The 109,125-nt window shown below is 62.5% G+C and carries 110 protein-coding genes, 1 other RNA gene and 7 pseudogenes (2 of these 118 cut by a window edge); 53 read left to right on the forward strand and 65 right to left on the reverse strand.

What is annotated here, in order from left to right; translation table 11 throughout:
- Both AAEQ75_RS17775 and AAEQ75_RS17780 read right to left on the reverse strand, forming a co-directional pair.
- On the reverse strand, positions 1-555 hold the beginning of the coding sequence (locus AAEQ75_RS17775; protein WP_343349960.1) for a benzoate/H(+) symporter BenE family transporter. 636 nt of this gene lie to the left of the window's left edge; only the first 555 of its 1,191 coding nucleotides appear in the window; it begins with the start codon at positions 553-555; its stop codon lies off the left edge, out of view.
- On the reverse strand, positions 555-1,166 hold the full coding sequence (locus tag AAEQ75_RS17780; protein WP_343349961.1) for a LysE family translocator: 612 nt from the start codon (positions 1,164-1,166) through the stop codon (positions 555-557). Before AAEQ75_RS17780 ends, AAEQ75_RS17775 begins: the two co-directional genes overlap by 1 nt.
- Positions 1,167-1,306: 140 nt before the next feature.
- Between AAEQ75_RS17780 and AAEQ75_RS17785 the strand changes: the two genes are divergently transcribed.
- On the forward strand, positions 1,307-1,954 hold the full coding sequence (locus tag AAEQ75_RS17785) for a hypothetical protein (protein ID WP_343349963.1): 648 nt from the start codon (positions 1,307-1,309) through the stop codon (positions 1,952-1,954).
- Positions 1,955-2,008: 54 nt separating this feature from the next.
- On the opposite strand, the gene AAEQ75_RS17790 is transcribed toward AAEQ75_RS17785, so the two are convergent.
- From AAEQ75_RS17790 to AAEQ75_RS17805, 4 genes are all read right to left on the reverse strand, one after another.
- Entirely contained in the window at positions 2,009-4,459 is a 2,451-nt protein-coding gene (locus AAEQ75_RS17790; RefSeq protein WP_343349964.1) for a TonB-dependent siderophore receptor, read from the reverse strand.
- 80 nt (positions 4,460-4,539) lie between these two features.
- The gene (locus AAEQ75_RS17795) at positions 4,540-5,499 is read right to left on the reverse strand and encodes a FecR family protein (protein ID WP_343349965.1); all 960 of its coding nucleotides are present in this window, start codon (positions 5,497-5,499) and stop codon (positions 4,540-4,542) included.
- Entirely contained in the window at positions 5,496-6,020 is a 525-nt protein-coding gene (locus tag AAEQ75_RS17800) for an RNA polymerase sigma factor (RefSeq protein ID WP_430523425.1), read from the reverse strand. Before AAEQ75_RS17800 ends, AAEQ75_RS17795 begins: the two co-directional genes overlap by 4 nt.
- A 202-nt stretch (positions 6,021-6,222) precedes the next feature.
- Positions 6,223-6,744, reverse strand: a complete 522-nt coding sequence (locus AAEQ75_RS17805) for a MarR family winged helix-turn-helix transcriptional regulator (RefSeq protein ID WP_343349968.1) — start codon at positions 6,742-6,744, stop codon at positions 6,223-6,225.
- Between the two features lie 83 nt (positions 6,745-6,827).
- Here AAEQ75_RS17805 and AAEQ75_RS17810 point away from each other — a divergent pair, with 83 nt between their 5' ends.
- From AAEQ75_RS17810 to AAEQ75_RS17850, 9 genes and pseudogenes are all read left to right on the forward strand, one after another.
- A complete protein-coding gene (locus tag AAEQ75_RS17810; protein ID WP_343349969.1) occupies positions 6,828-7,985 on the forward strand; it encodes a PLP-dependent aminotransferase family protein in 1,158 nt (385 codons plus the stop codon).
- A gap of 107 nt (positions 7,986-8,092) precedes the next feature.
- Positions 8,093-8,695: a glutathione S-transferase family protein gene (locus tag AAEQ75_RS17815; RefSeq protein ID WP_343349970.1), complete on the forward strand. Its 603-nt coding sequence runs from the start codon at positions 8,093-8,095 to the stop codon at positions 8,693-8,695.
- A 69-nt stretch (positions 8,696-8,764) separates the two neighbouring features.
- Positions 8,765-10,193: pseudogene (gene arcD / locus AAEQ75_RS17820) on the forward strand (arginine-ornithine antiporter).
- Between the two features lie 68 nt (positions 10,194-10,261).
- Positions 10,262-10,666, forward strand: a complete 405-nt coding sequence (locus AAEQ75_RS17825; RefSeq protein ID WP_343349971.1) for a hypothetical protein — start codon at positions 10,262-10,264, stop codon at positions 10,664-10,666.
- A gap of 74 nt (positions 10,667-10,740) precedes the next feature.
- On the forward strand, positions 10,741-11,040 hold the full coding sequence (locus tag AAEQ75_RS17830; RefSeq protein WP_106735267.1) for a hypothetical protein: 300 nt from the start codon (positions 10,741-10,743) through the stop codon (positions 11,038-11,040).
- Positions 11,027-12,427, forward strand: coding sequence for a TolC family protein (locus AAEQ75_RS17835; protein ID WP_343349972.1), 1,401 nt, complete (start codon positions 11,027-11,029; stop codon positions 12,425-12,427). Before AAEQ75_RS17830 ends, AAEQ75_RS17835 begins: the two co-directional genes overlap by 14 nt.
- Before the next feature lie 16 nt (positions 12,428-12,443).
- On the forward strand, positions 12,444-13,856 hold the full coding sequence (locus AAEQ75_RS17840; RefSeq protein ID WP_343349973.1) for a multicopper oxidase family protein: 1,413 nt from the start codon (positions 12,444-12,446) through the stop codon (positions 13,854-13,856).
- A gap of 51 nt (positions 13,857-13,907) precedes the next feature.
- A complete protein-coding gene (locus tag AAEQ75_RS17845) occupies positions 13,908-14,402 on the forward strand; it encodes a cupredoxin domain-containing protein (protein ID WP_106735270.1) in 495 nt (164 codons plus the stop codon).
- A 19-nt stretch (positions 14,403-14,421) separates the two neighbouring features.
- Entirely contained in the window at positions 14,422-14,715 is a 294-nt protein-coding gene (locus AAEQ75_RS17850; RefSeq protein ID WP_106735271.1) for a copper-binding protein, read from the forward strand.
- Between the two features lie 43 nt (positions 14,716-14,758).
- Here the strand turns inward: AAEQ75_RS17850 and AAEQ75_RS17855 are convergent, their stop codons facing one another.
- Positions 14,759-15,037 carry an HU family DNA-binding protein gene (locus AAEQ75_RS17855; RefSeq protein ID WP_017677253.1) on the reverse strand — a complete coding sequence of 93 codons (279 nt, stop codon included), beginning with the start codon at positions 15,035-15,037 and terminating at the stop codon, positions 14,759-14,761.
- Between the two features lie 137 nt (positions 15,038-15,174).
- Positions 15,175-16,767 (reverse strand): hypothetical protein, encoded by a 1,593-nt coding sequence (locus AAEQ75_RS17860; RefSeq protein ID WP_343349974.1) that lies wholly within the window; start codon positions 16,765-16,767, stop codon positions 15,175-15,177.
- 277 nt (positions 16,768-17,044) lie between these two features.
- Between AAEQ75_RS17860 and AAEQ75_RS22035 the strand changes: the two are divergent.
- The 3 genes and pseudogenes from AAEQ75_RS22035 to ffs form a co-directional block, all read left to right on the forward strand.
- Positions 17,045-17,692: pseudogene (locus tag AAEQ75_RS22035) on the forward strand (MCP four helix bundle domain-containing protein); the annotation flags it as partial.
- A gap of 309 nt (positions 17,693-18,001) precedes the next feature.
- Positions 18,002-18,598, forward strand: a pseudogene (locus AAEQ75_RS22040) (methyl-accepting chemotaxis protein); the annotation flags it as partial.
- A gap of 104 nt (positions 18,599-18,702) precedes the next feature.
- Positions 18,703-18,799, forward strand: an RNA gene (gene ffs, locus AAEQ75_RS17870) — signal recognition particle sRNA small type.
- Positions 18,800-18,919: 120 nt separating this feature from the next.
- Here the strand turns inward: ffs and AAEQ75_RS17875 are convergent.
- Together AAEQ75_RS17875 and AAEQ75_RS17880 are read right to left on the reverse strand one after the other, a co-directional pair.
- On the reverse strand, positions 18,920-19,207 hold the full coding sequence (locus AAEQ75_RS17875) for a DUF3509 domain-containing protein (protein ID WP_343349976.1): 288 nt from the start codon (positions 19,205-19,207) through the stop codon (positions 18,920-18,922).
- A 53-nt stretch (positions 19,208-19,260) separates the two neighbouring features.
- Positions 19,261-19,482, reverse strand: a complete 222-nt coding sequence (locus tag AAEQ75_RS17880; protein ID WP_099525504.1) for a hypothetical protein — start codon at positions 19,480-19,482, stop codon at positions 19,261-19,263.
- Positions 19,483-19,947: 465 nt separating this feature from the next.
- On the opposite strand from AAEQ75_RS17880, the gene dnaX reads away from it, so the two are divergent.
- From dnaX to AAEQ75_RS17905, 5 genes are all read left to right on the forward strand, one after another.
- Positions 19,948-21,990: a DNA polymerase III subunit gamma/tau gene (gene dnaX / locus AAEQ75_RS17885; protein WP_343349977.1), complete on the forward strand. Its 2,043-nt coding sequence runs from the start codon at positions 19,948-19,950 to the stop codon at positions 21,988-21,990.
- Positions 21,991-22,013: 23 nt separating this feature from the next.
- Positions 22,014-22,340 (forward strand): YbaB/EbfC family nucleoid-associated protein, encoded by a 327-nt coding sequence (locus tag AAEQ75_RS17890; protein ID WP_074940389.1) that lies wholly within the window; start codon positions 22,014-22,016, stop codon positions 22,338-22,340.
- Positions 22,341-22,552: 212 nt separating this feature from the next.
- Positions 22,553-23,152, forward strand: a complete 600-nt coding sequence (gene recR, locus AAEQ75_RS17895) for a recombination mediator RecR (protein WP_343349979.1) — start codon at positions 22,553-22,555, stop codon at positions 23,150-23,152.
- Between the two features lie 30 nt (positions 23,153-23,182).
- Positions 23,183-23,761, forward strand: coding sequence for a DUF4157 domain-containing protein (locus tag AAEQ75_RS17900; RefSeq protein WP_343349980.1), 579 nt, complete (start codon positions 23,183-23,185; stop codon positions 23,759-23,761).
- A gap of 66 nt (positions 23,762-23,827) precedes the next feature.
- Entirely contained in the window at positions 23,828-24,976 is a 1,149-nt protein-coding gene (locus AAEQ75_RS17905) for an acyl-CoA dehydrogenase family protein (protein WP_125836539.1), read from the forward strand.
- Between the two features lie 77 nt (positions 24,977-25,053).
- On the opposite strand, the gene AAEQ75_RS17910 is transcribed toward AAEQ75_RS17905, so the two are convergent.
- Positions 25,054-26,001: an AraC family transcriptional regulator gene (locus AAEQ75_RS17910; RefSeq protein ID WP_343349982.1), complete on the reverse strand. Its 948-nt coding sequence runs from the start codon at positions 25,999-26,001 to the stop codon at positions 25,054-25,056.
- A 496-nt stretch (positions 26,002-26,497) separates the two neighbouring features.
- Between AAEQ75_RS17910 and AAEQ75_RS17915 the strand changes: the two genes are divergently transcribed.
- The 5 genes from AAEQ75_RS17915 to AAEQ75_RS17935 all read left to right on the forward strand — a co-directional run bounded on the left by AAEQ75_RS17915 (position 26,498) and on the right by AAEQ75_RS17935 (position 31,503).
- The gene (locus AAEQ75_RS17915; RefSeq protein ID WP_343349984.1) at positions 26,498-26,797 is read left to right on the forward strand and encodes a putative quinol monooxygenase; all 300 of its coding nucleotides are present in this window, start codon (positions 26,498-26,500) and stop codon (positions 26,795-26,797) included.
- Between the two features lie 78 nt (positions 26,798-26,875).
- Positions 26,876-28,165 carry an NAD(P)/FAD-dependent oxidoreductase gene (locus AAEQ75_RS17920; RefSeq protein WP_343349986.1) on the forward strand — a complete coding sequence of 430 codons (1,290 nt, stop codon included), beginning with the start codon at positions 26,876-26,878 and terminating at the stop codon, positions 28,163-28,165.
- A 16-nt stretch (positions 28,166-28,181) separates the two neighbouring features.
- On the forward strand, positions 28,182-28,739 hold the full coding sequence (locus AAEQ75_RS17925) for a helix-turn-helix domain-containing protein (protein ID WP_074914745.1): 558 nt from the start codon (positions 28,182-28,184) through the stop codon (positions 28,737-28,739).
- A 26-nt stretch (positions 28,740-28,765) separates the two neighbouring features.
- Positions 28,766-30,112: a glutamine synthetase family protein gene (locus AAEQ75_RS17930; protein ID WP_343349987.1), complete on the forward strand. Its 1,347-nt coding sequence runs from the start codon at positions 28,766-28,768 to the stop codon at positions 30,110-30,112.
- A gap of 23 nt (positions 30,113-30,135) precedes the next feature.
- Complete coding sequence (locus AAEQ75_RS17935) at positions 30,136-31,503, forward strand: aspartate aminotransferase family protein (protein WP_343349988.1); 1,368 nt, start codon at positions 30,136-30,138, stop codon at positions 31,501-31,503.
- Between the two features lie 152 nt (positions 31,504-31,655).
- On the opposite strand, the gene AAEQ75_RS17940 is transcribed toward AAEQ75_RS17935, so the two are convergent.
- The 4 genes from AAEQ75_RS17940 to AAEQ75_RS17955 form a co-directional block, all read right to left on the reverse strand.
- Positions 31,656-32,081 (reverse strand): organic hydroperoxide resistance protein, encoded by a 426-nt coding sequence (locus AAEQ75_RS17940; protein ID WP_036994554.1) that lies wholly within the window; start codon positions 32,079-32,081, stop codon positions 31,656-31,658.
- A gap of 315 nt (positions 32,082-32,396) precedes the next feature.
- Positions 32,397-32,849, reverse strand: coding sequence for a MarR family winged helix-turn-helix transcriptional regulator (locus AAEQ75_RS17945; RefSeq protein ID WP_256835176.1), 453 nt, complete (start codon positions 32,847-32,849; stop codon positions 32,397-32,399).
- Positions 32,850-32,944: 95 nt separating this feature from the next.
- Positions 32,945-33,262 carry an I78 family peptidase inhibitor gene (locus AAEQ75_RS17950; RefSeq protein ID WP_143506335.1) on the reverse strand — a complete coding sequence of 106 codons (318 nt, stop codon included), beginning with the start codon at positions 33,260-33,262 and terminating at the stop codon, positions 32,945-32,947.
- Between the two features lie 18 nt (positions 33,263-33,280).
- Positions 33,281-33,931, reverse strand: coding sequence for a YceH family protein (locus AAEQ75_RS17955; RefSeq protein WP_343349990.1), 651 nt, complete (start codon positions 33,929-33,931; stop codon positions 33,281-33,283).
- A 123-nt stretch (positions 33,932-34,054) separates the two neighbouring features.
- Here AAEQ75_RS17955 and AAEQ75_RS17960 point away from each other — a divergent pair, with 123 nt between their 5' ends.
- From AAEQ75_RS17960 to AAEQ75_RS17970, 3 genes are all read left to right on the forward strand, one after another.
- Positions 34,055-34,786: an SDR family oxidoreductase gene (locus AAEQ75_RS17960; RefSeq protein WP_343349992.1), complete on the forward strand. Its 732-nt coding sequence runs from the start codon at positions 34,055-34,057 to the stop codon at positions 34,784-34,786.
- Between the two features lie 43 nt (positions 34,787-34,829).
- Positions 34,830-35,423 (forward strand): 2-hydroxychromene-2-carboxylate isomerase, encoded by a 594-nt coding sequence (locus AAEQ75_RS17965; RefSeq protein WP_343349993.1) that lies wholly within the window; start codon positions 34,830-34,832, stop codon positions 35,421-35,423.
- 68 nt (positions 35,424-35,491) lie between these two features.
- Complete coding sequence (locus AAEQ75_RS17970; protein WP_099523655.1) at positions 35,492-35,707, forward strand: DUF3820 family protein; 216 nt, start codon at positions 35,492-35,494, stop codon at positions 35,705-35,707.
- An 82-nt stretch (positions 35,708-35,789) separates the two neighbouring features.
- Here the strand turns inward: AAEQ75_RS17970 and AAEQ75_RS17975 are convergent, their stop codons facing one another.
- The 8 genes and pseudogenes from AAEQ75_RS17975 to fnr form a co-directional block, all read right to left on the reverse strand.
- Positions 35,790-36,038: a hypothetical protein gene (locus tag AAEQ75_RS17975; RefSeq protein ID WP_343349995.1), complete on the reverse strand. Its 249-nt coding sequence runs from the start codon at positions 36,036-36,038 to the stop codon at positions 35,790-35,792.
- Positions 36,039-36,236: 198 nt separating this feature from the next.
- Positions 36,237-37,124 (reverse strand): SDR family NAD(P)-dependent oxidoreductase, encoded by an 888-nt coding sequence (locus AAEQ75_RS17980; RefSeq protein WP_343349996.1) that lies wholly within the window; start codon positions 37,122-37,124, stop codon positions 36,237-36,239.
- Complete coding sequence (locus tag AAEQ75_RS17985) at positions 37,121-37,303, reverse strand: hypothetical protein (RefSeq protein WP_343349998.1); 183 nt, start codon at positions 37,301-37,303, stop codon at positions 37,121-37,123. Before AAEQ75_RS17985 ends, AAEQ75_RS17980 begins: the two co-directional genes overlap by 4 nt.
- A gap of 5 nt (positions 37,304-37,308) precedes the next feature.
- Positions 37,309-37,733: pseudogene (locus AAEQ75_RS17990) on the reverse strand (flavin-containing monooxygenase); the annotation flags it as partial.
- A gap of 50 nt (positions 37,734-37,783) precedes the next feature.
- Positions 37,784-38,620, reverse strand: a pseudogene (locus AAEQ75_RS17995) (metal-dependent hydrolase).
- A 233-nt stretch (positions 38,621-38,853) separates the two neighbouring features.
- Positions 38,854-39,669, reverse strand: a complete 816-nt coding sequence (locus tag AAEQ75_RS18000) for an ion transporter (protein ID WP_179576397.1) — start codon at positions 39,667-39,669, stop codon at positions 38,854-38,856.
- 84 nt (positions 39,670-39,753) lie between these two features.
- The gene (locus AAEQ75_RS18005) at positions 39,754-40,302 is read right to left on the reverse strand and encodes an adenine phosphoribosyltransferase (protein ID WP_003460975.1); all 549 of its coding nucleotides are present in this window, start codon (positions 40,300-40,302) and stop codon (positions 39,754-39,756) included.
- Between the two features lie 40 nt (positions 40,303-40,342).
- Positions 40,343-41,077 carry a fumarate/nitrate reduction transcriptional regulator Fnr gene (gene fnr, locus AAEQ75_RS18010; RefSeq protein ID WP_084341147.1) on the reverse strand — a complete coding sequence of 245 codons (735 nt, stop codon included), beginning with the start codon at positions 41,075-41,077 and terminating at the stop codon, positions 40,343-40,345.
- A gap of 150 nt (positions 41,078-41,227) precedes the next feature.
- Between fnr and AAEQ75_RS18015 the strand changes: the two genes are divergently transcribed.
- Complete coding sequence (locus AAEQ75_RS18015; RefSeq protein ID WP_143506345.1) at positions 41,228-41,671, forward strand: hypothetical protein; 444 nt, start codon at positions 41,228-41,230, stop codon at positions 41,669-41,671.
- Positions 41,672-41,705: 34 nt separating this feature from the next.
- Here AAEQ75_RS18015 and hemN read toward each other — a convergent pair whose 3' ends face one another.
- From hemN to ccoN (AAEQ75_RS18085), 14 genes are all read right to left on the reverse strand, one after another.
- On the reverse strand, positions 41,706-43,088 hold the full coding sequence (gene hemN, locus AAEQ75_RS18020) for an oxygen-independent coproporphyrinogen III oxidase (protein ID WP_179576399.1): 1,383 nt from the start codon (positions 43,086-43,088) through the stop codon (positions 41,706-41,708).
- Between the two features lie 132 nt (positions 43,089-43,220).
- Positions 43,221-43,904: a sulfite exporter TauE/SafE family protein gene (locus tag AAEQ75_RS18025; RefSeq protein ID WP_343350000.1), complete on the reverse strand. Its 684-nt coding sequence runs from the start codon at positions 43,902-43,904 to the stop codon at positions 43,221-43,223.
- Positions 43,897-44,103 (reverse strand): cbb3-type cytochrome oxidase assembly protein CcoS, encoded by a 207-nt coding sequence (ccoS, locus tag AAEQ75_RS18030; protein WP_099523671.1) that lies wholly within the window; start codon positions 44,101-44,103, stop codon positions 43,897-43,899. The genes AAEQ75_RS18025 and ccoS overlap by 8 nt, the downstream gene beginning before the upstream one ends.
- A gap of 62 nt (positions 44,104-44,165) precedes the next feature.
- Positions 44,166-46,574 carry a heavy metal translocating P-type ATPase gene (locus AAEQ75_RS18035; protein ID WP_343350001.1) on the reverse strand — a complete coding sequence of 803 codons (2,409 nt, stop codon included), beginning with the start codon at positions 46,572-46,574 and terminating at the stop codon, positions 44,166-44,168.
- Positions 46,575-46,582: 8 nt separating this feature from the next.
- Positions 46,583-47,101: a FixH family protein gene (locus AAEQ75_RS18040; protein ID WP_343350002.1), complete on the reverse strand. Its 519-nt coding sequence runs from the start codon at positions 47,099-47,101 to the stop codon at positions 46,583-46,585.
- Positions 47,102-47,114: 13 nt separating this feature from the next.
- A complete protein-coding gene (gene ccoG, locus AAEQ75_RS18045) occupies positions 47,115-48,527 on the reverse strand; it encodes a cytochrome c oxidase accessory protein CcoG (protein WP_343350003.1) in 1,413 nt (470 codons plus the stop codon).
- 161 nt (positions 48,528-48,688) lie between these two features.
- Positions 48,689-49,684 carry a cytochrome-c oxidase, cbb3-type subunit III gene (ccoP, locus tag AAEQ75_RS18050; protein ID WP_343350005.1) on the reverse strand — a complete coding sequence of 332 codons (996 nt, stop codon included), beginning with the start codon at positions 49,682-49,684 and terminating at the stop codon, positions 48,689-48,691.
- Positions 49,681-49,869, reverse strand: coding sequence for a CcoQ/FixQ family Cbb3-type cytochrome c oxidase assembly chaperone (locus tag AAEQ75_RS18055; RefSeq protein ID WP_017677205.1), 189 nt, complete (start codon positions 49,867-49,869; stop codon positions 49,681-49,683). Before AAEQ75_RS18055 ends, ccoP (AAEQ75_RS18050) begins: the two co-directional genes overlap by 4 nt.
- Positions 49,870-49,875: 6 nt before the next feature.
- Complete coding sequence (ccoO, locus tag AAEQ75_RS18060; protein ID WP_343350008.1) at positions 49,876-50,484, reverse strand: cytochrome-c oxidase, cbb3-type subunit II; 609 nt, start codon at positions 50,482-50,484, stop codon at positions 49,876-49,878.
- Positions 50,484-51,926: a cytochrome-c oxidase, cbb3-type subunit I gene (gene ccoN, locus AAEQ75_RS18065; protein WP_143506354.1), complete on the reverse strand. Its 1,443-nt coding sequence runs from the start codon at positions 51,924-51,926 to the stop codon at positions 50,484-50,486. The genes ccoO (AAEQ75_RS18060) and ccoN (AAEQ75_RS18065) overlap by 1 nt, the downstream gene beginning before the upstream one ends.
- Before the next feature lie 346 nt (positions 51,927-52,272).
- Positions 52,273-53,199, reverse strand: coding sequence for a cytochrome-c oxidase, cbb3-type subunit III (ccoP, locus tag AAEQ75_RS18070; protein WP_343350010.1), 927 nt, complete (start codon positions 53,197-53,199; stop codon positions 52,273-52,275).
- The gene (locus AAEQ75_RS18075) at positions 53,196-53,375 is read right to left on the reverse strand and encodes a CcoQ/FixQ family Cbb3-type cytochrome c oxidase assembly chaperone (RefSeq protein ID WP_017677201.1); all 180 of its coding nucleotides are present in this window, start codon (positions 53,373-53,375) and stop codon (positions 53,196-53,198) included. Before AAEQ75_RS18075 ends, ccoP (AAEQ75_RS18070) begins: the two co-directional genes overlap by 4 nt.
- A 5-nt stretch (positions 53,376-53,380) precedes the next feature.
- Entirely contained in the window at positions 53,381-53,989 is a 609-nt protein-coding gene (gene ccoO / locus AAEQ75_RS18080; protein WP_099523687.1) for a cytochrome-c oxidase, cbb3-type subunit II, read from the reverse strand.
- On the reverse strand, positions 53,989-55,428 hold the full coding sequence (gene ccoN, locus AAEQ75_RS18085; RefSeq protein ID WP_099523689.1) for a cytochrome-c oxidase, cbb3-type subunit I: 1,440 nt from the start codon (positions 55,426-55,428) through the stop codon (positions 53,989-53,991). Before ccoN (AAEQ75_RS18085) ends, ccoO (AAEQ75_RS18080) begins: the two co-directional genes overlap by 1 nt.
- Positions 55,429-55,529: 101 nt before the next feature.
- On the opposite strand from ccoN (AAEQ75_RS18085), the gene AAEQ75_RS18090 reads away from it, so the two are divergent.
- The 4 genes from AAEQ75_RS18090 (at position 55,530) to AAEQ75_RS18105 (ending at position 59,712) form a co-directional block, all read left to right on the forward strand.
- Entirely contained in the window at positions 55,530-56,210 is a 681-nt protein-coding gene (locus tag AAEQ75_RS18090) for an alpha/beta family hydrolase (protein WP_343350011.1), read from the forward strand.
- Positions 56,211-56,555: 345 nt separating this feature from the next.
- Complete coding sequence (locus AAEQ75_RS18095; RefSeq protein ID WP_143506356.1) at positions 56,556-57,965, forward strand: circularly permuted type 2 ATP-grasp protein; 1,410 nt, start codon at positions 56,556-56,558, stop codon at positions 57,963-57,965.
- 2 nt (positions 57,966-57,967) lie between these two features.
- Entirely contained in the window at positions 57,968-58,918 is a 951-nt protein-coding gene (locus AAEQ75_RS18100) for an alpha-E domain-containing protein (RefSeq protein ID WP_264145248.1), read from the forward strand.
- Entirely contained in the window at positions 58,915-59,712 is a 798-nt protein-coding gene (locus tag AAEQ75_RS18105) for a transglutaminase family protein (RefSeq protein WP_264145247.1), read from the forward strand. Before AAEQ75_RS18100 ends, AAEQ75_RS18105 begins: the two co-directional genes overlap by 4 nt.
- A gap of 133 nt (positions 59,713-59,845) precedes the next feature.
- Here the strand turns inward: AAEQ75_RS18105 and AAEQ75_RS18110 are convergent, their stop codons facing one another.
- Both AAEQ75_RS18110 and AAEQ75_RS18115 read right to left on the reverse strand, forming a co-directional pair.
- Positions 59,846-60,652: a c-type cytochrome gene (locus tag AAEQ75_RS18110; RefSeq protein WP_343350013.1), complete on the reverse strand. Its 807-nt coding sequence runs from the start codon at positions 60,650-60,652 to the stop codon at positions 59,846-59,848.
- Complete coding sequence (locus AAEQ75_RS18115) at positions 60,649-61,008, reverse strand: rhodanese-like domain-containing protein (RefSeq protein ID WP_084340762.1); 360 nt, start codon at positions 61,006-61,008, stop codon at positions 60,649-60,651. Before AAEQ75_RS18115 ends, AAEQ75_RS18110 begins: the two co-directional genes overlap by 4 nt.
- A 94-nt stretch (positions 61,009-61,102) precedes the next feature.
- Here AAEQ75_RS18115 and AAEQ75_RS18120 point away from each other — a divergent pair, with 94 nt between their 5' ends.
- The 3 genes from AAEQ75_RS18120 to AAEQ75_RS18130 all read left to right on the forward strand — a co-directional run bounded on the left by AAEQ75_RS18120 (position 61,103) and on the right by AAEQ75_RS18130 (position 66,020).
- Positions 61,103-61,990 (forward strand): AEC family transporter, encoded by an 888-nt coding sequence (locus AAEQ75_RS18120; RefSeq protein ID WP_179576409.1) that lies wholly within the window; start codon positions 61,103-61,105, stop codon positions 61,988-61,990.
- 589 nt (positions 61,991-62,579) lie between these two features.
- Positions 62,580-63,785 (forward strand): acetyl-CoA C-acetyltransferase, encoded by a 1,206-nt coding sequence (locus tag AAEQ75_RS18125; protein ID WP_343350015.1) that lies wholly within the window; start codon positions 62,580-62,582, stop codon positions 63,783-63,785.
- 90 nt (positions 63,786-63,875) lie between these two features.
- Positions 63,876-66,020, forward strand: a complete 2,145-nt coding sequence (locus tag AAEQ75_RS18130) for a 3-hydroxyacyl-CoA dehydrogenase NAD-binding domain-containing protein (protein WP_343350016.1) — start codon at positions 63,876-63,878, stop codon at positions 66,018-66,020.
- Positions 66,021-66,138: 118 nt separating this feature from the next.
- Here AAEQ75_RS18130 and AAEQ75_RS18135 read toward each other — a convergent pair whose 3' ends face one another.
- The 3 genes from AAEQ75_RS18135 to AAEQ75_RS18145 are packed head-to-tail and all read right to left on the reverse strand — an operon-like array spanning position 66,139 to position 66,800.
- Positions 66,139-66,405, reverse strand: a complete 267-nt coding sequence (locus AAEQ75_RS18135; RefSeq protein WP_343350017.1) for a PepSY domain-containing protein — start codon at positions 66,403-66,405, stop codon at positions 66,139-66,141.
- A gap of 53 nt (positions 66,406-66,458) precedes the next feature.
- Positions 66,459-66,659, reverse strand: a complete 201-nt coding sequence (gene ptrC / locus AAEQ75_RS18140; RefSeq protein ID WP_003461392.1) for a type III secretion system co-regulatory protein PtrC — start codon at positions 66,657-66,659, stop codon at positions 66,459-66,461.
- Positions 66,660-66,686: 27 nt separating this feature from the next.
- Positions 66,687-66,800 (reverse strand): PA2485 family small membrane protein, encoded by a 114-nt coding sequence (locus AAEQ75_RS18145; protein WP_277425813.1) that lies wholly within the window; start codon positions 66,798-66,800, stop codon positions 66,687-66,689.
- A 296-nt stretch (positions 66,801-67,096) separates the two neighbouring features.
- Here AAEQ75_RS18145 and AAEQ75_RS18150 point away from each other — a divergent pair, with 296 nt between their 5' ends.
- Entirely contained in the window at positions 67,097-67,822 is a 726-nt protein-coding gene (locus AAEQ75_RS18150; RefSeq protein ID WP_343350018.1) for an amidotransferase, read from the forward strand.
- 43 nt (positions 67,823-67,865) lie between these two features.
- Here AAEQ75_RS18150 and AAEQ75_RS18155 read toward each other — a convergent pair whose 3' ends face one another.
- The 7 genes from AAEQ75_RS18155 to acnB all read right to left on the reverse strand — a co-directional run bounded on the left by AAEQ75_RS18155 (position 67,866) and on the right by acnB (position 75,404).
- Positions 67,866-68,108: a hypothetical protein gene (locus AAEQ75_RS18155; RefSeq protein ID WP_343350019.1), complete on the reverse strand. Its 243-nt coding sequence runs from the start codon at positions 68,106-68,108 to the stop codon at positions 67,866-67,868.
- Between the two features lie 16 nt (positions 68,109-68,124).
- Entirely contained in the window at positions 68,125-68,313 is a 189-nt protein-coding gene (locus tag AAEQ75_RS18160) for a hypothetical protein (protein ID WP_343350020.1), read from the reverse strand.
- Positions 68,314-68,459: 146 nt separating this feature from the next.
- A complete protein-coding gene (locus AAEQ75_RS18165; protein WP_343350021.1) occupies positions 68,460-69,182 on the reverse strand; it encodes a 1-acylglycerol-3-phosphate O-acyltransferase in 723 nt (240 codons plus the stop codon).
- A 162-nt stretch (positions 69,183-69,344) separates the two neighbouring features.
- The gene (alaC, locus tag AAEQ75_RS18170) at positions 69,345-70,574 is read right to left on the reverse strand and encodes an alanine transaminase (RefSeq protein WP_343350022.1); all 1,230 of its coding nucleotides are present in this window, start codon (positions 70,572-70,574) and stop codon (positions 69,345-69,347) included.
- A 129-nt stretch (positions 70,575-70,703) separates the two neighbouring features.
- Entirely contained in the window at positions 70,704-71,282 is a 579-nt protein-coding gene (locus AAEQ75_RS18175; protein WP_147810931.1) for an ANTAR domain-containing response regulator, read from the reverse strand.
- Between the two features lie 18 nt (positions 71,283-71,300).
- Positions 71,301-72,512: a CmpA/NrtA family ABC transporter substrate-binding protein gene (locus AAEQ75_RS18180; protein ID WP_343350023.1), complete on the reverse strand. Its 1,212-nt coding sequence runs from the start codon at positions 72,510-72,512 to the stop codon at positions 71,301-71,303.
- 291 nt (positions 72,513-72,803) lie between these two features.
- Positions 72,804-75,404, reverse strand: a complete 2,601-nt coding sequence (gene acnB / locus AAEQ75_RS18185) for a bifunctional aconitate hydratase 2/2-methylisocitrate dehydratase (RefSeq protein ID WP_343352427.1) — start codon at positions 75,402-75,404, stop codon at positions 72,804-72,806.
- A gap of 404 nt (positions 75,405-75,808) precedes the next feature.
- Here acnB and AAEQ75_RS18190 point away from each other — a divergent pair, with 404 nt between their 5' ends.
- Positions 75,809-76,285: a DUF1289 domain-containing protein gene (locus AAEQ75_RS18190; RefSeq protein ID WP_106732121.1), complete on the forward strand. Its 477-nt coding sequence runs from the start codon at positions 75,809-75,811 to the stop codon at positions 76,283-76,285.
- A gap of 64 nt (positions 76,286-76,349) precedes the next feature.
- Here the strand turns inward: AAEQ75_RS18190 and AAEQ75_RS18195 are convergent, their stop codons facing one another.
- Positions 76,350-77,213 carry a universal stress protein gene (locus AAEQ75_RS18195; RefSeq protein ID WP_106732122.1) on the reverse strand — a complete coding sequence of 288 codons (864 nt, stop codon included), beginning with the start codon at positions 77,211-77,213 and terminating at the stop codon, positions 76,350-76,352.
- 157 nt (positions 77,214-77,370) lie between these two features.
- On the opposite strand from AAEQ75_RS18195, the gene AAEQ75_RS18200 reads away from it, so the two are divergent.
- Entirely contained in the window at positions 77,371-78,024 is a 654-nt protein-coding gene (locus AAEQ75_RS18200; RefSeq protein ID WP_106732123.1) for a tRNA-(ms[2]io[6]A)-hydroxylase, read from the forward strand.
- Positions 78,025-78,151: 127 nt separating this feature from the next.
- On the opposite strand, the gene lpxH is transcribed toward AAEQ75_RS18200, so the two are convergent.
- The gene (gene lpxH, locus AAEQ75_RS18205) at positions 78,152-78,895 is read right to left on the reverse strand and encodes a UDP-2,3-diacylglucosamine diphosphatase (RefSeq protein WP_256835133.1); all 744 of its coding nucleotides are present in this window, start codon (positions 78,893-78,895) and stop codon (positions 78,152-78,154) included.
- 4 nt (positions 78,896-78,899) lie between these two features.
- Complete coding sequence (locus AAEQ75_RS18210; RefSeq protein WP_106732125.1) at positions 78,900-79,397, reverse strand: peptidylprolyl isomerase; 498 nt, start codon at positions 79,395-79,397, stop codon at positions 78,900-78,902.
- Between the two features lie 160 nt (positions 79,398-79,557).
- Between AAEQ75_RS18210 and AAEQ75_RS18215 the strand changes: the two genes are divergently transcribed.
- From AAEQ75_RS18215 to AAEQ75_RS18235, 5 genes and pseudogenes are all read left to right on the forward strand, one after another.
- Entirely contained in the window at positions 79,558-81,222 is a 1,665-nt protein-coding gene (locus tag AAEQ75_RS18215) for a glutamine--tRNA ligase/YqeY domain fusion protein (protein ID WP_143506373.1), read from the forward strand.
- Positions 81,222-82,607 (forward strand): cysteine--tRNA ligase, encoded by a 1,386-nt coding sequence (gene cysS, locus AAEQ75_RS18220; RefSeq protein ID WP_343350024.1) that lies wholly within the window; start codon positions 81,222-81,224, stop codon positions 82,605-82,607. Before AAEQ75_RS18215 ends, cysS begins: the two co-directional genes overlap by 1 nt.
- A gap of 413 nt (positions 82,608-83,020) precedes the next feature.
- A pseudogene (brnQ, locus tag AAEQ75_RS18225) lies at positions 83,021-84,287 on the forward strand (branched-chain amino acid transport system II carrier protein).
- A gap of 105 nt (positions 84,288-84,392) precedes the next feature.
- Positions 84,393-85,127, forward strand: a complete 735-nt coding sequence (locus tag AAEQ75_RS18230; protein WP_099523748.1) for a DUF599 domain-containing protein — start codon at positions 84,393-84,395, stop codon at positions 85,125-85,127.
- Complete coding sequence (locus tag AAEQ75_RS18235; RefSeq protein WP_106732130.1) at positions 85,124-85,519, forward strand: MAPEG family protein; 396 nt, start codon at positions 85,124-85,126, stop codon at positions 85,517-85,519. The genes AAEQ75_RS18230 and AAEQ75_RS18235 overlap by 4 nt, the downstream gene beginning before the upstream one ends.
- Before the next feature lie 41 nt (positions 85,520-85,560).
- Here AAEQ75_RS18235 and AAEQ75_RS18240 read toward each other — a convergent pair whose 3' ends face one another.
- The gene (locus AAEQ75_RS18240; protein WP_343350025.1) at positions 85,561-85,857 is read right to left on the reverse strand and encodes a hypothetical protein; all 297 of its coding nucleotides are present in this window, start codon (positions 85,855-85,857) and stop codon (positions 85,561-85,563) included.
- 174 nt (positions 85,858-86,031) lie between these two features.
- Here AAEQ75_RS18240 and AAEQ75_RS18245 point away from each other — a divergent pair, with 174 nt between their 5' ends.
- The 7 genes from AAEQ75_RS18245 (at position 86,032) to AAEQ75_RS18275 (ending at position 95,968) form a co-directional block, all read left to right on the forward strand.
- Positions 86,032-86,511 carry a PaaI family thioesterase gene (locus tag AAEQ75_RS18245; protein WP_106732132.1) on the forward strand — a complete coding sequence of 160 codons (480 nt, stop codon included), beginning with the start codon at positions 86,032-86,034 and terminating at the stop codon, positions 86,509-86,511.
- On the forward strand, positions 86,508-86,954 hold the full coding sequence (locus AAEQ75_RS18250; protein ID WP_099523753.1) for a PaaI family thioesterase: 447 nt from the start codon (positions 86,508-86,510) through the stop codon (positions 86,952-86,954). The genes AAEQ75_RS18245 and AAEQ75_RS18250 overlap by 4 nt, the downstream gene beginning before the upstream one ends.
- A gap of 69 nt (positions 86,955-87,023) precedes the next feature.
- The gene (locus tag AAEQ75_RS18255) at positions 87,024-88,271 is read left to right on the forward strand and encodes an MFS transporter (RefSeq protein ID WP_343350026.1); all 1,248 of its coding nucleotides are present in this window, start codon (positions 87,024-87,026) and stop codon (positions 88,269-88,271) included.
- Positions 88,272-88,355: 84 nt separating this feature from the next.
- Entirely contained in the window at positions 88,356-90,254 is a 1,899-nt protein-coding gene (gene htpG / locus AAEQ75_RS18260; protein WP_343350027.1) for a molecular chaperone HtpG, read from the forward strand.
- A 187-nt stretch (positions 90,255-90,441) separates the two neighbouring features.
- Complete coding sequence (locus AAEQ75_RS18265) at positions 90,442-94,083, forward strand: PAS domain S-box protein (RefSeq protein WP_279922241.1); 3,642 nt, start codon at positions 90,442-90,444, stop codon at positions 94,081-94,083.
- Positions 94,080-95,072 carry a two-component system response regulator gene (locus tag AAEQ75_RS18270; RefSeq protein WP_279922242.1) on the forward strand — a complete coding sequence of 331 codons (993 nt, stop codon included), beginning with the start codon at positions 94,080-94,082 and terminating at the stop codon, positions 95,070-95,072. The genes AAEQ75_RS18265 and AAEQ75_RS18270 overlap by 4 nt, the downstream gene beginning before the upstream one ends.
- 107 nt (positions 95,073-95,179) lie before the next feature.
- Complete coding sequence (locus tag AAEQ75_RS18275; protein WP_017677161.1) at positions 95,180-95,968, forward strand: dienelactone hydrolase family protein; 789 nt, start codon at positions 95,180-95,182, stop codon at positions 95,966-95,968.
- Positions 95,969-96,029: 61 nt separating this feature from the next.
- Here the strand turns inward: AAEQ75_RS18275 and AAEQ75_RS18280 are convergent, their stop codons facing one another.
- The 7 genes and pseudogenes from AAEQ75_RS18280 to AAEQ75_RS22050 form a co-directional block, all read right to left on the reverse strand.
- Positions 96,030-96,809: a DUF4394 domain-containing protein gene (locus AAEQ75_RS18280; RefSeq protein ID WP_343350028.1), complete on the reverse strand. Its 780-nt coding sequence runs from the start codon at positions 96,807-96,809 to the stop codon at positions 96,030-96,032.
- A gap of 184 nt (positions 96,810-96,993) precedes the next feature.
- Entirely contained in the window at positions 96,994-97,707 is a 714-nt protein-coding gene (locus AAEQ75_RS18285; protein ID WP_343350029.1) for an anti-sigma factor, read from the reverse strand.
- A complete protein-coding gene (locus tag AAEQ75_RS18290; RefSeq protein WP_343350030.1) occupies positions 97,704-98,252 on the reverse strand; it encodes a sigma-70 family RNA polymerase sigma factor in 549 nt (182 codons plus the stop codon). Before AAEQ75_RS18290 ends, AAEQ75_RS18285 begins: the two co-directional genes overlap by 4 nt.
- Before the next feature lie 365 nt (positions 98,253-98,617).
- The gene (locus AAEQ75_RS18295) at positions 98,618-99,478 is read right to left on the reverse strand and encodes a pirin family protein (protein WP_125836428.1); all 861 of its coding nucleotides are present in this window, start codon (positions 99,476-99,478) and stop codon (positions 98,618-98,620) included.
- Positions 99,475-99,837 (reverse strand): OsmC family protein, encoded by a 363-nt coding sequence (locus AAEQ75_RS18300; protein ID WP_125836427.1) that lies wholly within the window; start codon positions 99,835-99,837, stop codon positions 99,475-99,477. The genes AAEQ75_RS18295 and AAEQ75_RS18300 overlap by 4 nt, the downstream gene beginning before the upstream one ends.
- A 179-nt stretch (positions 99,838-100,016) precedes the next feature.
- Positions 100,017-100,157 (reverse strand): PDC sensor domain-containing protein, encoded by a 141-nt coding sequence (locus AAEQ75_RS22045; protein WP_372237982.1) that lies wholly within the window; start codon positions 100,155-100,157, stop codon positions 100,017-100,019.
- Between the two features lie 423 nt (positions 100,158-100,580).
- Positions 100,581-100,922 (reverse strand): annotated as a pseudogene (locus AAEQ75_RS22050) (methyl-accepting chemotaxis protein); the annotation flags it as partial.
- 740 nt (positions 100,923-101,662) lie between these two features.
- Here AAEQ75_RS22050 and AAEQ75_RS18310 point away from each other — a divergent pair.
- Positions 101,663-102,673: an amidohydrolase family protein gene (locus AAEQ75_RS18310; protein ID WP_125836454.1), complete on the forward strand. Its 1,011-nt coding sequence runs from the start codon at positions 101,663-101,665 to the stop codon at positions 102,671-102,673.
- A gap of 66 nt (positions 102,674-102,739) precedes the next feature.
- Positions 102,740-103,204: a DUF3859 domain-containing protein gene (locus tag AAEQ75_RS18315; protein ID WP_125836425.1), complete on the forward strand. Its 465-nt coding sequence runs from the start codon at positions 102,740-102,742 to the stop codon at positions 103,202-103,204.
- On the opposite strand, the gene AAEQ75_RS18320 is transcribed toward AAEQ75_RS18315, so the two are convergent.
- The 5 genes from AAEQ75_RS18320 to AAEQ75_RS18340 form a co-directional block, all read right to left on the reverse strand.
- Positions 103,205-103,591, reverse strand: a complete 387-nt coding sequence (locus AAEQ75_RS18320) for a diacylglycerol kinase (protein WP_125836424.1) — start codon at positions 103,589-103,591, stop codon at positions 103,205-103,207.
- Positions 103,588-104,292: a lipopolysaccharide kinase InaA family protein gene (locus AAEQ75_RS18325; RefSeq protein WP_099523783.1), complete on the reverse strand. Its 705-nt coding sequence runs from the start codon at positions 104,290-104,292 to the stop codon at positions 103,588-103,590. The genes AAEQ75_RS18320 and AAEQ75_RS18325 overlap by 4 nt, the downstream gene beginning before the upstream one ends.
- Position 104,293: 1 nt before the next feature.
- Positions 104,294-104,983 carry a class I SAM-dependent methyltransferase gene (locus AAEQ75_RS18330; RefSeq protein ID WP_125836423.1) on the reverse strand — a complete coding sequence of 230 codons (690 nt, stop codon included), beginning with the start codon at positions 104,981-104,983 and terminating at the stop codon, positions 104,294-104,296.
- Positions 104,984-105,064: 81 nt separating this feature from the next.
- Positions 105,065-106,333 (reverse strand): sensor histidine kinase, encoded by a 1,269-nt coding sequence (locus AAEQ75_RS18335; protein ID WP_125836422.1) that lies wholly within the window; start codon positions 106,331-106,333, stop codon positions 105,065-105,067.
- Positions 106,323-107,006 carry a response regulator transcription factor gene (locus AAEQ75_RS18340; RefSeq protein ID WP_099523789.1) on the reverse strand — a complete coding sequence of 228 codons (684 nt, stop codon included), beginning with the start codon at positions 107,004-107,006 and terminating at the stop codon, positions 106,323-106,325. Before AAEQ75_RS18340 ends, AAEQ75_RS18335 begins: the two co-directional genes overlap by 11 nt.
- Positions 107,007-107,109: 103 nt before the next feature.
- On the opposite strand from AAEQ75_RS18340, the gene AAEQ75_RS18345 reads away from it, so the two are divergent.
- Complete coding sequence (locus tag AAEQ75_RS18345; protein WP_125836421.1) at positions 107,110-109,068, forward strand: LTA synthase family protein; 1,959 nt, start codon at positions 107,110-107,112, stop codon at positions 109,066-109,068.
- Positions 109,069-109,077: 9 nt separating this feature from the next.
- Positions 109,078-109,125, forward strand: partial view of a phosphatase PAP2 family protein gene (locus AAEQ75_RS18350; protein ID WP_343350031.1) — the 5' portion only. Its footprint extends 678 nt past the window's final position; the window shows 48 of its 726 coding nt (coding positions 1-48); the start codon lies at positions 109,078-109,080; the stop codon falls past the right edge of the window.

Genomic DNA, 109,125 nt, shown 5'->3' on the forward strand with positions numbered 1-109,125 from the left:
GACGATCAGCGCGGAGAGCACCGAGTAACGCGGCCACAGGCGCTTGCCAAGCAGATAGGCGAGCAGCATGGCCACCACCAGGATGGGCTGCTGCTCGGCGGCCACGCAGATTTCCAGGCCGATCTTGAACAGCACGCCGGCCAGCAGGGCGGCGGCGATGGAGCCGGGGATGCGGCGCATCAGGCGGTCGAAGGTACCGGTCAGGCCGATCAGCACGATCAGCCCCGAGGCGAGGATGTAGGCGCCAATGGCCTCGCCGTAGGACACCTGCGGCAGGCTAGTGATCAGCAGTGCGGCGCCGGGAGTGGACCAGGCGATCATCACCGGCGCGCGATAGCGCAGCGACAGCACGATGCAGCACAACGCCATGCCGATCGACAGTGCCCAGATCCATGAGGAAATCTGCCCGGCGGTTAGGCCGGCAGCCTGGCCGGCCTGGAACATCAGCACCAGGGAGCTGGTGTAGCCGGTGAGCATGGCGATGAAGCCAGCGACTACGGCCGAGGCGGAGGTGTCCGCCAGGGGGCGCAGACGAGTAGGGGCGGCGTCTTGCATCAGAACATTCCAGTGTCGACGATGATGGGATAGAGCGAGGCGACCAACAGCAGCGCCATGCCGATATTGAAGGCGCGCAACGCACGCGGGTTGTCCAGCCACTTGCGCAGCAGGCTGCCGGCGACGGTCCACAACCCCACGCTGGGGCAGTTGACCAAGGCAAACAGCGCGGCGATCAGTAGTACGTTGCTGAAGAAACCATCCTGTGGGGTATAGGTGGTAATGGCGCCAATGGCCATGATCCACGCCTTGGGATTGACCCACTGAAAGGCCGCCGCCTGCAGGAAGGTGAACGGCTTCGCTTCAGGGTTCTCGCGGCTCTGTGGTGCGCCGGACTGGGCGATCTTCCAGGCCAAGTAGAGCAGATACGCGGCGCCGAGATAGCGCAGTACGTCATGCAGCACCGGCAGGCGTTGGAACACCTGGCCGAGCCCCAGGCCCACGGCAGCCACCAGCAGCATGAAGCCCAGGCTGATGCCGAGCATGTGCGGAATGCTGCGGCGCACGCCGAAGTTCACCCCGGAGGCGAGCAGCATCATGTTGTTGGGCCCTGGCGTTACCGAGGTGACGAAGGCGAAGGCAATGAAGGCGAGCAGCAGTTCGGTGGACATGGTCGTTCTCCGGTTACTGGCAAAGCCTATTGCGCGGCTGTCACGCCGTCGCGGTACAGCCACTGGTGGGTTGAACCGTACAGTCTGGTCAAGCGCATCGTGGATGGTTAGCCTTGATCTTTTGCAGACAAGGAAGCCTCATGCAGCCGGACAACCCCTACAGTGCCCCGCAGGTCGAACTGATCGATGACCAGCCGGTGCGGCAGCTCCGGGGCTGGAGTGCGCGTCAGTTGCAGGTCCTTGGCTGGTTGGCGCTGATGTCTGCGCTGGGCAGTGCGCTGATGCTGGGCGTTATTTTCGCTAGCAGTTGGCTGGGCCAGGCAGAGTTGGAGCAGGTCGAGCGCTATACCCGCTGGCTGGGACTGTTGCTGATGTTGTTGGGCAACTACTTGTTGATCCGCCTCAAGAGTTTCATCGAGCAGCGTTTTGCTGCGCCGGGGCTGAGCTGGCCGGTCTGGATCATCGTTGTTCTTGCCCTGGTCAGCGGGGTGATGGACTTCATGGTTGGGGATCAACTGTTCAAGGCACTTAGCGTAATGACCATCGCCTACCTGGGCCTGATGGTACTCATGGGGCTCGGCATTACCTGGTTCGGTATTCTCCTGCTCAAGGTGAGGCTGGCGTACGCCTCTCTGCGGGTCATGGCCTGGCTGTCCATCGCCAGCGGTGTGATGTTCGCCAGTGTGCTGTTTTTGCCGCTGGCTATAGTGCCGGCACTGGCGGTTTGCGTGGCGCAGGGGCTGGTGTTCTTCAGAGGGGCTGCCGAGTTGCAGGGGGCTGCGAGTTAGCAAGGCCCAAAACGACAAGAGCCGCCCATTGGGCGGCTCCTGTTTTTCAGCCGATCACCACTTGTAGTCGAGGCTGGCCGTGACCCGGCGTGGGTCGCCGGCATAGCAGTAGAAGCCATCGCAGGTGGCCAGGTATTCCTTGTCGAACAGGTTGTTGGCGTTGAGCGACACGCTGGCGCCACGCAGGCTTGCATCGATCTGGCCAAGGTCATAGCGCACCGCTGCGTCGTAGACGGTATAGGCGCTGCTATGGCCGTCGGAAGGATCACGGACGAAACCCATGCTACCGACAGAGATGTTGTCGGTGGAACCGACGAAGCGGGCGCCAAAACCGACGCCGAAGCCCGCCAGCACACCCTGACTCCAGTCATAGTCGGCCCAGATCGACGCTTGATGCTCGGGGATCAGCGGCAAGGCGCGGTTCTTGTCGCGTAGATCGCCGACCTTGGTCATCTTGCTGTTGGTGTAGCTGTAGGAGGCAGTCAGGCTGAGGTTCTCGGTGATGTTACCGGTGGCTTCCAGCTCCAGGCCGCGGACTTCTACCTCGCTGACCGGCTCGGTGGCGCCGGCGATGTTGGTGGTCACGATGTTCTGCCGCGTGAGGTCATAGACCGCGGCGGTGAACAGCATGTCGCTACCCGGCGGTTGATACTTGATACCCAGTTCGTACTGCTTGCCGGTGCTGGGTTTGAACGCCGCGCCGCCGTTGCCGCCCGCTTCGGCCTGGAAGGATTCGGCGTAGGACACATAGGGCGTGAAGCCGGAGTCGAACACGTAGCTCAGCGCCGCATTGCCGCTGAATTGGCTGTCGCGACGGCTGTCCTTGGCATCGTTGGCGTTGTGGAACACCGAGTCGGTGTCCAGACGGTCCCATCGGCCACCGAGGGTCACGCGCCAGGCGTCGAGTGCCATCTGGTCCTGCAGATAGAGGCCGGTGTTCCTGCGTTTCTGGTTGTAGTTCTGTAGATCGCCATAGGTAACGCCACTGAAATCCTGGCCATAGCTTGGGTTGTTAATGTTGCTCGGAGGGACGTTGATTCCAATGACGTTAAAGTTGTCGTCATAGAGGTAGGAACTGCCGAACTGCCAGCGGTAGTCCGTATTCACTCTTAGGTAGTCGAGGCCCAGCAGCAGGGTGTGGCCGATGGCGCCAGTGTTGAAGTCCGCCTGGAAATTGTTGTCCACGGCGAAATGGCTGATGTTTTCGTCGTAGACGTTGGCGCCGCGTGCGACCGTACCGTCGTCAGCCACGGCGGTTGCCCAGCCCCCGGCCGTGATGATCTGGTTATCCAGTTCGAGCTTGCTGTAGCGCAGGTTCTGGTTGAACTGCCAGGTGTCGTTGATGCGGTGCTCGAAGGCGTAGCCCAGTGCGTAGAAGGTCTTGTCGTAGAACTCCCAGTCCGGGTCGCCGAGGTTCTTGTGGTAGTCGACCTTGCCAGCCGGGGTGCTCAGCTTGGTGCCTTGTAGCGGCAGGAACTGGCTGGTGCCGCCGGTATCGTCACGGTTGAACTGACCGAGGAAGGTGAGCTTGGTGGTGTCAGCGATATTCCAGGTCAGGCTGGGCGCGAGGTTGAAGCGCTGGTCGTCGATATGCTCGACGGTGGTGCCGCTGTCCCGACCAGTACCGCTGAAGCGATAGAGGAAGCGGCCGTCGTCATCGATCTTGCCGGTGCTGTCGAAGCTGATCTGCTTGTGGTTGTAGTTGCCGACCTGAACCTGCACTTCATGGCTGCTTTCAGCCTGTGGGCGGCGGCTGACGGCGTCCACCAGACCGCCTGGTGGGGTCTGGCCATACACCGCCGAGGCCGGGCCGCGCAGCACGGCGACGCGCTCCAGGTTCCAGGTTTCCAGCTTGGCCATGGTGTAGCTGCCCTTGGGCAGCGGCAGGCCGTCGAGCATCTGGATCGGTTCGAAGCCGCGGATCTTCATCCAGTCGGCGCGGCTGTCGCTGCCGTAGCTGCTGGCGATGACGCCCGGCATGTAGCGCACGGCATCATCGAGGTTCTGCACCTTGCGGTCCTGCATCTGCTCGCGGGTGGCCACGGAGATCGAGCGTGGGGTTTCCAACAGCGGCGTGTCGGTCTTGGTGCCGGTCGCGGTGCGGTTGGCCAGGTAACCGCGGGTTGGGCCCCAGGCGGTCTCGGCGGCCTGTTCGCTGGCGGTGACGGTGACGTCCGGCAGTGCCATTGCCGCTTCTGCAGCGGGGGCCAGGCTGTAGGCGCCGCCATTGCCGCTTTGCAACTGCAGGCCAGTGCCACGCAGCGCCTGATTGAGGGCCTCGATGGCCTCGTAGTCGCCGCTGACCGGTGCCGAGCTTTTGCCCGCGGTCAGGGCCGGGTCGATGCTCAGGGTCACGCCGGCCTGGCTGGCGATCTGGTTGAGCGTGGTCGCCAGAGGGCCGGCGGGCAGTTGGTAAACCTCAGCGTGGGCCAGCCCGGCATGGCCGGCAAAGGCGATGGTCAGGGCCAGCAGCGTGTGGCGGAACGGGGCAGGGCGGAAGGACATTGCGAACGTCTCCTAAGAGTTAATGTATCTCAATGCTCTTTTGCCGAAGCAGGAAGAAAAAGTGACAGGGGCGGGGAAAATTATTTTTCCGCCGGTACCACGCGGGTCCACCAGGGGCTCAGTTGCTCGGTGCGCACCGGCAGGCTCAGTGCGACAGCGGCCAGTGCCTTGTCGCTGTCGTGCAACGGGAAGCTGCCGCTGATGCGCAGATCGGCCAGGCTCGGATCGAGGCTCAGGTAACCGCTGCGGTATTCGCCGAGCTGATCGATCAGGCGCTGAAGGGGCAGGTTGTCCGCCACCAGCATGCCGCGACTCCAGGCGTCGGCGCCGATGGGGGCAGGGTGGCTTGGGCTGAGGTGCTGGCTGTCCATTCGCACCTGTTCGCCACTGTGGATGATGCGTTCCTGTGAACCGGCCAGCGGCCTGGCGGCGACTGCCGACTGCAACACGATCAGCTCGGTCGCGGCGCCTTCACGCCGTACCAGAAAGCGCGTACCCAGCGCACGCAAGCGTCCCTGCTCCGTCTCGACGATGAAGGGGCGGGTATCGCCCTTGGCGGTCTGAATCAGAATTTCGCCGCTGTGCAGGTGCAGGCGCCGTTCGTTGTCGTCGAATTCGATATCCAGCGCACTACGGCTGTTGAGGCGTACCTGGCTGCGGTCGGCGAGCAGCAGGTCGCGCTGTTCTCCACTGGCGGTATGGTAGTCGGCGAGGTAATCGCCCAGCGGGCGCTGCTGGGCCAGCAATACCAGCGTTATGCCCGTGGCCAGAAGCAGACCCAGGGCGCTACCGCCAAGGCGACGCAGGCTGCGGCGACGGCTGACGCTGCTCTGCAACAGGGCGCGTCGCGCCATCGGCGTGCTGGCGGCAGAAAGCTGCTGGTCGATACCGCCGAGGCGTCGCCAGACCAGGTCATGCTCCGGGTGCGCGGCCAGCCAGTCGGTGAAGTCATGGTGTTGTTGCTCGCTGGCTTCGCCCGAGTCCAGGCACAGCTGCCAGGCGATGGCCTCATCGAGAACGCGAGCCGAGACCTGGCTCATTGCGGCGCTCCGTACAGCGCGATGTAGCACTGGCGCAGGCCCTGGGCGAGGTATTGACGCACGCGCGACGGGGACACGCCAAGACGCTCGGCGATCTCGGCATGACCGAGACCATCCAGACGGTTATGGAGGAAAGCTGCGCGTGCCTTGCTCGACAGCTGACCGAGCAGGCGATCGATCTCGGCCAGTTGCTCCAGGGCCAGGGCCTGTTCTTCCGGGCTGGGTTGCACGGCTTGCGGAGCCAGCGCGAGCTCTTCCAGATAGGCACGTTCCAGCGCATGGCGGCGAAACTGGTCGACCAGCAGCCCCTTGGCGATGGTGGTAAGCAGGGCTCTGGGCTCGCGCGGGTTGTGCAGGTCAGCGCGACCGAGCAGGCGGACGAAGGTGTCCTGGCTCAGGTCTTCGGCGCGCTGCGCGCAGTTCAGGCTTTTGCGCAGCCAGCCGAACAGCCAGTCACGGTGATCGCGATAAAGCACACCGACCAGCTGTTGGTTGCTGGAATCCTGAACCGACACGCGCACCTCGCGAGATCTAAGTTAAGGTGATAATGATTCGCATATGATTGCAGAGGTCGTGTCAGGGTGCAATCACGCGTTGGCGTGGCATGACCGGTGGTGCGGGGGAATGGAAAGGCAGGCTGAATCGGTAGGAGCGAGCTCTGCTCGCGAACAAGAGGGTTCGTGAGCAGAACTCGCTCCTACGGGGGGCTTGTGACGACGATGCTCAGGTGCGTTCCTGGCGGCTGCGTGCCAGGGCGTGATTGACGGCCAGCCAGCCTTGCACGGCCTCTTCGCCCATCTCGCTGAATACGCGTTGCAGCAGGCGCGCCTGCTCGCGGCGCAGGGCCTGTTCCAGCTTGGCGCCCTCGGCGGTGAAACCCAGTACACGCTTGCGCTTGTCGTCCGCGGCAGCTTCGCTCTGCACCAGGTCCATCTCGATCAACTGGCGCAACGGCATGTTCAGCGCCTGTTTGCTCACCCCTAGGTAACCCAGCAGCTCGGTCATGTTCAGGCCTGGGTACTTGGCGATGAAGAACAGGATGCGGTGGTGCACGCGTGACAACCCGCGCTTGGCCAGCATTTCGTCCGGCTTGGCGGTGAAGGCCTGATAGCCGAAGAAGAAAGCCTCCATGGCGGCCTGCTGAGCTGCCGCGTTCTTGATCACCTGCGCACCGTGACGGCCGGCCTGCGTGCCCTCGGCGGGCGACGTCAAAAACTTCTCGGAGAAATTTTTTAGGTCAGTCATATTGACGTATCTCTGGTCGGCGGCGTAGTTTCGGTCAAGCAGTTTGACTTAATTCCAACGACTTTTGCACCCCAGGACATCCCATGGCCTTCTCCGAACGCATCGCCCGCCTGAAAAGCTCCCTGATCCGTGAAATTCTTGCCGCGGCGCAGCGTCCGGAAGTGATGTCCTTTGCCGGCGGTCTGCCGGCCGAGCCGATGCTGCCGAAGGTGGGCTGGGCCGAGATGCCGGCGAGCATGGGCCAGTACGGCATGAGTGAAGGCGAGCCGGCGTTGCGCGAGGCTATCGCTGCCGAAGCGCGTGCCCTGGGCGTGCCCTGCGATGCCAGTCAGGTGCTGATCGTCAGCGGCTCGCAGCAGACCTTGGACTTGGCGTCCAAGCTGTTCATCGATCCGGGCACCGAGGTGCTGCTCGAAGCGCCGACTTACCTGGCTGCCCTGCAGGCCTTTCAACTGTTCGGCGCCGACTGCATCAGCGTACCGCAGGAGGCCGACGGCCCCGAGCTGGCGGCTCTGCGTCAGCGTCTGGAGAATCACAAGCCGGCTTTCGCCTACCTGATCCCGACCTTCCAGAATCCGTCTGGCACCCGTTACAGCGAAGCCAAGCGTGAAGCCGTGGCGGCCCTGCTCGACGAGTTCGGCGTGACCCTGATCGAGGACGAGCCTTACCGCGAGCTGGTGTTCGATGCCGGTAGCGCCACCCCCATCGTCAGCCGCCTCAAGAAGGCCAGCTGGATCTACACCGGCACCGTGTCCAAGACGCTACTGCCGGGCCTGCGTGTGGGCTACCTGATCGCCACCAAGGACCTGTATCCGCACCTGCTGCGCCTGAAGCAGTCGGCTGACCTGCACACCAACCGCATCGGTCAGTGGCAGGCGCTGCAGTGGTTGGGCAGCGAGCAGTACCGCGGCCACCTGGCCGAGCTGCGCGACTTCTACCGCATTCGTCGCGACGCCATGCAGACTGCGCTGCTGGAGCACTTCGGCGATCTGGCTGACTGGCAGATCCCTCAGGGTGGCCTGTTCTTCTGGCTGACCCTGAAGCAGCCGCTCGACACCCGCACGCTGCTCGACGCGGCGCTGGCGCAGAACGTCGCCTTCATGCCGGGCGAGCCGTTCTTCATCGATCCGGACGCCAACCCAGGCCACCTGCGACTGAATTTCAGCCACGTGGCGCCGGAGCGTCTGGGTGAGGGGCTGCGCCGGTTGGCGACGGTAATTCAAGAGGCGCAGGCGAAGTAGAGACTTGTAGTGTAGGAGCCAGCTTGCTGGCGATGCACTTGCTAAGACGGATCGCCGGCAAGCCGGCTCCTACAGGTAAAAGAAGGAAACACGGGGAGGGCAACGCGATGTTCAAGGTCTACGGCGATTACCGCTCGGGCAACTGCTACAAGGTCAAGCTGATGCTGCATCTGCTGGGCAAGGAGTACCAGTGGATTCCCATCGATATCCTCAAGGGCGAGACACAGAGCGAAGCCTTCCTGGCCAAGAACCCCAACGGCAAGATCCCGGTGCTGGAGCTGGAAGATGGCACCTGTCTGTGGGAGTCCAACGCCATCCTCAATTTCCTCGCCGATGGCAGCGAGTTCCTGCCGACCGAGCCGCGCTTGCGTACCCAGGTGCTGCAGTGGCAGTTCTTCGAGCAGTACAGCCACGAGCCCTACGTTGCGGTGGCGCGTTTCATCCAGCTCTATCAGGGCATGCCCGAGGAGCGCCGCGAGGAGCACGCGCGCTGCCTGAAGCTCGGATACAAGGCCCTGAAGGTGATGGAGAAGCAGCTCGAACGTACGCCCTATCTGGTCGGCGAGCATTATTCCATCGCCGATATTGCCCTGTATGCCTACACCCACGTGGCTCACGAGGGCGGCTTCAGCCTCGACGAGTTCCCGGCCATCCGCGCCTGGATCGAGCGCGTGGCCAGCCATCCGCGGCATGTGACCATGCTGGGTTGAGTGCCTTCGAGACTGGCAGGGCGGCCGGCCTCGACTAGAGTTTGGCGGTAACCGCAAGAGGGCGCCGCCATGTCGCAAGGAAGCCGCAAGCTGGGCCTGGGGTCGCTGACCGCGCTGGTGGTGGGCTCGATGGTCGGTGGCGGGATCTTCTCGTTGCCGCAGAACATCGCCGCGCGGGCCGACGTCGGCGCGGTGCTGATCGGCTGGGGCATCACCGCGGTGGGCATGCTGGCGCTGGCCTTCGTCTTTCAGAACCTGGCCAACCGCAAGCCGCAGCTCGATGGCGGGGTGTACGTCTACGCCAAGGCGGGCCTCGGCGATTACATGGGGTTTTCCTCGGCCTGGGGCTACTGGATCAGCGCCTGGCTGGGCAATGTCGGCTACTTCGTCCTGCTGTTCTCCACACTCGGCTATTTCTTCCCGGTCTTCGGCCAGGGCAATACGCCGCTGGCCATCGCCTGCGCCTCGGGGTTGCTCTGGTGCGTGCATGCCCTGGTGCTGCGCGGCATCAAGGAGGCGGCGCTGATCAACCTGGTGACCACGATCGCCAAGCTGGTGCCGATCCTGCTGTTTATCGTCATCGTCGGCCTGGCCTTCGACCGCGACATCTTCACCCGTGACATCTGGGGGCGCAGCAATCCGCAGTTCGGCGGCGTGCTGGAGCAGGTGCGCAACATGATGCTGGTCACCGTGTTCGTGTTCATCGGTATCGAAGGGGCGAGCGTGTACTCGTCGCGTGCCGAGCGCCGCCGCGATGTGGGCAAGGCCACGGTGATCGGCTTTCTCGGCGTGCTGGCGCTGCTGATGCTGGTCAACCTGCTGTCGCTGGGGGGTGATGAGCCAGCCCGAGCTGGCGGCGCTGCAGAACCCGTCCATGGCCGGAGTGCTGGAGCATGTGGTGGGGCGTTGGGGGGCGGTGCTGATCAGCATCGGCCTGGCGGTGTCGCTGCTTGGTGCGCTGCTGTCGTGGGCGCTGCTGTGCGCCGAAATCCTCTTCGTCTCCGCCAAGGACGGCACCATGCCGGCCTTCCTGCGCCGGGAGAACGCCAATCAGGTGCCGGTCAACGCGCTGTGGCTGACCAACGGCATGATCCAGCTGTTTCTGCTGATCACCCTGTTTTCCCAAGGCACCTACCTGTCGCTCATCTACCTCGCGTCGTCGATGATTCTGGTGCCCTACCTGTGGTCGGCGGTCTATGCGCTGCTGCTGGCGCTGCGCGGCGAAACCTATGAAGATCAGGCCGGGCTGCGCCGCAAGGATCTGGCCATCGGCCTGCTGGCGGTGGGCTACGCGATCTGGCTGCTGTATGCCGGCGGGGTCAAGTACCTGCTGCTGTCGGCGCTGCTCTACGCGCCGGGGGCGCTGCTGTTTCGCCAGGCCAAGCGCGAGCAGGGGCAGGTGCTGTTCACCCGCTACGAATGGCCGATCTTCGCCGCCGTATTGCTGACCGCCGTGCTGGCCGGCTATGGCCTGTATGCCGGGCATCTGAGCTTGTAGCGCTGGACAAAGCGGTCAGCGCGTGGATAATCCGCTTCATCGCCCTCTGACTCTGGCCTCGCGACCCCATGCGCACATCCCTGCGTACCGCCCTGATCTGGATGCTGATGCTGGCCCTGCCGGCACAGGCCATGGCGGCGCTTGGCATGCAGTTATGCGAGCAGGTGCATCGCAGCGGCGCTCTGCAGATGAGTTCGACTCAGCAGGTCGAGCACGGCATGCACCACGACATGGCGGCCGACAGCGCACATGGCGCGCATCAGGACGCCGCCCCGGTGGCCAGCAGCGATGCTCTCGGCGATGGCAGTCTCTGCACCCTGTGCGCCTTCTGCGTCGGTGTCGCCGCGCCCAGCCAAGCGTTTTTGAACAACTCCGCCCTGCAAACCGTTGAGCCAGCCGCAGTCTGGCCCGACCGCCTTATCGTCGGCGTGGCCGACACGCCCGAACGCCCCCCGCGTCTTTCTCTCGCCTGAGCCCCTTAGGTAGCGCCGCCTTGCGGCGCCTGTAGCTCACGCGGCCGCCTGGCCGCCGTACGCGAGAACACATCATGACTTTGCATTCCCTTGCCGGAAGGCTGCTGGGCGTCACTGCCCTGGCGCTGCCCGGCATCCTGATGGCGGCCCAGCCCGATCCGCTGGACGCCAACGCCGCCGTGCCGGCGCAGGATTACCGTTCCCCCCTCGAAGATTACCGCGCCCAGGCCGACGAGCCGTTGCAGGACTGGCGCGCGGCCAACGATCTGGTCGGCCGTATCGGCGGCTGGCGCACCTACAGCATGGAAGGCTGGGAGCAGCCGGCCGAGCAGGGCGCCGAGCCCGTCGAGGGAGGTGGCCATGACCACCATTAAACCCGCCGTACTGCTCTGTGCCGCGCTGCTGCTGGCCGGCTGCGCCGGCTTCAGCCAGGACGGCGGCTTCGACCCGGTGCAGCAAAGCGCCGAGCGCCAGCTGGACAAGCAACTGCTGTGGGCGCGCGACGAGGCCGGCCGTGGGCAGATCGAGGCACGCGTCGCCGAGCTGCTGGCCGAACCCCTGAGCCTGGACGCCGCGGTGCAGCTGGCGCTGCTCAACAACCGTGGTCTGCAGGCGTCCTTCGACGAGCTGGGCATCGGCGAGGCCGAGCGCGTGCAGGCCGGGCGCCTGCCCAATCCCGGCTTCTCCTATGGCCGTCTGGAAAAGGGCAGCGAGGTCGAATACGAGCGCGGCCTGCACCTGAATCTGGCGCGGCTGATCGCCCTGCCGCTGACCTCGCGCTTGGAAGGTCGGCGCTTCGAGCAGTTACAGCGGCAGACCAGCCTGGCGGTGTTCGACCTGGCCAGCGAGACGCGCAAGGCCTGGTACCAGGCGGTCGCCGCCGAGGAGAGCCTGGTCTACGCGCGGCAGGTGCTGGACGCCGCAGAAGCCGGCGCCGAGCTGGCCCGGCGCATGGTCGCGGTGGGTAATTTCAGCAAGCTGCAGCAGGCCGAGCAGCAGAACTTCTACGCCGAGGCCGGCATCGGCCTGATCCAGGCCGAACAGGCGCGGGTGCGTAGCCGCGAGCAGCTGACCCGTCTGCTCGGCCTGTGGGGCGAGCAGCTCGACTACCGCCTGCCCGAACGCCTGCCGGCGTTGCCAAAAACCGCGGACCAGTTGCCGGACGTGGAGCGCCTGGCCATGAACCAGCGCCAGGACATCCAGGCCGTGCGCCTGGATGCCGAGCGCCTGGCGCAGAACCTCGGCCTGACCCGCACCACGCGCTTCATCAACGTGCTGGAGCTGGGCGTGGTCAACAACCGTTCCAACGAGGAGCCGACCCAGCGCGGCTACGAGATCAGCGTCGAGCTGCCGCTGTTCGACTGGAGCGGTGCCAAGGTGGCGCGGGCCGAGGCGCAGTATCGCCAGGCTCTCAACCGCGCCGCCGAAACGGCGATCAACGCCCGCTCGCAAGTGCGCGAGGCCTACCACGCCTACCGCAACGCCTTCGAGCTGGCGCAGCACTACCGCGCCGAGGTGCTGCCGCTGCGCCAGCGCATCGCCGAGGAAAACCTGCTGCGCTACAACGGCATGTTCATCAGCACCTTCGACCTGCTCGCCGATGCGCGCCGCCAGGTGCAGGCGGTGGATGGCTACCTGCAGGCGCAGCGCGCCTTCTGGCTGGCGCGCGCCGACCTCGACATGGCCCTGTTGGGTGCCCCCAATCCCTCGCTCGGCGCGGCGCCTGCCGCTGCTGCCGAGCCGGCCGCCGCCGGCCATTGAACAAGGAATTTCCCAGATGGTTTCACGACGCGATTTCTTTCTCGGGGCCGGCGCCATCGGCGCTGCGGTGGCCACTTCGGCAGTCAGCCGGGTGGCCATGGCGGCCCTGCCCGAACCGGTGCTGCAGGCCAGCGCCGACACCCAACCGCCGCTGCAGCCGGGCAGTGGGCGGCCCTACAACCCGGTGGTCACCCTCAACGGCTGGACACTGCCGTGGCGCATGAACAACGGCGTCAAGGAGTTCCACCTGGTCGCCGAGCCGGTGGTGCGCGAGCTGGCGCCCGGCTACAAGGCCCACCTGTGGGGCTACAACGGCCAGTCGCCGGGGCCGACCATCGAGGTGGTGGAGGGCGACCGGGTGCGCATCTTCGTCACCAACAAGCTGCCCGAGCACACCAGCATCCACTGGCACGGCCAGCGCCTGCCCAACGGCATGGACGGTGTGACGGGCCTGACCCAGCCGGCGATTCCCTCTGGCAAGACCTTCGTCTACGAGTTCGTCGCCCGCCGTCCCGGCACCTTCATGTATCACCCGCACGCCGACGAGATGGTGCAGATGGCCATGGGCATGATGGGCTTCTGGGTCACCCACCCCAGGGAGCACCACCCGCTGATCAGCGAGGTGGAACGCGACTACTGCTTGCTGCTCAGCGCCTACGACATCGAGCCGGGTGCCTACACGCCGAAGATCATGCAGATGTTCGATTTCAACCTGTGGACCTTCAACAGTCGGGTGTTTCCCGGCATCGACCCGCTGGTGGCGCGCCAGGGCGAGCGCGTGCGCCTGCGCGTCGGCAACCTGACCATGACCAACCATCCGATCCACCTGCACGGTCACGAGTTCGAGGTCACCGGCACCGACGGCGGGCCGACCCCGGTCGGCTCGCGCTGGCCGGAGGTGACCGCCGATGTGGCGGTGGGGCAGATGCGCCAGCTGGAATTCATCGCCGACGAGGAGGGCGACTGGGCACTGCACTGCCACAAGAGCCACCACACCATGAACGCCATGGGCCACGACGTGCCGACTTTGGTCGGCGTCGATCACCGCGACATGACCCGCAAGATCGCCAAACTGGTGCCCGACTACATGGTGATGGGCGAGCGCGGCATGGCCGACATGGCGGAGATGCAGATGCCGCTACCCGACAACACCGTGCCGATGATGACCGGCGACGGCCCGTTCGGCTCGGTGGAGATGGGCGGCATGTTCACCATGCTCAAGGTGCGCAAGGAGCAGGCCGCCGGCGACTACCGCGACCCTGGCTGGTTCAAGCACCCAGCCGGCACGGTGGCCTATGAATGGAAAGGGGCACTGGCCAACCCGAGCCGCTCGCACGACGGCGGCGGCCAGTCGATGCCGCTCAAGCAACCGCTCGAGGCACCGGTGGAAGTGCAGGTACGCAAGCCCGGCGGTCATGCCGGGCATTGACGGGGCGGGCCGCCACGCGGCCCGGTCCCCACAGCAAGCGAGGATTCACCGATGAAAACAGCACAGTTACTGGTTCTGATCCTGATCGGGCTGCTCGGCAGCCCGGCAGCGCTGGCCCACAGCGAAATGCACGAGGGGCATCAGGCCGCCTCAACGATCAGGGAGCAAAAGCCTTGGGGTATCGCCGGCGATGCCAGCGAAGTCGACCGCACCATCGAGATCCGCATGACTGATCAGATGCGTTTCACTCCGGATCGGCTGCAGGTCAGGCAGGGCGAGACCATTCGTTTCGTCCACCGCAACGACGGCAAGATCCTCCACGAGTTCGTCATCGGTACCCGCGAAACCCTGGATGAGCATGCCGAGTCAATGCTGCGTTTTCCCGGCATGGAACACGACGAGCCCTACATGGCTCACGTTGCGCCGGGGCAGAGCGGCGAGATGATCTGGACCTTCAACCGCGCAGGCGAGTTCGACTTCGCTTGCCTGATCGCCGGCCACTATCAGGCCGGTATGGTCGGCACCATCCGGGTGCTGGCCGAGTGACCGACGAGAGGAAAGATGCATGAACAAGTCATTGCTGATCGCGACGCTAGCCACCCTGTTCAGTCTGCCGTTGCAGGCCGCCGACCCCGCGCCGCTGAGCCAGGGCGAGGTGCGCAAGGTGGACGCCGCCGCGCAGAAGATCACCCTGCGTCACGGCCCCATCGCCAGTATCGGCATGCCGCCGATGACCATGGTCTTCGAAGTCGAGAAACCGGAACTACTGGAAGGGCTTTCAGCAGGAGAGAAGGTGAAGTTTCAAGTGCAGCAGCAGGGTAACCGTTACATCGTTACCGAACTGCAGGTAGTGGAGTAGCCAGGAGAGCCGGCCCAGGCATTGCGCCTGGGCTGGCGAACACTCAGTTCAGGCCGTCGGTCAGGGCCTTGGCAGGTACCAGCTTGACCACTTTCTTGGCAGCGATTTCGATGGCTTTGCCGGTCTGCGGGTTACGGCCGGTGCGTGCCGGGCGCTCGCTCACTTTCAGCTTGCCGATGCCTGGCAGGGTGATCTCACCGTCGTTTTCCAGTGCGTCGCCGACAATTTCGCCCAACTGATCGATCAGGGTGCGGACAGTGGCTTTGGGCAGGGATACGGCCTCGGCCAGGTCGCTGATCAGTTGGTCTTTGGTGATTGCCATGATGTAACTCCGTTTGCAGGTGAGAGGTTCGATGCTGCCGATATGGATCTGCGCAGTCGAAAACGTGGGAACGCTAACATAAAAGACATGATTCGGCAGTGCCGCAACGGGCACTGCCGATAGGGCTTAGTGTCGCATCAGTCCTGGTGGTTCCAGCGTGCTAGCAAAAAACGCAGCCTGCCGCTGATGCCGGGTTCGCTGGCGCTGTCGAACGGCACCTCGATCTCCAGGCTTCCATCGTTCTGGAGGTTGCCATCGAGTTTATGGTCGGCGCTGTGCACCCCCTGGTTCTGCCAGGCGTGGCTCACCTGCCAGCCGCTGTCGGCGCTGGGCGAGGTTATTTCCAGCACCAGGCTGTTGCGGAACAGGTAGCTGCCCTCGAAATGCTGGTTGACCCATAGCTTGCGCTCCACCTCGTAGTCCGGCACTCGCACGTTAAAGGTCAAGGTATAGGCCAGCCCCTTGCGCCTGCTGTTCACGCGCGCCCGATCAGCCAGAAACAGGCTGCCAAGGAATAGCTTGCCGTTCTCCTGCGGTGCCTTGAGCCAGTGCTGGTGGGCGAGACAGGCCACTGAATCCTCTTCGGCAGTACGCCGGCTCAGGTACCAGAGCTTGCCGCGCGGGGCGGCGAGCACTTCGAACTGGTACAGGGCGTTGACCGTTTGCCCCTGGCTCTCAGACTTGCGCAGCTCCTTGGGCAGGGTGATGGCGTCGACTTCAGCCCAGATGTCCACACGTACATCGCCGAACAGAAAGCGCGTGAGATTCTGGTAAGCCTCCTCGCTGTTGACGATGCCGAAGTAGCCGGAATGCGCTCGATAGGTAAAGGCCTTGGCGCAGGGCGCTGTCGGTTTGCTGCTAGCGTCCAGGCCGCAGAGGGTCGCGTTGTCGATGCGCACCAGGCCGTCGCTGCCATGGCCGGCGAAGGTACGCGACAGGCCCAGGCCAGCTTCGTAGTCCATACGGTTGGTGCCAACCATGCAGAAGAAGCGTTTGGATGCAAAGCGTGCCTCGGGCAGCCAGTCGACGCGTTCGGTGAGCTTGTAGGCGGCTTCCAGATCGAGAAAAGTCGCCAGGCGCTGGCGGTTGAAATTGCTGATATCGCTCAGGCTCAGCCAGCTTGGCGGGTTGATGCCGAGTAGATCGATGCCGTTGTGCGGGGTAGCGTAGGTGAACACCTTGTCCACCAGCTTGGCCGCACCACCCGGATCCAGCTTGGGGTTTTGCAGCAGGCCTCGGCACACCAGGCCACCCATCGAATGAGCCACCAGATAGCAGCGGAAGTCGGCCTTGGTGATGGCGTTCTTGGGGTTGGCGCAGATCAGCTCGCGCACCTTGAGTATCAGCTCGCCAAGCTTGCTGGCGAATACCTCCAGGCTCGGTGTGCTGCCGATGCCCAGCAGCCGTGAGGCCTCGTCGTAGTAGCGATAGATAATGATCGAACGGCTGCCCAGGCGGTTGTCGGTATTGGCGGCCCATTCCGGGTCGAGAATGTCGTAGCCGTCTTCGTACACGTCCTGATAGTCGAATTCCGTGGCCAGGCGGATCACTGGCGACTCGAAGACGAATTTGCGTGGCTGGCGGGTCTTTTCCGCTACCGCGCGGTAGACGGTAGAACCGAGGTTGAAACCGCAGAACGGGTCGGCGCTGGTCTGGTCGATCTCACCCGGGGTCATGGCGTAGCCACGCACGTAGATGATCGGATGGAAGGGGCTATGCGAATTGGCCATGGTTGCTCCTGAGGTGGCGTGCGCGTGCCTCGGGAATGCTCATCATGGCCGAACTGCGGGATGCGACGAGTGGCGCGGGTGGTCGTGAAGAAGGTTAGCTCAGCGCTGGAGGTTTTCCGGATTTTTGCGCGGCCAGACTGCGACTTGGCAAGGCTCGACTAAGCTACAGAGACCTGCCTAATGCTGGAGTGCCATCATGCTGCGTGCATTCACCGATCTGGGGTTTCGTTGGAAGATTGCCCTGCCGATTCTATTGCTGGCCGCCTTGCTGGTAACGATGGGAGCCTTGGGTGTTCGTGGCATCACTCAGGTCGCTGAATCCAGCACCACGCTGACCAATCGCCATCTGCCGGCCATCAGCCTGCTGCTCAATGCCGACCGGGATCTGTACCAGGCCTTCGTCGCCGAGCGCAGCCTGCTCGACGAAGACTCCGGTTCGCATGCCGCGCAGTTGCGCGCCTCGCATACCGAGAACCTGCAGCAGGCCTATGACCGCGTGCACAAGTTCGCCGCGATGCAGCCAGGCAGCGAAGCACTGGCTCTGGTGGCCGATTTCGACCGTGGTTTCGAACGCTGGAAGGCGACCTCGTTGCGCGTGCTGGAGCTGGCCAATAGCGACCCCAATGCTGCCAGTCGGTTGAGTTTCGCCGACAGCGAGGCGCAGTTCGAAGAGGCGCGCACTGCCATCGACAAGCTCGGCGAGCTTGAGGACAACGCGGCCAATGCGGTGGGCACCGAAGCCATCGCCCGTGGCGAGTCTCTGGCCTGGCAGCAAGGGCTGATCATCGCTATCGGCCTGCTGGTGTGCCTGGTGCTGGTGGTGGGCTTCCCGCTGTTGGTGACCCGTCCGCTGCACAACCTGCTGCATCGTATCGAACAGATCGCCGATGGTGACGGCGACCTGCGTGTGCGCCTGGACGTGCTGTCCAAGGACGAACTGGGCCAGCTCAGCCATGCCTTCAACCGCTTCCTCGACAAGCTGCAACCCTTGATCAAGGAAGTCGGCCGCGTTACTGATGAAGTCGCCGATTCAGCCAAGAGCCTGGCAGACCTGGCGGCTGCCAATGACCGGCTGATCAGCAGTGAGCACGCGGCAGTGGATCAGGTCAGCACTGCGGCCACCGAAATGAGCGTGGCCGTGCATGAAGTGGCGCGCAACGCGCAGAACGCTGCCGATGCAGCACGCAATGCCGAGCAACAGTCACGCGAGGGTGCCCAGGTGGTGGGGGCGACCATCCATTCGATCCGTCAGCTGGCTCAGGAAGTGGAAAGCGCCTCCGACACCATCCAGACCCTGGAGCAGGAAACCGCCAACATCGGTGCGGTACTGGCGGTGATCAAGGGCATCGCTGAACAGACCAACCTGCTGGCGCTCAACGCGGCCATCGAGGCAGCGCGGGCAGGGGAGCAGGGCCGCGGTTTTGCCGTGGTCGCCGATGAGGTGCGAGCGCTGGCAGCACGTACCCAGGAGTCGACCAAGGACATCCAGCAGATGATCGAGCGTCTACAGGCTGGTGTGCAGAATGCGGTCAAGGCCACGCACTCAGGCAGCGCACGGGCGCGGCAGAGCGTGGAGCAGGCTGCCGGTGTGGACCAGGCTTTGAGCGTGACCGGTGATTCGGTGCAACGCATCAACGACATGGCGGCGCAGATCGCCACTGCCTGCGAGGAGCAAAGTAGCGTCACCGAAGAAATCGCCCGCAATATCAGCGATATTCGCGACCTGTCCAACGAGGCGGCGCAAACCTCCGAGCAGAGCTCGCGAGCCAGCCAGCACTTGTCTGATCTGTCTCATGGGCTGGCGCAATTGGTGGGACGTTTCCGCGTGTGACGTCAGTGTCTCGCGTATCTAAGTGTTTGAAGCAGTTGTAAGTTTACGTTTAGCCGTTACAATGGCGCGGCTCGTCGCAATGGCGGGCAGCGTTATGGTGGCCCTGCCGGTCCCCTCGCAACGATTACCCGTTAACCTGGTCAGGCCCGGAAGGGAGCAGCCACAGCGGGAACATCGTGTGCCGGGGTGTGGCTGGTAGGGTCCACCTCCAGTTTTCCAAGCCTCCCCCTATCTCATTATCCTCAGTGTTTATCTGAAGGTTTTTGCTGTGCGCAATAAAAAGCCCGCGCTTTGGGCGCGGGCTTTTGGCTGTTTGCAGGCTCAGGCGATGCGGTAATTCAACACGCTGTCCTGTTCCTTGAGTGTCTTGCGCAGATCGGCTGGGATATTGCCGGCGCGTACGGCCAGTTCCAGGCGAATTTCTTCCAGGCTCTGGGCGAAGGCATCTTGGTCGGTGACCTGTGGCTTGGCCAGGACGCGGCTGTAGACGGTGCTGTTGCTCTCGTCGAGCAGGGCGAGGATGATACTGCCGTCCGGGCGCGGCGAGCTGAAGCTGGCGCGCAGCGGATTGAACAGGTGATCGACGAGCTGTTGGTTGGTGAGTTCCATGTCCTACTCCATCCTGAGGTTGGTCACCTTTGACCTCAGGATGACGACTTGGTTCAGGCAGTGAGCGACTGACGGGTGCGTTCGATCACCTGTTGCAGCGACTCGTCGTTGTACTGGCCAGGGTAGAGACGCTGGCTGTACTGGGCGATACCGGTCTTGTCGACCAGGGTAAAGCTGAAGCTGCCCTTGCGCGTTGCCTGGATGCGGCAATCGAACGGCGCGAAGGCGTGAGTCAGGGTGCTGATGGCTTTCTGAATTTGATGTTGAGCATTCATTTTTCTAGGTATTCCTTAAAGCATGTGCGCTTCGTTGCGCGTGGTGTAGCTCCATGTTGTTGGCCAAAAAAGCGGCCATAGCATGTCAACCGATCGGAGCTTGATTAGCACGATAAAGTTCCATTGTTACGGTTCTTCGGCGTGGTCGGTACGTCGGAGGCAGGCAGAGGAACTGCACCGATAAACGGCGAGTCGGCCTGATCAGTCAGCAGGTGGGATCGGGGAGGGCGGCAGCGCAGAGATGCGCTAGGCGTTGAACCGGGAAACCAGCGAGGGGGCGCAAAGGCCTTAATGACTTACAGCGTGGTACGAACGGCGCGGATGATAATGCGTTGTGCAAGAAATAACCAGCACTATTTCTCAAGTCAGGGTGATGCAGCTCCACGCATGCGGGTGGCGGATGCAATTTGCCGGTTGCTCCGCTAGGATTAGCCCACTTTTGCTTTCCTCATATGACGGTTTTCCATGAGTTATCAGGTTCTTGCACGTAAATGGCGTCCGCGCTCGTTCCGCGAAATGGTCGGCCAGACGCATGTGCTCAAAGCCCTGATCAATGCCTTGGACAGCCAGCGCCTGCACCATGCCTACCTGTTCACCGGTACACGCGGGGTGGGCAAGACCACAATCGCGCGGATCATCGCCAAGTGCCTGAACTGCGAAACCGGCATCAGCTCTACCCCTTGCGGCACCTGCTCGGTGTGCAGGGAGATCGATGAAGGCCGCTTCGTCGACCTGATCGAAGTGGACGCCGCCAGCCGCACCAAGGTCGAAGACACCCGCGAGTTGCTCGACAACGTGCAGTACTCGCCAAGCCGAGGACGCTTCAAGGTCTACCTGATCGACGAAGTGCACATGCTCTCCACCAGTTCCTTCAACGCCCTGTTGAAGACCCTGGAGGAGCCGCCACCCCACGTCAAATTCCTCCTCGCCACCACCGATCCGCAGAAGTTGCCGGTCACCGTGCTGTCACGCTGCCTGCAGTTCTCGCTGAAGAACATGCCACCGGAGCGCGTGGTCGAGCATCTGACCCATGTACTGACTGCCGAGAACGTGCCGTTCGAGGACGACGCCCTGTGGCTGCTCGGCCGGGCTGCCGACGGTTCGATGCGCGACGCCATGAGCCTGACCGACCAGGCCATTGCCTTTGGTGAAGGCAAGGTGCTGGCGGCTGATGTGCGCGCCATGCTCGGCACGCTCGATCACGGCCAGGTCTACGGCGTGCTGCACGCTCTGATCGAGGGGGATGCACGTGCGCTGATCGAGGCGGTGCGCCATCTCGCTGAGCAGGGGCCGGACTGGAATGGCGTGCTGTCGGAAATGCTCAACGTCCTGCACCGCGTTGCCATCGCCCAGGCGCTGCCCGATGCAGTGGACAATGGCCAGGGCGACCGCGAGCGCGTGCTGCAACTGGCCCAGGCCTTGCCGGCCGAAGATGTGCAGTTCTACTACCAGATGGGGTTGATCGGTCGTCGCGATCTACCCCTGGCCCCGGAACCGCGCGGTGGCTTCGAGATGGTGCTGCTGCGCATGCTGGCCTTCCGTCCGGGGGGCGCTGACGATGCGCCCAAGGTCACGCTAAAGCCCTTGGGGATCAGCCAGGCCACTGCTGATTCCCAACAAAATCCAGTGGCCGGCACCGCTATGCCGGCTCCTGTTCCTGTGCTTTCTTCGCCTGCTCCAGCTGTCGCATCGGCGCCTGTCGTTGAGCCTGCAGTGAGTGAGCCGGACCCCGAGGTTGTGCCTCCGGTTGCAGCGACCGCTATCGTCGCCCCTGAGCCTGAGCCTGAGCCCGCTGCGCCTGCCGCCGTCGATGTGCCCTGGGAAACGGCCGCACCCGTTGCGCCCGTGGCCGACGCCGTTCAGACCGTCGCGTCAGCCGCGCCTGAGGTGACTGTTGTCGAGCCTGAAGTCCCGCAAGTGACCGCGACTGCCACGCCGGAGCACAGCGAGGCTGCGCAGCCCGTGGTGGAAACCGATGGCGCCGACGACGAGCCGCCGCTTGGCGACTACGACTATGTCGAAATGGACGCCGAAACCCTCGATTACGATTTTGGCCAGGCCGAAACCGCGGCTTCCGTGGTCGAGGAGCCGTTGCCGGCCGCCAAGCCGGCTACGGGGTTGGCGGCGGAGTGGCTGTCACTGTTCCCGCAGCTCGGCCTGGGCGGCATGACTGGCAGCATCGCCGCCAACTGCACCCTGATCGAAGCCAATGGTGATGACTGGCTGCTGCACCTGGACCCTGCGCACAGCGCGCTGTTCAACCCGACTCAGCAGCGCCGTCTCAATGATGCGCTGAACCAGCAGCAGGGACGCAGCATCAAACTGCGCATCGAGCTGTGCAAGCCCGAGCAGGAAACACCGGCACAGGCCGCTGCTCGTCGCCGTGCCGATCGCCAGCGCAGCGCCGAGGCCTCGATCCATGCCGACCCGCTGGTGCAGCAAATGATTCAGCAGTTCGCCGCCAAAGTGCGCGACGACAGCATCGAACCAATCGATACCCCCAGTTAATTCTGAACACCGAGGATACCGACATGATGAAAGGTGGCATGGCAGGCCTGATGAAACAGGCTCAGCAAATGCAGGAAAAAATGCAGAAGATGCAGGAAGAGCTGGCCAACGCCGAAGTCACCGGCCAGTCCGGCGCCGGTCTGGTCAGCGTGGTGATGACCGGTCGTCACGACGTCAAGCGCATCACCCTGGATGACAGCCTGATGCAGGAAGACAAGGAAGTGCTCGAAGACCTGATCGCCGCTGCCGTCAACGATGCGGTGCGCAAGGTCGAGCAGAACAGCCAGGACAAGATGTCCGGCATGACTGCAGGGATGCAGCTTCCCCCCGGCTTCAAAATGCCCTTCTGACAGGCTACGCGCCGTCCAGTCGACGCACATGGCGGCGTTGCCGGCGAACTCGGAATCCTCATGTGCTCCAGCACACTGCTGTTCCTCGTCCGCCGGCGCCTTGCCCTGTACGCCGCCTGATCGCCACTCTTACTTGTGTTGCTCGCGTGTGCAGTTCGTAGGGTGGGCTTTAGCCCACCAGATCATTGCCCGCCAACTTTTGCAGGACTTCCATGAGCTTCAGCCCTCTGATTCGCCAGTTGATCGATTCTCTGCGCATCCTGCCCGGCGTCGGCCAGAAGACTGCGCAGCGCATGGCGCTGCAGCTGCTTGAGCGTGATCGCAGTGGCGGTCAGCGTCTGGCGCAGGCGTTGAGTGCGGCGATGGAAGGCGTGGGGCATTGCAAGCGCTGCCGCAGCCTGAGCGAGGACGAGGTCTGCCAGCTGTGCCTGGATGAGCGGCGTGACGACAGCCTGCTGTGTGTGGTGGAAGGTCCGATGGACGTGCATGCAGTGGAGCAGACCGGCTTTCGCGGTCGCTACTTCGTGCTCAAGGGGCACCTGTCGCCGCTCGATGGCCTGGGTCCGGAAGCCATCGGTATTCCAGCGCTGCTGGAGCGCATCGATGCCGGTGCTTTCAGCGAAGTGATTCTGGCCACCAACCCGACGGTGGAAGGCGAGGCCACGGCGCATTACATCGCCCAGATTCTTGCCGGTAAAGGCCTGATCGCCTCGCGTATCGCCCATGGTATGCCGCTGGGCGGTGAGCTCGAACTGGTCGATGGCGGCACTCTGGCCCATGCCTTGGCAGGTCGGCGCCCGATCAGCCTGTAAACCGTCAAACCCTCTCGATTCGGAGTGCCTGTGATCGCTGACACTCTGTGCCGTATTGCCCTGTTGCTCCTGCTTGTAGCGCCCCTGGCCGCGCAAGCTCAATGCCCGGCCGGGCAGGTACAGGTGTGCCTGGGCAGCTCCTGTCTGTGCGTGCCGGATCCCGTGCGTATGCGTGAGGACGGCCTGAACCTGGCAGCAGTCAGGCTTGAAGCGTGGTTGCTGCAGTCCCGCCAGGCGGCTCTACGGGCCGGTACCGAGCCCATCCCTTTGATGATTCGCGCGCAGCTCGCGCGGTTCTACGACGATGCGTTGCTCGATGAAGTGCGTTATCGCGTCGGCATCACCGACGAGATGGACGCTGCCACCGTCATGCTGCAGAACCCCGATGTACAGGCCGTGACGCTGGTCGACGTGGTGGTGTTTCGCAGCAGCGATGCCGCCGCAGAGGATGCTGTGCTATGGGCGCATGAGTTATGGCATGTGCAGCAGTATCGCGAGTGGGGCACTGATGGCTTCGCCCAGCGCTACACCCGTAATTTCCAGGCAGTGGAAGGGCCGGCCTACGAAATGGGCGAGCGGGTGAGGAAGGCGCTGCGCGAGCAGAAATGAAACGCTCGCTTGAAAACCAAGCAAGCGCTAGGTTAGGGTGGCCAAAACAATAACGGGAGTACCCGCATGGCCGCCCCTTTGTCGTATTTCGATGAATCCCACCAACTGGTTCGTGACTCCGTCCGGCGTTTCGTCGAGCGCGAGATCCTGCCGCATATCGACGAGTGGGAGGAGGCCGAGGAATTCCCCCGTGAGCTGTACCTCAAGGCCGGCGCCGCAGGCATTCTCGGTATCGGCTACCCGGAGCAGTTCGGCGGCAGTCACGAGGGCGATGTCTTCGCCAAGGTCGCGGCCAGCGAGGAGCTGATGCGCAGTGGCTCGGGCGGACTGGTGGCCGGGCTGGGTTCACTGGATATCGGCTTGCCGCCCATCGTCAAATGGGCCAAGCCCGTCGTGCGCGAGCGTGTAGTGCCGCAGGTGCTGGCCGGCGAGAAGATCATGGCGCTGGCGGTGACTGAGCCTTCTGGTGGCTCCGATGTGGCCAATCTCAAGACCCGCGCCGTGCGTGACGGCGACCACTACCGCATCAATGGCAGCAAGACCTTCATCACCAGTGGTGTGCGTGCCGATTACTACACGGTCGCGGTGCGTACCGGTGGCGAGGGCTTTGGCGGCGTCAGCCTGTTGCTGGTGGAGAAGGGTACGCCGGGTTTCACCGTCGGGCGCAAGCTGAAGAAGATGGGCTGGTGGGCGTCCGACACTGCCGAGCTGTTCTTCGACGATTGTAAGGTGCCGGTGGAGAACCTGATTGGTGTGGAGAACGCCGGCTTCGCCTGCATCATGGCCAACTTCCAGAGCGAGCGCCTGAGCCTGGCGATCATGGCCAACATGACCGCGCAACTGGCACTCGAAGAGTCGATGAAATGGGCGCGCGAGCGTCAGGCGTTCGGCAAACCGGTGGGCAAGTTCCAGGTGCTCAAGCACCGTCTGGCCGAGATGGCGACCCAGCTGGAGGTGTCGCGTGAGTTCACCTACCGCCAGGCCGCACAGATGGCGGCTGGCAGAAGCGTGATCAAGGAGATTTCCATGGCCAAGAACTTCGCCACCGATATCGCTGACCGTCTGACCTACGATGCGGTGCAGATCATGGGCGGTATGGGTTACATGCGCGAGTCTCTCGTCGAGCGCCTGTACCGCGATAACCGCATTCTCTCCATCGGTGGGGGCACGCGGGAGATCATGAACGAGATCATTTCGAAGCAGATGGGTTTGTAGCGGCTGGCGTGGGAGGGGCTTCAGCCGCGATTAGCTTAAACGAGGCGAAATAAAGCGCCTCCCACGGAAATCGGTGATCAGGATGCTACCTGACTCTGCGCTGCCTGGCGCAGGCGCGCGATATCGCGTTGCGGTGGATCACCGAACAGACGGCTGTACTCACGGCTGAACTGCGATGGGCTTTCGTAGCCGACGCGATAACTGGCCGCCGCCGCCTCGAGGTTGTCGCACAGCATCAACCGGCGAGCCTCCTGCAGGCGCAGTTGTTTTTGGTACTGCAGCGGGCTGAAGGCGGTGACGGCCTTGAAGCGATGGTGCAGTGTCGATGGGCTCAGATTGACTTCGCGAGCCAGCTCCTCGATACGCAGCGGCTGGTCGAAGTTCTTGCGCAGCCACTCGATGGCGCGGGAGATGCGTTGGCTCTGGCTGTCGGCGATGACCACTTCATGCAGGCGATGGCCCTGCGGGCTGTGCAGCATGCGGTAGAAAATCTCGCGCAGTGCCAGTGGCGCCAGCATGGCGATGTCGCGCGGGGTTTCCAGCAGGCGCAGCAGGCGGATCACCGCATCCAGCAAGCGTGGGTCGAGACGGTCGAGAAACAGTGCGCGCTGTGAGGCAGCATCGGGCGCCGGAATCGGCGGCATCTCGGTGAGCAGGCTGCTGATCAGTGCCGGATCGATCTCCAGCGCGATACTCAGGTAGGGCGCCTCGGGGCTGGCTTCGATCACTCGGCCCGTCACTGGCAGCACCACCGATGCCACCAGGTAGTTCAGTGGATCATAGACGTAGAGTTCGTCACCCAGGCGTATCTCCTTGCGGCCCTGGGCGATGATGCACAGGCACGGATCGTAGACCGTTTGCATCGGCAGGCTCGGCGTCGTGGCGCGCGCCAGTTTCAACCCTGGAATAGCAGTGAGGTGCAGGCCGTCCTCGGGAACGAAGCGTTCGACCAGGCGCGCCATTTCGTGGCTCAGTTCCGCAAGTGGGGTGTCGAGATTTGTGGTGGTGTGAATGGGTGACTGCATGGCGCGCCTCCGAAAGGTGAGCGAAGCCTAGCCAGGTTTTTCAGGCAAGTCATGAGGGGCGGCAGGATTAGGCAAATATTTGTCGGTAATGGGCAAATGACCAAGCATACAGAGTATTTCTAGGTTTATCGCTTGAAGACTCGGCTGCCTGGAAGTGATCCAATCAATGCAGGTTTAGGCAAGAATCTGCCAGTAATCGACTAACGCTGGGATGACCATCTGCCTGATCTTTGTCGTCAGCGCGTCGTGCCTCTGTGCCGGCTCAAACACCTGCAGTAGCCATGTCCCCCGCTAAGTGGTGCCCACATCCGTCACGAAAGGAGCGAGCCATGCCGAGTAAATGGTTGATCGCGCCATTGCCCCTGTTGTTGATCGCCACGGCCTGGCTCGACTCAAGAGCCGTTGGCGGAGCGGCTTCTGCCGAACCAGGCGCAGCGCCCCATGTTTTGCTGCGAAACGCTGCCGGTCTGTATTGATTCAGTTCCAGGAGGTTGCCATGAGCATCATTCATTGTATGACCGTTTGTGCCCGTCATGGCCGTTCGACTCGGTTGGGTCAGTGCTTGGCGCGGTTGCACGAGGTTGGCCGAGATATGCCGGGCTGCGAACGCCTGCGCGTATTTCCTCTACACAATGATCCACTGACCTGGTCGGTAGAAGGGCAGTGGCGCTCAGCTGCGGCACGTGACGCTTTCCTCGGCAGTGAAGGCCTGCGCCGGGTAGTGGCGCAGGCGATAGACGAAGGGCTGTTCACTCAGCTCGAATGCGGCATGGAGTTACAGCAGCAGGTCGCCTGAGTCGCTCAGACTTGCCTTTGTGAATTTATCTCTATAGATTTTCATGAAATTAATTATTAAAAATTTCATGAGCCATCTATGTTCCGCCACGCCAGTGAGCACGTCGACAGCTACTACGCGCAGAGCTGTCAGGATCGGCTGAAGCGCTATCCGGCCCTGCGGGGTGACTTGCAGTGTGATGTGCTGGTGGTGGGCGCCGGCTTCAGTGGCTTGCACACCGCCTTGTGCCTGACCGAAGCGGGACGCAAGGTCATTCTGCTCGAGGCCAGTCGCGTGGCCTGGGCCGCCTCCGGGCGTAACGGTGGACAGGCGATTCTCGGCTGGTCCTGCGATATGCCGCCGCTGGAAAATGCGCTTGGTATCGAGCGTGCGCGACGTCTTTGGGATGGCATGAGCTGGGCCGCCCGTCAGCTGCGTGAACTGCCCCAGCGCCATGGCTTCGACTGCGACTACCGCCGGGGTCATCTGTGGACGGCGGTGCTGCCGCGCCGCGTGGCGCTGTTGCATGAATGGCAGGAAGAAGCCGCCTATAAGTGGGGGCACCGCGCGCTGCAGTTCGTCTCTCGTGAGCAGATGCCGCAATGGGTCGCCAGTGAGCGTTATCAGGCAGGTCTGTATGACCCAGAAGCCGGCCACCTCAACCCGCTCAAGCTGGCACTGGGTCTTGCCGAGGCCTTCGTTCGCGCCGGCGGGCAGATCTTCGAGCAGAGCCGTGCGCTGAGCCAGGAGATGCATGGTGACGGCTACCGCGTGCGTACCGAGCAGGGCAGCGTGCAGGCCGATCAACTGGTTCTGGCCTGCAACACTTATATCGACGATCTGGAGCCGCGCCTGGCCCGGCGCATCCTGCCGGTCGGCACCTACCAGATCGCCACCGCGCCGCTAGGTGCGGAGCGCGCCGAGGCCTTGCTGCCGCGCAATGCCTGCGTCACCGACAACCAGTTCGTCCTCGATTACTTCCGCCGTACGCCGGATCACCGCCTGCTGTTTGGCGGTGGCTGCACCTACCTGGGCGGTCTGCCGAAGGACATGGCGGCTGCCACGCGGCCATTCCTCGAGCGTGTATTCCCGCAGTTGTCAGGCGTGGCCATCGACTTTGCATGGGGCGGGCATATCGACGTGACTCGTGCTCGTACGCCGGATATCGGCGGCGAGAACGGCCGTTACTGGCTGCAGGGCTTCTCCGGACATGGCGTATTGCCGACGCTGGCGGCTGCGCGAGCGGTCAGCGATGCCATTCTCGGCAATGACGACGAACTGGCGCTATACCGGCAGCTGCGCAACCCTGAATTCCCCTTCAGCGAGCGCCTGGCGGCGCCGCTCGAGGCCATTGGCAAGGCCTGGTACCGACTAAGAGACAGCTTCTGAAATGGACAGCCCAGAGATGGACAAAAACCTGGAGATGGCGGCCCTGGCCGTGCTCATCCACGACCTGCGCAAGCACAAGAAGGTCACCCTCAACGAGCTGGCCGAGCGCATCGGCCGTTCGGTGGGCTTTCTCTCGCAGGTCGAACGGGGTCTGTCGCGCCCGACGGTGGAGGATCTGACCGCCATCGCTGAGGCGCTCGACGTACCCACCACCTATTTCTACAGCCTGCCCAAACCCAAAGCGCTGGATTGGGTGACCCGACCGGACGAACGCCGCACCCTGTACCTGGCTGGGGGCATCACCGACATCATGGCCTCGCCGACGCTGCAGGGCGCCTTCATGGTCGTCGACAGCCTGCTCGAGCCGGGTGCCAGTAGTGGTGAGCGTCAGATGAGCGACCGTTCCGAGCAGGCCGGCTACGTGCTCGAAGGCCAGCTGACGCTGTGGCTGGGCGAAGACGAAGAGAGCGCCACACTTTACCCCGGCGACGTTTTCCAGGTGCCGAGTTATGCGCGCCTGCGTTATGCCAACCAAGGCGACACCCCCGCGCGGGTGTTGTGGATCTACACCTGACCTCCCGTGAATCGGAAATAACCACAATGAACGCCACCCGAGTCGAGCTGCTCGACGAAGTCCGCCAATTCCGCCAGGCCCACCCCGAGGTGCGCTTCGTCGACCTGATTTGTCTGGATATCCCCGGGCATTTCTACGGCAAGCGCTACCCCATCGAGATGCTGGAGAAGGTTGCCGCCGGCAGTGCCCTGAAGTTGCCGCAGAACTGCGTGCTGCTGGGTGCCCAGGGCGGGCTCTACGAGATCGGCGACTACTGCTTCCATGACGGCGACCCGGACGCACCACGGCGACTGATTCCTGGAACGCTCAAGCTGGTGAACTGGGAGCGCCAGCCGCTGGGGCAGATGCTGATCAGCTCCGATGGCACCGAAGCGCCCATCGAGTTCGAGCCGCGCGAGGTGCTGGCGCGCGTGGTGCAGCGCCTGGCGGCGCGTGGCATTCGGCCGGTGGTGGCCTTCGAGCTGGAGTTCTACCTGTTCGACAAGGCGCTCAAGGACGGCTTGCCGCAGTACCCGCGCGATGACCTGAGCGGGGATGCCGACGACCAGCCGAACATGCATATCGAACGGCTGTCGCGCTTTGCCGAGGTGCTCGACGACATCACCGAGACTGCGCGGCTGCAGGGCATCGATACCACGGTGATCACCGCCGAGATCGGCCCGGGGCAGTTCGAGATTAACTTCAGTCATAACGCCGACCCGATGCAGGCCGCCGACTGGTCGGCGCTGTTCTGCCGGGTGACCCGTGGCGTGGCGCTCAAACACGGCCATCGCGCCAGCTTCATGGCCAAGCCGTACCTGCAGTATCCGGGCAGTGGCATGCACATCCACGTCAGCCTGTACGACGAGGCGGGCGACAACCTGCTGGCGCGTGACGAGCAGCGCCCGTTGCGGCATGCCGTGGCCGGCTGCCTGGAGCTGCTGCCGGAATTGATGCCGATCTACGCGCCGAACCACAACAGCTACCGCCGCTTTGGCGCCCAGGTGAACTCGGCGAGTAAGGCCAGCTGGGGCTTCGAGGATCGTGACGCCTGTGTGCGCATTCCCGAATCGGACGCGCGCAATCTGCGCCTGGAATTCCGCCTGCCGGGCGCCGATGCCAACCCCTACCTGGTGCTGGCGGCGCTGCTGACCAGTATCGAACAGGGCCTCGACGCTCAGGTCGAGCCCATCGCACCACTGAATGGCGACCGCGCCAGCGGCGTCGACTTTCCCAACGACATGCTCGACGCCGTGCGCCGCATGCAGGCCAGCGAGCGCGTCGCCGCTGGCCTCGGCAGCGAGTTCGTCATGGTTTATTGCGAGAACAAACGCCAGGATCACCTGGCCTTCATGCACGACATCAGCCCGCGCGAATACCGCTGGTACCTGTGATGTCCCGGATCGAAGGAGGCGACATGAATAACTCGAAAACCGCACACTGGCAGGCGCTGAGCCAGGCCCACCACCTGGCGCCGTTCAGTGATTACAAGCAGTTGGCCGAGAAGGGCCCGCGCATCATCACCGAAGCCAAAGGTGTGCACCTGTGGGACAGCGAGGGCCACAAGATCCTCGACGGTATGGCCGGCCTGTGGTGCGTGGCCGTTGGCTATGGCCGTGAGGAACTGGTCGCTGCAGCTTCCAAACAGATGTTGCAGCTGCCGTTCTACAACACCTTCTTCCAGACCGCGCACCCGCCGGTGCTGGAGCTGGCGCATGCCATTTCCAAGCTGGCGCCGGCCGGTATGAACCACGTGTTTTTCACGGGTTCGGGCTCGGAAGGTAACGACACCATGCTGCGCCTGGTACGCCACTATTGGGCGTGCAAAGGCCAGCCGATCAAGAAAGTCATCATCGGCCGCGACAACGGCTACCACGGCTCCACCGTGGCCGGCGCCAGCCTCGGTGGCATGAAGTTCATGCACGAGCAGGGTGACCTGCCGATCCCTGGTATCGCGCATATCCCGCAGCCTTACTGGTTCGGCGAGGGCGGCGATATGACGCCGGAAGCCTTCGGTATCTGGGCGGCTGACCAGTTGGAGAAGAAGATTCTCGAATTGGGCGAGGAAAACGTGGCGGCCTTTATCGCCGAGCCGATCCAGGGTGCCGGTGGCGTGATCATCCCGCCGGAAACCTACTGGCCGCGCATCAAGGAAATCCTTGCCAAGTACGACATTCTCTTCGTTGCCGACGAAGTGATCTGCGGCTTCGGCCGTACCGGCGAATGGTTCGGCAGCCAGTACTACGACCTCAAACCTGATCTGATGACCATCGCCAAGGGCCTGACCTCGGGCTACGTGCCGATGGGCGGGCTGATCGTCAGCGACAAGGTGTTCGAAGTGATCGAAGCGCATGGCGACTTCAACCACGGCTTCACCTACTCCGGCCATCCGGTGGCGGCGGCGGTGGGGTTGGAGAACCTGCGCATTCTCAAGGAAGAGGGCATCGTCGAGCGGGTGAAGGCGGAAACCGCGCCCTACCTGCAGAAGCGCCTGCGTGAGCTGGCCGATCATCCGCTGGTGGGCGAAGTACGTGGCGTCGGTATGCTCGGCGCTATCGAGCTGGTGCAGGACAAAGCCACGCGCAAGCGCTTCTCCGGTGATGTGGGCGTGGGCATGGTGTGCCGTGGCCACTGCTTCAACAACGGTCTGATCATGCGCGCGGTGGGCGACACCATGATCATTGCGCCGCCATTGGTGATTAGCCAGGCGGAAGTGGATGAGCTGGTAGAGAAAGCGCGCAAATGCCTGGATCTGACCTGGGAGCAGGTGCGTAATTTTGTCTGAGTAGAAATTCGCAGCTGAAGGCGCTCCTGCGCGAAGATTGCATGTGTAGCGGCTGGGCGGCATTCCGCTTCAGCCGCGAAAGACGATGAGCAAGAGAAACCCTGCGACCGTTACCGGTGGTGGGGTTTCTTTTTTTGGGGCGTAGGCGAGAGTCAGACGATGGTCAGAGTGACGTCGATGTTGCCGCGGGTGGCGTTGGAGTACGGGCAGACGATGTGCGCGCGATCCACCAGGGTTTGTGCGGCTTCCGGGGCCAGGCCGGGCAGGCTGATGCGCAGTTCCACTTCGATGCCGAAGCCGGTGGGGATGGCGCCGATGCCGACGGTGCCTTCGATGAAGGTGTCAGCCGGGATGCTCAGCTTGTCGCGGGCGGCGACGAATTTCAGGGCGCCGAGGAAGCAGGCGGAATAGCCGGCAGCGAACAGTTGTTCAGGGTTGGTGCCGTTACCGCCAGCGCCGCCGAGTTCTTTCGGGGTGGTCAGGGCGATGTCGAGGATGCCGTCGGAGGACACAGCGCGGCCTTCACGGCCACCAAAGGCTTCAGCGGTGGCGCGGTAGAGAACGTTTTCGATAGTCATGGCGATATTCCTCGTTAGGTCAGTGAATGATGGATTGGCTCGCTAATCATTTGTGCGCTAACCGTTTCCATGGAGAAAACATTAGTGTGCATATGGTTTGTGCGCAAGATAAATTTATAAGGTATTTGGTTATAGGGTCAGTGTTCGATGGAATAACCAGATGCGGCGAGAGCTAGAGCCGTATAGGGGGGGCCATCTTGCGCTCATGCGGAAGCCGTCTGGCAGGGTATGGAAGACGCAGGAGGGGCAGGTTGGTAGGGCAGGTCAGGCGGGGAGAATGAGGGCGGACGGGGCGATGGCTCGCATCGCCCGCGATCAGAGCGCGTCCTGCAGGTGCTGGCGCAGGTCGACCAGGTCGTCACGCAACTTGCCCAGGGTCGGCAAGTCGAGGCCCGAGGCCCTGAGAATGCAGGCCGGCAATGCCTTGGCCTGTTCGTGCAGGGCACGGCCCTTGTCGGTGAGGTGGAGCTGCACCACGCGCTCGTCCTGGCTGCTGCGTTGGCGCTGCAGCAGGCCCTCGCTCTCCAGGCGCTTGAGCAGCGGGGTGAGTGAGCCCGGGTCGGTCAGCATGCGGGCGCTGATTTCGCTGACGGTGATGCCTTCGTTCTCCCACAGCACCAGCATGGCCAGGTACTGCGGGTAGGTGAGCCCCAGTGCCTGCAGCAGCGGCTTGTAGGTCTTGGTCATCATCAGCGAGGTGGAATAGAGGGCGAAGCACAGCTGGTTGTCCAGCAGCAGTTCGGCGCAGGGTTCCACGGGGGTGGTCATGGCGGCGGCCTGTGAAGTGGCGGGTGGTTCAAATTAGCGCGCTAATGATAGTTGCGCCAGAGGTTGGTGCGGGTAAGCCCGCACCAGGGCGAGGCTTAGCCGCAGGTCACGCGAGTGATGACACGCTGCTCGTCGACGTTCAGGTTCAGGCGCTGACGGTTGTATTCCAGGGTCACCACGCTGGTCGGGGTGAGGATGCGTGCGCTGCTGGCACCAGCCTGCTTGCGGGCTTGCTCCAGCAACTCGGGCGTGGCCGTCTGGCCCTTGAGATGCTCGACCACGGAGGAGGTGCAGCTATCGGGCGTCGGGCCGCTCGGGGCCGCGGCGGCGGCCGGTTTGTCCGCCGTGCTGCTGCAGCCGGCAGCGAGCAGGGTGGCACCGAGGATGAGGCAGAAACGGGTCTTGAAAATCAATGCATGAGCTCCTTTGGGTTACTGCGCGCCTTCCAGGCGCGCCAGACGTTCTTCGAGTGCGGCGATGCGCGCTTCCAGTTCGACCAGACGATAATCGTTAGGTGCCGAAGCCTCGCTGCGGTTTTGGGGGCGGCTGGCAAGCAGACTGTCCAGATCGGCAGGCTCGCCGAGCAGATGCATGTAGCGATCCTCGCGCTGACCGCTCTGGCGCGGCAGCAGCAGGGCCAGCCCGCGACCGATCAGGCGCTCCAGTTGGTGCTGGACCTCTGCGACATCGTCGAAGTCGTGCATGCGGTTGCTGCGCGTGAGCAGCTCGTTGAGCGTTTGCGGGCCACGCAGCATTAGCAGGCCGAGTAGCACCGTCTGTGGCTTGACCAACTCCAGCTGCTTGTCGCAGCGCTGTTCCCAGCGATCGGCACGGCTGCCCATCACCAGATGCACCAACTGGCGACCTTCGAGGCTGCGCAGGTAGCGCCCGACTTCTCCGGTTTCCAGGTTCATCAGCGGTTCGCGGCTGGTCTTCTGGTTGCAGGCCAGTTGCACGGCATTGAGCGTCAGCGGGTAGGTTTCCGGTGTGGTCAGTTGCTTTTCGATCAGGCAACCGAGGATGCGCACCTCGACGGCGTGCAGTGGGGTTTCACCAACCAGTGGGGAAGGAGTGTGCGACATGGATCGATCCTGGCAGAAAGAATTCGCTTAGGTTAACGGCATCCGCCCCTGGCTGACACACTTCAATGTGTGTTCGAACATGACGTTCGCTAAGCTAATGACCGTCAATCAACGGAGTGGGCCATGAACGAGAACAAGAAGGTCGCTTTGATCATTGGCGCTGGCGATGCCACTGGTAGCGCCATCGCCCGGCGCTTCGCCCGTGAAGGGTATGTCGCCTGCGTCACCCGTCGTAGTCTGGACAAACTGCAACCGCTGCTGGAGGAAATCCGCGGCGAGGGCGGTGAGGCGCACGGTTTCGCGTCCGATGCACGGCGTGAGGAGCAGGTGGCTGAACTGGTTGAGAGCATCGAGCGTGACATCGGGCCGATCGAGGTAATGGTGTTCAATATCGGCGCCAACGTGCCCTGCAGCATTCTCGAGGAAACCGCGCGCAAATACTTCAAGATCTGGGAAATGGCCTGTTTCTCCGGCTTCCTGACCAGTCAGGCGGTGGCCAGACGCATGGTCGGCCGCGGCCGTGGCACCATTTTGTTCACTGGCGCCACTGCTGGTTTGCGCGGTGCTGCCGGGTTTGCCGCTTTCGCCGGGGCCAAGCACGGCATCCGGGCGCTGGCGCAGAGCATGGCGCGTGAGTTGGGGCCGTTGAATGTGCATGTCGCTCATGTGGTGGTGGATGGCGCCATCGATACGGCCTTTATCCGCGATAGCTTTCCGGAGCTCTACGCCAAGAAGGATCAGGATGGCATTCTCGATCCCGAACACATCGCCGACAGCTACTGGTTTCTGCACAGCCAGCTGCGTGACGCCTGGACCTTCGAGCTGGACCTGCGGCCGTGGATGGAGCGCTGGTAACCTGCGCTAAACCCATAATCACAATAACGAGCGAGTGAAGCTGATGAGCAAGACAGTGGAGTTCTTCTTCGATCTGGGCAGCCCGGCGTCCTACCTGGCCCATACCCAGTTGTCTGATCTGTGCCGCGAAACCGGAGCAACGCTGGTCTATCGGCCGATGCTGCTCGGCGGCGTGTTCCAGGCCACCGGCAACGCGTCGCCAGCGATGATTCCGGTCAAGGGCCGCTACATGATTCGCGACCTGGCACGTTTTGCCGAGCGTTACGGCGTACCGATGCGTTTCAACCCGTATTTCCCGATCAATACCCTGACGCTGATGCGCTTGCTGGTAGCCGTCCAGCTGTATCAGCCGGAGCGCTTCGACGATGCCTTGCAGACGCTGTTCCGGGCAATCTGGGTCGATGGGGTGAACATGGGCGATCTGGCCAAGGTGGCAGGCGTGCTGATGGCCGCTGGCTTCGATGCGGCGCAGTTGCAGGCGCAGATCGCGGAACCGGCAGTCAAGGACAGGCTCAAGGCGACTACCGAGGAAGCGGTCAAGCGCGGCGTATTTGGTGCACCGACCTGCTTCGTCGGCGAGGAGATGTTCTTTGGCCAGGATCGCCTGGATTTCGTTCGCGAAGCCCTTCGCGCCTAGGTGCTTTTCGTACCGGGCCTGATGCCTGGCACAATGGCCGGATTATTGTCTGGCCGTTCGAGTACCCGATGAACCCCGAAGCATTGAAACTCCTGGTGACCCGCCGAATGCCTTATGGCAAGTACAAGGATCGGCTGATAGCCGATCTGCCGGGGCACTACCTCAACTGGTTCGCCCGCACGGGCTTCCCCAAGGGCGAGTTGGGCCAGTTGTTGGCGCTGATGCAGGAGATCGACCACAACGGCCTCAAGCCGCTGCTAGACCCGCTGCGAAAGAATGCGTAAGCCGTCGGGTGTGCCATGCGCATCAGCGTGCGCGTGCAGGAATTGAGGTGCGCACAGCACACCCTACGGTAATGCCGTCATCTCAATGCCAGTTGCGCCCGTGATCCAGCTTCTGGTCCACCAGCCACTTGCCGTGTGCGATGGACGCGTGCTGGGCTTTGCTCAGGTCGTCCATGAAGGCGTAATCCACCGGCAAGGTCTGCCGTTTGCTGGTGTTGCCGTCGGGATCGGTGATCTGGCAACCACCGGCCCAGGGTGTCGGCAGGCTAGGGTGTTCCATGACGCTGGCACGGATGGTGTGGTCGCGGTGGGTGCAGGTAAGCGCGCTCATGAGGCCACCTCGTAGATCGAGGCGCCGCCCTCGGCGTCGACGCCACACCGAAGTTCCAGCCGGGAGCCGGTAGCGGCGCCGCTTGGATGAGTGATGCGTCTGTTCTCCTACCTTAGCCCAGTTGGCGCAGCAGCGAGCTTGGTCCGACAAACGCACAGGGCAGGCATTGGCCGGCCCTGAGTGGTGCTTGCCGTGAGGCTACTCGGTCGCCTCGCGCGCTTTGTCCGCGTTTCGTGGCTTGGGCGTGAAGCGGGCGGCCAAGCGCATCGAGACGGTGACCAGACGCTGATACAGCGCCGGCATGCTGCGCTGCATCCAGTCCAGGGCGTGGGCATCGGCGCCGATGAGGATGCGCCGCTTGTTGGCCAGCACGCCATTTACGATGACCTTTGCCGCCTGGTCCGGCGTGGTGCGCAGCAACTGGTCGTTGAATTGCTGACGCGCCTGTTCGGCGGCCTGGCCGGTGACCTTGGCCAAGCTGTCATTCATGCGCGCGGTCTTGGCGATGTTGGTGCGGATGCCGCCGGGGTGCACGCAACTGGCGGACACCCCGCAAGCGGCCATGTCCAGCTCCTGGCGCAATGACTCGGTAAAACCGCGCACGGCGAACTTGCTGGCGTTGTAGGCGCTCATTCCGGGCTGGGAGAACAGCCCAAAGACGCTGGAGACGTTGACCACATGACCCTGGCCAGCCGCCTTGAGATAAGGCAGGAAGGCCTTGGTGCCGTTGATCACATCCCAGAAGTTGATGTTCATGATCCACTCGTAGTCGGCGTAATCGTTGCCTTCCACGGTGCCACCCTGAGCCACGCCGGCATTGTTGAAGATGGCATTGACCCTGCCAAATTCGCTGACGATCTGCTCGGCCCAGGCCTCGACGGCTGCGCGGTCGGCGACGTCGACGCGCTGCTGGCTGATGGTGACACCAAGTTTGCGCGCCTGCTCGGCGGTTTCCTTGAGGCCCTCGACGTTGACGTCGGACAGCGCCAGGTGAAAGCCCTGGCGTGCCAGGTGATAGGCGAGGGCGCGGCCGATACCAGAGCCGGCGCCGGTGATGGCGGCTACCTTGTTCTCTAAGGATTTCATGCGCTGGTCTCCTGCACGTCGAGGTCGACGGCGTTGCTCTGTGCCGGGTGAGCGGCCTGCTTGCGGCTGAAGTGGTAGGCAGGGGGATCGAAGTGACGCGTCAGCATGCGGTAGCGCCAGGTGAAGCCCGGCCACACCGTGCAGTTGCGGCCACTGACCGGGTGCAGGTACCAGCTCATGCATCCGCTACCACGAACTGCGCGCTGTACTGGTTGCCAGCACGATCCAGCAGGTACCACAGCTCGGCGTGCTCATCCCAGCGCATCTGCACCACTTCGGTACCGAGCAGGGTCTTATCCTGCAGCCGATAATTCTCCCAGCAACCTTGCAGATACGCCTTGATTTCCGGCTGCCTGGCGAACATCCGCGTCCAGTTCGGGTTCGGCTCGAAGGAGAACGAATACAGGTGTGATTGCACGTCGCAGCCGCAGCCCGGGTAATTGTTCACGCGCCAGGTGCCGCCGACGCCGGCTTCCTTCTCGAACAGCAGGAAGTCCTGCTCACCCTGCTGCTTGAGACGAATGGCCATACCGAGGCCGGAGAAACCGCTGCCAAGAATGGCGATCTTGCAATGACGGGCAGCGGTAGGGGGGACACGGACGCATTCATGGCCGAGCTCCTGATTGTCGTTCTTGTTGGTGTCTGCACGCCAAAGGACGTCAGTTACTGAAACCGAGGCGCTCGCGCCAACGATTTTCCAGCTTGTTGGTGTCGTGATCCTTGGGGTGGAAGCCGGGGCGGTAGTAGTCCAGGTACGGACCAAGCAGCTTGGTGAAAAAAACGTTGCGCGGGCCAAACAGCTTCTACAGGCCGAAGCCCCAGCTGCGCCAGTTGAGCAACTGGCCATCCTTGCGCAGCAGATGTATCTGGAACCAGCCGATCACGCCGAGAAACATCAGGGTGGTCAGCATCATCGCCAGCGTACGGGTGAAGTAGCCGCCTTAGACCTTCTGGTAGACGTCGTAGCACACGGCCTTGTGCTCGCTCTCTTCGATGGCGTGCCACATCCACAGTTGATAGAGCTTCGGATCGTTCTTCTGGGTGGTGAGCTCTTCGCGCTTTAGCAACTGCTCGGCCATGGTCGCGGTGAAGTGCTCCAGTGCGCACGTGGCCGCCAGGCGGTGTTTCTTGGTGCTGAAACGGGTGACCCATTCCAGCAGCACTTTGATGCGCAGCTCCAGGCGTTCCAGGTCGATATCGTGCTCGTTGGCGTAGTCGTTGTAGGCCGCATGCTCCTTGGAGTGCATGGCCTCCTGACCGATGAAGGCGCTGATGTCCTTTTTCAGCTGCGGCTCGCTGACCCGGTCGCGTACGGCGCGCACGCTGTCGACGAAGAACTTCTCGCCGTAGGGGAACAGCGACGACAGGTTGTTTATGAAATGGCTCATGAAAGGGGCGTCATAGAACCAGTATTTCGGTGTTTCGCTGAAACTGAAGTCCATGCGGCGCACGGGGAAGCTGGATTTTGGCTGCGGTAGGGCGGTACTGGCGCTCATCGTTCGAGTCCTCTTCCGAGTTGGAACTCCCAAGTGTCGTGCGGCTCTGGTTGGCAGCACTCGGGGTCGCAGATGGTCAATCTCGACAGACCAACTGTGTCATTGAACGATGTAACTATCGTGCGTACGGGCGCTGAGCGCCGCCAACTTAAGGCGGGTCTGTTAGGCAGGTGCAAGGGAGAGGGCGTGCAGCCCGCCGTACCAGAGACGGCGGATTGCGCTGGTGGCGGGGTTTACGGCGCGTTACGGCGCAGCTCGGCCACTTCGCTACGCAGTGCGCGCAGCTCGTCGAGAATGGCCTGTTCGCGAGCTACTGCGGCTTGCTCCTCGGCATTTGGCTCGTGGGTGTTCTGCATCGCGTTGACGATAACGGCGATGAACAGGTTGAGCATCATGAATGTCGCGACGAGGATATAGGGCACGAAGAACAGCCAGGCCAGCGGATGTTCTTCCATTACCGGTCGCACGATGCCCATCGACCAGCTTTCCAGAGTCATCACCTGGAACAGGGTGTACAGGCTGGCGCCGATGTTACCGAACCACTCTGGAAAGCTCTCACCGAACAGCTGGGTGGCCATCACCGCGGCGACATAGAACACCAACCCCATCAGCATGACGATGCTGCCCATGCCGGGTAGCGAGGCGAGCAGCGCCTGCACCACCTTACGCATGCTTGGGTTGATCGACACCAGTCGCAATACCCGCAGCACGCGCAAGGCACGCAGCACGGCGAAGGGTCCGCTGGCCGGTATCAGGGCGATGCCGACCACCAGGCAATCGAATACGGCCCAGGGATCTCGCAGCAAGCCTATGCCGCGCGCAGTGAAACGCAGGGCCAGCTCGATGACGAAGCAGGTGAGTATGAAGGTATCGAGGATCAGCAGCGGCGTGCCCCAGTCGGTCATGATCGACGGTGAGGTCTGCATGCCGAGGATCACGGCATTGATGATGATCAGCAGGGTTACCAGGCGCTGCATGGTGGCGCCGTCCATGACAGCGCCCAGGCGCTGACGCCAGTCGCTGGATGGGTTCAGTTCGAGTTCGTGCATGGGAGTCTGGTCAAGGTCATCGGTGATGCCGGGCATTGCCCGGCAGAATCATCAACCCACTTGTGGGTTGGCAGGCGCTTCGGCTCAGTGATCGTCGAGGGCGAAGGCCGTCAGCGTGAAGGTGGGGATGCCGGCGTCCTGCAGTTTCTGCGAACCACCCAGCTCAGGCAGGTCGATGATCGCGGCGGCCTCGAAGATCGTTGCGCGCATGCGTCGTACCAAGTTGGCTGCGGCGATCAGGGTGCCGCCGGTTGCGATCAGGTCATCGAAGATCAGTACCGAATCGCCTTCGCAGAGGCTGTCGCTATGGACCTCGAGAAAGGCTTCGCCGTACTCGGTCTGGTAACCCTCGCTGAGGACGTCCGCCGGCAGTTTGCCCTGCTTGCGAAACAACACCAGAGGTTTGTTCAGTTCATAGGCGATGATCGAGCCGATCAGGAAGCCGCGCGCGTCCATGGCGCCGATATGGCTGAACTCGGCCTCCACGTAACGTTGGATGAAACTGTCGGCGACCATGCGCAGGGCACGTGGCGACTGGAACAGCGGGGTGATGTCGCGAAAGATCACGCCCGGTTTGGGAAAGTCCGGTACCGGGCGGATCAGGGTCTTGATACTGAATTCGTCAAAGATCATCGTGGGGTCCTAATGCGTGAGCCCGCGAACTCGTGCGAACTCAAACGTCGAGATTGCCGCCGGCCAGAGCACACAGTTCGATCGGGTCGAGAATATGTACTTCCTTGCCTTCGGCTTCGAGCAGCTTGTTCTGTTGGAAGCGGGTGAATACGCGAGAGACTGTCTCCACCGCAAGGCCCAAATAGTTACCAATTTCGTTGCGCGACATGGCCAGGCGGAACTGATTGGCCGAGAAGCCACGCGCCCGGAAGCGGGCAGAGAGGTTGACCAGGAAGGTGGCGATGCGCTCGTCGGCAGTCTTCTTCGACAGCAACAGCATCATCTGCTGATCGTCGCGGATCTCGCGGCTCATGATGCGCATCAGTTGGCGGCGCAGCTGTGGCAATTGCAGGGCCAGGTCATCGAGGCGCTCGAAGGGAATCTCGCAGACCGAGGTGGTTTCCAGTGCCTGCGCGGAGACCGGGTAGCGCTCGCCATCGACCCCGGACAGGCCGACCAGCTCGCTGGGCAGGTGGAAGCCGGTTATCTGCTCTTCGCCGCCATCGCTCAGGCTGAAGGTTTTCAGCGCGCCGGAACGCACGGCGAATACGGAGCCGAAGGAATCACCCTGACGGAACAGGAATTCGCCTTTTTTCAGCGGTCGACCACGCTTGACGATGTCGTCGAGGGCGTCCATGTCTTCCATGTTCAGCGAGAGCGGCAGGCACAAGCTGGCCAGGCTGCAATCCTTGCAATGGGCTTGGTGCTGCGTACGCAGCTTGATGCTCTCGGACATCGTTCAGCTTCCTGATAGATACGCAATGGCGCTTAGGGTACAGCAGGGGCGGGTTTGCGACCAGCTATGCAAGCCTGACTGCTTGCTCAAGTTTGATCCTAGTCTGCCGATGTGACCCTGAGATGATAGATCAAGGCAGGGAGCAGGGTAATGCGCATCGCTTCGCTGGGTTCACTGAACAATCTGGCTCAGGGTGTTCAACGACAGTTCAGCACGGCTGAACGAACTGCGCAGGAGAGTCGCGAAGGATTGCGCGTTAGCCTTTCCGAGCTGGGCAAGGGCATGTCGACCAGATCTGAGAAGCATCAAGATATCGACGATAGCGACCTGCCTCAGGCGATCAGGGATCTGCTCAAGATGATCCGCGAGCTGCGTGCACAGATCGTCGAGAAACAGGCGCAGATCGAGGCCGTCATGAGCGACCAGAGGCTTGACGCCGAGGGCAAGCGTCAGCAGTTGGAAGGGCTGCAGACCGAGCTGGCCTCGCTCAACAGTGCGCTGACTTCGGCCAACGCCCAGCTGATCAAGTTGATGCGTGACAATGGCCTTTCCAGCGAGCAGATGCAGGCTGCGAGCCTGCTGGCGATGAGTTGAGAAGCGCCCGTAACGGAGCGGGCGCTTGCCCGGCTCAGATCACCCGCGAGAAGCGCTGGCGCACCTGATCGTTGAGATAGCGATCGAACAGCATACACAGCGAACGCACCAGTAGGCGCCCGGCCGGGCGCACTTCAATACCCTGAGCGTCGAGGCTGATCAGGCCGTCAGCCGCGAGTTGCTCCAACTCGGGCCACAGGGCGCAGAAATAATCACGGAACACCACGCCATGCGTTTGCTCGATGTCGGCGAAGCGCAGTTGGAAATGGCAGATCAGCTGCTGAATCACGGCGCGACGCAGGCGGTCGTCGGCATTGCAGTGCAAGCCGCGGCGCGTCGCCAATTGGCCGTTGCCCAGGGACTGCTGATAACTGGCGATATCGCTGTCGTTCTGGCTGTACAGATCGCCGATCTGGCTGATGGCGGATACGCCCAGGCCGATCAGGTCGCAGTGGCCATGGGTGGTATAGCCCTGGAAGTTGCGTTGCAGCGTGCCTTCTTCCTGGGCGATGGCCAGTTCGTCATCGGGCAGGGCGAAGTGGTCCATGCCGATGTAGCGATACCCGGCGCGCGTCAGCTGCTCGATGCTGGCCTGCAGCATGGCCAGTTTGTCGCCCGGACTGGGAAGGTCATCGTTGTTGATGCGCCGTTGCGGCATGAAGCGTTCCGGCAGGTGCGCATAGTTGAACAGTGACAGGCGATCCGGTTGCAGGGCGATGACCTCGGCCACGGTGCGCGCGAAGCGCTCTGGGGTCTGTTTGGGCAGGCCGTAGATCAGGTCAATGTTCACCGAGCGGAACTGCAGGGTGCGGGCCGCCTCGACAATGGCACGGGTCTCTTCCAGGGTCTGCAGACGGTTGACCGCGCGCTGCACCTCGGGGTCGAGGTCTTGTACGCCGAGGCTGACGCGATTGAAACCCAGCTCACGCAGCAGGCCCATGGTCGACCAGTCCGCTTCGCGTGGGTCGATCTCGATGCTGTAATCACCGGAGTCATCATCTAGCAGGTTGAAGTGCTGGCGCAGGTGCTGCATCAGGCGGCGCAGCTCGTCATGGCTGAGGAAGGTTGGCGTGCCGCCACCGAAATGCAGTTGCTCGATTGGCTGGTTGCGATCGATGTAGCGACTGATGATCTCGATTTCCCGCTCGAGCTTTTCCAGATAGGGCAAGGCGCGGCCACGGTCCTTGGTGATCACCTTGTTACAGGCACAGTAGTAGCAGATGTGCGCGCAGAACGGGATGTGCACGTACAGCGACAGCGGACGCCCGGCCTTGCGACTGTCGCGTAGCGCATGCAGCAGATCGAACGGGCCGATGTCGTCGTGAAACTGCACTGCGGTCGGGTAAGAGGTGTAGCGCGGGCCGGCGAGATCGTAGCGGCGGATCAGGTCGGCATCCCACTGGATGGTTTCGAGCATGGGAAATAATCCTGGACAGGCTGTGTGGCCAGTCTAAGGATGCATGTAGGTGGCGGCCTTGACCTGAATCAAGGGCGCGTCGAGCACCGCAGGTGTTGTCGCGGCGTAGTCCGGATGTAATCCGGTTATAGGTCAGTGCCCCATCAGCCAGTGCTGGTGTGGGCCGGGCAGGGTCCAGATACCGAACAGGATGACCAGCAGGCCGCCGGCCATGCGCACGCCACGCTTGCGTAGCAGATCGGTGATGCGTTCGGCAGCCAGGCCGGTAGCCAGCAGTACCGGCCAGGTGCCCAGGCCGAAGGCCAGCATCAGCAGCGCGCTGTTAAGCGCATTACCCTGACTGGAGGCCCACAGCAGTGTGCTGTAGACCAGCCCGCACGGCAGCCAGCCCCATAAACCACCGAGAGCCAGGGCGCGCGGCAGGCTGCTGACGGGCATGAAGCGTCGCGTCAGAGGCTGGATACGCCGCCACAGGCCACGACCCAGTGCTTCGATACGTGTCAGCCCGCTCCACCAGCCGGCCAGATAAAGGCCCATGGCAATCAGCAGTAAGGCAGCCAGCGTGCGCATCGCCACTTCGGCTTTGCTGCCTGCAATGGCCCAGCCGGCAAGGCCCAGGAGCAAGCCTGCAAGGCTGTAGCTAAGAATGCGCCCGAGGTTGTAAGCCAGCAGCAACTGGAGACGCCTGCCGCGTTGCTCGGGGGGAATCGCCAGCGTCAGTGCGCCCATCAGACCGCCGCACATGCCGAGGCAATGGCCGCCGCCGAGCAGTCCAAGGATCAGCGCCGACACCAGCAGCGGTGCCAGCTCAAGCATCAGGTTTTCCGGGCTTGTTGTGGTCCGCGGCCTGCTCGACGCCGGCCTTGTGCAGCGGATCTTCGTCGTCGAACAGAATGCTGTGCGCTGGGCCGTCGAGATCGTCGTACTGACCGCTGTCTACCGCCCAGAAGAACAGCCAGATGGCGAAACCGACCAGGCCGATGGCGACAGGGATCAGGATGTAGAGGGCGGACATGCGGTCTCCAGGGGGCATCTAAGTAGGAGCGAGCACCGCTTCCTTGCGAGCAAGGCTCGCTCCTACGTATTCGGGGTTCGGCTCAGGCGCAAGGCATTGAGCACTACCAGCAGCGAGCTCAGGGACATGCCCACGGCCGCCCAGATCGGTGTGATCCAGCCCAGGGCGGCGAAGGGCAGTACCAGGCCATTGTACAGTGTCGCCCAGGCCAGGTTTTCGATGATGATGCGGCGCGTGCGTTTGGCCAGCTTCAGGCCGTCGACCAGGCTGCTCAGGCGGTTCGACAGCAGCACGGCATCGGCGCTGGTTTTCGCCAGGTCGGAGGCCGAGCCCATGGCCACGCTGATATCGGCAGCGGCCAGCACCGGAACGTCGTTGACACCATCGCCGAGCATCAGCACGCGCCGCCCTTCGCTGTGCAACTGCTTGAGCACCGTCAGCTTGGCATCTGGGGTCAGGCCGCCCCGAGCGTCTTCGATGCCCAGTAGACGGGCGACTTCGCCCACCATCGGCGAGCTGTCGCCGGAGAGCAGGTGAATATGCCAGCCGCGGGCGCGGGCGGCGGCGATCAGCGCAGGCGCATCTTCGCGCAGGCGGTCGTCGAGGACGAACCAGGCTAGCGGCCCCTGTTCGTCGCCTAGCAGCAGCCATTGCCCGTGCTCGCTGGCAATCGCGGGTACGGCCTGGCCACTGAGGGCGCAGACGAAGCTGGCCTCACCAATGCGTAGCAGGCGACCGTCGACGCTGCCCTGCAGGCCCTGGCCTGGGTAGCTGTCGACAGATTCCGCCGCGCGTGGCGCCTGGCTGAAGGCGCGGGCGATGGGGTGTTCCGAACGGTTTTCGAGTGCGGCTGCCAGCGCCAGGCAATCGCCCTCGTCGAGGTCGCGCAGCGGGTGGATGGCTTTGAGTGTCAGGCGGCCTTCGGTAAGCGTGCCGGTTTTGTCCAGCACCAGGGTGTCGATCTGGTTGAGGCCTTCGAGCACGTGACCGCGGGTCAGCAGCATGCCCAGTTTGTGCAGGGTACCGGTGGCCGTGGTCAGTGCAGTCGGCGTAGCCAAGGCCAGGGCGCAGGGGCAGGTGGCCACGAGCAGGGCGAGCACGACCCAGAAGGCACGGCTGGAGTCGATTTCCCACCAGGCGAAACCGACCACGGCGGCCGCCACTAGGATGAACAGCAGGAACCACTGCGAGACGCGGTCGGCAATTTCCGCCAGGCGTGGTTTCTCGCTTTGCGCACGTTCCAGCAGGCGCACGATGGCCGACAGGCGCGTGGCATCGCCGAGTGCCTGCACCTCGATGGTCAGTGGGCCTTCGACGTTCAGCGTGCCGGCGGTGACGCTGTCGCCAATACCGCGTGGCAGCGGCAGGTATTCGCCGGTCAGCAGTGATTCGTCGACACTGGATTGACCCGCGCGGATGCGGCCGTCGGCGGGAATCAGCGAGCCGGGTTGCACCAGCACCTGCTCGCCTTCACGCAATTCGCTGAGCAGGATGCGCTGGCTCTGGCCGCTGTCGTCCAGGCGCAGGCAGGAGGCCGGCAGCAGCTTCACCAGTTGTGCCGTCGCAGCGGCCGTGCGTTCTCGCGCACGGCGCTCCAGATAGCGTCCGGCGAGGAGGAACAGGGCGAACATGCCCACGGCGTCGAAATACAGTTCGCCCTGGCCGGTGATGGTCGACCAGATGCCGGCCACGTAGGCGCCGCCGATGGCCAGCGAGACCGAGACGTCCATGGTCAGGTGACGGGTGCGCAGGTCGCGCAGGGCGCCGCGGAAGAACTGACCGCAGCAGTAGAAGACGATGGGTGTGGTGAGGAACAGGCTGGTCCAGCGCAGGATCTTGTCCAGCTCCGGCGACAGGTCGATGTTGAATTCCGGCCAGGTGGCCATGGTCGCCATCATCACCTGCATCCACAGCAGACCGGCCACGCCCAGCTCGCGCATGCGTCGGCGGTTTTCCGCAGCCAGGCGTTCAGCGGCCTCGTCTGCCCGCCAGGGGTGCGCGGCATAGCCGATGCGGCGCAATTCGGCGAGTAGCTGGCTCAGGGGAATCTGGCTGTCCTGCCAGCGCACCTGCAGGCGGTGGTTGGACAGGTTCAGGTGTGCTTCGGCCACGCCCGGCACGCCGCGCAGGTGCTTCTCGATCAGCCAGCCGCAGGCGGCGCAGCTGATGCCCTCGATCAGCAATTGGGTTTCACTCAGCTCGCCTTCGTGCTGGACGAAGGGCTGCTGCACATCACTGCGGTCGTACAGCGCCAGTTCGTCAGGCAGCGCAGCGGGCAGCGCCTGAGGGTTGGCGGCGTTCTCGCTGCGATGGCTGTAGTAGTGCTCCAGTCCGCCGGCGACGATGGCTTCGGCCACGGCCTGGCAGCCAGGGCAGCACATCTTGCGAGTCTGGCCGAGCACGTCGGCACGGAACTGACTGCCGGCAGGAACCGGCAGGCCACAGTGGTAGCAGGGAGTCGGGGCGGGCATTGGCGGGATCAGTAGGAGGGGTTGTCACCGATCATGATGGTCTGGCCATCGGTGATGTTCTCTTCCTCGAACAGGCGCCAGTTCTGGCTGCCTTCCTGGCCGAGCAGTTCGACGAAGCGGCGACCACTGACTTGATCGACCATCTGCCCATGGTACTGGCTGTCGGCATTGGGTTGCAGGATCACGCGGCGGTCGCGCTCCGGCTGGGTTGGCGAGATCAGGTTGAGGACGATCTGCTGCGGTCTGCTGTTGCCCTCAAGCGACAGGGTCGCGACACCGGTGGTGTTGTCCAGTACCAGCTCACCATGCAGTTGCAGACGCTCGGCCAGCTTTTCGCGTTCCAGCGACTGGTTGATGCCCTTGCCGACGTCGTAGTAGTCGTCGGAGATCAGCCCTGGCGGGTTCTTGGTGGCGATGGTCAGCAGGGTCAGGCCCTGCACCACGGAGTAGCCCAGCAGGAACAGGATGAACCAGGGCCAGAACTGCTTGTACCAGGGTTTGACGGGCGATTGGGTTTGCTCGGTCATGCGTTTTCCGTTGTCAGCGGACGCTTGGGCCGATGAAGCGGCTGTCGGCGTCGTTCTTGATACTGGGGTCATCCGCGGATTGTACGTGGAAGACGATGTTGTTGGCGCTCGACGGCAGCTTCTCCGGTGCGATGGACAGCTCTACCGGGAAGGAATACACCTCGCCCGCTAGGGCACGCACTTCGCGCTTGCCTTCGTAGACCAGACCATCGAGGCCGTCGGCGCTGATCACGTAGGTCATGTCGCGCTGCGACTTGTTCATGATCTTCAGGGTGTAGACGTTCTCGATGTGGCCGCGCTCGTTCTCGCGGAACAGTACGCGGTCCTTGAGCACGTCCAGCTCCACCAGCGGGCGATTGGCCACGGCCCAGGCGAACAGGCCGATCATGGCGACCAGCGCGACAGCGTACCCGATCAGGCGCGGGCGCAGCAGGTGGGTCTGGCGGCCAGACAGGTTGTGTTCAGTGGTGTAGCTGATCAGCCCTTTGGGGTAGTTCATCTTGTCCATGATGTCGTCGCAGGCGTCGATACACGCGGCGCAGCCGATGCACTCGATCTGCAGGCCATCACGGATGTCGATGCCAGTGGGGCAGACCTGCACGCACATCTTGCAGTCGATGCAGTCGCCCAGGCCCTGCGCCTTGTAGTCGGCGTCCTTCTTGCGCGGCCCGCGCGATTCGCCGCGGCGCGGATCATAGGAGACGATCAGGGTGTCCTGGTCGAACATCACGCTCTGGAAGCGCGCATAGGGGCACATGTAGATGCATACCTGCTCACGCAGGTAGCCGGCGTTGCCGTAGGTGGCGAGGGTGAAGAAACCGATCCAGAAATAGGCCCAGCCGCTGGCTTCACCGGTAAAGATCTCGATCACCAGGTCACGGATCGGCGTGAAGTAGCCAACGAAGGTGATCGCGGTCAGCAGTGACACGCCCACCCAGATGCCATGCTTGGCCAGCTTGCGCCCGAATTTCTTGCCGCTCATGGGCTGCTTGTCCAGCTTCATGCGCTGGTTGCGGTCACCTTCGGTGATTTTTTCCGCCCACATGAATACCCAGGTGAACACGCTTTGCGGGCAGGTGTAGCCGCACCAGACGCGGCCGGCGAACACGGTGATGAAGAACAGGCCGAAGGCGCAGATGATCAGTAGCCAGGACAGCAGCATGAAGTCCTGCGGCCAGTAAGTGGCGCTGAAAATGTGGAACTTGCGTTCGGGGAGGTTCCACCAGACCGCTTGGCGGCCGTTCCAGCTCAGCCACACCGTGCCGAAGAAGAGTATGAAAAGGAGGGCGCCGCCAGCGACTCGCAGGTTGCGAAACAGGCCGGTGAACGCGCGGGTGTAGATCTTCTCGCGGCTGGCGTAGAGATCGACGCTGGCATTCTTGGCGGGAGGAGGGGTGACGTCCTGGACGGGAATCTGTTCGCTCATCAGTGCATACCACGGCGGTTGGTTGGCAGCCCGGGCCGATGCGTGTCGGTCAGGGTCAGTTCACGATCACTATATGGTACGCCTGAAAGACAACGCCCGGGTGCGACCAGCAGTCGCGACCCGGGCGTTCATTGACCCTTGTCAAAAGAGTCGCTTTGCGCTTACTGCTCTTCGGCCTTGTGCGACAGGCTGTACACATAGGCAGCCAGCAGGTGCACCTTGTCGTTGCCGAGGAATTCTTCCTGGGCCGGCATCTTGCCGTGACGACCGTAACGGATGCTCTGCTGCAGTTGTGCGTAGCTGCTGCCGTAGATGAACGCTGCCGGGTTGGTCAGGTTCGGTGCACCCATGGCCGCGGTACCCTTGCCGTCAGCACCGTGGCAGGCGAAACAGGTACCGGCGAAGACCTTCTGACCTGCTTCGATATCGGCTTCCACGCCTTCTGGCAGCTCACGACCGGCCAGTTGAGTCAGGACGTAGGCGGCAACGTTGCGCACGCCGTCTTCGCCGATGGCCGGACCTTGAGCCGGCATGGCGCCTTCACGACCCTTGAGAATGGTGGTCTTGATGGTTACCGGCTCGCCGCCCCAGCGCCACTCGTTGTCGGTCAGATTGGGGAAGCCGTAGCTGCCTTTGGCATCGGAGCCGTGGCAGACCGAGCAGTTGGAGGCGAACAGACGACCACCCATTTTCAGGGCTTGCTGGTCCTTGGCCACTTCCTCGATCGGCATGGCGGCGTATTTGGCGAACAGCGGGCCGTACTGCTCATCGGCGCGCGCCATTTCCTTTTCCCACTGGTGTACGCCGGTCCAGCCAGCGTGACGCATGGAGCCGTCAGCGATTTGTACGCCAGCAGCAAAAGGCGTCTGCTTTTCGTTGTCGACGTAGTCGTAGCCAGGCAGCAGGCCTTTGAAGTTGCCCAGCCCCGGGTACAGGGCGAGGTAACCGAGGGCGAAGACGATGGTGGCGACGAACAGCATGAACCACCACTTCGGCAGCGGGTTGTCATACTCCTCGATGCCGTCGAAGCTGTGCCCGACGGTTTCCTCGGTAGTCTCCTGGCGCTGGCCCTTGCGGGTGCCGAAGATCAGCCAGGTCAGGGCGAAGATGGTGCCCAGAGACAGAATGGTTACGTACCAACTCCAGAACGTGGTCATTGGTTATTGCTCCTGGAAGAGTCCTGATCGCGCTTGGACTCGGGCTTGGGATCGTCGGCGAAGGGCAGGTTGGCAGCTTCGTCGAAGCTGGACTTGCGCTTGCTGCTGTAAGCCCAGAGCACCACGCCGATGAAGGCGATGAACACCACCGCCGTGCCGATGCCGCGAATCATCCCGATGTCCATAGCGTCTTACCGTTTGTTCTTGATGGAAGTGCCGAGAACCTGCATGTACGCGATCAGCGCGTCCATTTCGGTCTTGCCTTTCACTGCGTCACGGGCACCGGCGACATCTTCGTCGGTGTAGGGGATGCCGAAGCCCCGCATGACTTCCATCTTCTTGGTGGTGTCGCGACCGTCGAGCTTGTTCTCCACCAGCCATGGGTAGGCGGGCATCTTCGATTCAGGCACTACGTTGCGTGGGTTGTACAGGTGGGCGCGATGCCACTCGTCCGAGTAACGACCGCCTACACGAGCCAGATCTGGGCCGCGACGGTTGGAGCCCCACAGAAAGGGATGATCCCAGACGCTCTCGCCGGCTACCGAGTAGTGGCCGTAGCGCTCGGTTTCAGCGCGAAATGGGCGAATCATCTGTGTGTGGCAGCCGACGCAGCCCTCACGGATGTAGATGTCGCGGCCTTCCAGTTGCAGCGCTGTATAAGGCTTGAGGCCTTCTACCGGTTCGTTGGTGACGTCCTGGAAGAACAGCGGGACGATCTGTGTCAGGCCGCCGATGCTGACGGCAATCACCATCAGCAGCGCCATCAGGCCGATATTCTTCTCGATGATTTCGTGTTTCATCAGTGAGCTACTCCGGCGGGAATCTGCGCAGCCGCTTCGTACTCGGCCGGTTTGGCGGCGCGCACGGTGCGGAAGGTGTTGTAGGCCATCAGCAGCATGCCGGTTACGAAGAAGGCACCGCCGATCATGCGTACGACAAAGCCGGGATGACTTGCTTCCAGCGCTTCGACGAAGGAGTAGGTGAGGGTGCCGTCTTCGTTGACTGCGCGCCACATCAGGCCCTGGGTGATGCCATTGACCCACATCGAGGCGATGTACAGCACGGTACCGATGGTCGCCAGCCAGAAGTGGGTGTTGATCAGGCCGATGCTGTGCATCTGCTCGCGGCCGAACACCTTCGGAATCAGGTGATACAGCGAGCCGATGGAGATCATCGCTACCCAGCCGAGGGCGCCGGCATGAACGTGGCCGATGGTCCAGTCGGTGTAGTGGGACAGGGCGTTGACGGTCTTGATCGCCATCATCGGACCTTCGAAGGTCGACATGCCGTAGAACGCCAGCGATACCACCAAGAAACGCAGGATCGGGTCAGTGCGCAGTTTGTGCCAGGCACCGGACAGGCTCATCATGCCGTTGATCATGCCGCCCCAACTCGGAGCCAGCAGGATGACCGACATGGCCATGCCCAGGGACTGCGCCCAGTCAGGCAGGGCGGTGTAGTGCAGGTGGTGCGGACCGGCCCAGATGTACAGGGTGATCAGCGCCCAGAAGTGCACGATGGACAGGCGATACGAGTAGATCGGACGCTCGGCCTGCTTGGGTACGAAGTAGTACATCATCCCCAGGAAGCCGGTGGTCAGGAAGAAGCCCACGGCGTTGTGGCCGTACCACCACTGGATCATCGCGTCGGTCGCGCCGGCATAAGCCGAGTACGACTTGAACAGGCTAACCGGCATGGCGGCGCTGTTGACGATGTGCAGCATGGCGGTCACGAGGATGAACGCACCAAAGAACCAGTTGCCCACATAGATGTGCTTGGTCTTGCGCTTGGCGACCGTGCCGAAGAACACCACGGCATAGATGATCCAGACGATGCCCAGGAGGATATCGATCGGCCACTCAAGCTCGGCGTATTCTTTGGTGCTGGTGTAGCCCATCGGCAGGGTGATCACCGCGAGCACGATGACCGCTTGCCAGCCCCAGAAGGTGAAGGCAGCCAGACCGTCGGAAATCAGGCGCGTTTGGCAGGTGCGCTGGACCACGTAGTACGAGGTCGCGAACAGTGCGCATCCGCCGAAGGCGAAGATCACCGCGTTGGTATGAAGCGGGCGCAGACGGCCGAAGCTGGTCCACGGCAGGCCAAGGTTGAGTTCCGGCCACACGAGTTGTGCGGCGATGAACACGCCTAGACCCATCCCAATGACCCCCCAGATCACCGTCATAATGGCGAACTGGCGGACCACCTTATAGTTATAAGCAGTCTGACTGATTGCTGTGCTCATGCTAGGGGTTCCACGGTTAATGGATTTTTATGGGGCAAAAATCGGCGGCAAGTATGGAGAAAGCAGGTAGCCATTGCAACGCAGCATGCCGACACGAACTGGGTTCCAGAGGCTTTAACGGGCCTTGCGAGAGGAACCCGAAAACGCTCTGCGAGCTTTTGGCGCAGTAAGTTTGCGCAGCGCTAAGAAAGGATCGCCTTAGAGTTGTGACAGATGGCGACTGAAAGCCAGCTTAGCCCAGATCAAGGAAATTGCAGGGCTATTGGTCGGTGGGTGCGACACTGAGTCGCACAGGTGTGAGGAGGGGCCGGCGACCGCGGTTCGGTCGCCGGTAATGCAGGGGGGGTTACTTGTTTTCGCCCTGGCTCAGCTTGAGCACATAGGCGGCCAGCAGGTGGGCCTTGTCATTGCCGAGGAAGTCGCCCTGAGCTGGCATCTTGCCGCTGCGTCCGTAGCGAATCGTCTGCTGCAGTTGGGCGAAGCTGCTGCCGTAGATGAACGCGCTGGGTTGAGTCAGGTTCGGTGCGCCCATCGCCGGCATGCCGGTGCCGGCCGGGGTGTGGCAGGCGGAGCAGACGGTGGCGAAGATCTGCTTGCCGGCGGCGACGTCGGCCTGGGCGTCGTCTGGCAGTTCACGGCCACCGAGTTCGGTGAGGACGTAGGCAGCGACGTTGCGTACGCCATCTTCGCCGATCACCGGGCCCTGTGCCGGCATCATGCCCATACGGCCATGCATGATGGTGGTCTTGATGGTTTCCGGCTCGCCGCCCCAGCGCCAACTGCTATCGGCCAGGTTGGGGAAGCCGTAACTGCCCTTGGCATCGGAGCCGTGGCAAACCGCGCAGTTGGAGGCGAACAGGCGACCGCCCATTTTCAACGCGCGCTCGTCCTTGGCCACTTCTTCGATGGGCATGGCGGCATATTTGGCGAAGATCGGCCCGTATTGCTCATCGGCACGGTTCATCTCGCGCTGCCACTGGGTGACCTGGGTCCAACCGTCCTCATAGCCCGGCAGCAGGCCCTTGAAGTTGCCCAGGCCGGGATACAGCAGCAGGTAGCCCACGGAGAACACCAGGGTGCCGAGGAACAGCATGAACCACCACTTCGGCAGTGGGTTGTCATATTCCTCGATGCCATCGAAGGCATGGCCCATGGTCTGTTCGGTCGGGCTCTTGTGCACCTCGCTCTTGCGAGTGGCGAAGATCAGCCAGAACAGGGCGACCATGGTGCCGAGGGTCAGCAGGGTGATGTACCAACTCCAGAAGGTGGTCATGCTTGGGTCCTCGAAACGGCGGGCTTGGGCTCATCGGCGAAGGGCAGGTTGGCGGCTTCGGCGAAAGCGTCGCGGCGTTTGCCGCTGTAGGCCCAGAGGGTGACGGCGGTGAAGGCGATCAGGACCAGCGCGGTGCCTAGGCCGCGCAGGGTACCGATATCGATAAGCTCGAACATGGCACTCACCTCTTGTTCTTCACGGCGGTGCCAAGCACCTGCAGGTAGGCGACCAGAGCATCCATCTCGCTCTTGCCCTTGACCGCGTCGCTGGCCCCGGCGATATCGTCGTCGCTGTAGGGCACGCCCAATGTGCGCAGTGCGCTCATCTTCTTGGCGGTGTCCTTGCCGTCGAGGGCGTGCTCCACCAGCCAGGGGTAGGCGGGCATGATCGACTCCGGCACGACGTTGCGCGGGTTGTACAGGTGAGCGCGATGCCACTCGTCCGAGTAGCGACCGCCGACGCGAGCCAGATCCGGGCCGGTACGCTTGGAACCCCACAGGAAGGGGTGATCCCAGACGCTTTCTCCAGCGACGGAGTAGTGGCCGTAGCGCTCGGTTTCGGCGCGGAACGGACGGATCATCTGCGAGTGGCAGCCGACGCAGCCTTCGCGGATGTAGATGTCGCGGCCTTCCAGTTGCAGCGCGTTGTAAGGCTTGAGGCCATCGACCGGCTCGTTGGTGACGTCCTGGAAGAACAGCGGGACGATCTGAGTCAGACCGCCGATGCTGACCGCCAGGATCATCACCAGGGCCATCAGACCGATGTTCTTCTCGAGAATCTCGTGTTTCATCAGTGGGCTCCTTCTACCGAGAACTGCGCAGCGGCTTCCATCTCGGTGGATTTCGCGCTGCGTACGGTCAGCCAGACGTTCCAGGCCATCAGCAGCATGCCGGCGAAGAAGATGGCGCCGCCGATCACCCGCACCACGAAGCCGACATGGCTGGCTTCCAGCGCTTCGACAAAGGAGTAGGTGAGGGTGCCGTCTTCGTTGACTGCGCGCCACATCAGGCCCTGGGTGATGCCGTTGACCCACATCGAGGCGATGTAGAGCACGGTACCGATGGTGGCCAGCCAGAAGTGGCCGTTGATCAGGCCGATGCTGTGCATCTGCTCACGACCGAACACCTTCGGAATCAGGTGATACAGCGAGCCGATGGACACCATGGCGACCCAGCCGAGGGCGCCGGCATGCACGTGGCCGATGGTCCAGTCGGTATAGTGGGACAGGGCGTTGACGGTCTTGATGGCCATCATCGGACCTTCGAAGGTCGACATGCCGTAGAAGGCCAGGGACACCACCAGAAAGCGCAGAATCGGGTCGGTACGCAGTTTGTGCCAGGCACCGGAGAGGGTCATCATGCCGTTGATCATGCCGCCCCAGCTCGGGGCCAGAAGGATCAGCGACATCACCATGCCGAGGCTCTGTGCCCAGTCCGGCAACGCGGTGTAATGCAGGTGGTGCGGGCCGGCCCAGATGTATACCGCGATCAGCGCCCAGAAGTGGACGATGGAGAGGCGGTAGGAGTAGACCGGGCGACCGGCCTGTTTGGGCACGAAGTAATACATCATCCCCAGGAAGCCCGCGGTGAGGAAGAAGCCCACGGCGTTATGGCCGTACCACCACTGGATCATCGCATCGGTGGCGCCAGCATACAGCGAGTAGGACTTGGTCAGGGTGACCGGAATCTCCAGGTTGTTGACCACGTGCAGGATGGCCACGGTGAGGATGAACCCGCCGAAGAACCAGTTGCCGACATAGATGTGGCTGACCTTGCGCTGCATCACCGTGCCGAAGAAGACGATGGCGTAGGACACCCATACGATGGTGATCAGGATGTCGATCGGCCATTCCAGTTCGGCGTATTCCTTGGAGCTGGTCCAGCCCAGGGGCAGGGTGATGGCTGCAAGCAGGATCACCAGTTGCCAACCCCAGAAGGTGAAGGCCGCCAGTTTCGGTGCGAACAGCGTGGTCTGGCTGGTGCGTTGCACCGCGTAGTAACTGGTGGCGAACAAGGCGCAGCCACCAAAGGCGAAGATCACCGCATTGGTATGCAGCGGGCGCAGGCGGCCGAAGCTGGTCCACGGTAGGTTGAAGTTGAGTTCGGGCCAGGCCAGCTGGGCAGCGATGAATACGCCGAGTCCCATGCCGACGATGCCCCAAACCACCGTCATAATGGCGAACTGGCGAACCACCCTGTAGTTGTAGGCGGAACGGGTTGTTGTGTTCATGTCTGGGCTTCCATCCACGGTTATGGCAGAGCGGCCGATAACCGTGGTGGCCGCAGGCATGAGCAAGCCACGGACACCACGGATATCGACGCGAGGCAAGCATGAGCAAAGGGCCATCTGGATTTATTGACGCTGATCAATGCGAGCAGGAACTGCCCTGGCAGTGGGACGAACCGCCGCAGGCGGCATCGAGCACGCTGATCCTCGCGCACGGGGCCGGCGCGCCGATGGACAGCCCGTTCATGCAGACCATGGCGCTGGGCCTGGCAGAGCGGGGCGTGCGTGTGGTGCGTTTCGAGTTCGCCTACATGGCGCAGCGGCGGGTGGACGGACGTAAACGACCGCCCAATCCGCAGGCGCAACTGCTGCAGCAATGGCGTGATGTGCATGCACAGGTGCGCCATCGGGTCACAGGGCCCGTGGCCATCGGCGGCAAGTCCATGGGCGGGCGCATGGCCAGCTTGCTGGCTGACGAATTGGAGGCTTCCGCTCTGGTTTGCCTCGGCTATCCCTTCTATGCCGCCGGCAAGCCCGAGAAGCCGCGCGTCGCCCATCTCGCCGAACTGCGCACGCCAACGCTGATCATCCAGGGCGAACGCGACGCACTGGGCAATCGCGAAGCCGTTGCCGGCTATGAGTTGTCAGCGGCCATCGAGCTGCACTGGCTGCAGGCTGCCGACCATGACCTCAAGCCGTTGAAGGCGTCCGGCTTCAGCCATGAGCAGCACCTCGCCACTGCAGCGGCACAGATCGTGGCGTTTCTTGGGCGCATGAAACACTGATCCGAGCTCGGCCGCGTGCTCGTATTCGGACACTTTTTCCTCGCACGGCCGCTGTAAAAGCGGTTGCGCTTGACCGCCTGGTCACGCAATGTGACAGCTGAGTGTCCGGGCCCGTTTCAGTGCGGGCATTGCAGGCTTTTTACCTGCATGGGTAAGCGGATGGCTGCCCTGCACAGCACGCTGTGCCACGCAATGGGGCGGTACGTCATGACGGAAACATCGTATTGCACTGTAATGGTGCGCAATGTTTTTGGTTGATAGGTAGGTTTTTGATTTTAAAGGATTAATTGTGCTGGCTCGGGCCTTGCAGAGGATGCTGCAAGTCCGGGTGACAAGGAGTACGGCATGGCCCGCACCTTTTATGACGAGATGTACGACGCGAGCGGCGCTGTCCGCCCGCATTACCGCGAATTTGCCCGCTGGTTGGCAGAGACGCCGGACGATCTGCTGGCTCAGCGCCGACGAGAAGCCGACCTGTTGTTCCACCGCGCCGGTATCACCTTCACCCTCTACGGGGATGACCAGGGCACCGAGCGACTGATCCCCTTCGACATCATCCCGCGCGCCATCCCCGCTAGCGAATGGCGTATCGTCGAACGCGGCTGCATCCAGCGAGTGCAGGCGCTCAACCTGTTCCTCGCCGACCTTTACCACGACCAGCGCATCATCAAGGCGGGGATCATCCCGGCCGAGCAGGTGCTGGCCAACGAGGGTTACCAGATGGCCATGCAGGGCCTCGACCTGCATCGCGACATCTACGCACACATCGCCGGGGTCGACCTTGTGCGTGACGGCGACGGCAGCTATTACGTGCTGGAAGACAACCTGCGCACGCCCAGCGGTGTGAGCTACATGCTCGAAGACCGCAAGATGATGATGCGTTTGTTCCCCGAGCTGTTCGCTGCGCAACGCGTGGCGCCGGTGGACCACTACCCGAACCTGCTGCTCGATGCGCTGAAGAGCTCCAGCCCGCTGGACAACCCCACGGTCGTGGTATTGACCCCCGGGCGCTTCAACAGCGCCTACTTCGAACACGCGTTCCTCGCCCGTGAAATGGGCGTGGAGCTGGTGGAAGGCGCTGACCTGTTCGTCCGTGACGACAAGGTCTACATGCGCACTACCGCCGGTGCGCGACAGGTGGACGTGATCTATCGCCGCCTTGACGACGCCTTCCTCGATCCGTTGGCTTTCAACCCCGACTCGATGCTCGGTGTCGCAGGGCTGCTCTCGGCCTATCGCTCACGCAACGTGGTGCTGGCCAACGCCATCGGCACTGGCGTGGCCGACGACAAGTCGGTCTACCCCTACGTCGGTGACATGATCCGCTTCTATCTGGACGAGGAGCCGATCCTCAAGAACGTGCCAACCTGGCAGTGTCGCAAACCGGAAGAACTGTCCCACGTGTTGGCCAATCTGTCCGAGCTGGTGGTCAAGGAAACCCAGGGCTCCGGCGGCTACGGCATGCTGGTCGGCCCGGCGGCGAGCAAGGCCGAGATCGAGAACTTCCGCGCGCGCCTGATCGCCAAGCCGGAGGCTTACATCGCTCAGCCGACGCTGTGCTTGTCGACCTGCCCGACCTTCGTCGAGCGCGGCATCGCACCGCGCCATATCGACCTGCGTCCGTTCGTTCTGACCGGTCGCGAAACCCGCCTGGTGCCTGGCGGTCTGACGCGTGTGGCACTGCGCGAAGGCTCGCTGGTGGTCAATTCGTCGCAAGGCGGCGGGACCAAGGACACCTGGGTGGTGGAGGACTGAATATGCTTTCGAGAACCGCCGCCGATCTGTACTGGATGTCGCGCTACCTGGAGCGTGCCGAGAACCTGGCACGCATGCTCGACGTCAGCTATTCGCTGTCGCTGATGCCGCAGGACGGCCGTGGTGATGGCCTCGATGAACTGGCCATGCCGCTGCTGATCACCGGCACCCTGGATGATTATCTGGAGCGCCACGGCCCCCTGCATGCCGAGCGCATGCTGTATTTCTTCGCCCTCGATGCGAGCAACCCGGGCAGCATCTACTGCTGCCTGCAGGCTGCGCGCAGCAATGCCCATGCGGTACGCGGGCGGATCACCGCGGACATGTGGGAGAACATCAACGCCACCTGGCTGGAAATGCGCGGCATCGCCGAACAGGGCCTGGGCCGTTACGGCATCAGCCGTTTCTGCGAGTGGGTCAAGGAGCGTTCGCACCTGTTTCGTGGCGCGACCTTCGGCACCATTATGCGCGGCGAGGCCTATCGCTTCATCCGCCTCGGCACCTTCATCGAGCGTGCCGACAACACCCTGCGCCTGCTCGACGCGCGCTACGAAATGCTCGGTGAGGAGATCGACGAGCTGGAGGAGCGCACCGCGCGCAGCTACTACCAGTGGAGCGCACTGTTGCGTGCGCTGTCCTCGTTCGAGGCATTCGCGGAGATCTACCGGGGCTCGCCTCGTACGCGCAAGGTCGCGGAGTTGCTGCTGCTGCGCCCGGAAGTGCCGCGTTCGCTGCGCGCCTGCATGGAAGAACTCAATCTGATGCTCGCCGGCCTGCCCGGCGAGAACGGTCGCCCGGCACAGCGTCTGGCCGCCGAGCTGGGTGCTCGCCTGCGTTACACCAGCATCGACGAAGTGCTGGATGAAGGCCTGCACGCCTGGCTCACCGACTTCATCCTGCTGGTGCGCCAGTTGGGCAACACCATCCATACGTCCTATCTGGAGGTCGCATGAGACTCTCGATCAGCCATGACACCACCTACCGTTACGATGATCAGGTGCGCGCGAGCATCCAGTACCTGCGCCTGACCCCGCACGACAGCGAGCGCCAGCAGGTGCTCAGCTGGCAACTCGACCTGCCGCGCCCGGTGCATGCCCAGCTCGACCCTTATGGCAACATCCTGCACGTGCTGACCCTGGATGAGCCGCACGAGTCCATCGTCATCGGCGCCCGTGGCCAGGTCGATATCGACGAAACCTGCGAGGCCGAGCACGAGCGCCAGTCAGCGCTGCCGTTTCTGCGCTTCACACGCCTGACCCAGGCTGACGATGCCATCCGCGAGTTCGCCAGGCAGCAGAGCAGGGCCCGCACGGATCGGACCGGGCTGATCGACCTGATGCATGCGCTCAACGCCCATATCGCCTACCAGCCTGGCGCCACCGAAGTGGACACCAGCGCTGCCGAGGCATTCGCCGGTCGGCGTGGCGTCTGTCAGGATCACACCCATGCCTTTCTCGCCTGCGCGCGCAGCCTGGGTGTGCCGGCGCGCTATGTATCGGGTTACCTCTATACCGATGACGCCGAGCACCTGGCCAGTCATGCCTGGGCCGAAGCCTGGCTGGGTGACGCCTGGTACAGCTTCGATGTGACCAACTGCCTGGCGCGCCCGGAGCGACATCTGAAGCTGGCAGTCGGCCTGGATTACCTCGATGCCTGCCCGGTACGTGGCATGCGCCGCGGTGGCGGTTGCGAGCAAATGCATGCGCAGGTGCAGGTGGCGCCACTGCTGCAGGTGCGTCAGCAGTGATGCGCCAATAGGCACTCGTGACATAGGGGCGCCGCGCGCCCCAGACTGACGGCCTTCCGTGGGGTGCGCCATGCGCACCTCGGTTTACCCCGCCAAAATCCCGGTGCGCACGGCGCACCCTTCCCTAATCGTTCTACGGGCTCGTGTCGCTCTTGCGCTGGGCCATGTGCCGCAGGTAGGCGATCAAGCGCTGCAGTTCGGCAGGTGGCAGTACCTGCTCGCTGAAGCCGGGCATACGCCCCTGCGGCCAGCGCCGCAAGCTCTGTGGGTCGCGGATGTAGCGCTGTAGAAAATCGCCTGTGAAATATTCGGTCGGGTTGTGCGGAATGTTCAGGTCCGGGCCGAACTCGGAATCACCCGCGCCATTGAGGCGATGACAGGCCATGCAGTTCTTCTGGTAGACGGCGAAACCGGCCTGCACCTCAGCATTGGCATCCGTCGCCGGGAGCAGGGCAGGGAAGCGCTGTTCGACAGCGGCCAGCTGACGAATCCGGGCGACCTGAAAGGGCCACTGCTCGGGGCCGATCTGGCTGGCAGAAGGATCGGTCCAGACCAGGTAGAAAGGTCCTGCGCTGGGTTTGCCCTGTGCCAGCGGCGGCCAGGGATGCTCGGGATCTTCGATGGCCAGCCAGGCTTTTGCTCCTTCCCTGGCCAACAGAATCGAGGCTGGCAGTTCTGCGGCAAAACCGTCGAGCGCCACGGCCTGGAGATGGTCGCCGGGCTCGATACCCTCCAGCAGCGCACTGACCGGCACGGCGCTGTAGTGCATGGTGCGCTTGTAGCTGACGTCATCGATGATCTCGATATCGCGAGCTTGCGGGTGCTCGAGCAGTTCGCTGCTGCTCCAGGCGCGTCGGCCATCGTTGAGTTGCACCTCGAACTCGGCCGCCTGGGCCACGCCGCTCAGGATGACCAAAGTCAGCAGCAGGGCAGCTCTCATTCGCGATGCTCCAGCAGTGGTCGTAGTTCGTCATAGGCACCGGCATTGATCACCTGGCTATAGCCCATTTCCTCGAGGCTTTGCTGGGCGATGGCGGAGCGGCGACCGCTGCGGCAGTAGAGCACCAGGGGGCGATCTTTGTCCGGGGCGACACTGGCGATCTGGGCGGCGATATCTTCATGGCCGATACGGATGGCGCCGGGCAGTGCACCTTCTGCGAACTCTTCGGCGCTACGCACGTCGATCAGCAGGCTGTCGCTGCGCTGCAAGGCGGAGATGGCGGCGGCCTGATCGATTTCACCGGCATGGGCAGTGAGCAGAGCGAACAGGCTGGTGAGCAGGAGAATCAGGCGCATGGCAGACCCCAGAGCGGATTGATAGGACCCGGCATCATTGCCCGAGCCTTTTGTGCAGTCTAGGATGCCTCGCTCGACGTGACGGGGGTAGTAGATGTTAGCCGAGTTGTTCGCCGTTCTGGCTCCGGTACTGATTGCGGCAGGCATCGGCTACGGCTGGGTGCGCAGCGGTCACCAGTACCCCACTGATTTCATCGCGCGCCTGGTGCTAAATGTCGGTACGCCTTGCCTGGTGCTGTCTACCCTGAGCCGAGCCGAACTGGATGTGGGGGCCTTCTCGCAGATGGCCCTGGCCTGCGTGCTGGTGACCTCATGCATGGGGCTGGTCGGCTGGCTGCTGAGTCGCCTGTTCGGCCTGGACTGGAAAGTGCTGGTACCGGCCTACCTGTTCCCGAACTCGGGCAACATGGGCCTGCCCATGGCCCTGTTCGCCTTCGGTGAGCCTGGCCTGGCATTGGCGGTGGCGTTTTTCCTGGTGCTGTCGGTGGGGCATTTCAGCATCGGCATGCTGCTCTCCGGAGCCGCGGCTTCAGTCAAGGGACTGTTGTTAAACCCGATAATGATCAGCCTGGCGCTGGTGTTGCCAGTACTGTTTCTCGATGTTGAATTGCCGCGCTGGCTGGCCAATACCGTCGACCTGTTGGGCGGCATGACCATCCCGCTGATGCTGATCACGCTGGGTGTGTCACTGGCCAGTATCCGCGTGCAGCACCTGGGTAACGGCCTGGTGCTGGGGTTGCTGCGCATTCTTTGTGGCGCGGCGCTGGGCTGGATCATCGGCTGGGCAATCGACTTGCAGCCCTTGGCGCACGCGGTGCTGGTGCTGCAATCGTCGATGCCAGTGGCGGTGTTCAATTACCTGTTCGCGGTGCGCGCAGGCCGTTCACCTGAGCAAGTCGCGAGTCTGGTGCTGTGCTCGACACTGCTGGCCTTCGTGCTGATTCCACTGCTGCTGGCGTGGTGGATACCCGCACTGCGCTGAGCGCGCTACGGCGTCTGCGCAGTTGCGGGGACAGTGGGGATCAACTGACCAGACGGGTCAGATTGGGAAGGATCAGGATGACCGCTGTGGCGAAAAGGATGACGCCAGCCTGGCGGTATTTCGGCTGTTTGAACATGGCCGTATGCCTTTTGTTGTTATGGGTGGCGTTGGATGCCTGTGGTACTGCCTGACAGGTCGCTGCGTCACGCCTGGGCGTTGTTCTGACTCACCGCCCCGGCATGACCCGGCGGCGGCTCCCTGCGCCGCTTTGTGCAAGGGCGCATGTGTAACTCTAGGGTTGGTGTCACAACTTCCTTAGATGACTTGGTTTCTAGCCGAGGCCTGTTAAAACGTTCGAGCTATGTGCGCCTTCGCAGGACATGCCGCAGGCCTTGAGACAGAGCGCTTGCTTGCTGAGGCCACTGCCAACCCGGCAACCGACCGTTCGTCTGAGCTCAGTGGTCAATAGCGCTGAGCGCTTCGGTCATTGAGCCATCGCGTCTCGGCGCTATGGTAAGCAGGCTCAATAAGAACAGGTGTGGCCGGAACGTGATGTTCCGCCAGCGCCGTAATAGTCTCCGAGGACGCCATGACCGAAGCATATATTTTCGACGCGGTGCGCACGCCCCGTGGCAAGGGCAAGAAGGACGGCGCGCTTTACAGCGTCAAGCCTGTTCAACTGGTTGCCGGCCTGCTGAACGCCCTGCAAGTGCGCAATGATCTGGACACCAGTCAGGTGGATGACATCGTCCTCGGTTGCGTGACGCCGGTGGGCGATCAGGGTGCCGATATCGCCAAGACCGCTGCCATGGTCGCGGACTGGGACGTCAGCGTGGCAGGTGTGCAGCTCAATCGCTTCTGTGCGTCTGGGTTGGAGGCGGTGAACCTGGGGGCGATGAAGGTGCGCTCCGGCTTCGAGGATCTGGTGGTGGTCGGTGGCGTGGAGTCCATGTCGCGCATTCCCATGGGTTCCGACGGCGGTGCCTGGGTGATGGACCCGGAAACCAACATCCACAGCAATTTCGTGCCGCAGGGTATCGGCGCCGACCTGATCGCCACCCTGGAAGGCTTCAGTCGCGCCGATGTCGACGCCTTCGCCCTGCGTTCGCAGCAGAAGGCAGCGCGTGCCAGCAGCAATGGGTCGTTCGCCAAGTCGCTGGTGCCGGTCGCCGATCAGAACGGCATCGTGCTGCTCGACCATGACGAGTTCATTCGTGGCGATTCGACTCTGGAAGGCCTCGGCAAGCTCAAGCCGAGCTTCGAGATGATGGGGCAGATGGGCTTCGACTCCACCGCGCTGCGCGTCTACAGCCATGTCGAGCGTATCGAGCACGTGCACACGCCCGGCAACAGCTCGGGCATCGTCGATGGTGCGGCGCTGATGCTGATCGGCTCCGAGGCCAAGGGAAAGGAGCTGGGCCTGAAGCCACGCGCGCGCATCGTCGCGGCGGCGGTGACCAGCACTGACCCGACCATCATGCTCACCGGCCCAGCACCGGCCACGCGCAAGGCGCTGGCCAAGGCGGGGCTGTCCATCGACGACATCGACCTGTTCGAGGTCAATGAGGCCTTCGCCTCGGTGGTGATGAAGTTCATGAAGGACATGGGCGTGAGCGAGGACAAGGTCAACGTCAATGGTGGCTCCATCGCCATGGGCCATCCGCTCGGCGCCACTGGTTGCGCCATTCTCGGCACGCTGCTCGACGAGCTGGAGAAGCGCCAGCTGCGCTACGGCCTGGCCACATTGTGCGTCGGCGGCGGCATGGGTATCGCCACCATCATCGAACGAGTCTGACCGGTAGGGCGGGTGAAACCCGCCATTCGTATGTTGGCGGGTTGCACCCGCCCTACGCAGCTCTCGCAGTTTTGGGAAGAGAATATAAAAATGACTGACGCCATCCGTTACGAAAAAGGTCAGGACAATATCGTCGTCCTGACCATGGACATGCCCGGCCAGAGCGCCAACACCATGAGCGCGGTATACCGCGAAGCCATGGGCCAGATCGTCGAACGCCTGGAAGCGGAAAAGGATTCGATCGCGGGGGTGATCGTTACCTCGGCGAAGAAGACCTTCTTCGCCGGCGGTGACCTCAACGAGCTGATCAAGGTCACCAAGGCCGATGCTCAGGGTTTCTACGAGATGATCCTGAAGATCAAGGGTCAGCTGCGCCGCCTGGAAACCCTCGGTAAGCCGGTGGTTGCTGCCATCAACGGTGCGGCGCTGGGCGGCGGCTGGGAAATCGCCCTGGCCTGTCACCACCGCATCGCCCTTAATGAGAGCCACGTGCAGCTCGGTCTACCGGAAGTCACCCTGGGTCTGCTGCCAGGCGGTGGCGGGGTGGTGCGTATGGTGTGCCTGCTCGGTCTGGAAAAGGCGTTGCCGTATCTGGCCGAAGGCAAGAAGGTGCGCCCGGACGCGGCGCTCAAGGCCGGTTTGATTCATGACCTGGCCAATGATCGCGACGAGATGCTGAGCAAGGCCCGCGCCTGGATCGTCGCCAATCCGTCCGCAAAGCAGCCGTGGGACGTGCAGGGCTACAAGATTCCCGGCGGCACGCCCAGCTCGCCCAACGTGGCGCAGATGCTGGCCATCGCCCCGAGCGTATTGCGCGACAAGACCAAGGGCTGCTTCCCGGCGCCGGAGAAGATCATGTGCGCGGCTGTCGAGGGTGCGCAGGTCGACTTCGACACTGCGCAGATCATCGAAGCGCGCTACTTCACCGAGCTGACCACCGGCCAGGTGGCGAAGAACATGATTGGTACCTTCTGGTTCCAGTTGAACGAGATAAACGCCGGCGGCTCACGCCCACAGGGCTATCCGAAAACCCAGACGAAAAAAGTCGGCGTGCTCGGTGCCGGCATGATGGGCGCCGGCATCGCCTATGTGTCGGCGGCGGCCGGTATCGAGGTGGTGCTCAAGGACGTGTCCGTCGAGGCGGCGGAGAAGGGCAAGAGCTATTCGGCCAAGCTGCTCGACAAGAAAGTCGCCAAGGGCCACATGACGGCCGAGCAGCGTGAGGCTTTCCTGGCGCTGATCAAGGCTACCGATAGCGAGGCGGATTTCGCCGGTTGCGACCTGATCATCGAAGCCGTATTCGAGGATCGTGCGCTCAAGGGCAAGGTCACCGCGGCAGCCGAAGCTGCTGCGCTGAGCGATGCGGTGATCGCCTCCAACACCTCGACGCTGCCGATCACCGGCCTGGCGGCTGCCGTGGCCAAACCGGAGAAATTCATCGGCCTGCACTTCTTCAGCCCGGTGGACAAGATGCCGCTGGTGGAAATCATCCGCGGTGAGCAGACCAGCGATGAAACGCTGGCGCGCGGCTTCGACTACGTCATGCAGATCAAGAAGACGCCCATCGTGGTCAACGACAGCCGCGGCTTCTTTACCTCGCGGGTGTTCGGCACCTTCACCAACGAAGGCCTGGCCATGCTTGGCGAAGGCGTCAGCGCTGCGATGATCGAGAACGAGGCGCGCAAGGCCGGCATGCCGGTCGGCCCGCTGGCGATCAGCGACGAAGTGTCGATGAGTCTGATGAACCACATCCGTCAGCAGACCATTAAGGATCTGGCGGCCGAGGGCAAATCCATCCCGGAACACCCGGCCTTTGCGGTCATCGACCTCATGCTCAACGAGTACAAGCGTCCGGGCAAAGCGGCGGGCATGGGCTTTTACGACTACCTAGTAGGAGGCAAGAAGCACCTGTGGCCCGAGCTCAAGGCACGTTTCGAGAAGGCCGATGCGCAGATCTCGCAGGAGGACGTGCGTGACCGCATCCTGTTCATCCAGGCCATCGAGACGGTGCGCTGTGTGGAGGAGGGTGTACTGAAATCGGTGGCCGATGCCAACATCGGCTCGATCTTCGGTATCGGCTTCGCCGCCTGGACCGGCGGTGCGCTGCAGTTCATCAACCAGTACGGGGTGAAGGACTTCGTCGCGCGTGCGCAGTACCTGGCCGAGCAGTACGGCGAGCGCTTCCTGCCTCCAGCCCTGTTGCTGGAAAAGGCCGCCAAGGGCGAGACGTTCTGAGCCTCCCTTGTAGGGTGTCGCGGGGCCGCCCAGGCCATGCGCACCGCTTAAGCGGAGTGTCCCCGGTGCGCACGGCGCCCCCTACGGATGCAGAAACGGCCCGAAAGGGCCGTTTCAGTCAATCTTCCAACTGGTCGCGAATCACTGCACCGCTCTTGCCGTCGATACGAAATTCGTGAAGACGGCCATCCTGTTTCAGGCCTTCGCCTTCCCAGTAACCGTCATTGTCGGCTTCGATCTTGTGTAGCTCCGTGTAGCCAGCTGCACGTGCTTTGCTCAGAGCCTCGTCGATGCTGATCCAGTCGCTGCCGGGGCGATCTGCTAGAGCGTTGCCGGCAAGCAGCAGGCTGCCGGCGAACAGGGTGATCAGATTGCGTGTTTGCATGGGGCCAGTTCCTCCTTCCGTGAATGTCACGAGGAGTCTAGACCATCGCTTTCTCACGCCGCCTGGCACCAGCCCTGACGGATGCACACGGCCTCGTGGATCGCCAGCATCTCGCTATGACGAGTTGGCATGCGCAGGGTCAACATGCTGCCATCATCGAGTTGCAGGGCGGCTTCGGTTTCGAACTGCAGGCTGCCATCTTGCAGGTGGGCGTAGGTGACGCCGTAGGCGTCCAGGCTGAGTTGGCTGTGCATGGCGGCTCTCCTCTCTCCTGGGTTGTGTCAGCTCGAACGAACGTCGCGGGCTGCGGCGGCAGCCTGCTCGGCGCGAACCGGTGCGACGGTCTGGAAGGCGGAAGCGGCGGCGAAGCTGGCGAGTGCGGCGTAGATGCTCATGATCGATTGCCTTCTGTGCGATGGGGCGACTGCCCGATGTGGCGATATTCGCTGCGGGCGTGCAATCACAGAAGTGAATGGCGTGCATGGTAGCTATCGAAGCGGCTGATGAAGCGTCGCCACGCACTGGCAGGGTAAAGTTTCGTCAATTTTAATTGACGACCGTTCGTGGCATTGCACAGCGCCGATAATCGCGGATCTGCTTGAAAATCAAGGTTGGCTATTTATTTGTGCGAATTCATATGTTAAGAAAAACGCACAAATTACCCGCCCGCGTGTTCACCACAGGAAACCTCATGCCACTGCGTATCTGTATTCTGGAAACTGACATCCTCCGCCCCGAACTGGTCGACCAGTATCAGGGCTATGGCCGCATGTTCGAGCAGTTGTTCGCTCAGCAGCCGGTTGCGGCGGAGTTCAGTGTCTACAACGTGGTGGATGGCCATTACCCGCCCGATAGCGAGAAATTCGATGCCTATCTGGTGACGGGCAGCAAGGCGGATTCTTTCGGCAGCGATCCCTGGATTCAGACCCTCAAGGAGTATCTGCTCGAGCGCTACAAGCGCGGCGACAAGCTGCTGGGCATCTGTTTTGGTCACCAGCTGCTGGCCTTGCTGCTCGGTGGGAAAGCCGAGCGCGCGGAGCAGGGCTGGGGCGTAGGGGTGCACAGCTATCGCCTGGAGAACAAACCCGAGTGGATGAGCCCGTCGCTGGACGAACTGCAGTTGCTGATCAGCCACCAGGACCAAGTCACTCGCCTGCCGGAAAAGGCCACGCTGCTGGCTTCCAGCGACTTCTGCCCGATCGGTGCCTACCACATCGAAGATCAGGTGTTGTGCTTCCAGGGACACCCGGAATTCGTCCACGATTACTCGCGGGCGCTGCTTGAGCTACGTCAGCAGCATCTTGGCGAGCAGATCTATCAGCAGGGCGTGGATAGCCTCAAACACTCGCAGCAGGGCAGTGCTGTGGCGGAGTGGATGATGCGTTTTGTCGCTCAGGGCAAGCAAGCCAAGGCCTGAGTCTGATATCGAGACATGAAAAAGCCCGGTCAGCCGGGCTTTTTCATGCCTGCTGAGTGAGCACGAAGTAAGGCGAGAGCCGTTCGCTTCTGCTCGGTGGCGGGCTGCTGCGCTGCCGCTTGAGGCTTTCGGCCAGGTCCAGGTGATGAGCCAGTTTGTGGCTGCATTCGATGTTGCGCGCCACGGCACCAGCCGAACCTTTGCCGATGCCAGTGAGGGCCAGCAAGGTGGTCAGCAGCGACAGGCTGGCGAGCACCAGCAGGCGGGTGCGGTAATTTTTGATCATGGCCGTTCACTCAACCTTACGAGCGCGCGCCGAGCAGGGCGGGCAGATGAGCGATCAGGCTCTGTAGTGGGCCTGCTTGTGCAAAGGTCGGAGTGCTTGGCTGGACGGCGGCGTAACTCACGACCAGCACCGTCGAGGTACTGATCAGGTACAGGCCGATGGCAGCGAGAGCGCCGTTGCGGGCAGCTTGAGAGAGGCGGGACATGTTCTGTGCTCCAGGTCAGGAGTTGGCGTGGGCACAGAATCGCCTAAGTCATTTCGATTGAATAATGGATGCGCGGCAGAGTAACTATCGATAGGTTTGATGACTGGCGCGAGCTACCTGCTCGCGATGGCGCCTCGCGTCAGGCCTCATGCCGAGGCCAGTTCCTTGTCCATGCTGCTGATGCATTCGCTCATGGCTTGTTGGCAACGTTCGATCAGCGCGGGCATGTCATCCAGACTCAGGCCGGCAGTGGGGATGGCCGGCAGCGAACGAATCATGATGCGGCCGCTGTTCCAGCGGTTCAGACGCATGGATTGGCTGTAGTTGCTCACGCACACCGGGATGATCGGTACGCCGGCCGCGATTGCCATCTGAAATGCCCCCTTCTTGAATGGCAACAGACCGCGGCCGAGGTTGCGCGTACCTTCCGGGAATACCCAGATCGAGGTGTCGCGATTGCGCAGGGTTTCGGTGGTGGTGAGCATCGCGCGCTTGGCGGCGACGGCATTGCTGCGATCAATCAGCACGTTGCCGGCCAGCCAGTAGAGCTGACCGAAGAATGGCACCCATTTGAGACTCTTCTTGCCGATGCTCACGGTACGTTTCGGTACCACGCGGCCAAGCACGTAAAGATCGAAGTTGGACTGGTGGTTGGCGATGATCACGCAGGAGCGCTGATGCTCCAGCAGCGGGCGTACATCGGTCTTGAGCTTCAGGCTCAGCAGGCGCAGGGCGGGTAGCGAATAGAGGCGTGCGCACAGGCGGCTGTTATCAGGGTTGAAAGGACGGCACAGACCGAGCAGCAGACCGAGCAAGCCGGCCAGGATGAAATGCACGCCCATCAACAGCATGCGCAAAACGAAGAGCATTGGGGAGAACCGTCAGGGAAGGGGCGCGCAGTGTACGGGCGTTCACTCTGCCGGGCAATTGCTCGAAACCACCGCTTGGCGTACGTAACGTCCTGAATTGTCGCAGAACTTGTCGATTTCCATGCCCATGTAGAAAGGGCGCCTCACGGCGCCCTTCAATGCTTAGTCGGTTTCTGCCTTGGCCGGCTTGCCTGGCAGCAAACCGTCGGCGCGAAACATCGCCTTGATGCCGCGCAGCGCCTGACGACTGCGGTCCTGGTTCTCGATCAGGGCGAAGCGTACATGGTCGTCGCCATAGTCGCCAAAACCCAGGCCCGGCGAGACGCAGACCTTGGCCTCGGCCAGCAGCTTCTTGGCGAACTCCAGCGAGCCCAGGTGCGCGTAGGCGTCGGGGATCTTGGCCCAGATGTACATCGAGGCCTTGGGCTTCTCAACCATCCAGCCGATCTCGTGCAGGCCCTTGACCAGCAGGTTGCGGCGTTGCCGGTACTGTTCGGCGATATCGCGCACGCATTGCTGATCGCCTTCCAGGGCAGCGATGGCCGCGACCTGCAGCGGGGTGAAGGTGCCGTAATCGTGGTAGCTCTTGATCCGCGCCAGGGCGCTGACCAGCTCGGGGTTACCGACCATGAAACCGATGCGCCAGCCGGCCATGTTGTAGCTCTTGGACAGGGTGAAGAACTCCACCGCGATGTCCTTGGCGCCCGGCACCTGCATGATCGACGGGGCTTTCCAGCCGTCGTAGACGATGTCGGCGTAGGCCAGGTCGTGAATCACCAGCACGTCGTACTGCTTGGCCAGGGTCACCACGCGCTCGAAGAAGTCCAGCTCCACGCACTGCGCGGTGGGGTTGGAGGGAAAGCCGAGAATCATCATCTTCGGCTTGGGGATCGACTCGCGAATGGCGCGTTCCAGCTCGGCGAAGAAGTCTACGCCCGGCACCAGCGGCACGGAGCGCACCTGGGCACCGGCGATCACTGCGCCGTAGATATGGATCGGGTAGCTGGGGTTGGGCACCAGCACGGTGTCGCCATGATCCAGGGTGGCCAGCATCAGGTGTGCCAGGCCTTCCTTGGAGCCGATGGTGACGATGGCTTCGCTTTCCGGATCGATCTCCACGTCGTAGCGGTCCTTGTACCAGCGCGAGATGGCGCGGCGCAGGCGCGGAATACCGCGGGAAGTGGAGTAGCCATGGGTGTCTTCACGCTGGGCGACCTGCACCAGTTTCTCGACGATGTGCGGCGGCGTCGCACCGTCGGGGTTGCCCATGGAAAAGTCGATGATGTCCTCGCCGCGACGGCGTGCAGCCATCTTCAGTTCGGCGGTGATGTTGAAGACGTAGGGGGGCAGACGATCGATGCGCGCAAAGCGACGCTTGGCGTTATCAGCCATGATTTCCTCGAAGTACGTAAGCGCCCGGAACCGTCCGAGCGACGTTGGCCACTGCTGCAGCCTGCGGCGAAGATACGCGCGCCGCCGTCTCGCTGTCCAGTACAGCCAGCGAGCGGCGTAGCGCAACAGTCAACTACCGAGCATGTCGTGCATGGCGATGATCTGTTCGGCCACCTGGATCAGCTTCTGCTGGCGACTCATCGCCTGGCGGCGCATCAGGGTATAGGCCTCTTCCTCGTTGCAGCTCTTCATCTTCATCAGCAGGCCCTTGGCCAGTTCCACACGTTTGCGTTCGGCCAACTGGGCATCGCGCGCCTGGAGCTGAGCGCGTAGTGCCTGGTCGCTCTCGAAGCGGGCCATGGCGACGTCGAGGATCGGTTGCAGGCGCTGGGCGTGAATGCCCTCGACGATATAGGCGCTGACGCCGCTCTGGATCGCCTGGCGCATCACGCCGGGGTCGTGCTCGTCGGTGAACATCACGATCGGCCGTGGCTGATCGCGGCTGACCAGTACCACCTGCTCCATCACGTCGCGGCCGGGGGATTCGGTGTCGATCAGGATGACGTCAGGGCGTACCGCCTCGACCCGCTCAGGTAGGTCGATGGTCAGGCCGGATTCGTCGATCACCTCGAAACCCGCTTCGATCAGGGCGCATTTCAGGCGACCGACTTTCTTCGGGGTGTCGTTGATCAGAAGGATACGCAGCATCGGATGCTCTCCCGGCAATTACAGGGCGACAGCCGGGCTATCGGCCAGGGCATGGAGGCGGAAGCTGCGCGCGTAGGCGGCCGGGTCGCTGCCGTCCCAGCACGTGCCGTCCTGCAGGATGGAGCTACGCATTTCCCCCGGCACCGGTATGCCCAGCGTCGACGCGGCCTCGCGGTACAGTGCAAGTTGTTGGACCTGGCGGGCCACCCCCAGGTAGTCGGGATCGCTACGCAACAGGCCCCAGCGGCGGAACTGAGTCATGAACCACATGGCGTCGGACAGATAGGGATGGTTGACCAGCCCGCCGGCATGAAAGCGCAGCGGATGCTCGTCCTGCCAGGCATGGCCGAGGCCGTCCTGATAGTGGCCGAGAAAACGCGGGGTGATCGCCGAAACCGGTGCGTTGACGTAGTCGCTACCGCTGAGCAGCAGGGCGGTGCTGCGTTTGTTTTCTTCGCTCTCGTCGATGAAGCGTGCCGCGTCTAGCACCGCCATGATCAGGGCGCGAGCGGTATTGGGGTTCTGCTCGGCGAAGGCGCGGGTACAGCCCAGCACCTTTTCCGGGTGATCCGGCCAGATCGCCTGAATGGTGGTGACGGTGCAGCCGAGCTGTTCATCGACGGCCTTGGCGGTCCAGGGTTCGCCAACGCAGAAACCATCGATGCGCTTGGCCTCCAGGTGCTCGACCATCTGCGGCGGCGGCACCACCACGCTGTCGACGTCGCGCAGTGGATGAATGCCCTGGCTGGCCAGCCAGTAGTAAAGCCACATCGCGTGGGTGCCGGTGGGAAAGGTCTGGGCGAAGGTTAGGCGTGCTTCATGCTGGTGCACGTATTGGCGCAGTGCTTCGCCGCTGGTCACGCCAGCGGCTTGCAGGGTGTGCGACAGGTTGATGCTCTGGCCGTTCTGGTTCAGCCCCATGAGCACGGCCATGTCGGTGGCCGCGGCGCCGCCAAGGCCCAGCTGCACGCCATAGATCAGCCCATACAGGCTGTGGGCGGCGTCCAGCTCGCCGCTGAGCAGGCGGTCGCGCGAGCTGGCCCAGGAGGTCTGACGTTGCAGTCTGAGGCTCAGCCCGTACTTCTCGGCAAAGCCCTGAGTCGCGGCGACGATCACCGAAGCCGAATCGCTCAGCGCCATGAAGCCGATGTTCAGCATGCTCTTCTCCGGGGCGTCGCTACCCCAGGCCCAGGCCAGGGCATCGTCGCGCGGGGTGTCGTGTTCGCTCATGCTGCTTCCTTACCTTCACGCAAAAAGACGTTGATTCATGGGCGGCTGCCCATAAAAAACGTCGTACCAGATCCAGGCGCGAGAGATCCGGGATTCGATACGACGCCGTTGTCGATCAAGCCATTCCGCCATTGGAACGGCTGTATACGAAGTGACGAAGCAAGGCATATGCCAGAAGACACGCGTCCCAAGTGGGCGTCGCCGTTTGTGATGAGTGCGCTGACGAGTCGACAGAGTGGCAGGCCATAAAAAAGCCCCGCACTAGGCGGGGCTCCTTTCACTACGCTTTGATCAGGCCTGAACGACCGGGATCTTGGCGTTGGCTGCCGCTTCACGGAAGTCGGCGATCTGGTCGAAGCTCAGGTAGCGGTAGATGTCGCCAGCCATGCTGTCGATATCCTTCGCGTAAGCCATGTACTCCTCGACGGTCGGCAGTTTGCCGAGAATCGAAGCGACCGCTGCCAGTTCGGCAGAGGCCAGGTACACGTTGGCGCCATCGCCCAGGCGATTCGGGAAGTTACGGGTGGAGGTGGAGACCACGGTGGAGTTGGCAGCCACACGTGCCTGGTTACCCATGCACAGCGAGCAGCCCGGCATCTCCATACGCGCACCGGCCTTGCCGTAGATACCGTAGTAGCCTTCTTCGGTCAGCTGGTGAGCATCCATCTTGGTCGGCGGCGACAGCCACAGACGGGTCGGGATACCACCCTTGACCTTGTCCAGCAGCTTGCCGGCAGCGCGGAAGTGGCCGATGTTGGTCATGCACGAACCGATGAACACTTCGTCGATCTTGTCGCCGGCCACGGTGGACAGCAGACGGGCATCGTCCGGGTCGTTCGGGGCGCACAGTACCGGCTCGTTGAGCTGGCTCAGGTCGATCTCGATGACTTCGGCGTACTCGGCGTCCTTGTCGGCTTCCATCAGGACCGGGTTGGCCAGCCAGGCTTCCATAGCCTGGGCACGACGCTCCAGGGTGCGCGGATCACCGTAGCCTTCGCTGATCATCCAGCGCAGCAGGGTGATGTTGGACTTCAGGTACTCGGCGATGGCCGACTCCGGCAGCTTGATGGTGCAGCCGGCAGCCGAACGCTCGGCGGAGGCGTCGGACAGCTCGAACGCCTGCTCGACGGTCAGGTTGTCCAGACCTTCGATCTCGAGTATGCGGCCGGAGAAGATGTTCTTCTTGCCTTTCTTCTCGACGGTCAGCAGGCCTTTCTGGATGGCGTAGTAGGGGATGGCATGGACCAGGTCACGCAGGGTGATACCCGGTTGCATCTTGCCCTTGAAGCGCACCAGAACCGATTCTGGCATGTCCAGCGGCATTACGCCGGTGGCGGCGGCGAAGGCCACCAGGCCGGAGCCGGCCGGGAAGGAAATACCGATCGGGAAGCGGGTGTGCGAGTCGCCACCGGTGCCGACGGTGTCAGGCAGCAGCATGCGGTTCAGCCAGCTGTGGATGATGCCGTCGCCCGGACGCAGGGACACGCCGCCACGGGTGCGGATGAAATCCGGCAGGGTGTGGTGGGTGGTGACGTCGATCGGCTTCGGATAGGCCGCGGTGTGGCAGAAGGACTGCATCACCAGGTCAGCCGAGAAGCCCAGGCACGCCAGGTCTTTCAGCTCGTCGCGGGTCATCGGGCCGGTGGTATCCTGGGAGCCGACGGTGGTCATCTTCGGTTCGCAGTAGGTGCCCGGACGTACGCCTTCGACGCCGCAGGCCTTGCCGACCATCTTCTGCGCCAGGGTGAAACCCTTGGTGCTGGCAGCAGGCTGGTCCGGCTTCTTGAACAGGTCGGAAGCGCCCAGGCCCAGTTCGGCGCGCGCCTTCTCGGTCAGGCCGCGGCCGACGATCAGCGGGATACGGCCGCCAGCGCGGACTTCGTCGAGCAGCACCGGGGTCTTCAGTTCGAAGGTGGTGATGACATCGTCGGTGCCGTGCTTGCAGACTTTGCCGGCGTACGGGTAGACATCGATCACGTCGCCCATGTTGATGTTCGACACGTCGAACTCGATCGGCAGGGCGCCGGCATCTTCCATGGTGTTGTAGAAGATCGGGGCGATCTTGGTGCCGAAGCAGAAGCCGCCAGCGCGTTTGTTCGGAACGTACGGAATGTCGTCACCGAAGAACCACAGCACCGAGTTGGTGGCGGACTTACGGGAAGAACCGGTACCGACCACGTCACCGACGTAGGCAACCGGGAAGCCCTTGGCCTTGATCTCTTCGATCTGCTTCAGCGGGCCGATGGCGCCTTGTTGCTCCGGCACGATGCCGTCGCGGGCCATTTTCAGCATGGCCAGGGCGTGCAGCGGGATGTCAGGGCGCGACCAGGCGTCCGGGGCAGGGGACAGGTCGTCGGTGTTGGTTTCGCCAGGCACCTTGAACACAGCCAGGCTGTATTTCTCGGCGATGGCTGGCTTGGCGGTGAACCACTCGCCGTCGGCCCAGGACTGCAGCACGGCCTTGGCGTTGGCATTGCCAGCCTTGGCTTTCTCGGCGACGTCGTGGAAGGCGTCGAACATCAGCAGGGTGTGCTTGAGTTGCTCGGCGGCAACGGCGCCCAGAGCGGCGTCGTCCAGCAGTTCGACCAGGGTGGCGATGTTGTAGCCGCCTTGCATGGTGCCCAGCAGCTCAACGGCGCGTTGCTTGGTGATCAGCGGGGAAGTGGCTTCGCCCTTGGCAACGGCAGAGAGGAAACCTGCCTTGACGTAGGCGGCTTCATCGACGCCTGGCGGTACGCGGTTGGTGATCAGGTCTACGAGGAATTCTTCTTCGCCAGCCGGCGGGTTTTTCAGCAGCTCGACCAGGCCTGCGGTTTGTTCGGCGTTCAGCGGCTGGGGCACGATACCCTGAGCGGCACGCTCTGCTACGTGTTTGCGATAGGCTTCAAGCACAGTTATTACCCTCATCAGTGGTCCCAAAGGGTTGTCCGGGACGCGATCCAGATACTCATGAATCAGGCGCTTTTCGACTTTATGAGCCGAGCAGCCGAGGTTTCATGAGTCTCTTGTAGAAGCTGCTTTCAAAGTTTTACGCCGGCAGGACGGTTTCTGATGAGGGCTGACGCAGACGCTCGGGGGGACTCCAAGTGGCTGCGCCGCCATCGTACCTGCAGGATCGACTGTGCTCGTGACGCTTTGAAAACAGCTTCCAACGGACATTGGCGCCATAAAAGGCGGGCCGATTCTAATGGAAAGCGCGAATAAAGTTAAGTCGATGTCCCCGTATCGGCAGGGGTGATCTGGATTAGACAAAGGGCTAAGATGCCAGGCCGTTTTGCTGTTTATGTTGTTTCGCCATGTCCAATCAGCGCATCAAGACGCCCTGCGTGGGGCTGTGCTCAACCGTTTACGGCGATGTCGTGTGCCGCGGTTGCAAGCGCTTCCATCATGAGGTGATCAACTGGAACAGCTACAACGACGATGAGAAGCGCGCCGTCTGGACGCGTCTGGAAGTGCTGCTGGTGCAGGTGATGGCGGGCAAGGTCGAGGTATTCGATGAGCAGCGTCTACGTAGTCAGCTGGAGCAGCGGCAGATTCGTTTCGTACCGCAACAGTCGCCTTACTGCTGGGCCTATCAGCTGATCGCACGTGGTGCGCGGATGATCAATCAGCTGGAGGCGTACGGCATGGTCGTACTGCCTGAGTTCCGCAATTGGGCGCTGCCCGAATTGCGTGACGCCATCGATCGCGAATTCTTCCTGCTCTCTGAAGCGCACTACGAGCGTTACATCGCGCCGAAGTTTCTGCGGGAAGGTCTGGAGCTGCGAGTCTAGTCCGGCCCGGAGGGAAAGAAAAATGCCGCTCATGCAGAGCGGCATTTTCGTTTCGGGAGCTGGCTCAGCGTTGCGCCACCAGCTCTTCGAGGTGGGCGATGATCTCGTCAGGCTTGAGCACCAGCACGTCACTTTCCAGTGCGTCGAGTACGACCTCGGCGGTATTGCCGATCAGTGCGCCGGAGAGCCCGGTGCGCGCCACGGTGCCGATCACCGTGACAGCCGCATCGAGCTGGTGGGCAACTTGCGGAATTACCACGTCGGCTGGGCCTTCCAGCACATGCAGGCGCTCGTCGCTGATGTCGTATTCGGCCTGGAAACTGCGGCATTGCTCGCGATAGCGGGCCTCGATGGTTTCCTTGAGCTGGAAGGTCGGATCGGCAGCCGACAGCATCGGGGTCGGATGCGCGGTGGTCACGTGCAGCGTGCCCTTAGCCAGGCCAGCGATATCGTAACCATGGCTGATGATGCCGGCATGCAGGGTGCGGTGCTCGCCATCGGCGTTACCGACGTCCACGGCAGCGAGGATGTTGCCGCCGGTCCAGGGGCGCTCGGTCTTGACCATCAGCACCGGGCCTGGGCAATAGCGCAGCAACTTCCAGTCTTCCGGGGTGAGCAGGGCCTTTTTCAGCGGGTTGTCCGGCAGGTGCTGCTTGATCACCAGGCCGCAGCCCTCGGCCTGCTGCACGGCGATGATGGTTTGGTGCTGGTTTTCATGCCAGGACTGCTGGGTGGAGACGCTGAAACCTTCCCCGGCGAGACTGCTGCTGAGATCGTTGAGCCACGCGCTGTGGTCGCCTTTCTTCTCGCAGACCAGCAGGTGCAGGTGTGATTGGGTTACCCCGGCTATCAGTTTTGCCCGTTTCAGTGCGAGGGCTTCTGGGTGTTGGGGATCCATCACCACCAGAATGCTGCGGATCGCTTGCATGGTCATCTCCCTGAGCGTGAATGGCAGTTATCCAACTATAGGCGGGTCGTTATCAGCGGCATGTTGACCTGTATCAACAGCATGCTGGTCGTCCGGCCTGCCACTCGTATAATGGCCCGCCATTTCCAACCTCGCCAGCACCGAGAGCGCTTCAAATATGATGTCAATTACCAAGCATGTTCCGAGTAATGGCGAGGAACCTGTAACGATCCTGCAGGAAATTCTCGAGTTTCTCGGTGGCGTCGCTACCCCTGAGACCTGGCTGGACGAGGCCCTGCGCCAGCAGGAGATCCTCCTGCTCGATCACCGCAACCTGGAATACAAAGCGGCACAGACGGCACTGAGCCTGATGGGGCGCTACCTGACCAAGACCGAATTGACCGCGAGAATGTCGCGTTTGGCCCGTGAGGAACTGGTGCACTTCGAGCAGGTGAGCAAGATCATCCGCGGGCGCGGTATCGAGGTCCGCCATGTATCCGCCTCGCGCTACGCCGCCGGCCTGCGTGCGCTGTTGCGTGGTGGCGAAGTGGAGCGGCTGGTGGATGTGCTGGTGGTCGGTGCGTTCATCGAGGCGCGCTCCTGCGAGCGCTTTGCCGCGCTGGTGCCGCGACTGGATGCCGAGCTGGCCAAGTTCTACGCCGGATTGCTGGAGAGCGAAGGGCGCCACTACCGCGGTTACCTCAAGCTTGCCTATCTGTATGGTGATGCTGCCGACGTGGATGCGCGTATCGAGGTGGTGCGCGCGGTGGAGCAGGAACTGATCACTACGCCAGATGAGCAGTTCCGTTTCCATAGTGGCGTGCCCGCATAAAACAGCCGCGAACACTGCAATAGACGGGTAGGGCGGGTGAAACCCGCCGCGAGGGAAATGGCGGGTTTCACCCGCCCTACATCGTGGCTTTTCGCGGCTGAAGCCGCTCCTGCAACCGTTTTATGGGCTACGGCTTGGAGACGTTTGCAGGCGTGAGCTCGAACGGTGCCTGGTTGAAGCCCTGTTCATCGACCTGCAATGCCCAGCCCTGACGATCCCAGTCGCCCAGCACGATACGGCGTGCCGGTTGGCCGTTCACTTCCAGTTCGTGCACGGCTGGCCTATGGGTGTGGCCATGGATCAGCGTGCGCACGCCGTATTCGTCCATCACCTTGAGCACTTCCTCGGGCGTGACATCGACGATCTCGCTGGCTTTCATCCGCGTCTGTGCGCGGCTTTCGTTGCGTAGCTTGCGCGCCAGCTTCTGCCGGGTAGTGAGCGGCAGGTTACGCAGGATCAGCAGCGACAGCGGATTGCGCAGCCAGCGGCGCAGCTTCATGTAGCCGACATCGAGGGTGCACAGGCTATCGCCGTGCATCAGCAGGACCGACTCGCCGCCCATCTGCACTTTGTGCGGGTCGCTCAGCAAGGTGCAGCCCGCCGCGCGGCAGAACGCCTTGCCGATAAGGAAGTCGCGATTGCCATGCATCAGGTAGATGCGCGTGCCGGCATTACTCAGTTCGCGCAGGGCACGGGCGATCTCGTGCTGGAAGGGCGTCATGCCGTCGTCGCCTATCCAGACTTCGAAGAAGTCACCGAGGATGTACAGCGCCTCGGCTTGACGCGCGCGGGTGGCGAGAAAATGCAGAAACGCCCGGGTGATGTCCGGGCGTTTCTCTTCGAGGTGCAGATCGGAGATCAGCAGGATCATCGACTTACTCGGCTACGACTTCAGCCTTCTCGATGATCACGTCGTCCACCGGTACGTCCTGGTGGCCGGATTTCATGGTGGTGGCGACGCCCTTGATCTTCTCGACCACGTCCATGCCTTCGACCACTTCACCGAATACGGCGTAGCCCCAGCCCTGAACGGTCGGCGCGCTGTGGTTGAGGAAGGCGTTGTCGGCGACGTTGATGAAGAACTGCGCACTGGCCGAGTGCGGCTCCATGGTGCGGGCCATGGCGACGGTGCCGATCTTGTTGGCGACGCCGTTGTTGGCTTCGTTCTTGATCGGTGCGCGGGTCGGCTTCTGCTTCATGCCCGGCTCGAAACCGCCGCCCTGGATCATGAAGTTGCCGATCACACGGTGGAAGATGGTGCCGTCGTAATGGCCTTCCTTCACGTATTGCTCGAAGTTGGCTACGGTTTCCGGGGCCTTGTCGGCGAACAGGTTCAGGGTAATGACGCCGTGGTTGGTGTGCAGTTTGATCATGATCGTATCCGTGATGGGGCAGGTTCGAGCCGATGGCTCGGGGGTGAACAGCGCTTGTCAGGGTGGTATGCACCCTGTCAGGGGCTTGACAGGTTGGTTATGATACGGACTTTGCCCGAAGCGGCCTACCCTGTGCCGCGCCAGTATTGTTAAGGACACCATGAGCAAGCCTACCGTCGAAAAAGCTGCCAACTTCCTGCGCCCCATCGTCCAGGCTGATCTGGATAGCGGCAAGCACGCCAAGATCGTGACCCGCTTCCCGCCGGAGCCCAACGGCTACCTGCACATCGGCCATGCCAAGAGCATCTGCCTGAACTTTGGCCTGGCCGAAGAGTTCGGCGGCCAGTGCAACCTGCGCTTCGACGACACCAACCCGGCCAAGGAAGACCAGGAATATATCGACGCCATCAAGGCCGACGTCGAGTGGCTGGGCTTCAAGTGGGCCGGTGAGGAGCGTTACGCCTCCGATTATTTCGAGCAACTGCATGCCTGGGCCATCGAGCTGATCAAGGCCGGTAAGGCCTTCGTCTGCGACCTCAATGCCGAAGAGATGCGCGAATATCGCGGCAGCCTGACCGAGCCAGGCAAGAACAGCCCGTTCCGCGAGCGCAGCGTCGAAGAGAACCTCGACCTGTTCGCCCGCATGAAGGCCGGTGAGTTTCCCGATGGCGCCCGTTCGCTGCGTGCCAAAATCGACATGGCTTCGCCGAACATCAACCTGCGCGACCCGATTCTCTATCGCATTCGCCACGCCCATCACCACCAGACCGGTGACAAGTGGTGCATCTACCCGAGCTATGACTTCACCCACGGCCAGTCGGACGCCATCGAGGGCATCACTCACTCCATCTGCACCCTGGAGTTCGAGGACCATCGCCCGCTGTACGAGTGGTTCCTGACCAACCTGTCGGTGCCGGCGCAGCCGCGTCAGTACGAATTCGCCCGGCTGAACCTGAACTACACCATCACCAGCAAGCGCAAACTCAAGCAGTTGGTGGACGAGAAGCACGTCAGCGGTTGGGACGACCCGCGCATGTCGACGCTGTCCGGTTACCGTCGCCGTGGCTATACCCCGGCTTCGATCCGCGCTTTCTGCGACATGATCGGCGTCAACCGCGCCGGCGGCCTGGTGGACATCGGCATGCTCGAGTTCGCCATTCGTGACGACCTGGACGCCAACGCCGCGCGTGCCATGTGCGTGCTCAAACCGCTGAAGGTGGTGATCACCAACTACCCGCAAGGCCAGATCGAGAACCTGGAGCTGGCGCGCCATCCCAAGCAGGACATCGGCACCCGCGTGCTGCCGTTCTCCCGCGAGATCTACATCGACGCCAGCGATTTCGAAGAAACCCCGCCGGACGGCTTCAAGCGCCTGATCCCAGGTGGTGAGGTGCGCCTGCGTGGCAGCTACGTGATTCGTGCTGACGAGGCCATCAAGGACGCTGCCGGCAATATCGTCGAGCTGCGTTGCTCTTACGACGAGAACACCCTGGGCAAGAACCCCGAAGGCCGTAAGGTCAAGGGTGTGATCCACTGGGTGCCGGCGGCCGAGAGCGTTGAGTGCGAAGTGCGCCTGTACGATCGTCTGTTCCGCTCGGCCAACCCCGAGAAAGCGGAAGAGGGCGGTAGCTTCCTCGACAACATCAACCCGGATTCGCTGGTGGTGCTCACCGGTTGCCGCGCCGAGCCGTCGCTGGCCAAGGCAGCGGCCGAGGATCGTTTCCAGTTCGAGCGCGAAGGCTACTTCTGCCTGGACAAGGACTCGACTGCCGATGCGTTGGTGTTCAACCGTACCGTCACCCTGCGCGATTCGTGGGGGCAGTAATGGCACTGTCGATCTACAACACGCTCAGCAAGGTCAAAGAACCGTTCAAGCCGCTGATCGGTAACAGCGTGCGCATGTACGTGTGCGGCATGACTGTCTATGACTTCTGCCACATTGGTCACGCCCGGGTGATGGTCGCCTTCGACGTGGTCACCCGCTGGCTGCGTCAGCGTGGCTACGATGTGACCTATGTGCGCAACATTACCGACATCGACGACAAGATCATCAAGCGCGCCAACGAGAACGGCGAGCCGTTCGAGGCGCTGGTCGAGCGCATGATCGCGGCGATGCACGAGGACGAAGGTCGTCTGAACGTACTGCGCCCGGACATCGAGCCGCGCGCCACCGGCTATATCGCCGGCATGCACCAGATGATCCAGACCCTGATCGACAAGGGCTTTGCCTACGCGCCGGGTAATGGCGATGTGTACTACCGCGTCGGCAAGTTCGTTGGTTACGGCAAGCTGTCGCGCAAGAAGATCGAAGACCTGAAGGTCGGTGCGCGCATCGAGGTCGACGAGGCCAAGGAAGACCCGCTGGACTTCGTCCTGTGGAAGGGCGTCAAGCCGGGCGAGCCGAGCTGGGAGTCGCCTTGGGGCGCAGGACGTCCGGGCTGGCATATCGAGTGCTCGGTGATGTCCACCTGCTGCCTGGGCGAGACCTTCGACATCCACGGCGGCGGCCCGGATCTGGTGTTCCCGCACCACGAGAACGAAATCGCCCAAAGCGAGGCAGCCACCGGCAAGCAGTACGCCAATGCCTGGATGCACGCCGGCGCGGTACGTGTGGATGGCGAGAAGATGTCCAAGAGCCTGGGCAACTTCTTCACCATCCGTGAGGTGCTGGAGAAGTACCACCCGGAGGTGGTGCGCTACCTGCTGGTGTCTAGCCACTACCGCAGCCCGATCAACTACTCCGAGGAGAGCCTCAAGGAAGCCAAGGGCGCCCTGGAGCGTTTCTACAACGGCCTCAAAGGCCTGCCGGAAGCTACGCCTGCTGGTGGCGAGGCGTTCGTCGAGCGTTTCGGCGCGGCGATGGACGACGATTTCAATTCACCAGAAGCCTGTGCGGTGTTGTTCGAGATGATCCGCGAGGTCAACCGCTTGCGTGAATCCGACGTGCAGGCTGCTGCTGGCCTGGCCGCCCAGCTCAAGCAACTGGCCAGCGTGCTTGGCGTGCTGCAGCTCGAACCCGATGCATTCCTCCAGGCCGGAGCTGCCGGCAAGGTCGATGCCGCCGAAGTCGAGGCGCTGATCGCCGCGCGCCTGCAGGCCCGTGCCGACAAGAACTGGGCAGAAAGCGACAGCATTCGCGACCAGCTCACTGCCATGGGCGTGGTGCTGGAAGACGGCAAGGGCGGCACCACCTGGCGCCTGGCCGAGTAAGGGTGATGCTCAGCGACAAAGGCCGCTGGAAAGCGGCCTTTGTCGCTGAGATGACTTCTACGTTGCGAGTGAGTTGCTGAGTCTGTTACTGGCGTTTCTGGTGTCGGCGGCAGAGTTTCGCAAGTGTGGTGGTCAGATTTTCGATGTTTTTTGTCGATGCGACAGTCAGTTACGCCAGTTCGACAGCTCGTCCGTCAACTGTGCTGTTGATGGGCGCTTTTCGTTAGTATGCGCGCCTTATCGTGTCCGTTGCGCCACAAGCGCCTGGCGATGCCTGCAGTGGTTCGAGCCAAACGCTCGGGCGACGTTTCCCCGATCCCTCAAGGAAACCCCCGCAACTCTTCGATTTCCTGTCTGTGGTATTTCCCTTTATGACTCGTTTGAAAGGCTCGGACCTCCTGGCCCTCGGCTTCATGACATTTGCGTTGTTTCTCGGCGCAGGCAATATCATCTTCCCGCCTAGTGCCGGCCTGGCGGCGGGGGAGAACCTGCTTCCTGCCGCCATCGGTTTTCTACTGACCGGTGTCGGCCTGCCGCTGTTGACTGTGGTGGCCCTGGCCCGAGTGGGCGGCGGTATGGATCTGCTCACCGCGCCACTGGGTAAAGTGGCGGGTGGAATCCTTGCGGTAGCGGTGTACCTGGCCATCGGCCCGCTGTTCGCTACGCCGCGCACCGCCGTGGTGTCCTTCGAGATGGGTATCGCGCCGTTCACCGGCAACGACGGTGCGCCACTGCTTATCTATACCCTGGTGTATTTCGCTGCTGTGCTGTTCCTCTCGCTCAATCCTGGTCGACCGTATCGGTAAATTCATCACGCCGGTCCTGTTGGCTGCGCTGCTGGTGTTGGGCGGTGCAGCGCTGTTCGCGCCTGCTGGCAAGATTGGCGCTGTAGCTGAAAGCTACCGTGACGCGCCGTTGGTGCAGGGCTTCCTTCAGGGGTACCTGACCATGGATACCCTGGGTGCACTGGTGTTCGGCATCGTGATCGCCAGCGCCATTCGTGACCGTGGTGTTAACGACGCCGGCCTCGTCACACGTTACTCGGTGATCGCTGGCGTCATCGCCGCCACCGGTTTGTCGCTGGTTTATCTGGCGCTGTTCTACCTCGGCGCTACCAGCCAGGGCATCGCGGGTGATGCGCAGAACGGCGTGCAGGTGCTGACCACTTACGTGCAGCACACCTTCGGTACCACCGGGAGCCTGCTGCTGGCAGTGGTTATCACCCTGGCCTGCCTGACCACTGCGGTTGGCCTGCTGACTGCGTGTGGTGAGTTCTTCAGCAAGCTGTTGCCGGTTTCCTACCGTAGCGTGGTGATCGTCTTCGGCCTGTTCAGTCTGGTGGTGGCCAATCAGGGCCTGACTCAACTGATCAGTTTCTCGATTCCGGTTCTGGTGGGGCTTTATCCGCTGGCTATCGTTCTGGTTGCGCTGAGCCTGGCCAACCGCCTGTGGATCTCCCAGTCGCTGGTTTTCGTGCCGGTGATGGCCGTTACGCTGGTCTTCGGCGTTGCCGACGGTGTTGCCGCGACTCCCTGGGCGGACAAGGTCCCCGCGTGGTTCGGGCAGTTGCCTTTGGCCGGCCAGAGCCTGGGCTGGCTGCTGCCGGTGGCGGTGACGCTGGTTCTGGTGGTGGCACTGGATCGCATCCTGAGCCTGCGTCAGAGCGCTACTGCTGCGTAAGGCACGCTCGAAAGAAAATAAGGCTGCCCACGAGGCGGCCTTTTTTGTCGAACAAGGAAAGAGGCAGCCTGGCTATAATCCTTCGCAGTCTTACAAGGAGTTGGCATGCTCAACAGTTACCCGTATTTGCCTCATTTTCTGGCCGCGCTGTGGTTCGTTCTGTGCTGGGGCGGCTACACCCGCTATGCCTCGGCAAAAGCGCAAACCACTCCCTGCCTCGCCAGTGTGCTGCATCTGTACCGTGAGGACTGGATGCGCCGCATGCTGCTGCGCGACAATCGCATTGCCGACGCCAACGTGATCGGTAACCTCGAGCGTAATGCCTCGTTCTTCGCCTCCAGCACGCTGATTATCCTGGCCGGTATCCTCACCGTGCTGGGCGCTTCCGACCGTGCCTTGTCGCTGCTGGCTGACATTCCCTTCGTGCAGCAAGCCAGTCGTGGTCTATCCGAGATCAAACTGCTGTGCCTGGGCATCATCTTCGTCTATGCCTTCTTCACCTTCAGTTGGTGCATGCGTCAGTACAACTTCGCAGCGGTGTTGGTGGGTTCAGCGCCAATGTTGGGCGAGCGGCATGTCACCGAGCAGGAGCGCAAGGCTTTCGCCGAGCGCACGGCGCGGGTGATTTCGATGGCGGCCAACCAGTTCAACTTCGGTTTGCGCGCCTATTATTTCGGTATGGCAACCCTGTCCTGGTTTATCAATCCATGGTTCTTCATGCTGGTGACTGCCGGCGTTGTCGTGGTGCTTTATCGCCGAGAATTCCATTCCGATGTCTTGGAAGTGATGGTCTATACGCCAACGCCGGCCGCTGAGGTGGCCAAGGAGAAGAGTGAATGAGCCTGCCGTTCTGGTGCGTCTTCATCAGCGCCTTGTTGATCTTCATCGCCAAGGCCCCGGTGGCCAAGGCCATGGCCGAGGAGGGCGGTGGTCGCTATGACAACCATCACCCGCGCGCCCAGCAGGCGCGGCTAACGGGTTTCGGCGCGCGTGCTCTGGCCGCGCATTTGAATAGCATCGAGGCGTTCCCGCTGTTCGCGGTTGGTGTGCTGATGGCGCATACCACGCAGACTTACGGCTTTTTGATCGATATTCTGGCCGTCACTTTTGTCGTCAGTCGCGTGCTGTATATGCTGTTCTACTGGTGGGATCTGCACTGGCAGCGCAGCCTGGTATGGGTGGTGGGCCTGGCCTGTAGCCTGCTGCTGATGATCAGCCCGGCGCTGAAATGAAAGAAGGCCCGCATTGCGGGCCTTCTTGGTTTTTGCTTAGGTTACTGACCGTCGACAGCGTCTTTGACTTCGTCGCCAGCATCCTCGATGGCGTCGGCCGCATCGCTTGCCGCATCCTCAATTTTCTCGCCGGTGGTGGGTTCGTTACCCAGGACTTCATTGGTTTTCTGTTCGATGGCTTCGCCGGTGTCTTTGGCTGCATCGCCCAGGTTCTCCATCGCTTCGGAGACTGACTCCTTGGCCGACTCCATCTTGTCTTCCGGGGTTTTCTCGCAGGCGGCGAGACCCAGGGCAGTGGCAAGCAGCAGGGCATAAGTCAGAGGTTTGTTCACGGTCATCACTCCATGTGTGAGAGTTATAGGTGGCTGGGTTGACCCCAGAACACACAGTCACTTTGAATGTCGGTAGTGCCAATAAGTTCCCAAGGCGATGAGAGCGGCACAGGGACTGGTGTGAGTCCAGGCACAAGGCGCTATCATTCGCTGTTTTTGCCATAGCAGAGCGGCAGGGTGATGAGCGAACAGTCGATTCAGGAGCGGGCACAGCGGTTTTTGTCCGCGTTGCGTCATTGTCAGGTGCTGGGCATGCGTGTCGAGTCGGCCGACGGCAAGGGACTGACGCTGTGCTTGCCCTACACACCACATATCGTTGGCAATCCGGACACCGGTGTGATCCATGGTGGTGCCATCACTACGCTGATGGACACCACCTGTGGTATCTCCACGGTCTGCGTACTGCCGGAGTTCGAGATCTGCCCGACGCTCGATCTGCGCATCGACTACATGCACCCGGCCGAGCCCGGCAAGGATGTGTTCGGTTTCGCCGAGTGTTATCGCGTTACCCCCAACATCATCTTCACCCGCGGCTACGCCTATCAGGACGACCCGCAGCAACCGATTGCCCACGTGGTCGGCACCTTCATGCGCATGGGCAAGGCCGCGCAGGGTGGCGCTGAGTTGAAACAGAATATTCAGCAAGGCGGTGGAGCGTGAGCGAGTTGAGCCTGGAACAACTGGTGGCGCGTGCGCACCAGCAGAACGACTACGACCCGCTGATCAGTCTGATCCCTTACGCCAAACTGCTGGGTATCGAGTGCCTGCGCCTGGGCGACGACATGGTCTTTCGCCTGCCAGCCAATCGCGATTGCATCGGCAACCCGGTACTACCTGCGCTGCATGGTGGCGTAATCGCCGGTTTCATGGAGCATGCGGCCATGCTTCATCTATTGATGTTCATGGGCATTCCACATTTGCCCAAAATCATCGACTTCTCGATAGATTACTTGCGCGCCGGCCATTATCGTGACACCTATGCGCAGTGCCAGGTCTGGCGGCAGGGGCGTCGGGTGGCCAACGTGGCGATTACCGCCTGGCAGACCAAACAGACCGAACCGATTGCCACCGCCCGTGCCCACTTCAAGGTCGATGAGCCCTGAGCGCTTGAGACTTACCCGGCAGTTGGAACGGATCGGCAGCGCAGCGAAATCATGACAAGGACCCTGTAGATGGATGCGTTGCTGATAATTGGTGGCCTGCTGCTGATGCTGGCTGGTCTGATATGGCTGGTCATGCGGGCGTTCGCCATCAGCCTGTTGTGGGGCTGGGGCAGCCTGATCCCGCCGATTACCCTGATTTACATCGTGCGCCACTGGCAGCGAGCGCGCAGTGCGGTCACTCTGATCGGGCTTGGTGTAATTCCCCTCGTGGTAGGTCTCACGTTGCTGGCCAGTAAGGATGCCGAACGTCTGGCGGCGATCGTCCGCCTGGACTGGCTCAAGCCCGAAGCGCAGGCGCCGGCCGAGCTTGCCATCAATCTGCGCGGAGAGCTCAACGGGCAACCATTTCACCCGCAGCAGGGTGAGCTGATCGATGGCGTGTTGGTGCTGCGCGAAGGCCTGGATTTCTTCGCCCTGCGTGAACTGAGTATCCGCCTGCCGCAGCCAGTCGAGGGTCCTGTACGTATCGACGTGCTGCCCCAGGACAGCGGTAGCCTGCCAGAGGTAGAGCTGAGCTGGCTGTTACCGGAGCAAGATCTGCCCGAGGCGCGTCGTCTGAGTCGTGGCTACACCCTGCATCTGGACCTGCAGCCGCAGGAGCCGAACCGACTGGTCGGCGATTTCCATCTGGTCTTGCCGCCGCGCTTCAAAACCAGCCTCAGTGGCCGGGTCGAGCTGTACCGTGATCGCCTGCGCTATGTCGATGGCCAGGTCGATGCGCGTTTCGATTCCCGTGACACCATTGCCCATGTGCTGCAGGACTATCTGCAGCGGCGCTTCGCCACGCGCAAGGTGAGCGAGCTGAAGCTGCCGGTGTTCACCTTCGAGGGTGACAGCCTGGAGCTGCAGGTCGAAGCGCAGATTGACGGGCGTAGCGAGCGTCTGCCGGTGCGCCTGTACAAGCGTGCCGAGCAGGGCTGGGCCGTGGAAGGTGATCGCTTCCCGGCATTGCCTGTAATTGCCACCGCTCAGGCTACGCCGCAGCGCGAGGCGGCCTCGATCGAGGAGCGCCTGAGTCGCCCGGTCGACCGCCGGCAACGCTTCAGTCTGGCGCGCCTGCAGCGCAATCCGGAACAGTATCGCAACCTCAGCATGCGCCTGAGTCGCGCCAGTGGCGGTACGGTCGAGGGGCGCTTCGTCGGCGTCGACGCCGATGGCAGCATTCGCCTCACTCAGCAGATGGGCAGTGGCGGCGGGCAGGCCAGTTTCAGTTTCAAGCCGGAAGAAATCGGCCGTTTGCAGTTGCTGGAACCCTAAGCCCTTGAAATTGATCGCGCTGCCCCCATCTGCAGGACATCCGCCGCTCGCGCGGCATAGTCCTGCATGTGGAGTTAGAAGACCATGAGTGTGGAAACTCAAAAAGAAACCCTGGGCTTCCAGACCGAGGTGAAGCAGCTGCTTCATCTGATGATCCATTCCCTGTACTCGAACAAGGAAATTTTCCTGCGCGAGTTGATTTCCAACGCTTCCGACGCCGCTGACAAGCTGCGTTTCGAGGCGCTGGCCAAGCCCGAACTGCTCGAAGGTGGCGCCGATCTGAAGATCCGTCTGTCCTTCGACAAGGATGCCAAGACCGTTACCCTCGAAGACAACGGTATCGGCATGAACCGCGAGGAAGTCATCGCGCACCTGGGTACCATCGCCAAATCCGGCACGGCAGACTTCCTGAAGAACCTCTCTGGTGACCAGAAGAAGGATTCGCACCTGATCGGCCAGTTCGGTGTGGGCTTCTACTCGGCATTCATCGTCGCCGATCAGGTCGAGGTGTTCAGCCGCCGCGCCGGTACTCCGGCCAGCGAAGGCGTGCACTGGTCGAGCAAAGGCGAGGGTGAGTTCGAGGTTGCCACCATCGACAAGGCCGAGCGCGGTACGCGTATCGTTCTGCACCTCAAGAGCGGTGAGGAAGAGTTCGCCGATGGTTGGCGCCTGCGCAACATCGTCAAGAAGTACTCCGACCATATCGCGCTGCCCATCGAGCTGCCGAAGGAGCACCACGGTGAAGACAAACCCGCGGAAGTGGAGTGGGAAACCGTCAACCGTGCCAGCGCCCTGTGGACCCGTCCACGTACCGAGGTCAAGGACGAGGAATATCAAGAGTTCTACAAGCACGTTGGCCACGATTTCGAGAACCCGCTGAGCTGGAGCCACAACAAGGTAGAAGGCAAGCTGGAGTACACCTCGCTGCTCTATGTGCCGGCTCGCGCACCGTTCGATCTGTACCACCGCGAAGCGCCCAAGGGCCTCAAGCTCTACGTGCAGCGCGTATTCATCATGGATCAGGCCGACCAGTTCCTGCCCCTGTACCTGCGCTTCATCAAGGGCGTGGTCGATTCCAACGACCTGTCGCTGAACGTTTCCCGCGAAATTCTGCAGTCCGGTCCGGTCATCGACTCGATGAAGTCGGCGCTGACCAAGCGCGTGCTGGACATGCTGGAGAAACTCGCCAAGGACAATCCGGACGACTACAAGACCTTCTGGAAGGCCTTCGGTCAGGTACTCAAGGAAGGTCCGGCGGAAGACTTCGCCAACAAGGAGAAGATCGCCGGCCTGCTGCGTTTCGCCTCCACTGCTGGTGAAGGTGACGAGCAGTCAGTTTCCTTGGCTGACTACCTGGGCCGCGTCAAGGAAGGTCAGGACAAGATCTACTTCCTCACTGGCGAAAGCTACGCACAGATCAAGAACAGCCCGCACCTGGAGGTCTTCCGCAAGAAAGGCATCGAAGTGCTGCTGCTCACTGACCGTATCGACGAGTGGCTGATGAGCTACCTGACCGAGTTCGACGGCAAGCAGTTCGTCGACGTGGCCCGTGGCGATCTGGATCTGGGTGAGCTGGACTCGGAAGAGGATAAGAAGGCCCAGGAAGAAGTCGCCAAGGCCAAGGAGGAACTGATCGAGCGTCTCAAGGGGGCGCTGGGTGAGCAGGTCGCCGAGGTACGCGTGTCTCATCGCCTGACCGACTCGCCGGCTATTCTTGCCATCGGTGAGCAGGATCTCGGCCTGCAGATGCGCCAGATCCTCGAAGCCAGCGGGCAGAAAGTGCCGGATGCCAAGCCGATCTTCGAGTTCAACCCTGCGCACCCGCTGATCGAGCGCTTGGATGCTGAGCCGGACGAGGATCGCTTCACTGATCTGTCGCACATCCTCTTCGACCAGGCCGCATTGGCCGCTGGCGACAGCCTGAAAGACCCTGCCGCTTACGTGCAGCGTCTGAACAAGCTGTTGGTGGAACTTTCTGCCTGAGTTGGCCAAGCTGTAGAACAAGCCCGCTTCGGCGGGCTTTTCTATGGGCGCGATTGATCGGCTTTAATTGACAAGCGCGACCCCGTCGTTTCAGATGCTGGCAATTGGCTGGCGTTCTGCAGTGCCTTGGGGTGGTATGTCGATTTTCGAGTTGTTCTTCTTGATGGGCGCGGACCCAAGTGTCCTTGTGCTCAGTAGCTATGACACTTCTCTGGTATTGTTGTCGCTGGCCATTGCCGTATTCGCCGCCGGCATGGCGCTGCAGCTGGCCGGCGAAGCGCGCGTCAATTCGCATCCGGTCGCCCGGCAGATCACCATTTTCACCGGCTCGCTCGCCCTCGGCGGCGGCATCTGGTCCATGCATTTTCTCGGCATGCTCGCCTTCGAACTGTGTGCGGCAGTGCGATTCGATCTGGGCATCACGCTGTTATCGATGCTGCCGAGCCTGGCTGCTTCGTGGGTCGCACTTACTCTGCTGGCGCGGCGCGACTTGAGCCTGCTGCAACTCTGTGTTGGGGGTGTGCTGGTCGGGGCCGGTATAGGTGCCATGCACTACAGCGGTATGGCGGCGATGCAGATGGCGCCTCTGCTGCGCTATGACCCCTGGATGTTCGCCCTGTCCATCGTTGTCGCCGTTGCCCTGGCCATTCTGGCGTTGTGGGTACGCTTCGGTCTGCAGGGGCGTTTGCCGACGCTCTGGGCGCTTCTGCTCAGCGCCCTGGTGATGGGGCTGGCGATCAGTGGCATGCACTACACCGGCATGGCCGCGGCGCGTTTTGTCGGCACGCCGGAGTCCGAGGTGCCGATGGCAGTGGTCGACAGTGGTTATATCGCCATTGCCATCACGCTGCTGACCGTCACTCTGACGGTCTTCGTGGTGGCGGCCAACACGCTGCTGCGCTATCGCCGCATGAGCCTCCAGCTCAAGGCCAGCGAACAGCATCTGCGCTCGATCTTCGATACCGCGCTGGATGCCATCGTCACCGTTGATCACACCGGCACTGTGCGCTCGGCCAATCGTGCGGTTTCGCGCCTATTCGGCTGGTCACCGCACGAGCTGGTGGGCATGCACATGCGCTCGCTGATGCCTGCCAGCCATGTCGAACAGGTGGAGGCACTACTGGAGAGCTACCTCAGAACCGGACGCCTGACGATGCCGGCGGGCGAGCAGGAGCTGGTGTGCCTGACTCGAGAGGGTGAAGAAAAACCTGTGCGCATCAGCGTTGGCGTTACCCATTCAGGCAGCCGGCCGCTGTTCGTGGTATTCGTCGCCGACATCAGCGAAAGACAGGCCATGGAGAGAGCCCTGCGTGACAGCGAGCAGCAGTACCGCTCGTTGATCAGCAACATTCCTGGTGTGTCGTTTCGCTGCATGCTGGACCGGGACTGGACCATGATATTTATCAGCGATGCGGTACAGACCCTCACAGGGTGGAGCGCGGACGACTTCATCAGTCGCCGCTGTTCGATTGCCGATATGTATCACCCGGACGACTACCAGCGGGTCGCTGACGAGGTCGTTCAGGCCATTGAGCAAGGGCGCAACTATACCGTCGAATATCGTCTCTTTGATCGTAGCGGAACCGAACACTGGATCTGGGAGAGCGGTAGCGCGGTTTGCGACGAGAATGGCGTGCCGCGCTGGATCGATGGTGTATTGCTCGACCAGACCGAAACCAAGCGGCGCAATGCCGAGTACGAGGGCAAGGTCACCGCGATCAGCAAGGCGATGGCACTGATCGAGTTCGACCTCGACGGCAATATCCTCGAGATCAATGACAATGCGTTGGCGTTGTTTGGGTATGGCAAGGAGGAAGTGGTAGGGCGCCATCACGGTATGTTCTGCGCTCCTGAGCTGGTAGCAAGCGATGCCTATCGCCAGGGTTGGATGGATCTGCGCGCAGGTCATTTTCGTGCAGGCGAATACCACCGCTTTGGTAAGGGCGGACGGGATGTCTGGATTCAGGCCAGCTACAACCCAATCCTCGACACCGACGGCAAGCCGTTCAAGGTCGTCAAGTTGGCAACCGACCTGACCCCGCGCCGCGTCATGGAACAGGATCTGCGGGCTGCCCGTGATCGCGCCGAGGCCGCCGCTGCCGCGCGCAGCAGCTTCCTGGCCAACATGAGTCATGAAATTCGTACGCCGATGAATGCCATCATTGGCTTTACCGACCTGCTGCTGGAAACGCCCCTTTCCAGCGAGCAGCGTCGTCACCTGAGCACCGTGCAGCATTCCTCGCGTTCGCTGCTGGGTTTGCTCAATGACATCCTCGACACGGCCAAGCTCGACCGTGGCGCCATCGAGCTGGAGCAACTGGATTTCTCCCTGCGCGAACTGTGTGAGCAGGTGCTCGCAACGCAGCGCCTGACGGCCGAAAGTAAAGGCTTGCAACTGCATCTGGATTATCCGGCTACGACTACCGATTTTTTCTGCGGCGACCCACTGCGTTTGCAGCAGATTCTGACCAATCTGCTGGGCAATGCGGTCAAGTTCACCCTGCACGGCGAGGTTCGTCTGAAGGTGACGGGGGAGCCAGGGGCGATGCGTCTGGCGGTGAAAGACACCGGCATTGGTATCGCAGCCGACCGCCTGGAGAAGATCTTCGAGCCGTTCGCCCAGGCCGATGCGTCGATGAGTCGACGTTTCGGTGGTACCGGCCTCGGTACCACCATCTCTCGGCAATTGGTCGAGTTGATGGGGGGGCGGTTGCGGGTCGAAAGTACCGAAGGGCAAGGCAGTTGCTTCAGCATCGAATTGCCGCTGCGCGCCGGCAAGCGCTTGGCGTCGCAGCAACGCGCCGTGCTGCCTGAACTGGGGCAGCTGAATATTCTTGCTGCCGATGACGTGCCGCAGAACCTCGAATTGTTGCAACTGACCCTGGAGCATTTCGGCCATCGCGTACACTGCGTCGCCGATGGTGAAGGCGCACTACAGGCGTTCACCCAGCAGCGTTTCGATCTGATCCTGATGGATGTGCAGATGCCGGGTGTTGACGGCCTGGAAGCGTCACGGCGGATCCGCCAGCTGGAAGCCGCCGAGGCGCGAGAGCCGATTCCGATCATCGCTCTGACCGCCAGCGTACTTGATCAGGACCGTCAGGCTGCGTTGGACTCGGGGATGAATGGTTTCGCCTCGAAGCCTTTGGATCTCAACGCACTGCTCTGGGAAATTGCACGCCTGCTCGGGCTGACCGATGTGCCCAGCGCGGTGGTCAGTGCCACTCGTGTCGCCGACGACGGCCTGTTCGACTGGGTTCGCGGCAGCAGCCTGTGGGGCGGGCCGCTGCGTATGGCTCAGGCGATCAATACGTTCATTGGCGAACAGCATGATCTGGCGGTGCGCCTCAGTCGACTGCTGGCGGCACGCGACTGGCAAGAGGGCGAGGCGCTTGCGCATCGCCTACATGGTGCCGCCGCAAACTTGGCCATGAGCAGCCTTGCCACTTTGGGGCAGTCGATCGAGCGGGCGTTTCAGGCACAGGACGAGCAGGGGTTGCCCGCATTGATTGCGGAGCTTGAGCAGGCCCTTCTGACGGTCAAGGACGTAGTGCCGCAGGTGCCGGATACGGCGTCTACGAGCGAAAGTTCGGCTGTTGACGCACGCTCGCTGCGTGAACAGGCAAGTCAGCTGCGAAAGGCGCTGCAGCGGGGCGGTCTGGACGATGAAGTCCTTGCAGCCATGGCGCAGACCACCGAGAGTACGGCCCACAGCGCGGCCCTGAACGACATACGCCAGGCGCTGGATGACTTTGATTTCGATCAGGCCCTGCAGGTGCTCGATCGACTGTTGCTGCGACTGCAAGATGAGGACGCGACTGCATCATGACCCTGGCTGCCGATACTCGCCCGCTATTACTGTTGGTCGACGACGAACCCACTAACCTGCAGGTGCTGCGCCATATCCTGCAGGAGGACTATCGCCTGCTGTTCGCCAAGGAAGGGCCGCGCGCCCTGGAAATGGTCGAGCGTGAGCGGCCCGACCTGATTCTGCTCGACGTGATGATGCCGGGCATGACTGGCTATGAGGTGTGCGAACAGCTCAAGGCCAATCCGTTACTAAATACGATTCCGGTGATCTTCGTTACCGCCCTGGGCGATGTCGACGATGAAGCGCGGGGCTTCGAGGTCGGCGCGGTGGATTACATCACCAAGCCGGTGAGCCCGCCGATCGTGCGTGCACGTGTGCGTACCCACCTGTCACTGGTGCGGGTCGATGAGCTGAAACAGACTCGCTTGCAGATCGTCCAGCGCCTGGGCATGGCGGCTGAATACAAGGACAACGAGACCGGCCTGCACGTTATCCGCATGAGCCATTTCTCCAAGGTGCTGGCGTTGGCCGCCGGCTTCAGCGAGAGCGCTGCCGAGGAGTTGCTCAATGCGGCACCCATGCATGATGTCGGCAAGATTGGCATACCCGATGCCGTGCTACGCAAGCCGGGCAAGCTCGACGAGCAGGAGTGGCAGGTGATGCGCCAGCACGTGGAGATCGGTGCGCGGATAATCGGCGAGCACAGCTCGGGGCTGCTGCGCACAGCGCAACGCATTGCCCTGTCGCACCATGAGAAGTGGGATGGCAGCGGCTACCCCAACGGTCTGAGTGGCGAGGACATTCCCCTGGAGGGCCGCATCGTCGCCATTGCCGATGTGTTCGACGCGCTGACCAGCGTGCGCCCCTACAAACAGGCCTGGTCCGTGGACGATGCAGTCGGTTTCCTGCGTGAACAGAGTGGGCGCCACTTCGATCCCCGTCTGGTCGAGCTGTTCATCGCTTGTTTGCCCGAGATTCTGCAGATCAAGGAACGCTGGGCCGAATAACCTGCCGCTTGAAATCTCCTGTCTAAAACCCGCCTCCTCTCGACTTGGTCATTGTCGAAGGTGAGGCTATTGTTAGGGGCCTACCATTGCCAAGGGCAGGTCTCATCATGCAGAAGAAGACACTGGTTCCCCTGTTGTGCGCCGCATTCGCCGGTCTTGCCGATGCGGCGGTCGTGACCAAGACAGTTGCGTACGAAATCGATGGCGAAGCCTTCGAAGGCGTGCTGGTTTACGACGATTCGGTCACCACGCCGCGCCCTGGGCTGCTCGCCGTTCCCAACTGGATGGGGGTGAATGAAGACACCGTGGCCAAGGCCGCCCGCGCGGCAGGCGACAAATACGTGGTGTTCGTCGCCGACATGTACGGTAAATCCATTCGTCCCAGCAATGCCGAAGAAGCAGGGGCCGCGGCCACTGCCGTACGTGCAGATCGCCCGCTGATGCGTAAGCGTGCGCAGGCTGCAGTCGAGGTACTCAAGGCGCAGAACGGCGAGGTGGCACTGGATCTGAGCAAGCTGGGTGCCATCGGCTTCTGCTTCGGTGGCGGCACGGTGCTGGAACTCGCGCGCTCTGGGGCGCCGCTGAAAGGCTTCGTATCCTTCCACGGCAATCTGGATACGCCCAATCCGGCCGATGCCCAGAACATCAAGGCGCCGGTATTGGTACTGCATGGGGCTGATGATCCCGCCGTACCGCAGGCGCAGGTCGACGGCTTCATCGCCGAGATGAAGGCGGCCAAGACTGATTGGCAATTGGTGAGCTATGGCGGTGCCGTGCACTCGTTCACCAACCCCAAGGCCAACGTGCCGGGTCGCAACGAATACCATCCGGTGGTCGCCGCGCGAGCATTCAAGGCGATGAACGATCTGTTCGATGAGGTATTCGCCGAGCAGTGACGCCAGGTTTGCGATGCGTTGAACGAAAGGCTGCGCCCGATGGGCGCAGCCTTTTTTCATCTTACTTCGCGGGCAGCACGGCGATGTCGATGATGCCGTCCGGCAGATCGGCGACGTCGCCCAGGGTGGTGGGCTTGCCGCTGGTCAGATCCAGCTGGTGCAGGGTCTTGCCGGTCAATACGTAGGCGGTGTTGCCACCCTTGCCGTCGCTGGCGATATCCAGTGCAGCTGCCTTGAGGCCATCGGCGACCTTGCCGACCAGTTGCTGCACGCCATCGTTTGGTGGGTTCTGCAGCATCAGGCTGCTGCTGGCCAGGTCGATGTTGTACAGCGCCGTGCTCTGCGTACCGGCATAGGCATTGGTGTAGGCACCGGCGACCACCTTGGGCTGCTTGCCGGCGTAGGGGCCGTCGGTGGCGTAGGCGACTTTGCCGTCTACGGCCACTTCACCGGTATCGACGTTTACCCGCAGGCTGGTGCCGTCCGGGCCGAGCAGGCGCAGGCGGTCGGCCACCGGGTTGAAATCGACCACCGCCTGGCCGCTGCCGGACAGCGCAGTTTGCAGCTTGCTACCTGCAGTTGCTTTACCGCTTGTGGCGTCCAGGGTGTAGAGCTGATCGGTACCGCTGAGGGCGTAGAGCTGACCGCTGGCCGGACGCACATCCAGGCCGCGCAGGTCGCTGGCGCCACTGACCGCCATGCTGGCGGTGACCTTGAGGCTGGCGACATCGACCTTGAACAGCTTGCCATCGGCGCTTAGTGCGAGCAGTTCGGTGGCGCTGGCGGCACCTGCGCTCAGGGTCAGCAGGCTGGCGGTGCAAAGGGTAGTGATGCGTTTCATGGTTGTTCCTCATAAAGGTTTCAGCATCGAGACGAAGCCGGCTGGCCGGCTTCGCAGGTGCCTCGACGAAACACCTGTGAGCTATACCCGCGAGGAACGGAGTTGGATGTCGGCGGAGGAAAATATTTTTTCCGCAGGGTAATCGGGGGTGGAAAGATTGCCGGCCATGTGGCCGGCAACCCACTCAGTTGGCGTTGGCCAGCACGGCGCGACCGATATACAGCACCGGGCCGCTGGGGCGGTTGTAGGGCGAGCCGCCTTCAGGTTCGAGGGTCAGCTCGAAGAGTTGCCCCGCCTGCACCGCACCGATCTGTTCGGCAGGCAGGCGCAGCGGCTGGCCAGCCTCGACCAGGCCCAGCGAGCGTGGGCCGTCGGCCGGATCGATCAGCGTCCAGAATTGCAAGTCGCGACCTTCGGGGACCTGATCGGCGACCAGCGGATCGAGCGAGAGCGTGCCATCGCTGCTGACCTGGATCACCCAACCGGGTTTGGCCGCTTCGCCTGGCTGCTGCAGCACCACGGTATAGCGTTCGCCGGCGATGTCCGGGGTGCGCAGCAGCGGCATCAGCACGGCGACCAGCAGCGCCATGGCCAGCGCGGCGGCAGTCAGGCGCCAGGTCAGCAGGCTGTTCCACCAGTTGGCCAGCGGGCTCGGATGTGGCTCAACGTGCAGGCCCAGACTCTGCCGAATACGTGTCCAGAGTGCCGGGGAGGGCGCATGTGCCGGTAGCTGGTCGCTCAGGTCGAGAAAGTGCCGTTCCCATTCCAGGGCCATACGGGCAGCACTTTCATCCGATTCAAGCAACTGCTGAACCTCGGCGGCGTCCTGCTCGTCGAGCAGACCGAGCAGGTACTCGCCAATCAGGGCACGGCGTTCTTCGGGTTCGTGCGGAATCATGCTTGCAGACACTCCTGCAGCGCGCGCAGGCCGGCGCGGATACGGCCTTTGATGGTGCCCAGCGGTGTGCTCAGGCGGCTGGCGATCTGCTCGTGGGTCAGGCCGCGGTAGAAGGCCAGCAGGATCGGATGGCGGCGCGGCCTTTCCAGGCGCTGCAAACAGCGACGCAGCAGGCGCTGCTCGGATTGCTCCAGCGCTTGTGCTTCGGCCTGCGGGCTGTCGTCTAGCACACGTTCGATGAAGTCATCGTCCACTTCGGCATGCCGGTTGCCACTGCGCAACGCATTCAGCACGCGGTAGCGCAGGATGCTGTGCACCCAGGCGCGACCGCTGCCCAGTTCGCGCCTATAGCGCGCGGCGTGCTGCCAGATACGCACGAAAGCGTCGTGCAGACAGTCCTCGGCAATATCACGGCGGCCCAGCATGCTGATGGCCAGGCCGAGCAATTGCCCGGCCTCTTGCCGGTAGAGCGTCTGGAAGGCACGTTCGTCGCCGCGTGCGCAGGCTTCCAGGGTGCTTTCGTAATCGAAGTTGCGATCTGCCATGGGTCATCCGTTGGCCTGAGAAATCCGCATGCAGCTTATACCCGGCAACTGCGCTTCTGGATCACGCACAGGTAACAAAAAACTGCGAAGGCGTTACAGCATATTCATAGGGAGAGGCGTCATGGCCGAGTTTGGCCGTAGGCCTCGTCGAGTGATACCCAGCGCTCCAATGGTCCCTTGCGCGAGGCGTAACGAATCAGCAGCCAGTTTCCCTGTTGATCGAGGACTTCGCTCAGGTTCGAAATGGGGTAGATCGGCCAGGGCCTGCGTAGACAAAAGCAGCAGGCACGCGAGGGTGCGATACATAGGCAAGAGGGCAGTCCTTTGCGGTGATAGGCGCCGTTGTGCGCCTGCACGGGATGGAGTTAGCGCGGCAGCTCGATGCGCGTGGTTTCGCCTGGCACCTGCGGCCAGTCGCCAGCGGCCCAGCGTTGGCGCGCCTGGTCGATCAGCTCCGGGGTGGTGGCGACGAAGTTCCAGTTAATCCGTCGTGGGCCAATGGGCTCGCCGCCGATCAGTGCCAGGTGGCATTCGCCGCAGGCACTGAGGACGGGTGTTTCACCAGCCGGGATCACGGCCATGGTGTGTCTGGGCAGCGCTTCGCCATCGAGTTCCGCTTCGCCGTCGATCAGGTACAGCGCGCGTTCGCTGTGCTCGGCGGGTATCAGCAGATTGGCACCGGCGGTCAGGCGCAGCTCGGCATACAGGGTCGGTGAACGAACCGGCACTGGCGATTCGAGGCAGAAGCCGTTGCCGGCGATCAAGGTGATCTGTACGCCCATGGCATCGCTGCGCGGCAGCGACTCGGCCGGGTGATGGCTATAGCTCGGCTCGCACTGCTCGTCGGCCTCTGGCAGCGCCAGCCAGACCTGCAGGCCATGCGCTCGTTTGTCCTGACCTAGTTGTGCAGGCGGCGTACGCTCGACATGGGCGACGGCGCGCCCTGCGGTCATCCAGCTGACATCGCCAGGGCCCACCACCTGATCCGAGCCCAGGCTGTCCTTGTGCTGCAACTGACCTTCGAACAGGTAAGTGAGGGTGGACAGACCGATATGCGGGTGCTGGGCGATATTCATGCCGCTGCCAGCGGGGTAGGCGTGCTCGAGCATATGATCGAAGAACACGAAGGGACCGATGCTGCGAAAGCGGGCCGAGGGTAGGGGGCGCAGGATCGGTTGCCCGGAGATGTCTTCTGCGCGCGGGCGAATCAGTTGCAGTTCGCTCATGCCGTGACTCCCGCCAGGCGGGTTTCGACCTGGATGTCTGTAGTGGTCATCAGCTTGTGGATCGGGCACTTGTCGGCGACGCGCAGCAGTTGCTGGCGCTGGGCATCGTCCAGTGGGCCCTTGAGCGACAGCTCGACGATCAGGTGGTAGTTGCCTTGGCGTTCTTCGCTGTCGTCACGTTCGACGCTGACGTCGATGCCTTCCAGCGGCAGGCCGCGCTGGCGTGCATAGAGCAGCAGGGTCATGGCTTTGCAGGTGCCGAGCGAGGCGTCGAACAGGTCGTGCGGATCGGGGCCGGCGTTCTCACCACCGAGCTCGGTCGAAACATCGCCGAGGAGCTGGTGCGAGCCGATTTCGATCTGCTGCTACAGGCCCTTGCAGTTGTGAATGCGGATCATGGCGCTTCCTTGTAGGCGTGACGGCAATTTCCGCCAGCCTAGGCGCTGTTGGCGCTCCGGCGCAAGCCGCGTTGCGGCGAGAAAGGGCTCCCGGCGCAGTCGCGGCGAAGCGTCAACAGACCTGGCTCAGGCAGCTCTGTTCACACCAGTGCCGACAAGCGCACATCGGCGCCCAGCACTCGCAGCAGGCGCCCCTGGCTGTCGACGATAGGCACCGACACGGTGAAGCAGAAATCATCGGTCGCCGAGGAGCGATAGACCTGGGTGATATGACTCTCCATCCGTTCGGCCACGGCACGGAACCAGGGGCGCTGGCTCCAGTCGCGGCCGCGACAGCTGGCTCCCTCACTGTGCGCCACATCTGCGGCGAAGATATTCTCGGAAATCTGCACGCCGCGGCTATCTACCAGATAGAACAGCTCGAAACGGCTTTCGCGTGCCAGCGTATCGACAAGCAGGCGTTCGGCTGTTGCCACATCGCCGGCCAACTCGGGGCGTGTGGCCAGTTGCTCGATGCTGGCGCGTACGGCTGCGTGGATCTCCAGGCGGAAGTCGCCGAGCCCGGCGAGCAGGCGATCACCATCCTCGCGCACCGCCTGGCTGTGATGCAGCACCTGGCCTGCCTTGCCGAGCAGTTCTCCGGCGACCTGGGCGATGTTCTGCACATCGCCATTGATTGAGCGCACCGCCTGGCCTATCTGCTCGGTGCCTGCGGCGATCTGGCCGACCTGAGCGTCGAGACGATCCATGGCCTGGCGCGTGCTGTCCAGCCCAGCGCTGACGGCAATGATGCCGGTGCGGCCGTCGGCCACGGCCTGGTTCATATGCTGACCGGCATCGCCAAGCTGCTGCATGCCCTCGCGAAAACGCTCGATGATGCCGCTGACCTGGCCAGTGGCATCGGTGGTGTGGCCCGCTAGGCGCCGCACTTCTTCAGCGACCACGGCAAAGCCGCGGCCATGCTCGCCGGCGCGAGCGGCTTCGATGGCGGCGTTCAAGGCCAGCAGATTGGTCTGTTGGGAGATGCTGGCGATCACGCCGATGACCTTGCTCACTTCATCGAGTTGCCCGGCCAGTTGCTGGATCACCTGAGCCAGTTGCGCCTCGCTGGCGTCGATTACTTCAACCTGACGCAGCACCGCCTGGCCACTTTCCTGGCACTGATGGAGGGTGGCGGAAACCTCGGCGGACAGGCGCGCGACTTCGCCGGCACCAGGCACCAGTTCGGCATCCAGGGTAGTGGTGACCTGCTCGCTGGCGCTGGCGATCAGTTCCGAGGATTGCGCCAGGGTCTGTCCGCTTTGTTGATTGGCCGCGGCGATGCGCGCCAGTTGCGGCGCGTGCGCGGCGATGCCGACGGCAGCGCCGAGACTGGCGCGAATACGCTGCTGGAGGCTGGCGCTGAAATCGTTCAGGCGCACCATCCACTGGTAGTCCTCCGGGAGTCGAGTTGTGAGGTCGTGCTGTTGGAACAGAGCGTCCAATGCGGCCTCGTCCTTGGCCTTGCGGGCTGGCTTGCGCAGCAACTGCAACATGGTGATTCCCCTGGCTGGTCTGAGTGCAGACACTGCAAGCGAGGTGCCATCATCGACTGACACATCCACGCCCGTCCCAGGCTGTTAGTTAGCTAATAATGTTCTGATTTGGTGCGTGTTTCATGTCCGAGCTCCAGATGAGTGCATTTGCGTGCGCAAGACCAGTAAGCCTTCGTAGAACTTGCGTAGCGGACCGGCGGTCTATGCTGCTCGTACCGTCAGGAGGACTCGCCTTGCTCACATCTCGAACGATGCCATGGATACTTGCGCTCAGCGCCGTGATTGCCTGCAGCGCCCAGGCCCGCGAATATCGCTACAGCGATGCCCATCTGCACTATGTCGACTTCTTCCAGGAAAGCGCCGGCATGGATGAGTTGCTGGAAAAAATGGCGGAGAACAACGTCGATCATGTGATGTTCTCCGGCATTCCGGTGGCCAAGAAGTGGGACGAGGACGAGCCCAAGCGTCCACGCTACTACGCCGGTGATGACGCCAATGCCTATTGGTACAGTGCCACCGACGTATTCATTGCCGCCGCTTACAAGCGCTTGCCGGCCGAGCAACGCAAACGCTTCCATCCGTTTCTTTCCGGCTTCAACCCCAACGACAAGAATGCCGATGCGCATATCCGCCGTATGCTTGAGCTGGACCCAGGTTTGTGGCAGGGCATCGGCGAGGTATTCACCCGTCACGACGACCTCACCGCGCTGATCCATGGCAGTGCGCCGCGCGCCAACAACGAGGCGCTGGCGCGGGTGTTCCACCTGGCTGCCGAATATGACTTGCCGGTGATGCTGCATTCGAACATCACCTCCAAGCGTGAACGTGAGCCGCTGTTCCTGGAAGAGATCGAGGCGCCGCTGCGCAACCATCCGCATGTGCGTTTCATCTGGGCGCATGCCGGCACCAGTGCCGAGATTCATCGTCATCAGGAGAAACTCGACTTCCTCCTGGACACGGTCGAGCGCATGCTCGGCCAATACCCCAACCTGTATATCGATCTGTCCTGGACTATGCTGCGTCCCTACCTGTTGGACGAAAACGGTAAACCGGACGCGAAGTGGGTGCACCTGGTCAGCAGTTACCCGGAGCGCTTCATGCTGGGTTCGGACGTAGTCGGCCGCTTCGGCAACCTGGGCGAGTACATGAAGGGCTTCGATCCCTTCCTCGATGCCTTGCCCGAGGACGTGGCGCACAAGGTGGCGCGCGACAACTTCCTTTCCATTCTTCCGCGCAAGGTGCAGGCCGAGCTGGATCGCTAGCCTATCTGTCATCAGGCTGTCATTCGGGCGTCATAGGCTCGCGCTCATCTCAACGAGGAGCGCACCATGCATTACACCCGAATGGCCATGATGGCCGGACTAGTCGCCTGGGCCGGGCTGAGCCAGGCTGATGTCCGCGTCGAAGGACCGGTGGAATACGGCATCTTCAGCAGCCAGTATCAGGACTTTCAGCCCGGCGAGCGGGTGCTGACCCGCAGCAATCAGGATATCGAGCGCACCGAGCAAATCCCCGCCAAGCTCGGCACCAAGTTCGGCATGCGCTACAGCCTGGCCGGCAAGCGCGAGGGCGATACCCCGCTGACATTGCTGTACCTCACGCCTGGTGTGGTCACCGCGGATGGTCAGCGTCATGACAAGTTCGAAGTGCAGCAGAAACTGGTGGTTGGTGCACCGCAGGACGTGATGGCCTTCGAGTTCACCGAACACCACGAAGTGGTACCCGGCGAATGGCATTTCATCGTCTATCAGGGCGATCGCAAGCTGGCTGAACAGCGCTTCATGGTGCGTTGATCAAAGCAGGATGATCGCCCAGGTCAGGGCGATCATCAGCAGCGCGACCATTTGAGCTGCGCTGCCCATGTCCTTGGCCTGTTTGGACAGCGGGTGCAGGTTCAGCGAGATACGGTCGACCACTGCCTCGATGGCGGAATTGAGCAGCTCCACCACCAGCGCCAGCAAAGGCACCAGCACCAGCAGCGCCCGCTCCGCGCGGCTGACATCGACCAGGCAGGCCAGCGGTATCAGCACCAGGTTCAACCACACCAGCTGACGGAACGCGGCTTCACCCTGGTAGGCAGCGCGCAGCCCAGCGAGCGAATAACCGGTGGCGTCGAAGATGCGCGTCAGGCCGCGGCGGCCCTTGAATGACAGGGCATCAAGATCGGAGCCGTCGTTCATGGCTGCAGCCCACCCCATGGATCGTTCAAGGCTCGCTGGTAAGCCTGGCGCAGGTAGAGCATGTCAGCTTCGGGCATGCTGCCGCCGTGGCGTTGCAATTGGCCGAGATCACGCCGCGAAGCGCTGGCAATACGCCAATGCCGGCGGCTTTTCTCCAGATCCAGCAGGGCAATGTCCACCTCCCCATCGCTGCGCACTTTGACGAACAGATGCTTGGCGTAGCAGCAGCCATGCTGCCATCCACCCAGGTGCAGGCGCGCCAGGGTGACCGCCAGGCGTTGCAGCATGGCCTGGTTGAGCTTGGGGGCATGGGCCTCTTCGTACCACTGTTCCAGGCTGATGAAACCTGGCAAGGCTTCTGTGACCAGCAGCGCCTGCCACTGTCCACTTTGTTTGCGCGCCGAGCAGTAGACGATATTCGGTGTACGGATGCCGAGGCGGGCGAGGGCTCGGTAGGCCTGCAGCTCGCGCAGGATGGTCGGTCGTCCCAACGGATGACGTAGTGAGCGGTAGAGATGCCCGCTCTGGCGCTTGCAATACAGTCGCGGTCGGTTTGTGTCCCAGTGTTGTAGCAGGCACACGCCACTTTCGCCGCCGCGGCGTTGATTGGCGGGTTCGACCCATTCGCCGGGGCTGTGCCACCAGCGGTCGAATTCGGTCGAGGGTAGGGCGGCTAGTGCCTGTTCGCTGAGAATGCCCATCTCAGGCCTCCTTGCGCAGGACGTAGGTGCGCCACATAGCATAGCCGGGCAGGAAGTCAAGGTGGCCGAGAATGCTGAAGCCGGCCTGGTGGAATTCACGTTCTATCGTGCTCCGAGCGACGACGAAGCGATTCTGGTTTTCCGCCGCGCGACCTTGAGCCATTCTGCTGGCCTCCAGACGGCGGCGTTTCCAGGCTTTGTAGTTGCCGTCGACCCACAGCGAGACGATCACCGTATCGCGGCTGACGCGATGAAACTCGCGGAGAATGGCCAGGCGGTGTTCGGCCGATTCGATGTGATGCAGCAGGCGGATGCAGAAGATGCAGTCCACCGCGTTGGCGCCCAGGTCGATATCGAAGGCGGAGGTGCGAAAGCTGTTGACCCGCGCCACCACCTCAGGTGCCTGCGCCGCGCGCGCGGTGGCGATCATGTCGGCAGAGTTGTCGGCGGCGAAGATCACTCGGTTCGGCTGCTCGCAGAGCATCGGCCAGAAGCGTCCGGCACCGCAGGGCAGGTCGAGTACCAGGTTCGGCTCATCGGCCATCTGCAATGCACGGCGCGCTACCTGCACGTCGCGCCAGTGCGACAGGCGCCGGGAAAGGCCGTCCTGGTGCTTGTGCAGGTATTGCTGAGCGTGATCGAAATCGTACTTGCGGGAAAAATCCAGCTCGATGGGGCTAGGCTTGGGCATGAGGAACGTCCCTTGATGGATACGTTCGTTACCCTAAAGAACCAGGCATCAAGTTCATGTCAAAGGGGCGTGAAAATTTCGTCAAGCGCCGTTGTTCAGTGTCACCCGGAAGCGTGTATGACCCGGTTCGCTCTGCAGGCTGACCTGCCAGCCCTGTTTGGCGCAGATGCGTTTGACCAGCGACAGTCCCAGGCCTAACCCTTCGCCACGTGCCTGGGAACCGCGAACGAAGGTCTGGAAGATGCGCTCGTGCTGTTCGGCAGGAATGCCGGCACCGCTGTCTTCGATACGGAAGGCGCCCTGTTCGAGGGTCAGACGCACACCGCCGCTCTCGGTGTAGTGCAGGGCATTGCGCAGCAGGTTGGCCATCACCGTGCCGAGAAAGGTGGCGTTGTAACGGCCGTCGTCCTGACCTTCCACGATCAATTGGAAGTCCAGACCCTTCTCCTTCATCAAGGCGCCCCAGCGGCTTGCTTGCTCATGGGCGATGCTGGCGAGCGTACGGTCGCCGCCGAAGGCTGCCTCGTTGCTCTTGTCCCGCGCCAGTTGCAGGAAGGTCTGCACCAGCTCGCGCATTTCCTCGCTGGCGCGAGCGATGCGCGCCACCTGGTCCTTCTCGCGCGGCCCCAGGGGCGCCTCGGCGAGCAGCTCGCAGGAGGTGGCGATAACCATCAGCGGTGTACGCAGTTCGTGGCTGACATCGCTGGTGAACAACCGCTCGCGCTCCAGGGACTGACGCACCTGGCCCAGGGTGCTGTCGAAGGCAGCGGCCAACTGGCCGATCTCATCATCGGGGTAATCCGGTGCCAAGGGCGGCGCCAGCGGGTGCAACTGGTCGCGATGGCGCACCTGCTGGGCCAGACGGCTGATTGGCGCCATGACCTTGCGCGCCATCATCAGCCCCAGGCCCCAGGCGGCCACCACCGTCAGCAGGAAACCGGCCAGCACCACGTTGAACAGGGCATTCTCGCGGGCTTCGAACTCCTGCTGTTCCTGCACCAGCATGTAGGTTTCGCCGTTGATTCTCTGCACGTAGACGTAGAACGCCTCGTCGCCGCTGACCACTTCGTTGAAGCCTTCCTGCAGGCCGGTGTACTGCTCGGGAATCAGGTATTGATCGTGGTAGGAGGAGAAGAACTGCGTGCTGCTGTCCAGGCGCGGGGGGCGACCCTGACGAATGTCTTCGTTGAGCGTTTCGCCCAGCTCGCGGCTCATTTCCTGGGAAACCAGGTGCTCTTCGATGAAGTGCACCACGCCGACGATGCTTAGCGAGAATAGACCGCTGACCATGGCCGTCATCAATACGAAGGCGATCAGAATCCGCCGTTCGAAAGGCTGTTTAGACGGCATCTGCGCTCTCCGCCAGGCGATAGCCGACGCCATGGATGGTGTGGAGTAAGGGCGTGGGGAAGGGCTTGTCGAGCACTTGGCGCAGTTGGTGGATGTGGCTGCGCAGGCTGTCGCTGTCCGGGCAGTCGTCGCCCCACAGCGATTCTTCCAGCGCCTCGCGGCGCACTACCGCTGGGCTGCGCTGCATGAGGATGGCCAGCAGTTTGAGGCCCAGCGGGTTGAGCTTGAGCGGCTGGCCGGCGCGGCTGACATGCAGGGTGTCGAGGTCGTAGCTGAGGTCGGCGACTTGCAGCTGGCGTTTGCGGCTGCCACGGCTGCGGCGCAGGATCGCCTCGATGCGCGCCACCAGCTCAGACAGCGCGAAGGGCTTTATCAGGTAGTCATCGGCACCGGCATTGAGCCCCTGCAGGCGATCATCCAGGGCATCGCGCGCGGTCAGCATGAGGATCGGCACCTCGCTGCGCCCGTCCTCGCGCAGGCGCTTGCATACCTGATAACCGTCGATGCCGGGCAGCATGATGTCCAGCACGATCAGATCGTAATGACCGCTGCTGGCCAGGTGCAGACCGCTGAGGCCGTCCTGCGCGCAGTCGACGGAAAAGCCCTTGAGCTGCAGGTAGTCGAGCACGTTGGCGAGGATGTCTCGGTTGTCTTCGATGACCAGAATGCGCATCGCGAGTAATTCCTGGGTTTGACGATTTTTTCACACGGCTTTGACGAGAGGCTCACGGCTCGCCTAGCAGACTGCGGCACGTTCATCCTGCAAGGATCATACGATGCCTCGGCTTCAATACGCGCAACTTCGTTATCTGTCGATCATTCTGCTGGCCTGGCTGGCGGTTTTCTTCCTCACCCGTAGCGCGCTGCTGCTCAGCCACCTGAGCGATGCCGGCGTGACCTTGCCGGCGCTGCTCGGGTTGTATGGGGTGGGGCTGGTCTACGACCTGAGCTTTTTGGTCTACGCCGCCGTACCGCTAGCGCTTTACCTGCTGCTGTGCCCGGCCTGGTTATGGCAGCGTCGTTGGCATCAGCGCCTGCTGGTCGCCCTGGTGGCCATCAGCCTGTTCGCGATGTTCTTTACTGCGGTGGCCGAATGGCTGTTCTGGGACGAGTTCGGCGTGCGCTTCAACTTCATCGCCGTGGACTACCTCGTCTATTCCAAGGAGGTGGTGGACAACATCCTAGAGTCCTACCCGATCTATCCCTTGCTGGCGCTGCTCGCGGCACTGGCCATCGGCCTGACCCTGGCGCTACGGCGGCCACTGCGCGCAGCCTTGCAGGCGCCGCGTCTGCCCCGGCTGCAGGCGGCCTACGCACTACTGATGCTGGCGCTGCTGGCGGGCTTGTGCAGCGGCCTGGTGGGGCAGGACGCACCGCGTGGGCTGGGCGGCAACACCTACCAGCGCGAGCTCGCAAGCAACGGCCCGTACCAGTTCTTCGCCGCGTTTCGTAACAACGAGCTGGATTACCAGCAGTTCTACGCCACCCTGCCTGATGCCGCGGTGGCCGAGCAACTGCGCGCAGAGGTGGCCGAGCCCAACGCCCGCTTCATTGGTAGCGATCCGCAGGACATTCGCCGGGTGATCGACAACCCCGGGCAGCCGCGCAAGCTCAATGTGGTGCTGGTCACCATCGAAAGCCTCAGCGCCAAGTACCTGGGCAGTTTTGGTGACAAGCGTGGTCTGACCCCGAATCTCGACGAGCTGCGCAAGCACAGCCTGACCTTCACTAATTTCTACGCCACGGGGACGCGTACTGACCGTGGGCTGGAGGCGCTCACCCTGTCGGTGCCGCCGACACCGGGGCGCTCCATCGTCAAACGCATCGGCCGCGAATCCGGCTATGCCAGCCTCGGCCAGCAGCTTGGCGCGCAGGGTTACGACAGCGTCTTCGTCTATGGCGGTCGCGGCTACTTCGACAACATGAACGCCTTCTTCGGCGGTAACGGCTACCGCATCGTCGATCAGAGCAGCGTCGACGAGGCCGAGATGAGCTTCCAGAACGCCTGGGGCATGGCCGACGAGGACCTTTACCATCAGGCGCTGAAGGTGGCCGATAGCGACCATGCGGCCGGCAAACCGTTTTTCCTGCAACTGATGACCACCTCCAACCACCGGCCCTACACCTATCCGGACGGGCGCATCGACATTGCCTCCGGTGACGGGCGTGAAGGGGCGGTGAAATACACCGACTACGCCATCGGTCAGTTCCTCGCCGAAGCGCGTAGCAAGCCCTGGTTCGACAACACGCTGTTCGTCTTCGTCGCTGACCACACGGCAGGCAGTGCCGGGCAGGAGGACCTGCCCGTAGCCAACTACCATATCCCGCTGTTCGTCTACTCGCCAAAACACATCGAGCCTGCCGAGTACGCCGACGTGGCCAGCCAGATCGACGTGGCGCCGACACTGCTCGGGCTGCTCAACCTGGACTACGTCTCCACCTTCTTCGGCCGCAACCTGCTGCGCGCCGACCATGCACCCGGTCGAGCGCTGCTCGGCAATTACCAGCATCTGGGCCTGTTCGACGGGCAGAACCTGGCGATTCTCAGCCCACGGCAGGGCATGCGCCTCCACGACGATGCCTTGGGCCTGAGCCATGAATGGCGGGTGGATGGCAGCGATCCGTTACTGCGTCGCGACATCGCGTACTACCAAGGCGCCAGTCATGCCTTCGGCAAGCGACTGATCGCCTGGCAGCCCGATGATCAAGCGAGCCAGCAGCTCAGCCAGCGCTAAGGAACGACCATGCCGTCTCGTTATTTCGATTTTCGTCTGGCGCTGGGTATTCCACTG

It is taken from the genome of Pseudomonas sediminis (genome assembly GCF_039555755.1).
Taxonomy (GTDB): Bacteria; Pseudomonadota; Gammaproteobacteria; order Pseudomonadales; family Pseudomonadaceae; genus Aquipseudomonas; species Aquipseudomonas mendocina_D.

Coding starts and splice junctions, on each gene's coding strand:
- AAEQ75_RS17780 (WP_343349961.1), bottom strand. CDS start 1,166: ATGTCCACCGAACTGCTGCTCGCCTTCATTGCCTTCGCCTTCGTCACC.
- AAEQ75_RS17785 (WP_343349963.1), top strand. CDS start 1,307: ATGCAGCCGGACAACCCCTACAGTGCCCCGCAGGTCGAACTGATCGAT.
- AAEQ75_RS17790 (WP_343349964.1), bottom strand. CDS start 4,459: ATGTCCTTCCGCCCTGCCCCGTTCCGCCACACGCTGCTGGCCCTGACC.
- AAEQ75_RS17795 (WP_343349965.1), bottom strand. CDS start 5,499: ATGAGCCAGGTCTCGGCTCGCGTTCTCGATGAGGCCATCGCCTGGCAG.
- AAEQ75_RS17805 (WP_343349968.1), bottom strand. CDS start 6,744: ATGACTGACCTAAAAAATTTCTCCGAGAAGTTTTTGACGTCGCCCGCC.
- AAEQ75_RS17810 (WP_343349969.1), top strand. CDS start 6,828: ATGGCCTTCTCCGAACGCATCGCCCGCCTGAAAAGCTCCCTGATCCGT.
- AAEQ75_RS17815 (WP_343349970.1), top strand. CDS start 8,093: ATGTTCAAGGTCTACGGCGATTACCGCTCGGGCAACTGCTACAAGGTC.
- AAEQ75_RS17825 (WP_343349971.1), top strand. CDS start 10,262: ATGCGCACATCCCTGCGTACCGCCCTGATCTGGATGCTGATGCTGGCC.
- AAEQ75_RS17830 (WP_106735267.1), top strand. CDS start 10,741: ATGACTTTGCATTCCCTTGCCGGAAGGCTGCTGGGCGTCACTGCCCTG.
- AAEQ75_RS17835 (WP_343349972.1), top strand. CDS start 11,027: ATGACCACCATTAAACCCGCCGTACTGCTCTGTGCCGCGCTGCTGCTG.
- AAEQ75_RS17840 (WP_343349973.1), top strand. CDS start 12,444: ATGGTTTCACGACGCGATTTCTTTCTCGGGGCCGGCGCCATCGGCGCT.
- AAEQ75_RS17845 (WP_106735270.1), top strand. CDS start 13,908: ATGAAAACAGCACAGTTACTGGTTCTGATCCTGATCGGGCTGCTCGGC.
- AAEQ75_RS17850 (WP_106735271.1), top strand. CDS start 14,422: ATGAACAAGTCATTGCTGATCGCGACGCTAGCCACCCTGTTCAGTCTG.
- AAEQ75_RS17855 (WP_017677253.1), bottom strand. CDS start 15,037: ATGGCAATCACCAAAGACCAACTGATCAGCGACCTGGCCGAGGCCGTA.
- AAEQ75_RS17860 (WP_343349974.1), bottom strand. CDS start 16,767: ATGGCCAATTCGCATAGCCCCTTCCATCCGATCATCTACGTGCGTGGC.
- AAEQ75_RS17875 (WP_343349976.1), bottom strand. CDS start 19,207: ATGGAACTCACCAACCAACAGCTCGTCGATCACCTGTTCAATCCGCTG.
- AAEQ75_RS17880 (WP_099525504.1), bottom strand. CDS start 19,482: ATGAATGCTCAACATCAAATTCAGAAAGCCATCAGCACCCTGACTCAC.
- dnaX (WP_343349977.1), top strand. CDS start 19,948: ATGAGTTATCAGGTTCTTGCACGTAAATGGCGTCCGCGCTCGTTCCGC.
- AAEQ75_RS17890 (WP_074940389.1), top strand. CDS start 22,014: ATGATGAAAGGTGGCATGGCAGGCCTGATGAAACAGGCTCAGCAAATG.
- recR (WP_343349979.1), top strand. CDS start 22,553: ATGAGCTTCAGCCCTCTGATTCGCCAGTTGATCGATTCTCTGCGCATC.
- AAEQ75_RS17905 (WP_125836539.1), top strand. CDS start 23,828: ATGGCCGCCCCTTTGTCGTATTTCGATGAATCCCACCAACTGGTTCGT.
- AAEQ75_RS17910 (WP_343349982.1), bottom strand. CDS start 26,001: ATGCAGTCACCCATTCACACCACCACAAATCTCGACACCCCACTTGCG.
- AAEQ75_RS17915 (WP_343349984.1), top strand. CDS start 26,498: ATGAGCATCATTCATTGTATGACCGTTTGTGCCCGTCATGGCCGTTCG.
- AAEQ75_RS17920 (WP_343349986.1), top strand. CDS start 26,876: ATGTTCCGCCACGCCAGTGAGCACGTCGACAGCTACTACGCGCAGAGC.
- AAEQ75_RS17925 (WP_074914745.1), top strand. CDS start 28,182: ATGGACAAAAACCTGGAGATGGCGGCCCTGGCCGTGCTCATCCACGAC.
- AAEQ75_RS17930 (WP_343349987.1), top strand. CDS start 28,766: ATGAACGCCACCCGAGTCGAGCTGCTCGACGAAGTCCGCCAATTCCGC.
- AAEQ75_RS17935 (WP_343349988.1), top strand. CDS start 30,136: ATGAATAACTCGAAAACCGCACACTGGCAGGCGCTGAGCCAGGCCCAC.
- AAEQ75_RS17940 (WP_036994554.1), bottom strand. CDS start 32,081: ATGACTATCGAAAACGTTCTCTACCGCGCCACCGCTGAAGCCTTTGGT.
- AAEQ75_RS17945 (WP_256835176.1), bottom strand. CDS start 32,849: ATGACCACCCCCGTGGAACCCTGCGCCGAACTGCTGCTGGACAACCAG.
- AAEQ75_RS17955 (WP_343349990.1), bottom strand. CDS start 33,931: ATGTCGCACACTCCTTCCCCACTGGTTGGTGAAACCCCACTGCACGCC.
- AAEQ75_RS17960 (WP_343349992.1), top strand. CDS start 34,055: ATGAACGAGAACAAGAAGGTCGCTTTGATCATTGGCGCTGGCGATGCC.
- AAEQ75_RS17965 (WP_343349993.1), top strand. CDS start 34,830: ATGAGCAAGACAGTGGAGTTCTTCTTCGATCTGGGCAGCCCGGCGTCC.
- AAEQ75_RS17970 (WP_099523655.1), top strand. CDS start 35,492: ATGAACCCCGAAGCATTGAAACTCCTGGTGACCCGCCGAATGCCTTAT.
- AAEQ75_RS17975 (WP_343349995.1), bottom strand. CDS start 36,038: ATGAGCGCGCTTACCTGCACCCACCGCGACCACACCATCCGTGCCAGC.
- AAEQ75_RS17980 (WP_343349996.1), bottom strand. CDS start 37,124: ATGAAATCCTTAGAGAACAAGGTAGCCGCCATCACCGGCGCCGGCTCT.
- AAEQ75_RS17985 (WP_343349998.1), bottom strand. CDS start 37,303: ATGAGCTGGTACCTGCACCCGGTCAGTGGCCGCAACTGCACGGTGTGG.
- AAEQ75_RS18000 (WP_179576397.1), bottom strand. CDS start 39,669: ATGCACGAACTCGAACTGAACCCATCCAGCGACTGGCGTCAGCGCCTG.
- AAEQ75_RS18005 (WP_003460975.1), bottom strand. CDS start 40,302: ATGATCTTTGACGAATTCAGTATCAAGACCCTGATCCGCCCGGTACCG.
- fnr (WP_084341147.1), bottom strand. CDS start 41,077: ATGTCCGAGAGCATCAAGCTGCGTACGCAGCACCAAGCCCATTGCAAG.
- AAEQ75_RS18015 (WP_143506345.1), top strand. CDS start 41,228: ATGCGCATCGCTTCGCTGGGTTCACTGAACAATCTGGCTCAGGGTGTT.
- hemN (WP_179576399.1), bottom strand. CDS start 43,088: ATGCTCGAAACCATCCAGTGGGATGCCGACCTGATCCGCCGCTACGAT.
- AAEQ75_RS18025 (WP_343350000.1), bottom strand. CDS start 43,904: ATGCTTGAGCTGGCACCGCTGCTGGTGTCGGCGCTGATCCTTGGACTG.
- ccoS (WP_099523671.1), bottom strand. CDS start 44,103: ATGTCCGCCCTCTACATCCTGATCCCTGTCGCCATCGGCCTGGTCGGT.
- AAEQ75_RS18035 (WP_343350001.1), bottom strand. CDS start 46,574: ATGCCCGCCCCGACTCCCTGCTACCACTGTGGCCTGCCGGTTCCTGCC.
- AAEQ75_RS18040 (WP_343350002.1), bottom strand. CDS start 47,101: ATGACCGAGCAAACCCAATCGCCCGTCAAACCCTGGTACAAGCAGTTC.
- ccoG (WP_343350003.1), bottom strand. CDS start 48,527: ATGAGCGAACAGATTCCCGTCCAGGACGTCACCCCTCCTCCCGCCAAG.
- ccoP (WP_343350005.1), bottom strand. CDS start 49,684: ATGACCACGTTCTGGAGTTGGTACGTAACCATTCTGTCTCTGGGCACC.
- AAEQ75_RS18055 (WP_017677205.1), bottom strand. CDS start 49,869: ATGGACATCGGGATGATTCGCGGCATCGGCACGGCGGTGGTGTTCATC.
- ccoO (WP_343350008.1), bottom strand. CDS start 50,484: ATGAAACACGAAATCATCGAGAAGAATATCGGCCTGATGGCGCTGCTG.
- ccoN (WP_143506354.1), bottom strand. CDS start 51,926: ATGAGCACAGCAATCAGTCAGACTGCTTATAACTATAAGGTGGTCCGC.
- ccoP (WP_343350010.1), bottom strand. CDS start 53,199: ATGACCACCTTCTGGAGTTGGTACATCACCCTGCTGACCCTCGGCACC.
- AAEQ75_RS18075 (WP_017677201.1), bottom strand. CDS start 53,375: ATGTTCGAGCTTATCGATATCGGTACCCTGCGCGGCCTAGGCACCGCG.
- ccoO (WP_099523687.1), bottom strand. CDS start 53,989: ATGAAACACGAGATTCTCGAGAAGAACATCGGTCTGATGGCCCTGGTG.
- ccoN (WP_099523689.1), bottom strand. CDS start 55,428: ATGAACACAACAACCCGTTCCGCCTACAACTACAGGGTGGTTCGCCAG.
- AAEQ75_RS18090 (WP_343350011.1), top strand. CDS start 55,530: ATGAGCAAAGGGCCATCTGGATTTATTGACGCTGATCAATGCGAGCAG.
- AAEQ75_RS18095 (WP_143506356.1), top strand. CDS start 56,556: ATGGCCCGCACCTTTTATGACGAGATGTACGACGCGAGCGGCGCTGTC.
- AAEQ75_RS18100 (WP_264145248.1), top strand. CDS start 57,968: ATGCTTTCGAGAACCGCCGCCGATCTGTACTGGATGTCGCGCTACCTG.
- AAEQ75_RS18105 (WP_264145247.1), top strand. CDS start 58,915: ATGAGACTCTCGATCAGCCATGACACCACCTACCGTTACGATGATCAG.
- AAEQ75_RS18110 (WP_343350013.1), bottom strand. CDS start 60,652: ATGAGAGCTGCCCTGCTGCTGACTTTGGTCATCCTGAGCGGCGTGGCC.
- AAEQ75_RS18115 (WP_084340762.1), bottom strand. CDS start 61,008: ATGCGCCTGATTCTCCTGCTCACCAGCCTGTTCGCTCTGCTCACTGCC.
- AAEQ75_RS18120 (WP_179576409.1), top strand. CDS start 61,103: ATGTTAGCCGAGTTGTTCGCCGTTCTGGCTCCGGTACTGATTGCGGCA.
- AAEQ75_RS18125 (WP_343350015.1), top strand. CDS start 62,580: ATGACCGAAGCATATATTTTCGACGCGGTGCGCACGCCCCGTGGCAAG.
- AAEQ75_RS18130 (WP_343350016.1), top strand. CDS start 63,876: ATGACTGACGCCATCCGTTACGAAAAAGGTCAGGACAATATCGTCGTC.
- AAEQ75_RS18135 (WP_343350017.1), bottom strand. CDS start 66,405: ATGCAAACACGCAATCTGATCACCCTGTTCGCCGGCAGCCTGCTGCTT.
- ptrC (WP_003461392.1), bottom strand. CDS start 66,659: ATGCACAGCCAACTCAGCCTGGACGCCTACGGCGTCACCTACGCCCAC.
- AAEQ75_RS18145 (WP_277425813.1), bottom strand. CDS start 66,800: ATGAGCATCTACGCCGCACTCGCCAGCTTCGCCGCCGCTTCCGCCTTC.
- AAEQ75_RS18150 (WP_343350018.1), top strand. CDS start 67,097: ATGCCACTGCGTATCTGTATTCTGGAAACTGACATCCTCCGCCCCGAA.
- AAEQ75_RS18155 (WP_343350019.1), bottom strand. CDS start 68,108: ATGATCAAAAATTACCGCACCCGCCTGCTGGTGCTCGCCAGCCTGTCG.
- AAEQ75_RS18160 (WP_343350020.1), bottom strand. CDS start 68,313: ATGTCCCGCCTCTCTCAAGCTGCCCGCAACGGCGCTCTCGCTGCCATC.
- AAEQ75_RS18165 (WP_343350021.1), bottom strand. CDS start 69,182: ATGCTCTTCGTTTTGCGCATGCTGTTGATGGGCGTGCATTTCATCCTG.
- alaC (WP_343350022.1), bottom strand. CDS start 70,574: ATGGCTGATAACGCCAAGCGTCGCTTTGCGCGCATCGATCGTCTGCCC.
- AAEQ75_RS18175 (WP_147810931.1), bottom strand. CDS start 71,282: ATGCTGCGTATCCTTCTGATCAACGACACCCCGAAGAAAGTCGGTCGC.
- AAEQ75_RS18180 (WP_343350023.1), bottom strand. CDS start 72,512: ATGAGCGAACACGACACCCCGCGCGACGATGCCCTGGCCTGGGCCTGG.
- AAEQ75_RS18190 (WP_106732121.1), top strand. CDS start 75,809: ATGTCCAATCAGCGCATCAAGACGCCCTGCGTGGGGCTGTGCTCAACC.
- AAEQ75_RS18195 (WP_106732122.1), bottom strand. CDS start 77,213: ATGCAAGCGATCCGCAGCATTCTGGTGGTGATGGATCCCCAACACCCA.
- AAEQ75_RS18200 (WP_106732123.1), top strand. CDS start 77,371: ATGATGTCAATTACCAAGCATGTTCCGAGTAATGGCGAGGAACCTGTA.
- lpxH (WP_256835133.1), bottom strand. CDS start 78,895: ATGATCCTGCTGATCTCCGATCTGCACCTCGAAGAGAAACGCCCGGAC.
- AAEQ75_RS18210 (WP_106732125.1), bottom strand. CDS start 79,397: ATGATCAAACTGCACACCAACCACGGCGTCATTACCCTGAACCTGTTC.
- AAEQ75_RS18215 (WP_143506373.1), top strand. CDS start 79,558: ATGAGCAAGCCTACCGTCGAAAAAGCTGCCAACTTCCTGCGCCCCATC.
- cysS (WP_343350024.1), top strand. CDS start 81,222: ATGGCACTGTCGATCTACAACACGCTCAGCAAGGTCAAAGAACCGTTC.
- AAEQ75_RS18230 (WP_099523748.1), top strand. CDS start 84,393: ATGCTCAACAGTTACCCGTATTTGCCTCATTTTCTGGCCGCGCTGTGG.
- AAEQ75_RS18235 (WP_106732130.1), top strand. CDS start 85,124: ATGAGCCTGCCGTTCTGGTGCGTCTTCATCAGCGCCTTGTTGATCTTC.
- AAEQ75_RS18240 (WP_343350025.1), bottom strand. CDS start 85,857: ATGACCGTGAACAAACCTCTGACTTATGCCCTGCTGCTTGCCACTGCC.
- AAEQ75_RS18245 (WP_106732132.1), top strand. CDS start 86,032: ATGAGCGAACAGTCGATTCAGGAGCGGGCACAGCGGTTTTTGTCCGCG.
- AAEQ75_RS18255 (WP_343350026.1), top strand. CDS start 87,024: ATGGATGCGTTGCTGATAATTGGTGGCCTGCTGCTGATGCTGGCTGGT.
- htpG (WP_343350027.1), top strand. CDS start 88,356: ATGAGTGTGGAAACTCAAAAAGAAACCCTGGGCTTCCAGACCGAGGTG.
- AAEQ75_RS18270 (WP_279922242.1), top strand. CDS start 94,080: ATGACCCTGGCTGCCGATACTCGCCCGCTATTACTGTTGGTCGACGAC.
- AAEQ75_RS18275 (WP_017677161.1), top strand. CDS start 95,180: ATGCAGAAGAAGACACTGGTTCCCCTGTTGTGCGCCGCATTCGCCGGT.
- AAEQ75_RS18280 (WP_343350028.1), bottom strand. CDS start 96,809: ATGAAACGCATCACTACCCTTTGCACCGCCAGCCTGCTGACCCTGAGC.
- AAEQ75_RS18285 (WP_343350029.1), bottom strand. CDS start 97,707: ATGATTCCGCACGAACCCGAAGAACGCCGTGCCCTGATTGGCGAGTAC.
- AAEQ75_RS18290 (WP_343350030.1), bottom strand. CDS start 98,252: ATGGCAGATCGCAACTTCGATTACGAAAGCACCCTGGAAGCCTGCGCA.
- AAEQ75_RS18295 (WP_125836428.1), bottom strand. CDS start 99,478: ATGAGCGAACTGCAACTGATTCGCCCGCGCGCAGAAGACATCTCCGGG.
- AAEQ75_RS22045 (WP_372237982.1), bottom strand. CDS start 100,157: ATGGAGAGTCATATCACCCAGGTCTATCGCTCCTCGGCGACCGATGAT.
- AAEQ75_RS18310 (WP_125836454.1), top strand. CDS start 101,663: ATGCCATGGATACTTGCGCTCAGCGCCGTGATTGCCTGCAGCGCCCAG.
- AAEQ75_RS18315 (WP_125836425.1), top strand. CDS start 102,740: ATGCATTACACCCGAATGGCCATGATGGCCGGACTAGTCGCCTGGGCC.
- AAEQ75_RS18320 (WP_125836424.1), bottom strand. CDS start 103,591: ATGAACGACGGCTCCGATCTTGATGCCCTGTCATTCAAGGGCCGCCGC.
- AAEQ75_RS18325 (WP_099523783.1), bottom strand. CDS start 104,292: ATGGGCATTCTCAGCGAACAGGCACTAGCCGCCCTACCCTCGACCGAA.
- AAEQ75_RS18330 (WP_125836423.1), bottom strand. CDS start 104,983: ATGCCCAAGCCTAGCCCCATCGAGCTGGATTTTTCCCGCAAGTACGAT.
- AAEQ75_RS18335 (WP_125836422.1), bottom strand. CDS start 106,333: ATGCCGTCTAAACAGCCTTTCGAACGGCGGATTCTGATCGCCTTCGTA.
- AAEQ75_RS18340 (WP_099523789.1), bottom strand. CDS start 107,006: ATGCGCATTCTGGTCATCGAAGACAACCGAGACATCCTCGCCAACGTG.
- AAEQ75_RS18345 (WP_125836421.1), top strand. CDS start 107,110: ATGCCTCGGCTTCAATACGCGCAACTTCGTTATCTGTCGATCATTCTG.